The 115,343-nt window shown below is 72.4% G+C and carries 92 protein-coding genes and 7 pseudogenes (2 of these 99 cut by a window edge); 46 read left to right on the top strand and 53 right to left on the bottom strand.

Translation table 11 applies throughout. From position 1 onward, the window contains the following. A pseudogene (locus tag QA634_RS17090) lies at positions 1–19 on the top strand (IS6 family transposase) (it extends 733 nt beyond the left edge of the window). A gap of 1,016 nt (positions 20–1,035) precedes the next feature. Here QA634_RS17090 and QA634_RS17100 read toward each other — a convergent pair. Both QA634_RS17100 and QA634_RS17105 read right to left on the bottom strand, forming a co-directional pair. After that, a complete protein-coding gene (locus QA634_RS17100) occupies positions 1,036–1,332 on the bottom strand; it encodes a hypothetical protein (protein WP_012333169.1) in 297 nt (98 codons plus the stop codon). A 174-nt stretch (positions 1,333–1,506) separates the two neighbouring features. Beyond that, a pseudogene (locus QA634_RS17105) lies at positions 1,507–1,742 on the bottom strand (hypothetical protein); the annotation flags it as partial. A 152-nt stretch (positions 1,743–1,894) separates the two neighbouring features. Here QA634_RS17105 and QA634_RS17110 point away from each other — a divergent pair. Beyond that, complete coding sequence (locus QA634_RS17110) at positions 1,895–2,476, top strand: helix-turn-helix transcriptional regulator (RefSeq protein ID WP_043701307.1); 582 nt, start codon at positions 1,895–1,897, stop codon at positions 2,474–2,476. Here the strand turns inward: QA634_RS17110 and QA634_RS17115 are convergent. Beyond that, positions 2,463–2,690, bottom strand: coding sequence for a hypothetical protein (locus QA634_RS17115; RefSeq protein ID WP_012333170.1), 228 nt, complete (start codon positions 2,688–2,690; stop codon positions 2,463–2,465). The genes QA634_RS17110 and QA634_RS17115 overlap by 14 nt on opposite strands. Before the next feature lie 481 nt (positions 2,691–3,171). Here QA634_RS17115 and QA634_RS17120 point away from each other — a divergent pair, with 481 nt between their 5' ends. From QA634_RS17120 to QA634_RS17135, 4 genes are all read left to right on the top strand, one after another. Further along, a complete protein-coding gene (locus tag QA634_RS17120; RefSeq protein ID WP_012333171.1) occupies positions 3,172–4,911 on the top strand; it encodes a type I secretion system permease/ATPase in 1,740 nt (579 codons plus the stop codon). Continuing rightward, a complete protein-coding gene (locus tag QA634_RS17125; protein ID WP_012333172.1) occupies positions 4,911–6,218 on the top strand; it encodes an HlyD family type I secretion periplasmic adaptor subunit in 1,308 nt (435 codons plus the stop codon). Before QA634_RS17120 ends, QA634_RS17125 begins: the two co-directional genes overlap by 1 nt. Positions 6,219–6,225: 7 nt before the next feature. Continuing rightward, the gene (locus tag QA634_RS17130) at positions 6,226–6,777 is read left to right on the top strand and encodes a GNAT family N-acetyltransferase (protein WP_012333173.1); all 552 of its coding nucleotides are present in this window, start codon (positions 6,226–6,228) and stop codon (positions 6,775–6,777) included. Between the two features lie 867 nt (positions 6,778–7,644). Then, positions 7,645–12,204, top strand: coding sequence for a beta strand repeat-containing protein (locus QA634_RS17135; protein ID WP_043701310.1), 4,560 nt, complete (start codon positions 7,645–7,647; stop codon positions 12,202–12,204). A gap of 192 nt (positions 12,205–12,396) precedes the next feature. On the opposite strand, the gene QA634_RS17140 is transcribed toward QA634_RS17135, so the two are convergent. The 11 genes from QA634_RS17140 to QA634_RS17190 all read right to left on the bottom strand — a co-directional run bounded on the left by QA634_RS17140 (position 12,397) and on the right by QA634_RS17190 (position 22,144). After that, positions 12,397–13,344 (bottom strand): hypothetical protein, encoded by a 948-nt coding sequence (locus QA634_RS17140; RefSeq protein ID WP_012333175.1) that lies wholly within the window; start codon positions 13,342–13,344, stop codon positions 12,397–12,399. Positions 13,345–13,461: 117 nt separating this feature from the next. Further along, entirely contained in the window at positions 13,462–13,704 is a 243-nt protein-coding gene (locus tag QA634_RS35880; protein ID WP_150108679.1) for a hypothetical protein, read from the bottom strand. A 496-nt stretch (positions 13,705–14,200) separates the two neighbouring features. Further along, entirely contained in the window at positions 14,201–15,529 is a 1,329-nt protein-coding gene (gene tolB / locus QA634_RS17150; RefSeq protein WP_012333176.1) for a Tol-Pal system beta propeller repeat protein TolB, read from the bottom strand. Positions 15,530–15,654: 125 nt separating this feature from the next. Next, a complete protein-coding gene (gene tolA, locus QA634_RS17155) occupies positions 15,655–17,049 on the bottom strand; it encodes a cell envelope integrity protein TolA (protein WP_012333177.1) in 1,395 nt (464 codons plus the stop codon). Positions 17,050–17,056: 7 nt separating this feature from the next. Then, a complete protein-coding gene (locus tag QA634_RS17160; RefSeq protein ID WP_026190562.1) occupies positions 17,057–17,500 on the bottom strand; it encodes an ExbD/TolR family protein in 444 nt (147 codons plus the stop codon). Positions 17,501–17,531: 31 nt separating this feature from the next. Then, positions 17,532–18,248, bottom strand: coding sequence for a protein TolQ (tolQ, locus tag QA634_RS17165; protein WP_012333179.1), 717 nt, complete (start codon positions 18,246–18,248; stop codon positions 17,532–17,534). A 177-nt stretch (positions 18,249–18,425) separates the two neighbouring features. After that, positions 18,426–19,322 (bottom strand): lysophospholipid acyltransferase family protein, encoded by an 897-nt coding sequence (locus QA634_RS17170; RefSeq protein ID WP_012333180.1) that lies wholly within the window; start codon positions 19,320–19,322, stop codon positions 18,426–18,428. Further along, complete coding sequence (gene rimI / locus QA634_RS17175; protein WP_012333181.1) at positions 19,319–19,801, bottom strand: ribosomal protein S18-alanine N-acetyltransferase; 483 nt, start codon at positions 19,799–19,801, stop codon at positions 19,319–19,321. Before rimI ends, QA634_RS17170 begins: the two co-directional genes overlap by 4 nt. Positions 19,802–20,159: 358 nt before the next feature. Then, positions 20,160–20,855 carry a tRNA (adenosine(37)-N6)-threonylcarbamoyltransferase complex dimerization subunit type 1 TsaB gene (tsaB, locus tag QA634_RS17180; protein WP_012333182.1) on the bottom strand — a complete coding sequence of 232 codons (696 nt, stop codon included), beginning with the start codon at positions 20,853–20,855 and terminating at the stop codon, positions 20,160–20,162. 114 nt (positions 20,856–20,969) lie between these two features. Then, the gene (locus tag QA634_RS17185; protein ID WP_012333183.1) at positions 20,970–21,533 is read right to left on the bottom strand and encodes a NifU family protein; all 564 of its coding nucleotides are present in this window, start codon (positions 21,531–21,533) and stop codon (positions 20,970–20,972) included. 107 nt (positions 21,534–21,640) lie between these two features. Then, complete coding sequence (locus QA634_RS17190; protein WP_012333184.1) at positions 21,641–22,144, bottom strand: universal stress protein; 504 nt, start codon at positions 22,142–22,144, stop codon at positions 21,641–21,643. A gap of 177 nt (positions 22,145–22,321) precedes the next feature. Between QA634_RS17190 and rplS the strand changes: the two genes are divergently transcribed. Continuing rightward, on the top strand, positions 22,322–22,717 hold the full coding sequence (gene rplS, locus QA634_RS17195) for a 50S ribosomal protein L19 (RefSeq protein WP_012333185.1): 396 nt from the start codon (positions 22,322–22,324) through the stop codon (positions 22,715–22,717). Positions 22,718–22,897: 180 nt separating this feature from the next. Here rplS and QA634_RS17200 read toward each other — a convergent pair whose 3' ends face one another. Both QA634_RS17200 and QA634_RS17205 read right to left on the bottom strand, forming a co-directional pair. Then, positions 22,898–23,362: a GtrA family protein gene (locus QA634_RS17200; protein ID WP_210161182.1), complete on the bottom strand. Its 465-nt coding sequence runs from the start codon at positions 23,360–23,362 to the stop codon at positions 22,898–22,900. Between the two features lie 42 nt (positions 23,363–23,404). Then, positions 23,405–24,202, bottom strand: coding sequence for an SDR family NAD(P)-dependent oxidoreductase (locus QA634_RS17205; RefSeq protein ID WP_012333187.1), 798 nt, complete (start codon positions 24,200–24,202; stop codon positions 23,405–23,407). A 165-nt stretch (positions 24,203–24,367) separates the two neighbouring features. Between QA634_RS17205 and carB the strand changes: the two genes are divergently transcribed. The 3 genes from carB (at position 24,368) to QA634_RS17220 (ending at position 28,986) form a co-directional block, all read left to right on the top strand. After that, on the top strand, positions 24,368–27,841 hold the full coding sequence (carB, locus tag QA634_RS17210) for a carbamoyl-phosphate synthase large subunit (protein WP_012333188.1): 3,474 nt from the start codon (positions 24,368–24,370) through the stop codon (positions 27,839–27,841). A 125-nt stretch (positions 27,842–27,966) separates the two neighbouring features. After that, positions 27,967–28,443: a transcription elongation factor GreA gene (greA, locus tag QA634_RS17215; RefSeq protein WP_012333189.1), complete on the top strand. Its 477-nt coding sequence runs from the start codon at positions 27,967–27,969 to the stop codon at positions 28,441–28,443. A 60-nt stretch (positions 28,444–28,503) separates the two neighbouring features. Continuing rightward, positions 28,504–28,986, top strand: a complete 483-nt coding sequence (locus tag QA634_RS17220; RefSeq protein ID WP_012333190.1) for a hypothetical protein — start codon at positions 28,504–28,506, stop codon at positions 28,984–28,986. Between the two features lie 40 nt (positions 28,987–29,026). Here the strand turns inward: QA634_RS17220 and QA634_RS17225 are convergent, their stop codons facing one another. Together QA634_RS17225 and QA634_RS17230 are read right to left on the bottom strand one after the other, a co-directional pair. Beyond that, positions 29,027–29,953 carry an amino acid--[acyl-carrier-protein] ligase gene (locus tag QA634_RS17225; protein WP_012333191.1) on the bottom strand — a complete coding sequence of 309 codons (927 nt, stop codon included), beginning with the start codon at positions 29,951–29,953 and terminating at the stop codon, positions 29,027–29,029. Positions 29,954–29,993: 40 nt separating this feature from the next. Continuing rightward, positions 29,994–31,223 carry an acyl-CoA dehydrogenase family protein gene (locus tag QA634_RS17230; protein WP_012333192.1) on the bottom strand — a complete coding sequence of 410 codons (1,230 nt, stop codon included), beginning with the start codon at positions 31,221–31,223 and terminating at the stop codon, positions 29,994–29,996. A gap of 287 nt (positions 31,224–31,510) precedes the next feature. Here QA634_RS17230 and QA634_RS17235 point away from each other — a divergent pair, with 287 nt between their 5' ends. From QA634_RS17235 to QA634_RS17255, 5 genes are all read left to right on the top strand, one after another. Then, positions 31,511–31,786: a phosphopantetheine-binding protein gene (locus tag QA634_RS17235; protein ID WP_012333193.1), complete on the top strand. Its 276-nt coding sequence runs from the start codon at positions 31,511–31,513 to the stop codon at positions 31,784–31,786. Between the two features lie 561 nt (positions 31,787–32,347). Continuing rightward, positions 32,348–33,124, top strand: a complete 777-nt coding sequence (locus QA634_RS17240; RefSeq protein ID WP_012333194.1) for a WecB/TagA/CpsF family glycosyltransferase — start codon at positions 32,348–32,350, stop codon at positions 33,122–33,124. Positions 33,125–33,169: 45 nt separating this feature from the next. Next, complete coding sequence (locus QA634_RS17245; RefSeq protein ID WP_012333195.1) at positions 33,170–34,606, top strand: coenzyme F390 synthetase; 1,437 nt, start codon at positions 33,170–33,172, stop codon at positions 34,604–34,606. A gap of 53 nt (positions 34,607–34,659) precedes the next feature. Beyond that, positions 34,660–35,913, top strand: coding sequence for a TetR/AcrR family transcriptional regulator (locus QA634_RS17250; RefSeq protein ID WP_050777571.1), 1,254 nt, complete (start codon positions 34,660–34,662; stop codon positions 35,911–35,913). Positions 35,914–36,070: 157 nt separating this feature from the next. Further along, positions 36,071–37,321 carry an acyl-CoA dehydrogenase family protein gene (locus QA634_RS17255; protein WP_012333197.1) on the top strand — a complete coding sequence of 417 codons (1,251 nt, stop codon included), beginning with the start codon at positions 36,071–36,073 and terminating at the stop codon, positions 37,319–37,321. Positions 37,322–37,334: 13 nt separating this feature from the next. Here QA634_RS17255 and QA634_RS17260 read toward each other — a convergent pair whose 3' ends face one another. Further along, positions 37,335–38,021: an RluA family pseudouridine synthase gene (locus QA634_RS17260; protein WP_012333198.1), complete on the bottom strand. Its 687-nt coding sequence runs from the start codon at positions 38,019–38,021 to the stop codon at positions 37,335–37,337. A gap of 72 nt (positions 38,022–38,093) precedes the next feature. Between QA634_RS17260 and ftsY the strand changes: the two genes are divergently transcribed. From ftsY to QA634_RS17285, 5 genes are all read left to right on the top strand, one after another. Then, positions 38,094–39,515 carry a signal recognition particle-docking protein FtsY gene (gene ftsY / locus QA634_RS17265; RefSeq protein ID WP_012333199.1) on the top strand — a complete coding sequence of 474 codons (1,422 nt, stop codon included), beginning with the start codon at positions 38,094–38,096 and terminating at the stop codon, positions 39,513–39,515. Positions 39,516–39,651: 136 nt separating this feature from the next. Then, positions 39,652–40,263 carry a septation protein A gene (locus tag QA634_RS17270; RefSeq protein WP_012333200.1) on the top strand — a complete coding sequence of 204 codons (612 nt, stop codon included), beginning with the start codon at positions 39,652–39,654 and terminating at the stop codon, positions 40,261–40,263. 41 nt (positions 40,264–40,304) lie between these two features. Next, positions 40,305–41,024, top strand: a complete 720-nt coding sequence (locus QA634_RS17275; protein WP_012333201.1) for an endonuclease III domain-containing protein — start codon at positions 40,305–40,307, stop codon at positions 41,022–41,024. Between the two features lie 121 nt (positions 41,025–41,145). Further along, on the top strand, positions 41,146–42,189 hold the full coding sequence (gene trpS / locus QA634_RS17280; protein WP_012333202.1) for a tryptophan--tRNA ligase: 1,044 nt from the start codon (positions 41,146–41,148) through the stop codon (positions 42,187–42,189). A 31-nt stretch (positions 42,190–42,220) separates the two neighbouring features. Next, a complete protein-coding gene (locus QA634_RS17285; RefSeq protein WP_012333203.1) occupies positions 42,221–42,922 on the top strand; it encodes a haloacid dehalogenase type II in 702 nt (233 codons plus the stop codon). Positions 42,923–42,943: 21 nt separating this feature from the next. On the opposite strand, the gene QA634_RS17290 is transcribed toward QA634_RS17285, so the two are convergent. The 3 genes from QA634_RS17290 to ilvC all read right to left on the bottom strand — a co-directional run bounded on the left by QA634_RS17290 (position 42,944) and on the right by ilvC (position 44,623). Beyond that, a complete protein-coding gene (locus QA634_RS17290) occupies positions 42,944–43,177 on the bottom strand; it encodes a hypothetical protein (RefSeq protein WP_050777491.1) in 234 nt (77 codons plus the stop codon). 45 nt (positions 43,178–43,222) lie between these two features. Next, positions 43,223–43,351: a pyridoxamine 5'-phosphate oxidase family protein gene (locus QA634_RS17295; RefSeq protein ID WP_265576630.1), complete on the bottom strand. Its 129-nt coding sequence runs from the start codon at positions 43,349–43,351 to the stop codon at positions 43,223–43,225. A 252-nt stretch (positions 43,352–43,603) separates the two neighbouring features. Continuing rightward, positions 43,604–44,623, bottom strand: a complete 1,020-nt coding sequence (gene ilvC, locus QA634_RS17300; protein ID WP_012333204.1) for a ketol-acid reductoisomerase — start codon at positions 44,621–44,623, stop codon at positions 43,604–43,606. Positions 44,624–44,789: 166 nt separating this feature from the next. Between ilvC and QA634_RS17305 the strand changes: the two genes are divergently transcribed. Together QA634_RS17305 and QA634_RS17310 are read left to right on the top strand one after the other, a co-directional pair. Beyond that, the gene (locus QA634_RS17305; protein WP_012333205.1) at positions 44,790–45,341 is read left to right on the top strand and encodes a DUF924 family protein; all 552 of its coding nucleotides are present in this window, start codon (positions 44,790–44,792) and stop codon (positions 45,339–45,341) included. Between the two features lie 112 nt (positions 45,342–45,453). Next, entirely contained in the window at positions 45,454–47,106 is a 1,653-nt protein-coding gene (locus tag QA634_RS17310) for a DEAD/DEAH box helicase (RefSeq protein WP_012333206.1), read from the top strand. A 33-nt stretch (positions 47,107–47,139) separates the two neighbouring features. On the opposite strand, the gene QA634_RS17315 is transcribed toward QA634_RS17310, so the two are convergent. The 6 genes from QA634_RS17315 to QA634_RS17340 all read right to left on the bottom strand — a co-directional run bounded on the left by QA634_RS17315 (position 47,140) and on the right by QA634_RS17340 (position 52,787). Next, complete coding sequence (locus QA634_RS17315) at positions 47,140–47,538, bottom strand: group III truncated hemoglobin (protein ID WP_012333207.1); 399 nt, start codon at positions 47,536–47,538, stop codon at positions 47,140–47,142. Between the two features lie 64 nt (positions 47,539–47,602). Beyond that, entirely contained in the window at positions 47,603–49,510 is a 1,908-nt protein-coding gene (locus QA634_RS17320; protein ID WP_012333208.1) for a cellulase family glycosylhydrolase, read from the bottom strand. Between the two features lie 542 nt (positions 49,511–50,052). Then, entirely contained in the window at positions 50,053–50,751 is a 699-nt protein-coding gene (locus QA634_RS17325) for a class I SAM-dependent methyltransferase (RefSeq protein ID WP_322597462.1), read from the bottom strand. Between the two features lie 56 nt (positions 50,752–50,807). Continuing rightward, on the bottom strand, positions 50,808–51,731 hold the full coding sequence (locus tag QA634_RS17330; RefSeq protein WP_012333209.1) for a DMT family transporter: 924 nt from the start codon (positions 51,729–51,731) through the stop codon (positions 50,808–50,810). Positions 51,732–51,744: 13 nt separating this feature from the next. Next, the gene (locus QA634_RS17335; RefSeq protein ID WP_012333210.1) at positions 51,745–52,386 is read right to left on the bottom strand and encodes a cation transporter; all 642 of its coding nucleotides are present in this window, start codon (positions 52,384–52,386) and stop codon (positions 51,745–51,747) included. Positions 52,387–52,616: 230 nt separating this feature from the next. Then, positions 52,617–52,787 carry a hypothetical protein gene (locus tag QA634_RS17340; protein ID WP_012333211.1) on the bottom strand — a complete coding sequence of 57 codons (171 nt, stop codon included), beginning with the start codon at positions 52,785–52,787 and terminating at the stop codon, positions 52,617–52,619. Between the two features lie 569 nt (positions 52,788–53,356). Between QA634_RS17340 and QA634_RS17345 the strand changes: the two genes are divergently transcribed. The 4 genes from QA634_RS17345 to QA634_RS17360 all read left to right on the top strand — a co-directional run bounded on the left by QA634_RS17345 (position 53,357) and on the right by QA634_RS17360 (position 59,084). Then, positions 53,357–54,646: an MFS transporter gene (locus QA634_RS17345; RefSeq protein ID WP_012333212.1), complete on the top strand. Its 1,290-nt coding sequence runs from the start codon at positions 53,357–53,359 to the stop codon at positions 54,644–54,646. 7 nt (positions 54,647–54,653) lie between these two features. Further along, positions 54,654–55,865, top strand: coding sequence for a CaiB/BaiF CoA transferase family protein (locus QA634_RS17350; protein ID WP_012333213.1), 1,212 nt, complete (start codon positions 54,654–54,656; stop codon positions 55,863–55,865). 176 nt (positions 55,866–56,041) lie between these two features. Next, on the top strand, positions 56,042–57,748 hold the full coding sequence (locus tag QA634_RS17355; RefSeq protein ID WP_012333214.1) for a methyl-accepting chemotaxis protein: 1,707 nt from the start codon (positions 56,042–56,044) through the stop codon (positions 57,746–57,748). A 58-nt stretch (positions 57,749–57,806) separates the two neighbouring features. Continuing rightward, entirely contained in the window at positions 57,807–59,084 is a 1,278-nt protein-coding gene (locus tag QA634_RS17360; RefSeq protein WP_012333215.1) for an extracellular solute-binding protein, read from the top strand. Positions 59,085–59,455: 371 nt separating this feature from the next. On the opposite strand, the gene QA634_RS17365 is transcribed toward QA634_RS17360, so the two are convergent. From QA634_RS17365 to QA634_RS17390, 6 genes are all read right to left on the bottom strand, one after another. Further along, the gene (locus QA634_RS17365) at positions 59,456–60,394 is read right to left on the bottom strand and encodes a carbohydrate kinase family protein (protein WP_012333216.1); all 939 of its coding nucleotides are present in this window, start codon (positions 60,392–60,394) and stop codon (positions 59,456–59,458) included. A gap of 217 nt (positions 60,395–60,611) precedes the next feature. Continuing rightward, a complete protein-coding gene (ptsP, locus tag QA634_RS17370) occupies positions 60,612–62,612 on the bottom strand; it encodes a phosphoenolpyruvate--protein phosphotransferase (protein WP_265576652.1) in 2,001 nt (666 codons plus the stop codon). After that, complete coding sequence (locus QA634_RS17375) at positions 62,576–63,220, bottom strand: PTS sugar transporter subunit IIA (RefSeq protein ID WP_050777492.1); 645 nt, start codon at positions 63,218–63,220, stop codon at positions 62,576–62,578. Before QA634_RS17375 ends, ptsP begins: the two co-directional genes overlap by 37 nt. A gap of 85 nt (positions 63,221–63,305) precedes the next feature. Then, positions 63,306–64,670: a glycoside hydrolase family 32 protein gene (locus QA634_RS17380; protein ID WP_012333219.1), complete on the bottom strand. Its 1,365-nt coding sequence runs from the start codon at positions 64,668–64,670 to the stop codon at positions 63,306–63,308. Between the two features lie 49 nt (positions 64,671–64,719). After that, entirely contained in the window at positions 64,720–66,108 is a 1,389-nt protein-coding gene (locus QA634_RS17385) for a sucrose-specific PTS transporter subunit IIBC (RefSeq protein WP_012333220.1), read from the bottom strand. A 123-nt stretch (positions 66,109–66,231) separates the two neighbouring features. Beyond that, on the bottom strand, positions 66,232–67,302 hold the full coding sequence (locus QA634_RS17390; RefSeq protein WP_012333221.1) for a LacI family DNA-binding transcriptional regulator: 1,071 nt from the start codon (positions 67,300–67,302) through the stop codon (positions 66,232–66,234). Between the two features lie 465 nt (positions 67,303–67,767). Between QA634_RS17390 and QA634_RS17395 the strand changes: the two genes are divergently transcribed. The 3 genes from QA634_RS17395 to QA634_RS17405 all read left to right on the top strand — a co-directional run bounded on the left by QA634_RS17395 (position 67,768) and on the right by QA634_RS17405 (position 71,750). Beyond that, on the top strand, positions 67,768–69,420 hold the full coding sequence (locus QA634_RS17395; RefSeq protein ID WP_012333222.1) for a carbohydrate porin: 1,653 nt from the start codon (positions 67,768–67,770) through the stop codon (positions 69,418–69,420). A gap of 855 nt (positions 69,421–70,275) precedes the next feature. Then, positions 70,276–70,749, top strand: a complete 474-nt coding sequence (locus QA634_RS17400; RefSeq protein ID WP_018260271.1) for a sigma-70 family RNA polymerase sigma factor — start codon at positions 70,276–70,278, stop codon at positions 70,747–70,749. Between the two features lie 17 nt (positions 70,750–70,766). Further along, positions 70,767–71,750: a DUF4880 domain-containing protein gene (locus QA634_RS17405; protein WP_012333224.1), complete on the top strand. Its 984-nt coding sequence runs from the start codon at positions 70,767–70,769 to the stop codon at positions 71,748–71,750. Positions 71,751–72,020: 270 nt separating this feature from the next. Here the strand turns inward: QA634_RS17405 and QA634_RS17410 are convergent, their stop codons facing one another. The 4 genes from QA634_RS17410 to QA634_RS17425 all read right to left on the bottom strand — a co-directional run bounded on the left by QA634_RS17410 (position 72,021) and on the right by QA634_RS17425 (position 79,078). Then, positions 72,021–73,787 (bottom strand): ABC transporter ATP-binding protein/permease, encoded by a 1,767-nt coding sequence (locus QA634_RS17410; protein WP_012333225.1) that lies wholly within the window; start codon positions 73,785–73,787, stop codon positions 72,021–72,023. A 477-nt stretch (positions 73,788–74,264) separates the two neighbouring features. Further along, positions 74,265–76,748, bottom strand: a complete 2,484-nt coding sequence (locus QA634_RS17415; protein WP_012333226.1) for a TonB-dependent siderophore receptor — start codon at positions 76,746–76,748, stop codon at positions 74,265–74,267. 249 nt (positions 76,749–76,997) lie between these two features. Next, positions 76,998–77,819: a proprotein convertase P-domain-containing protein gene (locus tag QA634_RS17420; protein WP_050777493.1), complete on the bottom strand. Its 822-nt coding sequence runs from the start codon at positions 77,817–77,819 to the stop codon at positions 76,998–77,000. Between the two features lie 20 nt (positions 77,820–77,839). After that, the gene (locus QA634_RS17425; protein WP_043701318.1) at positions 77,840–79,078 is read right to left on the bottom strand and encodes a S8 family serine peptidase; all 1,239 of its coding nucleotides are present in this window, start codon (positions 79,076–79,078) and stop codon (positions 77,840–77,842) included. Between the two features lie 349 nt (positions 79,079–79,427). Here QA634_RS17425 and hemA point away from each other — a divergent pair, with 349 nt between their 5' ends. The 3 genes from hemA to QA634_RS17440 all read left to right on the top strand — a co-directional run bounded on the left by hemA (position 79,428) and on the right by QA634_RS17440 (position 82,941). After that, on the top strand, positions 79,428–80,729 hold the full coding sequence (hemA, locus tag QA634_RS17430) for a 5-aminolevulinate synthase (protein WP_012333227.1): 1,302 nt from the start codon (positions 79,428–79,430) through the stop codon (positions 80,727–80,729). A gap of 67 nt (positions 80,730–80,796) precedes the next feature. Beyond that, positions 80,797–81,486 (top strand): NnrU family protein, encoded by a 690-nt coding sequence (locus tag QA634_RS17435; protein WP_012333228.1) that lies wholly within the window; start codon positions 80,797–80,799, stop codon positions 81,484–81,486. A gap of 81 nt (positions 81,487–81,567) precedes the next feature. Further along, positions 81,568–82,941, top strand: a complete 1,374-nt coding sequence (locus QA634_RS17440; RefSeq protein WP_012333229.1) for a molybdopterin molybdotransferase MoeA — start codon at positions 81,568–81,570, stop codon at positions 82,939–82,941. 117 nt (positions 82,942–83,058) lie between these two features. Here QA634_RS17440 and QA634_RS17445 read toward each other — a convergent pair whose 3' ends face one another. After that, positions 83,059–83,385, bottom strand: a complete 327-nt coding sequence (locus QA634_RS17445) for an antibiotic biosynthesis monooxygenase family protein (protein ID WP_012333230.1) — start codon at positions 83,383–83,385, stop codon at positions 83,059–83,061. Between the two features lie 490 nt (positions 83,386–83,875). On the opposite strand from QA634_RS17445, the gene QA634_RS17450 reads away from it, so the two are divergent. Both QA634_RS17450 and QA634_RS17455 read left to right on the top strand, forming a co-directional pair. Next, a complete protein-coding gene (locus tag QA634_RS17450) occupies positions 83,876–86,029 on the top strand; it encodes a TonB-dependent hemoglobin/transferrin/lactoferrin family receptor (protein WP_012333231.1) in 2,154 nt (717 codons plus the stop codon). Positions 86,030–86,662: 633 nt separating this feature from the next. Further along, positions 86,663–86,938 carry a hypothetical protein gene (locus tag QA634_RS17455; RefSeq protein WP_012333232.1) on the top strand — a complete coding sequence of 92 codons (276 nt, stop codon included), beginning with the start codon at positions 86,663–86,665 and terminating at the stop codon, positions 86,936–86,938. A 31-nt stretch (positions 86,939–86,969) separates the two neighbouring features. Here QA634_RS17455 and QA634_RS17460 read toward each other — a convergent pair whose 3' ends face one another. Then, positions 86,970–87,824 carry an alpha/beta hydrolase gene (locus QA634_RS17460; RefSeq protein WP_012333233.1) on the bottom strand — a complete coding sequence of 285 codons (855 nt, stop codon included), beginning with the start codon at positions 87,822–87,824 and terminating at the stop codon, positions 86,970–86,972. Between the two features lie 103 nt (positions 87,825–87,927). Continuing rightward, positions 87,928–88,233, bottom strand: a pseudogene (locus QA634_RS17465) (LLM class flavin-dependent oxidoreductase); the annotation flags it as partial. Positions 88,234–88,486: 253 nt separating this feature from the next. Here QA634_RS17465 and QA634_RS17470 point away from each other — a divergent pair. From QA634_RS17470 to QA634_RS17495, 6 genes and pseudogenes are all read left to right on the top strand, one after another. After that, positions 88,487–89,518 (top strand): ABC transporter substrate-binding protein, encoded by a 1,032-nt coding sequence (locus tag QA634_RS17470; RefSeq protein WP_012333234.1) that lies wholly within the window; start codon positions 88,487–88,489, stop codon positions 89,516–89,518. Between the two features lie 13 nt (positions 89,519–89,531). Continuing rightward, positions 89,532–90,384, top strand: a pseudogene (locus QA634_RS17475) (ABC transporter ATP-binding protein); the annotation flags it as partial. Between the two features lie 33 nt (positions 90,385–90,417). Further along, on the top strand, positions 90,418–91,266 hold the full coding sequence (locus tag QA634_RS17480) for an ABC transporter permease (RefSeq protein WP_445928390.1): 849 nt from the start codon (positions 90,418–90,420) through the stop codon (positions 91,264–91,266). Between the two features lie 40 nt (positions 91,267–91,306). Then, on the top strand, positions 91,307–92,650 hold the full coding sequence (locus QA634_RS17485) for an LLM class flavin-dependent oxidoreductase (protein ID WP_012333236.1): 1,344 nt from the start codon (positions 91,307–91,309) through the stop codon (positions 92,648–92,650). An 83-nt stretch (positions 92,651–92,733) separates the two neighbouring features. Beyond that, the gene (gene metB / locus QA634_RS17490; protein WP_012333237.1) at positions 92,734–93,900 is read left to right on the top strand and encodes a cystathionine gamma-synthase; all 1,167 of its coding nucleotides are present in this window, start codon (positions 92,734–92,736) and stop codon (positions 93,898–93,900) included. A 49-nt stretch (positions 93,901–93,949) separates the two neighbouring features. Then, positions 93,950–94,183, top strand: a complete 234-nt coding sequence (locus tag QA634_RS17495; protein WP_018260259.1) for a hypothetical protein — start codon at positions 93,950–93,952, stop codon at positions 94,181–94,183. A 96-nt stretch (positions 94,184–94,279) separates the two neighbouring features. Here the strand turns inward: QA634_RS17495 and QA634_RS17500 are convergent, their stop codons facing one another. From QA634_RS17500 to QA634_RS17530, 7 genes are all read right to left on the bottom strand, one after another. Beyond that, positions 94,280–94,582, bottom strand: a complete 303-nt coding sequence (locus QA634_RS17500; RefSeq protein WP_012333239.1) for a hypothetical protein — start codon at positions 94,580–94,582, stop codon at positions 94,280–94,282. Between the two features lie 119 nt (positions 94,583–94,701). Beyond that, positions 94,702–95,460, bottom strand: coding sequence for an ABC transporter ATP-binding protein (locus tag QA634_RS17505; protein ID WP_012333240.1), 759 nt, complete (start codon positions 95,458–95,460; stop codon positions 94,702–94,704). After that, on the bottom strand, positions 95,448–96,203 hold the full coding sequence (locus tag QA634_RS17510; protein ID WP_012333241.1) for an ABC transporter permease: 756 nt from the start codon (positions 96,201–96,203) through the stop codon (positions 95,448–95,450). The genes QA634_RS17505 and QA634_RS17510 overlap by 13 nt, the downstream gene beginning before the upstream one ends. Next, on the bottom strand, positions 96,200–97,237 hold the full coding sequence (locus QA634_RS17515) for an ABC transporter substrate-binding protein (RefSeq protein WP_012333242.1): 1,038 nt from the start codon (positions 97,235–97,237) through the stop codon (positions 96,200–96,202). The genes QA634_RS17510 and QA634_RS17515 overlap by 4 nt, the downstream gene beginning before the upstream one ends. A gap of 213 nt (positions 97,238–97,450) precedes the next feature. Then, positions 97,451–97,861 carry a carboxymuconolactone decarboxylase family protein gene (locus tag QA634_RS17520; RefSeq protein WP_012333243.1) on the bottom strand — a complete coding sequence of 137 codons (411 nt, stop codon included), beginning with the start codon at positions 97,859–97,861 and terminating at the stop codon, positions 97,451–97,453. 80 nt (positions 97,862–97,941) lie between these two features. Then, positions 97,942–98,913: a D-2-hydroxyacid dehydrogenase gene (locus tag QA634_RS17525; RefSeq protein ID WP_012333244.1), complete on the bottom strand. Its 972-nt coding sequence runs from the start codon at positions 98,911–98,913 to the stop codon at positions 97,942–97,944. Positions 98,914–98,935: 22 nt separating this feature from the next. Continuing rightward, positions 98,936–99,514, bottom strand: a complete 579-nt coding sequence (locus QA634_RS17530; protein WP_012333245.1) for an LOG family protein — start codon at positions 99,512–99,514, stop codon at positions 98,936–98,938. A gap of 180 nt (positions 99,515–99,694) precedes the next feature. Here QA634_RS17530 and QA634_RS17535 point away from each other — a divergent pair, with 180 nt between their 5' ends. Beyond that, the gene (locus QA634_RS17535; protein ID WP_012333246.1) at positions 99,695–100,174 is read left to right on the top strand and encodes a RidA family protein; all 480 of its coding nucleotides are present in this window, start codon (positions 99,695–99,697) and stop codon (positions 100,172–100,174) included. Positions 100,175–100,284: 110 nt separating this feature from the next. Here the strand turns inward: QA634_RS17535 and QA634_RS17540 are convergent. Both QA634_RS17540 and QA634_RS17545 read right to left on the bottom strand, forming a co-directional pair. Then, positions 100,285–101,286 (bottom strand): annotated as a pseudogene (locus QA634_RS17540) (4-hydroxyproline epimerase). 25 nt (positions 101,287–101,311) lie between these two features. Next, positions 101,312–102,553 (bottom strand): NAD(P)/FAD-dependent oxidoreductase, encoded by a 1,242-nt coding sequence (locus QA634_RS17545; RefSeq protein WP_265576368.1) that lies wholly within the window; start codon positions 102,551–102,553, stop codon positions 101,312–101,314. A gap of 359 nt (positions 102,554–102,912) precedes the next feature. Here QA634_RS17545 and QA634_RS17550 point away from each other — a divergent pair, with 359 nt between their 5' ends. Continuing rightward, positions 102,913–104,046 carry an iron-containing alcohol dehydrogenase gene (locus QA634_RS17550; RefSeq protein ID WP_012333249.1) on the top strand — a complete coding sequence of 378 codons (1,134 nt, stop codon included), beginning with the start codon at positions 102,913–102,915 and terminating at the stop codon, positions 104,044–104,046. Between the two features lie 63 nt (positions 104,047–104,109). On the opposite strand, the gene QA634_RS17555 is transcribed toward QA634_RS17550, so the two are convergent. From QA634_RS17555 to QA634_RS17565, 3 genes and pseudogenes are all read right to left on the bottom strand, one after another. Further along, on the bottom strand, positions 104,110–104,439 hold the full coding sequence (locus QA634_RS17555) for an Hpt domain-containing protein (RefSeq protein WP_283027517.1): 330 nt from the start codon (positions 104,437–104,439) through the stop codon (positions 104,110–104,112). A gap of 65 nt (positions 104,440–104,504) precedes the next feature. Continuing rightward, positions 104,505–108,299: pseudogene (locus tag QA634_RS17560) on the bottom strand (PAS-domain containing protein); the annotation flags it as partial. Between the two features lie 211 nt (positions 108,300–108,510). Next, entirely contained in the window at positions 108,511–109,032 is a 522-nt protein-coding gene (locus tag QA634_RS17565; protein ID WP_012333251.1) for a hypothetical protein, read from the bottom strand. A 160-nt stretch (positions 109,033–109,192) separates the two neighbouring features. On the opposite strand from QA634_RS17565, the gene QA634_RS17570 reads away from it, so the two are divergent. From QA634_RS17570 to QA634_RS17585, 4 genes and pseudogenes are all read left to right on the top strand, one after another. Next, complete coding sequence (locus tag QA634_RS17570; protein ID WP_012333252.1) at positions 109,193–109,984, top strand: aldolase; 792 nt, start codon at positions 109,193–109,195, stop codon at positions 109,982–109,984. A gap of 490 nt (positions 109,985–110,474) precedes the next feature. Then, positions 110,475–111,134, top strand: a pseudogene (locus QA634_RS35885) (replication initiator protein A); the annotation flags it as partial. Between the two features lie 782 nt (positions 111,135–111,916). Continuing rightward, positions 111,917–113,611, top strand: a complete 1,695-nt coding sequence (locus QA634_RS17580; RefSeq protein WP_012333254.1) for an efflux RND transporter periplasmic adaptor subunit — start codon at positions 111,917–111,919, stop codon at positions 113,609–113,611. A 13-nt stretch (positions 113,612–113,624) separates the two neighbouring features. Then, on the top strand, positions 113,625–115,343 hold the 5' portion of the coding sequence (locus QA634_RS17585) for an efflux RND transporter permease subunit (protein WP_012333255.1). The gene runs 1,413 nt beyond the window's last position; only the first 1,719 of its 3,132 coding nucleotides appear in the window; the start codon lies at positions 113,625–113,627; its stop codon lies off the right edge, out of view.

The following is a 115,343-nucleotide window of genomic DNA, read 5'->3' on the forward strand; positions in this document are numbered from 1 at the left end:
CGTCACGAACAAAGCGTGAAAGCGGGTACGGAGAGCCCGCTCTGCGGCCTGCTCCCGAGTTTGCGACACGCCCTCGCGGCTTGGTTCACCCTCGGCGAGATCGCGGTCCTGGCCGTGGTGGCGGCCGAGGCCCGCCGTCGCGGGGATGCCGCCTGGCCGTGGGCCACATCGCGGCCCTCGCGGGCGTGTGCGAGACCCTGGTGAGGAACGCCCTGCTGCGCGAGGCCGCCCATCTCGGCCTGGTGACGGTCGAGGAGCGGGCGATCACCGGCTGGCGGAATGACACGAACGTGGTGCGCCTCGTCTCGGAGGAGTGGCGCTCCTGGCTGCGCCTCGCGAGGGGCCGGCAGGCGCCCGCCCCAACGCTCCGGTGGCCCCTCAACCAGGAAGCCCGTAGGCCTGCCACCTCATCCGCACGGAGAGGGTACAGATCTGTGCAGGGCACGCCTACTGATCGGGATAGATCTGTGAATCCAGAGCAACGGAACCCGGGTCGGGCTGCCGGAAGGCAGGGTCGCAGGGCCACCGTCGCCACCTAGAGCATTTTCCGACGAAGTGGATGCCGGTTCGTCGCAGAAAATCCGGCAAGATCAAAGATCGAGAGCGGCACCCGGTTGCAACGTGATCGGGTGCTGCTCTAGAGGTGCGGCAGCGCCACCGCGGAAGCGGGGCGCGGCAAGGCCGAAAGCTCATGCGTGGGCGTCGTGTGACGTGCTGCCCGTGTTCGCTCAGCCGAACGATGAACAGAACGGTCGAACCATAGGACCAGGAAGGCGGTCCCCGCGGGTACTTCGGCACCCGCGACGGGTTTCGGCGTCCGCGGGCGGGCTCCGCGAGCGGCGGAATCAATTTCGCCAGGGGCTCCGCCTAACCGCCTTGAACCGCTCCCGGTCCTCAAGACGTTCCACTCCTCCGTGAGCGCCTGGTCGCAGGAGGAGTCGAAGGGTAGCCCGCCACGGCGGAGCCGTGGCGGACTGAGAGTTTGCACCGAACCGGGATCGGCAGCCTGCAACGAAATCGGCTGCAAACACGGGCTCAGAAGTGGAAGCCGAACAAGTCAGTATTCACCGTGAAAGATGGAATGTCGACCGACTGGTGGTGAAACGTAGCATCTGTGAAATCGACAGAAAGATCACCCGTGATGGCGTTGTAGGTGTAGCTGCCATCCGCATGTGCGGGTCCGAGCTTTGCGTCAAAGCTGCCCGCGTATCCGGTAGCCGTGTCGTTGAAATCTCCGGTCGCGTGCAAGGGACCAGCCTTGAACACGAATGTGTCGCCTGAGCCGTATGACAGCTTGACTGGGCCATCCTTGAAGACGACGTCCTTGGCCATAGTGTCCTCCCAGTATGGATTCCTGGCTTCTGGTTTGCCAGAGTTGTGAGCTAATCACCGCCACTGCGGGATTACATCATGCATTTGACGTATGAGGTGTTTGGCAGGTGATTACTGAGACTGCTTGCAGACCAGGTAATCACCGAGCAGGTACGGCGCTGCGCATGGGCCGGTTCACCTTGTCTGTGATGAGGGAGAGCGGCGCGGGAAGCGATCGGGCGCCGATGGTCTTGATGAGGCTGGCGAAGGTGTCGGCCCCGTGAGCCGGGAGTGCCGACGACCGTGCGCACGTCCGCCTCGCCCGCGGCCGCCCACATCGCCTGGTAGCCGTTCGTCACCGTCCGCCGCACCATCGTCGGGCGCAGGGCTCGCTCGCAGCCGTTGTTGGCGACCTCCACGCGGCCGCGATGTTCAGCATCGCCAGCTGTGAAGCTAATTGTCAAGCATAAGAGGAGTCTGACATCAACGGAGATCCAAATCCGCATACCCTGTTTGAGGTATGAGGGAGGATCGCGCGCCTGTTACCAGTGAAGTTTTACTCAAACACTGAAAGGCGTTCACCGTGCCACTCGGCCAACCTTTGCTGGAGGCGCTGGACTGCATGGGATATGGCGGTCTCCTTCTGGGCAAGACTGGGCAGGTATTGCGGATCAACCGGACGGCCGAGCACCTGCTCGCGGGACAAGCCGACCCCGAGCAGGGCGAGGATCGGTTGGCTCTGTGTCGCGCTGCCCTCGACAAAGTTCTGCGCGCCCAGACCGAGGCGGCTCTGAACTCGCGCCAGGCGGACTGGATCGCCGTCCCGCAGGACGGGAGCGATGCTGGCCGTCCCTTGATCGTGCGCACCGTCTTCATCAACCAGCCCGCCCCGGGCGGGCCGCACAAGGTCGTCATTCTCGTCAACCTGGATGCGAACCCCCATCCCTCGCCCGAGGTGCTGAAGAGGATCTTCAGCCTGACCTCCTCCGAGGCTCGCTTGGCCATCGAGATCGCGGCCGGCAGGAGCCCGGAGGAGATCGCGGACGCCGCCCACGTGGCGGTCGGGACGGTCCGCAAGCAACTCGCGACCGTGTTCGCGAAGACGAACACGCATCGGCAGGCGGAACTCGTGGCCCTGCTGACCCGCCTGGCTATTCTGCCGTGAGGCCGTCCGAGCCGGGGGGCCGCAGAGGAGGACGGGGCAGCGCCATCCAGTACATGGGGGTCTGGAGCAGATCGCCGCTGGGCTGCTGCCACGGCTGCGTCTCGCCGTAGCAGACCCCGACCTGCATCAGATCCCAGGCCGTGTGGAACACCAGCAAGGGCCGGCCATCCCGCGGGGCCGTGCTGATGGGCTGCCACTCGCAGCAAGACGACATCGCTTGCTCCAGTTCGAGTGCGCGGTCCTCACCCTGAGGACTTCGACGGAGTTTCCAGCCTCCGCTGCGCTTGGCAACCCCCAAATGATATACGCGCCGCATTTCGTCGGAGCTTGAGGGCCACGGTGAGATGACAGCGTCCAGAGAGCAGCCTGGGCCGCAAAGCGGGACCGGTCCGTCCGGAGGCTGGCTTAGGCAAGATCACCTAAGTCGCGCGAATTCTCGGCCGCATACATCATATGGGGAATGAATCGGCTTTCGCCTGTGTGCTACGCCCGATCTGCTGATTATTCCTGCTCCACAACCTGGAGCAGGCGGACAGCAGCAAGAAGTGGCCAGTCACCAGCTCGGTGACGGAGAATGCCGCTCGGGGCATCAACGCGACCGCTTGAGCGGAAATACACAGGGAACGACATCCTCTCGAGGCTCTGCTTTGAGAGCACGGATCCCTGCGGCCTGAAGAAGTCGAGGGAGGACCAGCGTGCGTTCGCCAGCTCCTCAACCCAAGTCGGACACCAGCCTCATCGCGGCCGTCGGTTCCGGACGCGCGGCGCTGATCGCCCTGGCCCTGTTCAGTGCCCTGGTGAACATCCTCTACCTGACCGGCTCCTTCTACATGCTGCAGGTCTACGACCGGGTCATCCCGAGCCGCAGCGTCCCCACCCTGATCGCCCTCTCGGTGCTCGCGGCCAGCCTCTACGCCGGGCAGGCCGCCCTCGACTTCTTCCGCAGCCGCGTCCTCTCCCGCCTCGCCCGCTCCCTCGACGAGCGCCTCGGCCCGCGCGTCTTCGCTCTGGTCGCGCGCCTGCCGCTCTCGCCCGGAGGCGGCAGCCTCGGCCTGCAGCCCGTGCGCGACCTCGACCAGGTCCGCGGCTTCCTAGCCGGAGGCGGGCCGATCGGCTTCTTCGATCTGCCCTGGACGCCGTTCTACCTCGCCATCTGCTTCCTGTTCCACCCGCTGATCGGCGTGGCGGCGACGATTGGCGCCCTCGTCCTGGTGCTGTTCACCGCCTGCACCGAGGCCCTCACGCGCAGGCCCGTCAAGGAGGCCGCCCAGCACGGCTCCGCCCGCATCAGCCTCGCGGAGACCTGCCGCCGCAACGCCGAGGTCATCGCCGCCATGGGCATGAGCCCGCGCCTGGGCGCGCGCTGGGACGAGGTCAACGGAAAGCACCTCGACAGCCACGAGCGCGCCGGCGACGTGGCGGGCGGGCTCGGAGGCGTGTCCAAGGTCGCCCGCATGATGCTGCAGTCCGGCGTGCTCGGGCTGGGCGCCTACCTGGTCATCCACGGCGAGGCGAGTTCGGGCATCATCATCGCCGGCTCGATCCTCTCGGCCCGGGCGCTCGCGCCGCTGGAGCAGGTGATCGCGCACTGGAAGAGCTTCGCGGGTGCCCGCCAGAGCTGGGGACGGTTGCGCGCGCTGCTGGCCGCCCATCCCGAGCCGACCGCCCGGCTCGCCCTGCGGCGGCCAGCGGCCAGCCTCTCGGTCGAGGGCGTCGGGCTGGTCCCGCCCGGGGCTCAGGCGCTCGTCGTCGCCGGTGTCTCGTTCGAGCTCAAGGCCGGCAGCGGGCTCGGCATCATCGGCCCGAGCGCGTCGGGCAAGTCGTCGCTGGCCCGCGGCTTGGTCGGCGTCTGGCCGCCGGTGCGCGGCAGCGTGCGGCTGGACGGGGCCACCCTCGACCAGTGGGCGCCCGAGGTGCTGGGCCGCCACATCGGCTACCTGCCGCAGGATGTCGAGCTGTTCGACGGCAGCATCGGCCAGAACATCGCCCGTTACGAGCCCGATCCCGATCCGGAGGCGATCATCCGGGCGGCCGAGCAGGCCGGGGTGCACGAGCTGATCGTGCGGTTGCCGCAGGGCTACGAGACCCGCATCGGCGAGGGCGGCATGGCGCTCTCGGGCGGGCAGCGCCAGCGCCTCGGCCTGGCCCGCGCGCTCTACGGCGAGCCGTTCCTGGTGGTGCTCGACGAGCCGAACTCCAACCTCGACGGCGAGGGCGAGCAGGCGCTCACCCGGGCGATCGCCGGGGTGCGCGAGCGCGGCGGCATCGTGGTCGTCATCGCGCACCGGCCCAGCGCCCTCGCGGCGGTGGACCAGGTGCTGGTCATGGCCCAGGGCCAGGCCCAGGCCTTCGGGCCCAAGGAGCAGATCATGCGCCCCGCCAAGCCCGCCGGCGCACCGGTGTTCATCCCAGCCGCCGCAGCAGGAGCCGTCTGATGCTGCCCGCCCATCCCCGCACCCGCCGCTCCCTTCGCCGGGCTATGGTCGGCGGCAGCGCGGTCACCGCCCTGCTCGCCCTCGGCCTCGGTGGCTGGGCGACCACTACCGAGCTCGCCGGCGCGGTGATCGCGCCCGGGGCGCTGGTGGTCGAGACCAACGTCAAGAAGGTGCAGCACCCGACCGGCGGCGTGGTCGGCGAGCTGCGGGTGCGCGATGGCGCCGAGGTGCGCGCGGGCGAGGTGCTGGTGCGCCTGGACGAGACGGTCACGCGCGCCAACCTGGCCGTGGTCACCAAGAGCCAGGACGAGCTCACGGCGCGGCAGGCCCGGCTCAAGGCCGAGCAGGACGGCCGCGATCAGGTCCACTTTTCGGCCGAGCTGCTCCAGCGCGGGGCCGAACCGGCGATCGCCGACCTCCTGGGCGAGGAGGAGCGCCTGTTCGCGATCCGGCGCACGGCGCGCGAGGGCCAGAAGGCGCAGCTGCGGGAGCGCATCGGCCAGCTCCGGGAGCAGATCCAGGGCATGACCGACCAGGTCACGGCCAAGCAGCGCGAGATCAGCCTGATCGGCGAGGAGCTGAGGGGCGTGCGCGAGCTCTTCGCCAAGAACCTGATCCAGATTACCCGGGTGACGGCGCTGGAGCGGGACGCGGCGCGGCTGGAGGGCGAGCGCGGGGCGCTGGTGTCCTCGATCGCGCAGACCAAGGGCAAGGTCACTGAGACCGAGCTGCAGGTCCTGCAGGTGGACCAGGACCTGCGCACGGAGGTGGGCAAGGAGCTGGCCGAGATTCGCGGCAAGCTGGCCGAGCTGGTCGAGAAGCGGGTCGCGGCCGAGGACCAGTTGAGACGGGTGGAGATCCGGGCCCCGCAGGACGGGGTGGTGCACCAGCTCGCGGTGCACACGGTGGGCGGGGTGGTCAGCCCGAGCGAGCCGCTGATGCTGATCGTGCCACGCTCCGACGCGCTGACGGTCGAGGCGAAGATCCAGCCGCAGGACATCGACCAAGTCCGGCTTGGTCACCGGGCGGTGCTGCGCTTCTCGGCCTTCAACCAGCGCACCACCCCGGAGCTGTCGGGTGAGGTGAGCGTGGTCTCGGCGGATATCAGCCAGGACCAGAAGACGGGAGCGAGCTTCTACACGGTGCGGATCCGGCCGGCCGCCGGCGAGCTGGATCGGCTGCAGGGTCTGAAGCTGGTGGCTGGCATGCCGGTGGAGAGCTTCATCCAAACCGGTGAGAGGGCGGTCATGTCCTACCTCACCAAACCGCTTCAGGATCACCTCGCGAGGGCGTGGCGGGAAAAGTGAAGCAGAAATGCTGGACCTGACACATGCTTCAGAGCCCGGTAGGGAGTTGAAAGTGCATAGACCTAAGCACAAGCTTCCGAAGACAAACCAATCTGCAGACTCGAACGTCCGACCGGCGTGTTCCGCCGACCTTGACGTCATTATACAACTAATGATGCAGTTTCACGAGGAAAGTGTATACAAGCGTCTGCACTTAGATGTTGATCGATTAGCAGGTTTCCTGAAAATGGCGATAACTCGTCCTGATCATTGTGTTAACGTATACGGACAGAATGCAATAAACGGGGTTTTTGCGGGGGCATTGACTACCCCATTTTTTTCAAAAGATCTTGTGGCGAAAGATATATTTTTCTTTGTTAATAGAGAGCACCGTGGTTCTCGCGCTGCTTACTCGCTCTGGAAGGCGTTTGAATTATGGTCAGCGCAACGAGGCGCTACTGCAATCTGGTGTGGTGTTGCCACCGGCATCTCGCTTGAGCGTACTGACAAGTTTTTCACCTCGTTGGGCTGCGAGAATATTGGAAAAAACTACTGGTTGAAAGTACCGCCGCCCGGGTAGGAGGACTGCGGTCTCTGCGCAAGAAACTGGAAACGAGGGAGATGCGAAATGTGTGGCGGTTACTACGGTCCGAGTAATGAGATTGATTACACACTCAGCGGTGGTAACAACAACGCATACGCGTATTACAACAGCACGTACAATCTTATGGGCGGATTGAACTACCAATGGTGGAGTCCATCACCAACGGCCTCGTCGCTTACCGTTCATCTCAGCTCAGGGAATAGCTCTGACCACCTGTTGCTTGGAAGCAGCTACTACTCATCCTGGAGTAGTGGAAATAGCTTTACCCTATCCGTCTCAGGAGGGCAGATCTTATACAATGGTACTAGTGTTGTAGGAACCTTTGTAACTCCAGCAGCTGGACAAGATCTGTCAATCAACATCAACTCTGCTTATAACTCAAATTACGAGGTTATGGCAGCGTTGATGCAGGATGTGCAGTATTACAATTCATCAACCAACCGATCTGCGTATGACGAGACTGTCAGTTTTCAGTTTTCTGGATCTGGGTTCTGGTCAACTCCGACTATTAATCTGCATGTTCAAGGGTACGTAACTGCTCCATCCGTATCTCTTGCTAACGATACAGGCTCTAGTCACAGCGACAGAGTTACCTCTGACCCCACGCTAGTCACTAGCGGGCTGTTTAGTGGGAACGCGCTTGAGTTTTGGAATGGAAATAGCTGGAGTAGCACCTCATTTGTCGCCCAGGAAGGCGCGAACACGGTAAGCGTGCGTCAAGTTCGGCCCGACGGAACGGCTAGCTCTTCCTCCTCGCTCAGCTTTACATTGGATCGCAGCGCTCCGAGCCTGTCGGGGGCTGCGACAACCCAGCCGAACCCCAATGGCTGGTACAAGGGTAATGTGACGGTCCACTGGACTGCCAGCGATGCTCTGTCCGGACTTGCTGGCGCTGCCCCCGCGGACAAGACCATCACCACGGAAGGGGCGAACCTCTCGGCCACGGCCAGCGTATCGGACAAGGCGGGCAACAGCGCCTCGGCGACGGTCAGCGGCATCAACATCGACAAGACGGCGCCGACGCTGTCGGGGGCGGCGACGACGCAGGCCAACGCCAACGGCTGGTACAACCACGACGTCGCGGTCGCTTGGACGGCCGCGGATGCTCTGTCCGGACTTGCTGGCGCTGCTCCCGCGGACAAGACCATCACCACGGAAGGGGCGAACCAGTCGGTCTCGGCCAGCGTGCAGGACAAGGCGGGCAACAGCACCTCGGCGTCGGTCAGCGGCATCAACATCGACAAGACCGGCCCGACGCTGTCGGGGGCGGCGACGACGCAAGCCAACGCCAACGGCTGGTACAACCACGACGTCGCGGTTGGCTTCACGGCCGCGGATGCCCTGTCGGGTGTTGACACGGTCAGTGGTCCCACCACGCTCTCAACCGAAGGGACGAACCAGTCGGTTCAGGGATCGGCGACCGACAAGGCGGGCAACAGCGCCTCGGTGACGGTCAGCGGCATCAACATCGACAAGACCGGCCCGACGCTGTCGGGAGCGGCGACGACGCAGGCCAACGCCAACGGCTGGTACAACCACGACGTCGCGGTCCACTGGACAGCCGCGGATGCCCTGTCGGGCATCGATGGCACGGCTCCGGCCGACGCGAGCCTGACCACGGAGGGCGCGAACCAGTCGGTCTCGGCCAGCGTGCTGGACAAGGCGGGCAACAGCACCTCGGCGTCGGTCAGCGGCATCAACATCGACAAGACCGGCCCGACGCTGTCGGGAGCGGCGACGACGCAGGCCAATGCCAACGGCTGGTACAACCACGATGTCGCAGTCGGCTTCACGGCCGCGGATGCCCTGTCGGGTGTTGACACGGTCAGTGGTCCCACCACGCTCTCAACCGAAGGGACGAACCAGTCGGTTCAGGGATCGGCGACCGACAAGGCGGGCAACAGCGCCTCGGTGACGGTCAGCGGCATCAACATCGACAAGACCGGCCCGACGCTGTCGGGAGCGGCGACGACGCAGGCCAACGCCAACGGCTGGTACAACCACGACGTCGCGGTCCACTGGACAGCCGCGGATGCCCTGTCGGGCATCGATGGCACGGCTCCGGCCGACGCGAGCCTGACCACGGAGGGCGCGAACCAGTCGGTCTCGGCCAGCGTGCTGGACAAGGCGGGCAACAGCACCTCGGCGTCGGTCAGCGGCATCAACATCGACAAGACCGGCCCGACGCTGTCGGGAGCGGCGACGACGCAGGCCAACGCCAACGGCTGGTACAACCACGACGTCGCGGTTGGCTTCACGGCCGCGGATGCCCTGTCGGGTGTTGACACGGTCAGTGGTGTCACCACGCTCTCGACCGAAGGGACGAACCAGTCGGTTCAGGGTTCGGCGACCGACAAGGCGGGCAACAGCGCCTCGGTGACGGTCAGTGGCATCAACATCGACAAGACCGGCCCGACGCTGTCGGGAGCGGCGACGACGCAGGCCAATGCCAACGGCTGGTACAACCACGATGTCGCAGTCGGCTTCACGGCCGCGGATGCCCTGTCGGGTGTTGACACGGTCAGTGGTGTCACCACGCTCTCGACCGAAGGGACGAACCAGTCGGTTCAGGGTTCGGCGACCGACAAGGCGGGCAACAGCGCCTCGGTGACGGTCAGTGGCATCAACATCGACAAGACCGGCCCGACGCTGTCGGGGGCGGCGACGACGCAGGCCAATGCCAACGGCTGGTACAACCACGACGTCGCGGTCGCTTGGACGGCCGCGGATGCTCTGTCCGGACTTGCTGGCGCTGCTCCCGCGGACAAGACCATCACCACGGAAGGGGCGAACCAGTCGGTCTCGGCCAGCGTGCAGGACAAGGCGGGCAACAGCACCTCGGCGTCGGTCAGTGGCATCAACATCGACAAGACCGGCCCGACGCTGTCGGGGGCGGCGACGACGCAAGCCAACGCCAACGGCTGGTACAACCACGACGTCGCGGTTGGCTTCACGGCCGCGGACAGCCTGTCGGGTGTTGACACGGTCAGTGGTCCCACCACGCTCTCAACCGAAGGGACGAACCAGTCGGTTCAGGGATCGGCGACCGACAAGGCGGGCAACAGCGCCTCGGTGACGGTCAGCGGCATCAACATCGACAAGACCGGCCCGACGCTGTCGGGAGCGGCGACGACGCAGGCCAACGCCAACGGCTGGTACAACCACGACGTCGCGGTCCACTGGACAGCCGCGGATGCCCTGTCGGGCATCGATGGCACGGCTCCGGCCGACGCGAGCCTGACCACGGAGGGCGCGAACCAGTCGGTCTCGGCCAGCGTGCTGGACAAGGCGGGCAACAGCACCTCGGCGTCGGTCAGCGGCATCAACATCGACAAGACCGGCCCGACCTTGTCGGGAGCGGCGACGACGCAGGCCAACGCCAACGGCTGGTACAAGGGGGACGTCGCGGTCCACTGGACGGCCGCGGATGCTCTGTCGGGGCTCGATGGCGCGGCTCCGGCCGACGCGAGCCTGACCACGGAAGGGGCGAACCAGTCGGTCTCGGCGAGCACGTCGGACAAGGCGGGCAACAGCACCTCGACGACGGTCAGCGGCATCAACATCGACAAGACCGGACCGACGCTGTCGGGAGCGGCGACGACGCAGGCCAATGCCAACGGCTGGTACAACCACGACGTCGCGGTCCACTGGACGGCCGCGGATGCTCTGTCAGGGCTCGATGGCGCGGCTCCGGCCGATGCGAGCCTGACCACGGAGGGCGCGAACCAGTCGGTCTCGGCCAGCGTGCTGGACAAGGCGGGCAACAGCACCTCGGCGTCGGTCAGTGGCATCAACATCGACAAGACCGGCCCGACGCTGTCGGGGGCGGCGACGACGCAAGCCAACGCCAACGGCTGGTACAACCACGACGTCGCGGTTGGCTTCACGGCCGCGGACAGCCTGTCGGGTGTTGACACGGTCAGTGGTGTCACCACGCTCTCGACCGAAGGGACGAACCAGTCGGTTCAGGGATCGGCGACCGACAAGGCGGGCAACAGCGCCTCGGTGACGGTCAGCGGCATCAACATCGACAAGACCGGCCCGACGCTGTCGGGAGCGGCGACGACGCAGGCCAATGCCAACGGCTGGTACAAGGGGGACGTCGCGGTCCACTGGACGGCCGCGGATGCTCTGTCGGGGCTCGATGGCGCGGCTCCGGCCGACGCGAGCCTGACCACGGAGGGCGCGAACCAGTCGGCCTCGGCCAGCGTGCAGGACAAGGCGGGCAACAGCACCTCGGCGTCGGTCAGCGGCATCAACATCGACAAGACCGGCCCGACGCTGTCGGGAGCGGCGACGACGCAGGCCAATGCCAACGGCTGGTACAACCACGACGTCGCGGTCCACTGGACGGCCGCGGATGCCCTGTCGGGGCTCGATGGCGCGGCTCCGGCCGATGCGAGCCTGACCACGGAGGGCGCGAACCGGTCGGTCTCGGCCAGCGTGCAGGACAAGGCTGGCAACAGCGCCTCGGTGACGGTCAGTGGCATCAACATCGACAAGACCGCGCCGACGGGCACGGGTTCCCATTCGGACGGAACCTACACCACCGTGGCCAGCGACACCCTCCTGGTCTCGGCCGCCGATGCCCTTTCAGGTGTGGCATCGGTTCAGTTCTACGACAACGACGTGGCGCTCCGCACACCAGTGACGGCGGTGGATCAGACCACAGGCAAGTATACGCTGGCGGCCACCAACCTGACGGAGGGCAAGCACGTCTTCACGGCGGTGGCGACGGACAAAGCGGGTAATCAGAGCGGGTCCATGAGCGTGGGCACGACGCTAGTGGACACGACGGCTCCCGTGACATCGATCACGGATATTACCCAGAGTGTGACCAAGACCGGATCAACCACCCTGGTCAGCGGCTCCTCAGAAGCCAACAGCACCGTCACGTTGCTCGATACAAATGGGACGACAGTGCTGGGCACCGCGAATGCCGACAGTGCGGGTCATTGGAACACCACGCTGACGAACCTGTCCAATGTCGTGCACAACTTCACTGCCAAAGCGACCGACTTGGCAGGCAATGTGGGCTCCTCCAGTCAGGTGGCGATTTTCGGGACCACTGGCAATGACGTCATCAAAGCAGTACCCGGTGGGGGCCTCATCGTCGGTTCGACCGGCAATGACAATATGACAGCTGGCGTCGGGATCGATAACTTCGTGTTCCATGCCAATCTTGGAAAGAACGTCATCTCGGGGTTCGATGTATTCCAAGATATTCTGAGTTTCGATCACAACCTGTTTGCAGGAATTACGGACGCATCGAAGATCATAAACTACACGGCTGACGTGAATGGGAACGCAACGGTCATCGTCGACCCGAACGACACGGTGACCCTGCTCGGTGTGACCAAGGCGCAGCTACAAGCTCACCTGAGTGACTTCCACCTCCTGTGAAGCCGTGACTTCGGAGACCAGGACAGGAAAGGCTGCCCGGAAGCTTTCGGGCAGCGGTGTCGAGGCCAATCTTGGTCAAACCAAGACTGCGTTCATCAAGCTTGCTCCTGAGCAGGCGGCGCGGTTCTCCGGGCCGACCTGCGGGTCGGCTTCTCCTGGCAGGTCCGGCCGTTCGGGATCATTGGATGGCCGTCACTCGGCTGTTCCGAAGAGGGCGGCGGCGTGGGCGTGGACGAGGTCCTCGGCGCGCTGGTGGCGAGCGATCTTCCGCTGGAAGGTGGCGGCGTGCATGCTCTTGGGCTTGTCGAGACCATCGCCGATGGCACCGTCCGAGTCACCGAGTTGGTGGCGGAGCTTGAAGGCGCGGCTGATGGCGCGGTTGCGGGGGCTCTCGCGCTGGGAGCGGTAGGCGAGGCGGTAGGCCTGCCGGGCGGCGAAGCCGGTGGCGCCGAGGGGCAGGTCGAGCCTGGAAGTGCGGCGCCCGGTGAGGGGGCAGAGGAACCACCAGCGCTGGCCCCCGAGGGGCTGGGGCGTAGCAAGGACGGCGACGGTCTCGTCGTGCTCGGAGAGCGTGCGGCGGCGGGTGGTGCGGTAGAGCAGGCGGACGTGCCCGCGATCCTGGCCGAGAGTGGCGGAAGAAGTGACGGAGGCCCTGGGCTGCCCGGGGTAGCGGGAAGTCCAGGTCAGGGTGCCGACGCGGGTGTGGCCGGGCTGGATGATGCGGTCGCGCAGGGGTTTGGGGAGATCGAGGGCGAGGCAGCTCTCGACGGTGGGCCTGCCGCCCCAGTTGCCGCTGGTGACGCCGCCCATGTCCCGTCCCGTCTCGTCTCCCGCGGATTGTCCGAAATTCCGTGGCAAGTTTTGCACCTGGGTGACCCTCCAGGTCGTCGCGCCGCGGGCGGTCGGGATGCCACGCTCGGTCAGGGCGCGGGCCAGGCCGGCCGCGGAGGTGACGCCCGCCGCGCGCAACTCGGCGAGGGCCGGGGCGAGGCGCTGCGCATTGCGCTCGCCCCGCGCCCTCCGGCCGGCGGCGGCGGCCGCGTGGTCGGCCGGCGTGAACCTCTTCCCCCGGAAGCCACCCAGGACTTGGCCGCGGGCCTTGGCGGCGGCCAGCGCGGCCCTGCTTGGCGGTGCTGACACGGGCGTAGGTGACGAAGGCGCGGGGCGGCGTGGGGTCTGGGGGCGGGGGGCACGGAATGCTCAACGAACAATGAGCTTGATGGTGTGGATGGCTCCTGATGACGAGAACTGACGGTGTCATCCTGGGCGGGCCCATGGTCTTGCCGAACCGCTCCTCGCTAAAGCGGCAGAGGTCCGGCAACGTCCAGTTCGACGGCTCCCCGCGCTCCGAGTCCGGCCCGACCAGGATCCGGTGCACCAGCACTGCCTGCTCGCCCTCGCTGAGAATCTCCCGCTGCGGCCGTGCGGACGGTCCACCAGCCCGGCCAGTCCCTCGGCATGGAACCGGATCACCGCGTCGCGCAGCGCTTGACGCTCCATCCCAGCCGCCCGGGCCGCCTGGCGCGGTCATGCCGTCCAGCGCGTTAGCGACGGCCAGGAGGCGCTGCATCGTGCATCGGCGGGGCTCGCGCGCCGGGCCAGGCGACGCAACTCGGCGGTGCTTGCGCGGTCGGTGCGGATCGTCAGGCCCGGTCGTGCCATGGCGGCTTCCTGCTGCACAGGCCGCAGGCCAGCACAGACGCGCCTCACAACCAGCTCACGTCCGAGTCAACGCCAAAGCGCCGCGGTATTAGCTCGACGTTGGCCCATGCGATGGGCGCTCGGCACCGGTGAGGTGACGAAGCGGGCGAGACGTCGGACGAGAAGCTTGACGGCGACCGCCTGCAGGAAGGCAGAAGCCAAGGTGAGGTGCATCAAGAGCTTTCCAATACGGCGGTGTTACCTGATCTAGACGAAGAAATGTTAAACGGCCCAACTGCTTGGATGCACAGCGCAGTATTCTGCGCCCGCCGCCCGGGTCAGCGTCGGCGCCCTCTCACCTCTGCGCGTCGAGCAGCGGCGACCAGGTCGGGTCCGAGGCGTAGGACGGGGTCGGCACCGGCTGCTCCACCCGGCCGGTGACGTCGACCATGTAGAGCTTGCCGCCCGCCTGCCCGCCCGGATCGCGGAAGAACATCACGTATTGGCCGTTCGGCGCCCAGGTCGGCCCCTCGTTGTGGAAGCCCTCCGTCAGCACCCGCTCGCCGGAGCCGTCCGGCTTCATGATGCAGATCGCGAAGGAGCCTCGCCGCTGGCGCGTGAAGGCGATGTAGTCGCCCCGCGGCGACCAGGCCGGCTGCGAGGCCGAGCCGTCGCCGAAGGAGATCCGGCGCGGATTCGAGCCGTCCGCCCCCATCACGTAGATCTGCTGCTGGCCGCCGCGGTCGGATTCGAACACGATCTCGCGCCCGTCCGGCGAGAAGGACGGCGAGGTGTCGATGGCGTTGGCGTTGGTGATCCGGGTCTGCGCCTTGCTGGCGAGGTCCATCACGTAGATGCTGGCGTTGCCGCCGTCCTGGTCGCTCATCACGATCCGCCGGCCGTCCGGCGAGAACCGGGGGCTCGTGCTCATCTCGGCGTGGGTCGGGATCACCTGGCGGGCGCCGGTCTCCAGGTTGATGACCTGGACCCGCGGCTGCTGGCCGGTGGTCTGCGACATGTAGGTGATGTCCTGCGTCGCCGGCGAGTAGCGCGGCGCCACCACGGCGGCCTCGCCGCTCGTCAGGTAGCGCACGTTCGCGCCGTCCTGGTCCATGATCGCGAGCCGCTTGCGGCGGCGCTCCTTGGAGCCGGACTCGTCCACGAAGGCCACCCGCGTGTCGAAGAAGCCGCCGATCCCGGTGATCTTCGTGTAGACGGCGTCCGAGATCAGGTGGCCCATGCGGCGGGAATTGCCGGAGCCGCCCGCATATTGCTGGCCGATCATCTGCTGGCCCGAGAGCACGTCCCAGAGCCGGAACTCGGCCTTGACGCCGCCCGAGGCGTCGCGCGTGACCCGGCCCGTGACCAGGCCCTGCGCCCCCGCCTCCTTCCAGGCGGCGAAGTTCGGCGCCGCGTCGAAATTCGGCGTCTCGGGGAAGCGCGCCCTGTCGATCGGCACGAAGTAGCCGGAGCGCTTCAGGTTGTTGGCGACGATGCCGGAGACGAGCGGCGCCAGCGACGGGTCGCCGGCGAAATCCGCCACCGCGATCGGCATCGGCTGGAAGGCGCCGCCCGACCCGACGCGCAGGTTGAGCTGCGCCGCGGCCGGACCGGTCAGCACGAGGAACAGCCACAGCACGGGAGCCAGCGCGTGCGGCCATCGCGAGAGGAGGCGAGGAAGCATGGGGCGTGTGTCCGTCAGGATGTCGAAGGATGCAGGATGGCGGTGGGGGCGGAGCGGCGAGGTCCCCCTCCCGCGCGGGAGAGGAGCCCGGCGCGCGATCCTGCCGGGGTCATCGCGTCGTCGGCTCAGGCCCGCGGCAGCTCGAACTCCGCGTTGATCACGCGCCAATCACTGTAGAAGGGCGCGAACTGGGAGGGGATGCGGTAGGGGGCGCAGCGGCGCACCGCGCGCACGGCCGCCTCAGCGATCGAGCGGTCGACCGCGCTGCCCCCGGCCCGCAGGATGCGCGGCTCGGCCCCGAGCGACCCGTCCGGATTGAGCCGGATGTCGAGCTGCGGCAGCACCACGCCCTGGGCGGCGCCGGGCGGGGCCGAGTAGCAGCGCTCGATCTGCTGCTGCAGCAGGCCGACCAGGGCGTCGCGCTGGCTCGGGCTGAGCCGGGCCGCGCTCCCCGAGGCGGTGCCGAGGGCCGCCGTGCGCTGGACCTCGCGGCCGGTGGCGCCGCTCGCCTGGGCGGGGGCGCGGGTGGCCAGCATGTCGCGGATCGAGCCGGCATTGAACTGGTTGGCGAGTTCGGCCTGCCGGCGCGCCTTCGCCTCGGCCGCCGCCTTGGCTTTCGCCTCCGCGACCGCCTTGGCGCGGGCCGCGTCGGCCTTGGCCTTGGCCTCCGCGGCCGCCTTGGCCTCCGCGGCCGCCTTGGCCTCAGCCGCCGCCTTGGCCTCCGCGGCGGCCTTCGCCTTCGCTTCCGCCCGGGCTTCCGCCTCCGCCTCGGCCTTGGCCTCCGCCTCGGCCTTGGCCCGGGCCTCGGCCTGCGCCTTGGCCTCGGCGCGGGCCTTCTCCGCCCGCGCCTTCTCGGCCCGGGCCTTCTCCTGCGCGGCCTTCTCCTTCGCCTCGGCCTCCTCGCGGGCGATCAGCTCCGCCAGTTCCTCGCGGCGGGCCGCTTCGGCCTTCGCCTTCGCCTCGGCCTGCGCCTTCTCGGCGGCCCTCGCGGCGGCGGCTTTCGCGGCCTCGGCGGCGGCCTTGGCGGCCTCGGCGCGGGCCGCCCGGGCGGCTTCGGCCTTGGCCGCTTCCGCTCTGGCGGCCTCCGCCTTCGCGGCCTCGGCCCGCGCCTGCTCGCGCGCCTCGCTGTCGTCGGGGCGCGTCGGCGGCAGGGGCGCGGGCGGCTCCAGGGCCGGCCGCAGCGGCGGCAGGACCGGCTCCTCGGCATTCGCCACCCTCATCTCGGGCGGGCGGGTCGGCGGGGTCGGCACGTCGGTCTTGGCCTCGCCGGGATCCTTCTCGATCGCCTTGTCGGCGACGCGGTCGGCGCGCGGGGCCTTCGCGGGCGCGTCGCCCTCCGGCCGGCCGCGCGTGAGTTCCGAGAACTCGTTCTCGGTGATGACCTCGACGGGCACGCCCTCCTCGGCCCGCGGCAGCTCGTGGGCCGCCGCGGCGTAGAGCGCGGCGCCGAGCAGGGCCACGTGAATCAGCCCCGAGATCCAGATTCCGGGCTCGGACCGCTTGAGGGAGGGCAGGCCCATGCGGCGCCTATCGCTGGTCGGGCTCGGTGACGAGGGCGACCTTCTTGAAGCCGCCGCCCGTCACGATCGCCATCACCTGCGCGACCCGGCCGTAATCGACCCGCTTGTCGCCGCGCACGAAGACGCGCTCCTCGAACCCCTCCCGCGCCGTGGCGCTGAGGCGGGGCACGATGGCGTCGTCGGCGAGTTCCTCCTCGCCGAGGAAGACCTGGCCGGTCTGCCGGATCGAGAGGGTGACCGGCTTGGCGTCCGAGTTGAGCGGCGCGGCCTTGGTCTGCGGCAGATCGAGGGGCACGCCCACCGTCATCATCGGCGCTGCCACCATGAAGATGATGAGCAGCACCAGCACGACGTCGATGAACGGCGTCATGTTGATCTCGTTGATGGCGCCGCCCCGCCGCCCGCGCCGGCGGCGCTTGCCGCCCTGTGCGGCTCCGGTGGCCATGCCCATGATCGTCGTCCCGGCTCGCGTGGGGAGGGGGTCAGGCGACGAGCGCGAGGCGCTCGTCGATCTGGCGCGACAGGATGGCGGAGAATTCGTCGGCGAAGCCTTCGAGGCGTCCCTGCAGCTTGCCCACCGAGGCCTGGAGCTTGTTGTAGGCGAGCACGGCCGGGATCGCCGCGAAGAGGCCGATCGCGGTGGCGAAGAGCGCCTCCGCGATGCCAGGCGCCACCACCGCCAGGCTGGTGTTCTTGGAGGCGGCGATCGACGTGAAGGCGGTCATGATGCCCCAGACGGTGCCGAACAGGCCGATATAGGGGCCGGCCGAGCCGATCGAGGCCAGGAAGAGCAGGCGCGATTCGAAGCGCTCGACCTCCCGCTGGATGGTCACGTCGAGCACCTTGTCGATGCGCTGGCTCAGGCTCTGGATCGAGCGGCCCGAGCCCTCGAAGGAGCGCTTCCACTCGCGCATCGCCGCGACGAAGACCGCCGCGAGCCCGGTCGGCGCCTTGTCGTGGAAGGAGCGGTAGAGCTCCTCCAGCGAGCGGCCCGACCAGAAGGATTCCTCGAAGGCGTCCATCTCGGCCTTGGCACGGCGGAACAGCAGCGTCTTGTCGACGATGATGGCCCAGCACCAGACGGAGGCGCCGAGCAGCCCGAGCATCACCACCTTGACCACGACGTGCGCCTGCCAGAACAGGCCGAACAGGGTGATCTCGTGGACCGGAAGGGCCTGGACGGCATCGGCGGGGTTCATGCAATCGTCCTCACGTCCCGGGCGGCGGATCCAGCCCCTGGTGCGTCCTCGGATTGAGCGGTTTGACGTTCGATCGCGCTCGAATCTGTCGAAAGTAAGGGAAGCGGGCCGGCTCCGGCCGCTGCCGGGGCCAGTTAAGGGGCGGTCAGGGTTAAGGTTTGGTTGAGGCCGCCGGCCTCAGCCGGCCGCCCGGAGGGCCGCGGGCGCCGCTTCGGGCGCCGGCGAGGCCCCGGCGGAGCGCGCCGGCGGCGCGGCGGGGAACGGCGCGCGGCCCGTCACGGACTCCTGCAGCGACCGGCGCACGGCGTCCTGCGCGAGCGCGGTGGCGGCCTTGCGGTCGCTGCCGGTGGCGAAGGCGACCGGCTCGGCCCAGACCACCTCGACGTCGATCGGCCCGCGTTCCAGGAACAGCGCGAGGTGCGGCGCGAGGTCCATGTCGCCGTACCACGCGATCTCCGGCCGCTCCCGCCGGGTGAGCGGCAGGCCGTGGCGCGCCGTGTAGGCGATGCAGAGGGGCTGCAGCCGCACTTGGTCGAGGCCGCCCTCGGTCAGGGCCGCCCGCGCCGCCCCGACCAGCGAGGTGCGGAAGGGCAGGAGGCGGTTGCCGTCGCCGGTCGTGCCCTCGGCGAACAGCACCACCGTCTCCCCGGCCGAGAGCCGGCGGCTGAGCTCGGTGTTGACCACCGCCGTGTGGCGCTTGCGGGCGCGGTCGATGAAGACCGTGCGCTGCATCCGCGCCATGAAGCCGATCACCGGCCAGCCGGCGATCTCGGACTTGGCCACGAAGGAGAGCGGCCGCAGGGCGCCGAGGACCAGGATGTCGAGCCAGGAGATGTGGTTGGCGAGCACCAGGGTCGCCTCGCCCGGGGCGGGCGGCGTGCCGGAGACCCGCACCCGCACCTGGAACAGGGCGAGGAACAGGCGGTGCAGGAGGAGGGGCGCGAGCCCCGCCGCCCGCCCGCCCCGCCGCAGGGCGAGGAGGTGCGGGCCGATCAGCAGCAGGAAGGCGCCCGCGTAGACGACGAGGCGCAGCCCCGTCTTCGCGTGGCGGGCGACGCGGGCCGGGGCGATCACGCGAGGCTCGCCCGCATGGTCACGGCCGCGGCCCGGCTTCCGTCCGGGCGGGTGTAGTAGGCGGCGCGGCGGCCGGTCTCGACGAAGCCGAGGCGGCGATACAGGGCGAGCGCCGCCGCGTTGCCGTCGTCGACCTCCAGGTGGACGACGCGCACCCCCGCATCGGCGAGGGCCCGCAGGTGCGCGGCGAGCAGGGTGCGGCCGAGCCCCGCGCCCCGGGAGGCGGGGCCGATCACGACCGTGAGGATCTCGGCCTCGTCGAGGACGATCCGCGACAGCGCGAAGCCCGAGAGCCGCCCGCCCTGCATGAGCCCGTGGGCGACGTGCCCGCGCTCGCAGAGCATCTGCTCGAATTCGTGGACCTCCCAGGGCCGCGCGAAGCCGGTGGCGTGAAGGGCGGCGAGGTCGGGGGCGTGCTCGGCGGAGACGAGCGGCGCCACGTGGGGCGGAGGCGGCGGGGAGAGGAAGGGGATCCGCATCGGCCTAGAGGCTGTGATGGAGCTCGGACGGGCGTGACGTCGCGTCGGCGACGTCCGGCCCGCCGGGAGGCCCGCTTCCGGCTGCTCTCGGCCCCTGCCCGGCGCTCAACCCGGGCCCGCACAACACCTGTCTGCGCTCCATCACAGCCTCTCAGCATCATTCCGCCGGCCGGGACCGGCCGGTGCCGAAGCGGTCACCGCTTCGGCGGCGAAAATCGATGCGAAACCAAGAGACCAAGCGGAAGTGCCCCTTGCAAGTCTGCCTAGAGCATTTTCCGACGAAGTGGATGCCGGTTCGTCGCGGAAAATGCGGCAAGATCTAGAGCGGCACCCGGTTGCAACGTGATCGGGTGCCGCTCTAGCGCCGAGGCAGGCGGGCGTGGTCCTGGGGCTGCGCGTCCGGCCCGCGGAGATAGAGGGGGCGCGGCAGCGCGTGCTCCGGATCGGCGACGAGGCCGAGCGAGGCGACCCAGGCGATCTCCGGGGCGATGTGCCCCTCCGGCACGACCGCCCGGCCGCCCGCCGCGTTGGCGGCCGCCGCGAGGGCGGGCGCCGCCGAGCCGGCGAGCGCCGCCGGGCCGACCAGGTGCTGCGCCGCCTCGGCGGCCGGGATCAGGGCCGGCGGCACCACGATGCCGCCGTCCGGGCTCAGGGCCTGGAAGTAGACCTGGCCGTGGCGGGCGTCGATCGCGGCGGCGAGGAGGTAGCCCTGGCCGAGGAAATCCTCGGGCGAGGCGAGGAGCGGCGCCAGCAGGGCCGAGAGCGTGGTGACGCCGACCACCGGCACCCCGCAGGCGAGGCCCACCGCCCGCGCCGCCGCGAGCCCGACGCGCAGGCCCGTATAGCTGCCCGGGCCGACCGTGACGGCGACCCGGTCGAGGCTCGCGAAGCCGCCCTCGACCCGGGCCACCACCCGCTCGACCAGGGGCAGCAGCGCCTCGGCATGGCCGCGCAGCAGCGCGAGGCTCTCCTGCGCCAGGGGCTCGGCCTCCTCGTCCGAGGAGATGCAGGCCGCGCAGGTTTCGAGCGCCGTGTCGATGGCCAGGATACGCAAGGATCGCCGACTCCGCTGCCGGGCGCGGCCCTTCCGCCGCCCGACGTTGCGCGCACACTCTACCTCATGCGCCCGGCCCCGTCAGCGCGAAGCGTGGCCGCTGTGGACAGGGCCTCAGACGGCCTGGACCTCCCGCACCTCGGGCAGGAAGTGCCGGAACAGGTTCTGCACGCCCTGGCGCAGGGTGGCGGTGGAGGACGGGCAGCCCGAGCAGGCGCCCTTCATCTCCAGGTAGACGACGCCCTCCCGGTAGCCCCGGAAGGTGATGTCGCCGCCGTCGCCCGCCACCGCCGGGCGCACCCGGGTCTCGAGCAGGTCCTTGATGGTCGCGACCGTGTCGGCATCCGCCTCGGCGAAGAACTCCTCGGCGGGGGCCGCGGGCGCGGCGCCGGCGTCGAGCACGGGCGCTCCCGACAGGAAATGCTCCATGATGGCGCCGAGCACGGCCGGCTTCACCTGCGGCCATTCCGAACCGTCCTCGGCCTTGGTGACCGAGATGAAGTCGTGGCCGAAATAGACGCCGGCCACGCCCGGCACCGCGAAGAGGGCGCGGGCGAGGGGCGAGGGCGCCGCCTGGTCGGGGGAACGCGCCTCGAAGGTGCCGTCCGTGAGCACGACCTTCCCGGGCAGGAACTTCAGGGTGGCGGGGTTCGGCGTCGCTTCGGTCTGGATGAACATGCGGGTTCCTCGGGTTCTCAGCGCCGGTTCAAGGCCGGCCGGGAACGGCGCGTGGCGCCACGGCTGATGTGGACCCGGGCGGCGAAAACCGCAACGCCGAAGGGGCCTCAGCCGGCGAGCGCGGTGATCTCGGCCTCGGTCAGCGCCCCCGGCACGATCACCACGGGCACCGGGAAGGATCCGGCGGCCCGGCCGGCGATGCTCGCCACGAGCGGCCCCGGCCCGTCCGTGCCGGTCGCCGCGGCGAGGACCAGGAAACCGATATCCTCGTCCTCGCGGATCAGGCGCAGGATCTCGTCGGCGCGCTCGCCCGTGCGCACGAGGCATTCCGGATCGACCCCGGCGGCGTGGCGCGCGCCGGCCGCGAGGGCGTCGAGGCGCTCCCGGATCTCGGCCTCGGCCTCTTCCCGCATCGCGTCCCCGACGCCGAGCCACTCGAAACTCTCGGGCGGCTCGGCCACCGCCAGCATCACCACCCGGGCATTGAGCCGCGCGGCCCGCCGCACGGCGAAGTGCAGCGCGCGGTCGCATTCGGGCGTCCCGTCGACGAGGACCAGGAACTTGAGCCGGTGACCCGGCTCGAAGGACCGGCGCCGCTTGATCTCGGCCATGATAGGACGCGCTCCGCCGCCCGGATGCTGCCGTCCCGCGGCCCGGGCCGCAAGGCCGCCTCACCCATCGACAAGGCCCGTGCCATCCTGTAGAGAGCCGGCCAACTCACAACAGGACGCCGAAATCCTGCGTCGGACCGCATCCCGCGGCGAGGCGTGACGGCAGGAGCTTGACCCATGAACATCATCCAGCAGCTTGAGCAGGAAGAGATCGCCAAGCTCAACAAGACCATTCCGGACTTCGAGCCGGGCGACACGGTCATCGTCAACGTCAAGGTGAAGGAAGGCGAGCGCACCCGCGTGCAGGCCTACGAGGGCGTCTGCATCGGCCGGTCCGGCTCGGGCCTCAACGAGAACTTCACCGTCCGCAAGATCTCGTACGGCGAGGGCGTCGAGCGCGTCTTCCCGATCTACTCGCCGATGATCGACTCGATCAAGGTGACCCGCCGCGGCAAGGTGCGTCGCGCCAAGCTCTACTACCTGCGCGACCGGCGCGGGAAGTCCGCCCGCATCGCCGAGCGGGCCGAGCGCGGCAGCGACAAGGGCAAGGCCGCGCCGGCCGCCGCCGAGTGAGCGCCCCGCGCCGCTGACGACCAGGACCCCTCCCCTCCCGGGCGAGGGGTTTTTCGTGTCGGGAGCGCGCCCGAGACCCGCCTCATGCCAGATCCGCTTGATCCCTTCGGCATGGCGGATGGGGGCTTCGCTCAAGCGCCGCGCGGGCTCCTGATCCGCTTGGATCGACCGGATCCCGGATCAGGCCCGCACCAGCCCCTCGCGCGCCGCGAAGGTCCAGAGCTTGTTGCCGGAGAAGTTCCAGAACACCACCAGCCCCGTGGTGACGACCTGCGCGGGCAGGTAGGTCAGGCCGGCCCAGCGGATGAGCAGCGCCATCAGGACCCAGGTCAGGACGAGGCCGCACCCCGCCACGACCACGAAGCGCCACAGCGCCTCCCCGTGCGGCCGGTCGCTCGCGTAAGTGTGGCGACGGTTGAGCGTGTAGGACACGAACCCGCCCGCCACGTAGCCGAGGATCGCCGCCGGCACCGGGTCGACCCGGCCGAGTTCGACCAGCAGCACCAGAAGGCCGTAATGCACCGCGAGGGCGCCGAAGCCGATCGTCACGTAGGTGGTGAATTGCCGCGCCAGCGCCACGAGCGGGTGCTGGCGCAGGCGCGCCAGCGCCGTGCGAAGATCCTGATCCGTGCCCACGCAGTCCATCCGTCGCGACGCCCGTCGCCCTGCCCTCCTATCTAGCGCGGATCACTGAACCGAAGATGACCCGGGCACGCGCTGCATGCGGCCCGCGAGCTTGCGGGCGAGCCGGCGCGGCAGCAGGCGCAGGAGCGCCACCGTCGCGCGGTTGCCGGCCCCCGGCACCACCACGGCATCCCCGCGCAGGTAGGCCTCCACCGCGAGGCGGGCGACCGCCTCGGCCGCCATGCCGGGCCCGTTGAAGCGCTTCGTGCCCTCGACATCGGCCCGGGCCGGGAACTCGGTGTCGGTCACGCCCGGGCAGACGGCCGTGACGGTGACGCCGAAGGGCCGCGCCTCCTCGTGGAGCGCCTCCGACAGGGAGAGCAGGTAGGCCTTGCTGGCGTAGTAGGCGGCCATCTTCGGCCCCGCCACGTAGGCCCCCACCGAGGCGACGTTGAGGATGCCGCCCCGGCGGCGCGCGATCAGCCCGGGCAGCACGCCGCGCGCCAGCGCGGTCGGCGCCGCCACGTTGACGGCCAGCATCGCCGAGAGATCCTCGGCCGGCAGGGTGGCGAAGCGCCCGCGCAGGCCGAACCCCGCATTGTTGACGAGGCCGTGCAGGACGATGCCGCGCGCCTCGACGGCCGCGAGCAGCTGCGCGGGCGCCTCCGGCCGGGCGAGGTCGGCCGGGATCACCGCGACGGGCACGCGTCCGGCGAGGTCCGCGGCGAGGGCCCGCAGCCGCTCCTCCCGGCGGGCCGTGAGGACGAGGGCGTGGCCCCGGCCCGCGAAGGCGCGCGCCAGGGCGGCGCCGATGCCGCTCGACGCCCCCGTGACCAGGGTCCAGTCGCGCGCCCCGCTCAAGCCTAATGCGCGCGGACCCGCCGCGGCCTTTCATTCTTCCGCCAGCGCGTGTTACACGCGCCCGAGATCCATCCCCCCGCGCCCGGCCTGCCCAGCCCGCCTCCGCGCCCGAGCGGTGCGACGCGGACGAGGCCGGACGCGCGCTGCGAGAGTCCGACGCGTCCGATGCCCAAGCGCACCGATATCTCCTCCATCCTCATCATCGGCGCGGGTCCGATCGTCATCGGGCAGGCTTGCGAGTTCGATTATTCGGGCACGCAGGCCTGCAAGGCGCTGCGTCAGGAAGGCTACCGGATCATCCTGGTCAATTCCAACCCGGCCACGATCATGACCGATCCGGAGCTGGCGGACGCGACCTACGTCGAGCCGATCACGCCCGAGATCGTCGCCAAGATCATCGCCAAGGAGCGCCCCGACGCGCTGCTGCCGACCATGGGCGGGCAGACCGCGTTGAACTGCGCCCTCTCGCTCAAGCGCATGGGCGTGCTCGACGAGTTCGGCGTGCAGATGATCGGCGCCACCGCGGAGGCGATCGACAAGGCCGAGGACCGGCACCTCTTCCGCGACGCGATGACGAAGATCGGCCTGGAGACGCCGCGCTCGGCGCTGGCCAACGCCTCGGCGGCCAAGAAGGCCGACCGCGAGAAGTACCTCGCCGAGGTCGCCCGGATCGAGGAGGCGACTCCCGATCCGGAGGCGCGCAGGGCCGCCCTCGCGGCCTTCGAGAAGAAGTGGGCCGCCGGCGAGGCGGACCGGCGCAAGCGCTACGGCGAGCACGCCCTCGGCCAGGCGCTGATCGCGCTCGCCGAGATCGGCCTGCCGGCGATCATCCGCCCCTCCTTCACCCTCGGCGGCACGGGCGGCGGCATCGCCTACAACCGCGAGGAATTTCTCGACATCGTCGAGCGCGGCATCGACGCCTCGCCGACCAACGAGGTGCTGATCGAGGAATCGGTGCTCGGCTGGAAGGAGTACGAGATGGAGGTGGTCCGCGACAGGGCGGACAACTGCATCATCGTCTGCTCGATCGAGAACATCGACCCGATGGGCGTGCACACGGGCGATTCGATCACCGTCGCCCCGGCGCTGACGCTCACCGACAAGGAATACCAGGTGATGCGCGACGCCTCGCTGGCGGTCCTGCGCGAGATCGGCGTCGAGACCGGCGGCTCGAACGTGCAATTCGCCATCGACCCGGAGACGGGCCGCATGGTGGTGATCGAGATGAACCCGCGCGTCTCGCGCTCCTCGGCCCTGGCCTCGAAGGCGACCGGCTTCCCGATCGCCAAGGTCGCGGCGAAGCTCGCGGTCGGCTACACGCTCGACGAGATCGCCAACGACATCACGGGCGGGGCGACGCCGGCCTCCTTCGAGCCGACGATCGACTACGTCGTCACCAAGATCCCCCGCTTCGCCTTCGAGAAGTTCCCGGGCGCCGAGCCGACCCTGACGACCTCGATGAAGTCGGTGGGCGAGGCGATGGCGATCGGGCGCTGCTTCGCCGAGTCGCTGCAGAAGGCCCTGCGCTCCCTCGAGACCGGGCTCACCGGCCTCGACGACGTCGAGATCGAGGGGCTCGGCAAGGGCGACGACCGCAACGCCATCAAGGCGGCCCTCGGCACGCCGACCCCTGACCGGCTGCTCAAGGTGGCCCAGGCCCTGCGGCTCGGCGTCAGCCACGCCGACGTGCACGCCTCCTGCCGGATCGACCCCTGGTTCCTGGAGCAGCTCCAGGCGATCATCGACCTTGAGACCAAGGTGAAGCGGTTCGGCCTGCCGCGCAGCCCGGGCGCCTTCCGGCAGCTCAAGGCGGCGGGCTTCTCGGACGCGCGGCTCGCGGTGCTGGCCGGCACCGACGAGGCGAGCGTGCGCGCCGCCCGCCGGGCCCTGGCGGTGCGCCCGGTCTTCAAGCGCATCGACACCTGCGCGGCCGAGTTCGCCTCGCCCACCGCCTACATGTACTCGACCTACGTGGCGCCCTTCGCCGGCACCGTCGCGGACGAGGCCCAGCCCTCCGGCGCCCGCAAGGTGATCATCCTGGGCGGCGGCCCCAACCGCATCGGCCAGGGCATCGAGTTCGACTATTGCTGCTGCCACGCCTGCTTCGCGCTGAGCGAGGCCGGCTTCGAGACGATCATGGTCAACTGCAACCCGGAGACGGTGTCGACCGACTACGACACGTCGGACCGGCTCTACTTCGAGCCGCTGACCGCCGAGGACGTGCTGGAGATCGTCGAGACCGAGCGGCAGGCCGGCACCCTGCACGGGGTCATCGTGCAGTTCGGCGGCCAGACGCCGCTCAAGCTCGCCCGCGCCCTGGAGGAGGCGGGGGTGCCGATCCTCGGCACCTCGCCCGACGCGATCGACCTCGCGGAGGACCGCGACCAGTTCAAGCGGCTCCTCGACAAGCTCCACCTCAAGCAGCCGAAGAACGGCATCGCCTTCTCGGTCGAGCAGAGCCGGCTCGTCGCGGCCGATCTCGGCCTGCCCTTCGTGGTGCGGCCCTCCTACGTGCTCGGCGGGCGGGCCATGGCGATCATCCGGGACGAGACGCAGTTCGCCGACTACCTCCTCGACACGCTGCCGAGCCTGATCCCCTCGGACGTCAAGGCCCGCTACCCGAACGACAAGACCGGGCAGATCAACACGGTGCTGGGCAAGAACCCGCTCCTGTTCGACCGCTACCTGACCGACGCGACCGAGGTCGACGTCGACGCGGTGGCGGACGGCGCGGACGTCTTCATCGCCGGCATCATGGAGCACATCGAGGAGGCGGGCATCCACTCGGGCGATTCCGCCTGCACGCTGCCGCCGCGCTCGCTCTCGCCGGAGACGATCGCGGAACTGGAGCGCCAGACCCGCGACCTCGCGCTCGCCCTCAAGGTCGGCGGGCTGATGAACGTGCAGTACGCGATCAAGGACGGCACGATCTACGTGCTGGAGGTGAACCCCCGCGCCTCGCGCACGGTGCCCTTCGTCGCCAAGGTGATCGGCGAGCCGATCGCCAAGATCGCCGCCCGCGTGATGGCCGGCGAGCCCCTGGCGCAGTTCGGGCTCGAGCCCAAGACCCTGCCGCATATCGGCGTGAAGGAGGCGGTCTTCCCCTTCGCGCGCTTCCCCGGGGTCGACGTGCTGCTCGGCCCGGAGATGCGCTCGACCGGCGAGGTGATCGGCCTCGACCGCAGCTTCGGCGTCGCCTTCGCCAAGAGCCAGCTCGGCTCCGGCACCCAGGTGCCGCGGGCCGGCACGGTCTTCGTCTCGGTGCGGGACGCCGACAAGGCCCGCATCCTGCCGGCGGTGCGCATGCTGGCCGAGATCGGCTTCGCGATCCTGGCCACCGGGGGCACGCAGCGCTTCCTGGCCGAGAACGGGGTCGCGGCCACCCGCATCAACAAGGTGCTGGAGGGACGCCCCCACGTCGTCGACGCGATCAAGAACGGCGAGATCCACCTCGTCTTCAACACGACCGAGGGGGCGGGCGCCCTCTCCGACTCGCGCTCGCTGCGCCGGGCGGCCCTCTTGCATAAAGTGCCGTACTACACCACTCTCGCGGGCGCGATGGCGGCCGCGGAAGGGATCAGGGCCTATCTCGGCGATGACCTCGAAGTGCGCGCCCTGCAGGAATACTTCGCGGCCTGACGCGCGGCCGTTGCGGCGCGGTCCGCGCGCCTAATCCTCGCCTTGCGCGAGACGGTGAGACCAGGCCCGGTGGAGCGTGTGATCACGTTTTGCCGGGCCGATTGCTATGGTGTGAGACGAGCACGATGGACAAGGTTCCGATCACGATCCGGGGGTACGCGGCGCTGGAGGAGGAGCTCAAGCACCGCCAGCAGGTGGAGCGCCCGCGGATCATCCAGGCGATCGCCGAGGCCCGGGCGCTCGGCGATCTCTCGGAGAATGCCGAGTATCACGCCGCCAAGGAGGCGCAGTCCCTCAACGAGGGCCGCGTGCTCGAACTGGAGAGCCTGATCTCCCGGGCGGAGATCATCGACGTCTCGAAGCTCTCGGGCACGAAGGTGAAGTTCGGCGCCACGGTCCAGCTCATCGACGAGGACACCGAGGAGGAGAAGACCTACCAGATCGTCGGCGAGCCGGAGGCGGACGTGCGCTCGGGCCGCGTCTCGATCACCTCGCCGGTGGCGCGCGCGCTGATCGGCAAGGGCGTCGGCGACACGGTCGAGGTGACGACCCCCGGCGGCGGCAAGTCCTACGAGATCGTCGGCATCCGGTACGTCGGCTGAGCGCGCCGCGCCCCGCCCGCGTCGGGCCGAGGGGTGCTGCGCGTCGGCGGGAGGCGGGGCATGCGTCCATGGATCACGGCCCTGGCGGTCGCGCTCGCCGCCCCGGCGGCGGCGGCGCCCCTCGACGGGGGGACCCGGTTCTCGGCGGTGCGGGTCGATGTCGAGACGTTGCGGGCGCGCGGGCTCGGCGGCTTCGCCGACGCGGTGGCGCGCGACCTGCAGGGCGCGCTCGCCCGCAGCCTCGCGGACCGGCTCGGCGGTCCGGGGCCGGTCCTGGTCGTGCGGGTCTCGGGCGTGTCCCTGACCGCCTTCGCGGGCGGCGGCGGGCGCCGCGCCGGGCGCGCCACCGACACCGACTACCTCGACGGCGAGGCCCTGGTGGTGGGGCGCGGCGGCGAGGTGCTGGCGCGCCATCCCCAGCTCTCGGCGGTGCCGGCGAGTTCGGGCGGCGCGTGGTACGACCCGGATTCCGAGCGGCGCCGGGTCACGGCGCTCGCCGAGCACTACGCGTGGTGGCTCAGGCGGGGGCTCGGGCTGGAGTGAGGGCTGGGCCGGCCGGGAGGCGCCGCCCCGCCCGGGTCGCTCAGAGCGCGAGCAGCTCCCGCACCTCGGCCGGCCAGCCCGCGAGGTCGAGCCCGTGCGTGGCGAACAGGGCCACCGCGAGCCGGTCGATGCCGAAGGCGACGCAGCCCGTGTGGGCCGGCTCGCCGGACGCGTCGCGCAGGTTCCAGGTCGTCCCGAAATGCTCGCGGTGGTAGTTGAAGCTCATGCAGGCCGTCGCCGGCCCGTCGCCGCGCAGCGGCACCAGCAGCTCGAATTTCAGCGCCTGTTCCAGCTGGTTGAGGGCCATCAGCTGGCCGACGCGGCCGAAGAACGGGTCGCTCGCCTGCGCCACCTCGTAGGTCAGGCCGAGCCGGTCGGCCAGGGCCGTCGCCTTGTCGAGCCAGCGCTGGCGGAAGGCCTGGATCTGCTCCGGCGTGCCCACGCAGACGTATTCCCGCATCCGGAAGGATTGCAGCCGGTCGAGGTCCTTGGACGGCTCGCGGCGGAAGCAGTCGCAGGCGACGTCGAAGCGGTAGCCCTCCGCCGGCACCGCCCCGCGGGCCGCCGCGATCGGGTAGACCGGGTAGCAGGCCGCCGGCGTCAGCACGAGGTCGGCGGAGTCGAGCGCCTCGGTCCAGTCGCCGCCGGCGTAGTGCCGGTCGACGGCGCCGCGGATCTCCGCCTCGCTGCCTTCCAGGCAGGAGACGCAGCCGAGCAGGTTCGGGAAGCTCTTGAGGTAGCCGTGGGTCTCGATCTGGCGCCGGCTCATCACCGGCGGGAAGCGGAAGACCTCCGTCCCCTCCTCCCGCTGGCGCGAGACCAGGGCCTGCAGGGCCTCCGCCACCGCCTCGTAGCGGCCGGTGCGGGCATAGACCCCGTCCGCGCCCATCGGGCGGAACAGCCCGTCGAACAGCCGGTCGAGGGCATCCACCGCCGGCGGGGCCGGCTTCTTCCAACGCATGTTCATGGCGTCACCGCGCGTGTCGAATCGGGTCGGGGGGCGGGGGTCAGTCCCGGAGCGAGGCCGGAACCGTCGAGAGCAGGGCCGTCGCCGCGAGATTCGCGGTGATGCGGTCGTTGTGGATCATGATCGGCGCCGACAGGATGTCGCGCAGCGCCCGGCCGATGCTGAACGGCCCGTCCTGGCGGTAGCCCGCGAGGCCGCAGGCCCGCATGGCGCTCGACACCGCCGCGAGCGCGAGTTCCGAGGTGTCGACCTTCAGCATCGTGATGGCGGTCTGGAAATCGAGGCTGCCGAGGCTGCCGGCCTCGCCGGCGGCCGCGTAGCGGGCGATGCCCTCGGTGATCAGGGCGCGCAGGCTGCGCAGCGAGGCCGCCGCCCGGCCGTAATGCGCCGCCCCCGGCGGCATCTGCCCGCCGGCCCCGCGGGCCGCCTGGCGCGTGAAGGCCTGCGCCCGCTCCACCGCCCCGGCGGCGATGCCGGCCCAGGCGCTCGACCACAGGATGTGCGAGACCGGCGTCATCGACTCGGCGTGGATGCGCGCGTAGGGCACCGCCAGGATCTGGTCCGCCCCCCCGCGCGCCCGCAGCCGGAAGCCGATGCTGCTGGTGCCGCGCATGCCGAGCGTCTCCCAGCCGCTCAGGCGCTCCAGGGTGTAATCCTCCTTCAGGAAGACCGCGAGCACCTGGTCGGAGGCGGCCGCGTCCGGGGCGCGCCGGGCCGTGGTCACGATCCCGTCCGCCTCGGCCCCGTAGGAGATCACGGTCGCGGCCCGGTCGAGGGTGACCGCGTCCCCGTCCCGCTCGATGGCGGCGGCGCTGGAGCGGACGTTGCCGCCGCCCTGCCCCTCGGTGGTCGAGGAGGCGAGGAGCAGCTGCTCGGCGCAGAGGCGGCGCAGCAGCCCCTCCTGCCAGGGCTGGCCGCGCCCGTGATCGACGATGCAGGCGACCTTGGTCAGGTGCATCGCGTAGATCATCGCCGTCGAGGCGCAGGCGCGGCCGAGCGCGTAGCAGACATCCGCGGCCGCCGCGAGGCTCGCGCCCTCGCCGCCCAGCTCCCGCGGCACGGTCAGGCCCAGCAGCCGCTGCTGCTTGGCCGCCGCCATCGCCTCGGCCGGGTAGCGGGCGTCGCGGTCCACCGCCTCCGCGTGGGCGGCGGCGATGCCCGCCACCACGAGGGCGCGCAGGCCCGGCTCGACCGAGGCGGCCGCCTCCGCGGCGGAGGCGGCCGCCTCCGCGGCGAGCGCGCCGCCGGCCGGGATGCTCTGGATGGTCATGCACAACCCCTCTGGTTCGATGCTGCGGGCGCCGCGTCCGCTCTCCCGGCGGATCGCCGCGCCTCTCCTCTGCGGCAGGACAAGTACCGACGAAAACCTAAGACATCCTGAGCGCCGAGCACGAGATCACGCCGCCCACTTGGCTTGCGAACGGAAACGCAAGGATCATTAAGTCTAATTTTGCGGAAATCCTTGGGCCGCCATCCGACGGGAATGCGTGCACCAAGTCGTAAGGCGGGTGCCGCATCCTGGCGCCCGATACCGCTCAGCGCACCGGAGGATCGTCGATGACCGCATTCCCGCCGACCGACATCGCGGCCCGCACGGCCGGCCTCGTCCAGGGCATCCTGGCCCAGAAGGGGATCGAGAGCCGGCCCGCGCCCGACACCTTCCTGACCGAGGCGGGTCTCACCTCCCTCGACCTCGTCAACCTGATGCTGGCGATCGAGGCCGAATTCGACATCACGATCCCGGCGAGCCATCTCAACCCGGCGAGCTTCCGCACCCTCGCCTCGATCAGCGAGATGGTGCGCGCCGTCGGGGCCGGGTCGGTGGCGGCCTGAGGCGAAGCGGGTCGGCGCGCCGCTCGGGCCGGCCTCCGGGACCCGCCCCCACCCGCCCACTCGCCGCACCTGGCTCATTCCGACCCCTCCGCGCAGGGTGCCCCGGGAACCCGTCCCGCTCCGGTCCGGCCGGCCGCGCCGGCTGTCCCGCGATGGCGCGAAACGGCTGCCGCGGCAGCGCCTGTCGCCGCTACCCTGCAAGTGTGGGCCCACCCGCAAGGGCGGGCCCCCCGGACCGGCCCGTTGCGCCGCGGCGGCGCCCGCGGCGCCGCGCGGCCGGACCCGGAGCGTGGGCGGTCCCGAAATGGACCAGTTTCCTTTCCGGCGGGACGGCCGGCGACCGGTTTTCGTTCCTAACCCTACGGAATGAGTGCCGGAACACGACATTTTCCGGCATCCCGACTTGGTTTCCAATTTGCTGCGATCGGGGCACGGGGAGCCGGCGAGGCTCCCGGAAGGGTCGCCCCGATGCCCGCTTCCTCGATGCCCAGTCCGTTTTCCGCGCCGCTCGGAGCCGCTCCGCGGCGGCCCGGCGGCGGTCGCCGAGCGCGGGGAACCGGGATGCGCGTCGACCTCCTCGGCCTCCCCGTGGACCTCCTCGGGCGCGACGAGACCCTGGCGCGGGCCCTCGCCGCCATGGCGGGCGAGGCGCCGCCGCTGCGCCACGCGGCCCTCGACGTCGCGACCCTGGTGGCGGCGCGCCGCGACGCGGCGCTCGCCCGCGACCTGCGGGAGAGCGACCTCGTGAGCGTGGCCGGGAGCGGGATCGCCCTCGCGCTCTGGCTCGCCGGCCGCGGCGCGCGCCCGCGCGTGGCGGGGATCGACCTGTTCGACGGGGTCCTGGAGGGCTGCGAGCGGCGCGGCCTGCGGCCCTTCCTGCTGGGGGAGGCGCCGGACGTCGTCGCGGACGCGGCCCGCGCCCTGCGGCGGCGCCACCCGCGCCTGCGCCTCGCGGGCCGCCACCACGGCCATTTCCGCCCCGACCAGGAACCGGAGATCTGCCGCCGGATCGCGGCGAGCGGCGCGGACGGACTCGTCCTGTCGCTGCCCGCCGGCCTGCGCCACGGCTTCCTGCGCCGCAACCGGGAGCGCCTCGCCGTGCCGCTCGTGCTGAGCGCGGAGGGGGCCTTCGCGCTCACCGCCGGGCGGATGCACCGGGCGCCCCCCCTCGTCCGGCGCGTCGGGGCCGAATGGGCCTACCGGGCGGCCCAGGATCCGCGCCGGCTCGCCGGGCGGGCGCTGCGCAGCAACGCCGCCTTCGCCGGGCTCCTGCTCGCGGCGCTCCTGCGCCGCCTCGCCGATCCCCGCCTCCCGGCGGGATCGGGCCTGCGGGCCTGAGGCCCGCCCCCGCCCCTTCCCGTGACCCGCCGACAGGAGACCACCGTGATCGCCCTCGACGTCGCCACCGGCGCCCTCGAACGCCTGCCCCACGGCGCCCGGGACCGGTTCGCCCGCGCGTGGCGCAGCCTGCCGGCCGGCCTGCGCTACGGGCGGGCCTACGGGCGCTGGCGCGCCCGCATCCGGCGCGCCGCGGCGGATCCGGCCTTCGCGTGCGCGGCGCAGGACGAAGCCCTCGCGGCCCTGGTCGCGCGGGCGCGCGCCGACAGCCCGGCCCATCGCGAGCGCCTCGACCCCGTCCTGGGCGCCGGCGCCCTCGACGGCGCGGCGCTGCGCGCCGTCTGGCCGCGGATCCCGATCCTCACCCGCGAGGAACTCGCTCGGGACGCGACCCGCTTCTGCACCACGGATCCCGGGCGGCTGCGCGACTGCATCCTGGTCGACCGCAGCGGGCAGAGCGCGCGGATCTTCCTCGATCGCGGCCTCGACCCGGTGGCGCTGGCCTTCCGGCACGAGGCATGGGCGCGGGCCGGCTTCACGCCGCAGGCGATGCGGGCGGTGTTCCGGGGGCTCGATCTCGGCGCGCCGAGCTACATGCAGGAGGCGCCCGGCGAGGGCGAGCTGCGCTGCTCGGTCCTGCATCTCTCGGACGCGGTCATGGCGGGCTACCTGGAGGCGATCCGGCGCTGGGGCATCGCCTTCCTGCAGGGGCTGCCCTCGGCGCTCTGCGTCTTCGCCGCCCACGTGCTGCGCGAGGAGGGGCCGCTCCCGCAGGTCACCGGGGTGCTGCCGACCTCCGAACCGCTCTCGGGCCCGGCGCGGGCGACCCTGGAACGGGCCTTTCCCCGGGCCCGCCTCGTCCCGGTCTACGGGCTGCGCGAGCAGGTCGCCTTCGCGGCCGAACGGCCCGGGGCGCCGGATTGCTACGTCTTCGACCCGCTCCACGGCCTCGCCGAGATCGTCGACGGCTCCGGTCGGCCCCTGACCCGGCCCGGCGCGCGCGGGCGGCTGGTCGCGACGGGGCTCCTCGGCGCGGGGATGCCGCTGATCCGCTACGAGACCGGGGACGAGGCCGAACTCGTCGAGGCGCCGGACGACCGCAACGGGCGGCGCCTCACCGTCCGGCGGATCCGCCCCCGCAGCGCGCCCGAGACGCTGCTCGGCCGCTCCGGGCTCAAGGTGCCGCTCGCGGACATGATCCAGCTCGATCCGGCGCTCCTCGGCGTCGGGGCCTTCCAGTTCGTGCAGGAGGAGCCCGGCCAAGTGACCCTGCGCGTCGTCCCGAGCACCGGGCCGCTGCCCGACTTCACCGGCTTCCTGCTGCGGATGGGGCGCCGGCTCGCGGGGGAGCTCGACCTCACCCTGGAGATCGTCGACCGGCTCCCCACCTCCCTGGCCGGCAAGCGCCCGATCGTCGCGCGATGCCTGCGGGCCGGTCCCGCCGGGCCGCGCGCCGCGGCGCAGGCGCGGCTCCCGGCCTGAGGCGCGCCCGGGCGCGGCTTGTCACCCGCGCGTCGCGCGTGCTCAATCTCCCGATGTCCCCGCCCCTCGACATGGTCGACCCGCCCGCCGCGCCGGAGGCGCCCCCGCGCCAGACCAGGCGCTACGCCCAGAAGCGGGACGCGATCCTGCAGGCCGCCGTCGCGCTCTTCAACGAGGCGGGGGTCAAGGGCGCGACCCTCTCGGAGGTCGCCCGGCGGGTCGGCCTGATGACGAACAGCGTCACCTACTATTTCCGCCGCAAGGAGGATCTGGCGGCCGCCTGCTTCCTGCACACGATCGCGGTCCTCGACGCGCTGGTGGCCGAGGCCGAGGCGGCGCCCGACCCGGCGGCGCGGCTGCGCCGCCTCCTCGACCTCACCCTCGCCAAGCGCGCCGCGGTCGCCACCGGCGCCGAGCCGGACACCGCGGTCCTCAACGACGTGCGCGCCCTGCCCGAGCCGCAGGCCGAGGCGGTGTTCTCGGCCTACGCCGACCTGTTCCGGCGCCTGCGCGGGCTGTTCGACGAGGCCGGGCTCGACCGCGCCGAGCGCAACGCGCGCACCCACCTGCTCCTCTGCGTGATCCACTCGACCCGCCTGTGGATCGACCGCTACGAGCCGCGCGACTACGGCCGGGTCGCCGCCCTGGTGAGCGACCTGCTGCTGGGCGGCCTCGCCGGCCCGGCCGCCGCCTGGTCCCCGGCGATCCTGCCCGAGCCGGCGCGCCCGCCCGAGAGCGAGGTCTCCCCCGAGGCGTTCCTGCGCGCCGCCACCATCCTGATCAACCAGCAGGGCTACCGGGGCGCCTCGGTGGAGAAGATCTCGGGGCTGCTCAAGGTCACCAAGGGCTCGTTCTACCACCACAACGACAACAAGGACGACCTCGTCGCCCATTGCTTCTCGCGCAGCTTCGCGCAGATCCGCGCCGTGCAGGACGCCGCCGACGCGGCGGGCGGCAGCGGCTGGGCGCGGCTCTGCACCGTCTCGGCGACGCTGGTGCGGCGCCAGCTCGGCCCGGCCGGGCCGCTCCTGCGCGTCACCGCCTTCAGCGCCCTGCCGGAGGCCCTGCGCACGCAGACCCGCCTGACCATGAACCGCCTCGCCGAGCGCTTCACCTTCTGCCTCGTCGAGGGCATGGCGGACGGGTCGGTGCGGGCCCACGACCCCGGCATCGCCGCGCAGCTCGTCAGCAGCATGATCAACGGGGCCGCCGAACTGCCCGCCTGGGTGCCCGGCGTGACGCCCGAGACCGCCGCCGACCTCTACGCCAGGCCGCTCTTCCTCGGCCTCTTCGCGCCGCCCGCGTAGAAAGAGCGGTACGCCGCCCCCGCCCGGGGTCTGCCCCCGACGGGCCGCGCTTTCGAAAACCGGGTTCTGCGCGCAGGGTTTTCCCGCCGCGGGACTCGGCGCTAGGGTGTGGGACGATGCCGGGGCGCTCCGACCCCGGCCCGGGAGGAGCACGCCGATGGACTTCACCCTCTCCGAGCGGCAGCGGCACTGGCGCGACCGGGTCGTCGCCTTCATGGACGAGCACGTCCGGCCGAACGTCCCGACCTACAAGGCCGAGATGGAGGGGTTCGGCAGCGACCGCTGGCAGCCGGTGCCGGTGATCGAGCGCCTGAAGCCCCTCGCCCGCGCGGCCGGCCTCTGGAACCTGTTCCTGCCGCCCTCCCCGGCGCACGACACGCCCGAGTATCGCGGCGCGGGCCTCACCAACCTCGACTACGCGCTCTGCGCCGAGGAGATGGGCCGCGTGCCCTGGGCCTCCGAGGTGTTCAACTGCTCGGCGCCCGACACCGGCAACATGGAGGTGCTGCACCGCTACGGCTCCCCGGCCCAGAAGGCGCGCTGGCTCGCGCCCCTGATGGCGGGCGAGATCCGCTCGGCCTTCCTGATGACCGAGCCCGACGTCGCCTCCTCGGACGCCACCAACATCGAGACCCGGATCCGCCGCGACGGCGACCATTACGTGCTCAGCGGGCGCAAATGGTGGTCCTCGGGCGTGGGCGACCCGCGCTGCGCCGTCGCCATCGTGATGGGCAAGACCGACACCGACGCCCCCCTGCACCAGCAGCAATCGCAGATCCTCGTGCCCCTCGACGCGCCCGGAATCAGGGTGGTGCGGATGCTGCCGGTCTTCGGCTACGACGACGCGCCGCACGGCCACGCCGAGGTGATCCTCGAGGAGGTGCGGGTGCCGGCCGAGAACCTGATCCTCGGCGAGGGCCGCGGCTTCGAGATCGCGCAGGGCCGGCTCGGGCCGGGGCGGATCCACCATTGCATGCGCACGATCGGCGTCGCCGAGGAGGCGCTCGCGGCGATGTGCCGGCGGCTCCTCTCGCGCGTCGCCTTCGGCAAGCGCATCGCCGACCACTCGGTCTGGGAGCAGCGCATCGCCGAGGCCCGCATCGACATCGAGATGACGCGGCTGCTCTGCCTGAAGGCCGCCGACATGATGGACAAGGTCGGCAACAAGGGCGCCAAGCTCGAGATCGCCATGATCAAGGTCGCGGCGCCCCGCATCGCCCTCAAGGTCATCGACGACGCCATCCAGGCCTTCGGCGGCGCGGGCGTCAGCAGCGACGCGGGCCTCGCCTACGCCTACGCGCGGATCCGCACGCTGCGCCTCGCGGACGGGCCGGACGAGGTCCACAACCGCTCGATCGCCCGGCTGGAGCTGGCGCAGTACGGCAACCGCGAGCGGGCCAAGGCCTGAGAGAAGGGCCCGATCAGCCGGCGAAGCCGCAGGCGGCGAGGCCGGCCCGCATGTGCGGCGGGACCGGGGCCTCGGCGGTGACGGGCGGCTTCCTCGGGTAGAGCGGCAGGCTCAGGCTGCGGGCGTGCAGCTGCAGGCCGGGCCCGCCGCGGCGGGGCGCCGCCCCGTAGACGGCGTCGCCCCGGATCGGCCAGCCCATGGCGGCGCAGTGGACCCGCAGCTGGTGGGTGCGGCCCGTGACCGGCTCCAGTTCGAGCCACGCGCCGCCCTCCGGGGAGCGCCCGCGCAGGCGCCAGCGGGTCAGGGCCGGGTCGCCGGCCGGGTCCGCCCGCATCCACCAGCTGCGCGGATCCTCCGAGCGGCGCGCGAGGGCGAGGTCGATCTCCCCCTCCTCGGCGGCGGGCGCGCCGTCGACGAGCGCCCAGTAGGTCTTGCGGGCATGCCCCTGCGCGAAGAGCTGACCGAGCCGGGCCAGCGCCTTGGCGTGGCGGCCGAGGGCGAGGCAGCCCGAGGTGTCGCGGTCGAGGCGGTGGGCCGCCTCCGGCCGGCGCGGCAGGCCGAAGCGCAGCGCGTCGAGGTGCTGGACCAGGGTCTCGCCCCCCTTCGGCCCCGGATGCACCGGCAGACCCGCCGGCTTGTCGATGACGAGCACCAGGGCATCGCGGTAGAGCACCCGCGAGACTATGTCTTCGACGATCATGGCAGCGCGTTCGCCGTGGTTGGGGTTCAGGAGGTCCGGTCGCATCGTCCGGACGGTGTGGAGCAGGCGCGGATGAGCGACAACACCAAGCCGGGCTGGTTCGGGCGCCTGTTCGGACGCCGGGGCGAGGCCAGGGAGGCGCCGGAGGCGCCGCCGACCGTCACGCCGTCCGAGGGCGAACCCGATTATGCCGGGGCGGCGCAGAGCCCGCCCGCGGCCCCGCCGACCATCACCGAGGCCTCCCCCGACACGGAGCCGGAGCGCGACCTCGCGCCGGAGCTCGCGGGCGCCGACCTGCAGCCGATCGACGGCGCCCCCGAGGCGCCCCCGGCCGGCACCGCCGGGCAGGAGCCGGCGACGCCGGAGGAGCCCGACGGCGGCGTCGAGCCCGAGGCGTCCGGTCCGCGCGGCTGGGAGACGAGCGCCCTCGCCCATCCCGGGGCCGACCTCGCCGGGGCCGACCTCGCCGGGGCCGACCTCGCCGAGCCAGACCTCGCCGAGCCCGATCTCGCCGAGCCCGATCTCGCCGAGCCCGAGACCGCGCCGCCTCCGGAGGCGCCGGGCGAGAGGCGCGGCTGGTGGAGCCGGCTCACCGGCGGCCTGCGCCGCACCTCCTCGGCCCTGTCCGAGCGGGTCACCGGGCTCTTCACCAAGCGCAAGCTCGACGCGACGACCCTGGAGGAGCTGGAGGACGCGCTGATCCAGGCGGATTTCGGCGTCGAGACGGCGACGCGGATCGCCGAGGCGGTGGGCAAGGGCCGCTACGAGAAGGGGATCTCGCCCGACGAGGTGCGGGCGATCCTGGCCGCCGAGGTCGAGCGGGCGCTGGAGCCGGTGGCGCGGCCGCTCACGCTCGAGGGCGCTGCCAAGCCCTTCGTGCTGCTGATGGTGGGCGTGAACGGGGCCGGCAAGACGACGACGATCGGCAAGCTCGCCCAGAAGTTCCGGGCGCAGGGGCGCAGCGTGATGCTCGCCGCCGGCGACACGTTCCGGGCCGCGGCGATCGAGCAGCTCAAGGTCTGGGGCGAGCGCACCGGCGCGCCGGTCCTCAGCCGCCCGCAGGGGGCGGACGCGGCCGGCCTCGCCTTCGACGCCCTCCAGGCCGCCCGCGAGGCCGGCACCGACGTGCTGATGATCGACACGGCCGGCCGGCTCCAGAACAAGGCCGGGCTGATGGCCGAGCTGGAGAAGATCGTCCGGGTGATCCGCAAGCTCGACGAGACGGCGCCGCACGCGGTGCTGCTCGTCCTCGACGCCACGGTCGGCCAGAACGCGATCAGCCAGGTCGAGCTGTTCCAGAAGACCGCGGGCGTGAGCGGGCTGGTGATGACGAAACTCGACGGCACCGCCCGCGGTGGTATCCTGGTGGCGCTCGCGGCGAAGTTCGGCCTGCCGGTCCACTTCATCGGCGTCGGCGAGGGGGTGGACGACCTCGAACCCTTCACGGCCCGGGACTTCGCCCGCGCCATCGCCGGCCTGGACAAGGACGGCTGAGCCCCGGGGGAGCGCGGGGGCCTCGGCCCCTCGCGGCAGGGATGCGGCGGCGGCGCGGACGGTCTAATGCTCGGGCGGCGCGAGCGCGACGTTCCGCGCGCTCCGCGGCCGCAAGGCTCTGGACTAGACCCCGCCCATGATCACCGAACCCGTCCCGCCCAAGGCCCACCTGCCGCCGCTCGTCAAGCTCGCCCTGGAACTCGGCCCGCTCGGCCTGTTCTTCCTCGGCAACGCCTACGCGGATCGCTTCGGCGTCGCCGCCGACAAGAAGCTCTTCGCGGCGACCGGCCTGTTCATCGCCGCGACCCTGGTGGCGCTCGCCGTGCACTACCTGCTGGTGCGGCGCCTGCCGATCATGCCGCTCGTCTCCGGCGTCGTGGTGGTGGTGTTCGGCGGGCTGACCCTGGTGCTCCAGGACGAACTCTTCATCAAGCTGAAGCCCACCATCGTGAACAGCCTGTTCGGGGCCGTCCTGCTCGGCGGGCTCGCCGTCGGCAAGCCGCTGCTCTCCCTCGTCCTCGACAGCGTCTTCGACCTCGACGACGAGGGCTGGCGCAAGCTGACCTTCCGGTGGGGCCTGTTCTTCTTCGTGCTGGCGGCGCTGAACGAGGTGGTCTGGCGCACCCAGAGCACCGATTTCTGGGTGAGCTTCAAGGTCTTCGGGATCATGCCGCTCACCATCGCCTTCGCGCTGGCCCAGACCCCGCTCCTCCTGCGCCACGAGCGCAAGACCGCCGACGAGACCTGACCGGCGGGAACCGGCGGGCGGGACAGCGGATTCCCGCCCTCATGAGCCAGACCCTGCCCGAGACAGCGCTCGTCATCCATCGCCGGCTCTGCGCGGCCTATGGCTGCCCGATCGCGTATTTCCACGACCTCGACCCCTTGAGCGAACTCGTCTCCTCGCTCCTCTCCCACCGCACCCGCAACGCGGAATCCGGCCGCGCCTTCAAGGCGCTGCGCGCCCGCTACCCGGATTGGGCGGAGCTGATCGCGGCGCCGGTCGCGGAGGTCGAGGCGGTGATCACGGGCGTGACCTGGCCCGAGCAGAAGGCGCCCCGCCTGCAGGCGGTGCTGCGGGCGGTGCGCGAGCGGCACGGGAGCCTGAGCCTCGACTTCCTGCGCGACCTCGACGTCGCTTCCGCCCGCGCCTGGCTTGAGGCCATCCCGGGGATCGGGCCGAAGACGAGCGCGGCGGTGCTCAGCTTCTCGACCCTGCGCAGGCCGGCCCTGCCGGTCGACAGCCACCACCACCGGGTCGCGCAGCGCCTGGGGCTGATCGGGCCGAAGGTCGATGTCGGACCCGCCCACGCCATCCTGCGCGCCCAGCTGCCGGAAGCGTGGAGCGCGCAGGACCTCTACGACAATCACGAGGTCATGATGCTGCACGGGCAGCGCTGCTGCTTCCACCGCGCCCCGGCCTGCGGGACCTGCGTGCTCCTCGACCTCTGCCCGACCGGCCAGGGCCGGCGGGCCGCGTCCCCCGCCCGCGCGACCGAGCCGGCCTGACCGCCGCCGCGATGCCGCGGCCCCGACGCCTTGACCCGCCCGAAGCCTTGGGTCAGAACGCCGCGCCCGTCGGGCCGCCCGCCCTTCCGGATTCCGTCCCCCGGCCCGCCACGAGACGCTGATGCCCGCGTTCCAGGAACTCGTCTTCTCCGGCGTCCAGCCGACCGGAAACCTGCACCTCGGCAATTACCTCGGCGCGATCAAGCGCTTCGTCGCCCTGCAGCCGACCTACGCGACCTGCCTCTACTGCGTGGTCGACCTCCACGCGATCACCGTGTGGCAGAACCCGACCGAGCTGACGAACCAGATCCGCGAGGTCACGGCGGCCTTCCTGGCCGCCGGCATCGACCCGGCGCGCTCCGTCGTCTTCAACCAGAGCCAAGTGCCCCAGCACGCGGAGCTGGCCTGGATCTTCAACTGCGTGGCCCGGCTCGGCTGGCTCAACCGGATGACGCAGTTCAAGGAGAAGGCCGGCAAGGACCGCGAGAACGCGAGCATCGGCCTCTACGATTACCCGGTCCTGATGGCGGCCGACATCCTGGCCTACCGGGCGACCCACGTCCCGGTCGGCGAGGACCAGAAGCAGCACCTCGAACTCACCCGCGACATCGCCCAGAAGTTCAACACCGACTTCGCGGCCTCGATCGCGGCGCGGGGGCACGGCGAGGCCTTCTTCCCGCTCACCGAGCCGCTGATCGGCGGGCCGGCGGCCCGGGTCATGTCGCTGCGCGACGGCACCAAGAAGATGTCGAAGTCGGACCCCTCCGACTATTCGCGCATCAACCTCACGGACGATGCCGACGCCATCGCCCAGAAGGTGCGCAAGGCCAAGACCGACGCCGAGCCCCTCCCCTCCGAGGTCGCGGGCCTGGCCGGCCGGCCCGAGGCGGACAACCTCGTGGGCATTTTCGCGGCCCTGCGCGACGTCAGCCGCGAGGACGTGCTGCGCGATTTCGGCGGCGCCCAGTTCTCGGCCTTCAAGGGCGCGCTGGTCGACCTCGCGGTCGAGACGCTCGGGCCGATCGGCGGCGAGATGAAGCGCCTCGTCGCCGACCCGGCCCATATCGACCGCGTGCTCGCGGAGGGCGCCGCCCGGGCCGAGGCCATCGCCGCGCCGAACCTCGCGGCCGTCAAGGACATCGTGGGCTTCGTGCGGACGCGGTGAGGCCCCGGAGAGGCCGGCGGGAGGGAGCGGGATGGCCGTCCAGGCGCTGATCTTCGACGTGTTCGGCACCCTGCTCGACTGGCACGGCGGGGTCGCCCGCGAGGCCGAGCGCCTGCTGAGGCCGCTCCGCCCGGACCTCGACGGGAGTGCCTTCGCGCGGGCGTGGCGGGCGCGCTACCAGCCCGGCATGGAGCCGATCCGGCAGGGAACGCGCCCCTTCGCGGATCTCGACGCGCTCCACGCCGAGAGCCTGGAGGATCTGCTCGCCGCCGAGGGCCTCGCCGGCATCCCGTCCGAGACCAAGCGCGACCTCGTCCTCGCCTGGCACCGCCTCGACGCCTGGCCCGACGTGGCCGAGGGGCTCGCCCGCCTGCGGCCGCACTTCCTGCTCGCTCCCTGCTCGAACGCCCATATCCGGCTCGCCATCGCGCATGCGCGCCGCAACCGCCTGCCCTGGGACGCCGTGCTCGGGGCCGAACTCGCGCGCGACTACAAGCCGAAGCCGGCCGTGTACCTCGCCGCCGCGCAGGCGCTGCGCCTCGCGCCGGAGGAGGTCGTGATGGTGGCGGCCCATTCCTCGGACCTCGCCGCCGCGGCCGCCTGCGGGCTCGGGACCGCGCACATCGCCCGTCCCGACGAGACGGGACCGGGCGGCGGCGAGGCCGGGCCGAGCGTGCCGGTGGACGTCTCCGCGGCGGATCTCGGCGACCTCGCCCGGCAGCTCGGCTGCTGAGGCGGGGGCACCGGCCAGCCCTCAGCCCTCGCCGCGCAGGACCCGGGCGGTGTAATCGGCCACGTCGATCGCGCCCTCGGCCCTGGCCCGGGCGGCGTCCTCCGGCAGCACGTCCTGCACCATGTCGCGGCGCTTCCACGGCGCGAGCGGCGTCTCGCGGCCCGCCTCCGGCACGGAGCGGGAATCCCGGACCTCGCGGCAGGCGTGGACGTAGCGCGGGCAATTCACCCGGACCTTCGCCACCTCGACGCGCACGAGGGCCTTGGCCTCCGGGTACGCGGCCGGCAGCGGACCCTCCCGCTAAAGCCGCGCGAGGCCCTGGAGGCGCAGGCGATGCGGCGTCTCGAAGGCGATGAACAGCAGGCCCACCCGGCCCTGCGCGGCGATGTTGCCCAGCGAGTAGAACATCCCGTTCCCGTCATACGCCATCCGGTTGATGGCTTCGCCATCTCCCGTTTCGGCAATGCGGATGTCGGCGTCGCTCAGGCGCCGCGCGGGCTCGTGATCCGGGACCCGCTTCGATCAAGGGGAGCCCGGATCAGCAGGGCGCGGTGCGCCTGCGCGGAGAGCGAGCCCATGGGATCCTCCGTGTTCCGATCGGGCCGCGTCGCGGCGGGCCTGCGGGCATGAAAAAGGCCGGCCCCGCGGGGGCCGGCCGGTGCGAGGCGCGCGGGGCGCGGCTCAGTTCTTGGTCTTGTCGACCAGCGCCTTCTCCTTGATCCACGGCATCATGCCGCGCAGCCGCTCGCCGACCTCCTCGATCGGGTGGGCGGCGTTGCGGGCGCGCGTCGCCTTGAACGAGGTCTGGTTGACCTTGTTCTCTAGCATCCAGTTGCGCGTGAAGGTGCCCGACTGGATGTCGGTCAAAACCCGCTTCATCTCGGCCTTGGTCTCGGGCGTGATGATGCGCGGGCCGGTGACGTACTCGCCGTACTCGGCGGTGTTCGAGATCGAGTAGTTCATGTTGGCGATGCCGCCCTCGTAGATGAGGTCGACGATCAGCTTCACCTCGTGGAGGCACTCGAAATAGGCCATCTCGGGGGCGTAGCCCGCCTCGACCAGGGTCTCGAAGCCGGCCTTGATCAGCTCGACGAGGCCGCCGCAGAGCACGACCTGCTCGCCGAAGAGGTCGGTCTCGCACTCCTCCTTGAAGGTGGTCTCGATGATGCCGGCGCGGCCGCCGCCATTCGCCGAGGCGTAGGACAGGCCGAGGTCGTGCGCGTTGCCGGACGCGTCCTGCGCGATGGCGATCAGGGTCGGCACGCCGCCGCCGCGCAGGTACTCCGAGCGCACGGTGTGGCCGGGCCCCTTCGGGGCGACCATCAGCACGTCGAGATCCTTGCGCGGCTCGATCAGGTTGAAGTGCACGTTCAGGCCGTGCGCGAAGAGCAGGGCCGCGCCCTGCTTCATCTGGCCGTGCAGGGACTCGCGGTAGATGTCGCCCTGCAGCTCGTCCGGCGTCAGCATCATGACGACGTCGGCCTGCGCGGCCGCCTCGGCGACCTCCATGACCTTGAAGCCCTCGGCCTCGGCCTTCTTGGCGCTGGCCGAGCCCTTGCGCAGCGCGATGACGATGTCCTTGACGCCGGAATCGCGCAGGTTGAGGGCGTGGGCGTGCCCCTGGCTCCCGTAGCCGACGATGACGACCTTCTTGCCCTTGATCAGATTGATGTCAGCGTCGCGATCGTAATAGACCCGCATGGCGGCTCCCCCTGTGCGAGTTGGTGGAGGTGATGGGACGCTCCGGGCGCTGGAGCGGCCGTGCGATGCGGCGGCTTTTAGCCGGGCGGTCCGCGACAGGGAATAGGCATTGCGGCGGGGCCGGCGCGCAGCGGATGCGCGCGCGGCGAAGACCGGAGGGGACGCGGTGCGCGCAGGGCCGGTGGATCCGGGCGACGTGGTGGCGTTCTGGCGCGAGGCCGGCGAGGCGCGCTGGTTCACGGCGGAGCCGCGCTTCGACGCCGCCTGCACCCGCTTTCGCGCCGCGCACGAGGCCGCCGCCCGGGGCGAATGCGCGGCCTGGGAGGCGGATGCGGAGGGCGCCCTCGCCCTCGTCCTGCTCCTCGACCAGTTCCCGCGCAACCTGTTCCGGGGGACGCCGCGCGCCTACGCCACCGACGCGGCGGCGCTCGCCGCGGCCGAGCGGGCGCTCGCCCGCGGCCACGACCGGGCGATCGCGCCGGAGCTGCGCGCCTTCCTGTACATGCCCTTCATGCATGCCGAGGACGCGGCCCTGCAGGATCGCAGCCTCGCGCTCTTCGCGGCGCTCGGCCTGCCCCGCCACCTCGCCGCGGCGCGGGAGCACCGCGACCTCATCCGCCGCTTCGGCCGCTTCCCGCACCGCAACCCGATCCTCGGCCGGGCCGAGACGCCGCAGGAGCGGGCCTACCTCGCGGGCGAGGACGCGTTCCGGGGCTGAGGCCGGCGGCCCGGGATGCCGAGGCGCCGCGCCGATCCCGGGCAGGCCCGCGCCCCGGCCCTGAGGCGTGGCCGCCACGGACGCGCGCATCCGAAGGCCTTACACGGCCCCCATGCTGCAACTGCGCGACTATCAGCGGGCGAGCCTCGACGCGCTCCGGGCCGCCTGGGAGGGGGCGAGGGGGCCGGCCCTGCGCGACGGCCTGATCGTGCTGCCGACCGGGTCCGGCAAGGCCCTGGTGATCGCGGCCCTCGCCCGGGAGAGTCTGGGCCGCGACCCCGCCGCCCGCATCGCCATCGTCACCCACAGCCGCGAACTGATCGCCCAGAACCACCGCGAACTCACCGGATACTGGCCCGAGGCCCCGGCCGGGATCTTCTCCGCCGGGCTCGCGCGCCGCGAGGCCGCGGCGCCGGTGCTGGTCTGCGGGATCCAGTCGGTCTGGGACAAGCTCGACCTGATCGGCCCCCGCGACCTCGTGATCGTCGACGAGGCGCACCTGATCCCCCGCGCCGCCGAGACGCGCTACGGCCGCTTCCTCGCGGGCTTGCGCGCGGTGCGGCCGGGGATGCGCGTCGTCGGCTTCACGGCGACGCCCTACCGGCTCGACAGCGGGCGCCTCGACGAGGGCGAGGGCCGCCTGTTCGAGCGCATCGTGCACGAGGTCACGGTCGGCGACCTGATCCAGCGCGGCACCCTGGCGCCCCTGGTGTCCAAGGCGACGCTCACCGCCCTCGACGTGAGCGGCGTCGGCCGGCGCGGCGGCGACTACATCCCGAGCCAGCTCGAGGCGGCGGTCAACCAGGACTGGATCACCCGCGCGGCCGTGGAGGAGATGGTGGAGTACGGCCGCGCCCGCCGGGCCTGGCTCGCCTTCTGCGCCGGGATCGCGCATGCGCGGGCGGTGCGCGACGCGGTGCGGGCGGCCGGCTTCTCCTGCGAGGCGGTCTCCGGCGACACGCCGCGGCGCGAGCGCGAGCGCATCGTGCGGGATTTCCGGGAGGGGCGCGTCCGCTGCCTGACCTCGGTCGGGGTGCTGACGACGGGCTTCAACGTGCCCGAGGTCGACCTCGTCGCGCTGCTGCGCCCGACCCAGAGCACCGGGCTCTACGTGCAGCAGGTCGGGCGGGCCCTGCGCCGCGCGCCGGGCAAGGAGGACGCGCTGATCCTCGATTACGCGGGGCTCGTGCGCCTGCACGGGCCGGTCGACAGCGTCACCTCCCGCACCGCCGCCGTGCGCGGCCGGGAGACGGAGGTGCGGGCGAAGGCCTGCCCGGGCTGCGGGGCGCTGATCGCGCTCAACGCCTCGACTTGCGAGGCCTGCTGGGTCGAGCCCGCGGCGGAGCCGGGCGAGGAGGCGAGGCACGAGGCGCGCGCCGAGGACACCCTGCCGATCCTGTCCGAGCGGGTGATGGCGGCCCTGCGGGCCGAGGGGGCGTGGCGGGAGGTGCGGGGCTGGCAGGTCGCGCCGGCCCCGGGCGGCCTCGACGTGGTGCTGGACGCCGCGGACGGCCCCCACCGGATCCGGCTCGCGCTCGAAGGGCGCGGCTACGCGCGGGAGAAGGCGGTGGCGTGGTGGCGCGGGCTCGGCGGCGGGCGCGAGGCCCCGCTCTGCGCCGAGGAGGCGCTCGCGCGCCGGGACGAGCTCGCCCGGCCGGCGATGCTGCGGGTGCGCGCGAGCGGCCGCCTCAGCGCGGAGGTCAGCCTGCGCTTCCCCGACGGGCGCCTGTTCACCGACAGGCGCCGCGAGGACGGGGCCGGCTGAGCCCGGGCCCGGACGGGGCCGCCCCGCCGGCTCTCAGGCGCCGCCTCGCCCCGCCGCCTCGCCGGGGCGGAAGAACAGGCCGGCCTTCAGGCTGTCGCCGATCCGGTGCGCCCGCTCGACCAGGACGGAGGCGATCTCGGGCGCGAAATGCGCCGCCGCACTCTCCTCGAACAGGGCGAGCCAGCGGGCGAAGTGGTCCGGGCCGAGCCCGGCGAGCGCGAGGTGCTTGCCGAAGGGATTGCCCTTGTAGCGCCCCGTCCGGAACAGCACCGAGGACCAGAAGGCCCGGATCGTCTCCATGTGGCGGGGCCAGCCGGGATCGGGAATCGCCGCCGCGAAGACCGGGCCGACGAGCGGGTCCGCGCGCAGGCGGGCGTAGAAGGCGTCGAGGAAGCGGCCGAGGCTGACCTCGTCGAGGATCTGCGCGGGCATCGCCCCTCAGATGACGACGACCGGCCGCCGCATCAAGGGGCGCCGCCCCGCGCCCGGGCCGCGCTCAGATGTACTTGTCGAGCACCGTCATCTGGGGCTTGTCGGTGACGCTGGAGGTCCCGAGCCCGGTCGGCTCGGCCGAGAACATGTAGTCGCCCCACCACGGGCCGCCCGCCCAGTAGGTGGCGCCCTGCCAGGCGCCGGTGTGCTGGCTCATGTAGCCCAGCATGGCGTCCATCGCCGCCAGGCTCGTCTGATCCTGGGCCACCCCGAACTCGCCGAGGAACAGCCGGTTGTGGGTGCTCTCGGCCCATTGCGTGGCCGCCTGGAGGCGCTCGACGCCGATGCTCGTCGAGGCGACGCCCGCGTGCGTGCCGGACCCGTCGCCGTCGAGGTACTGATGCACCTCGAAGGCGTAGTTGTTCGACGGGTCGACCACGCCGCCGCCCAGCACGGCCGCGTTGTCCGAGGTCGTCCAGGTCCAGGCCCCGTCCCAGTAGGTCCCCGGGACCAGGATCTCCTGCGCGGTGGCGCCGGCCCCGCGGATGGCCTGGATCGCCGCGTTGACGTCGCCGAGCCACTCGGTGGCGGTGGATTGCTGCGGCTCGTTCATCAGGCCGAACAGCACGTTCGGGTTGGACGCGAAGTGCCCCGCCATCCTGCCCCAGAAATCCGCGAAGGCGCCGACCGGGGTGGCCGCGCTGCCGACGGGGGAGCCGTAACCGGAGCCGTAATTGTGCATGTCGAGAACGACCTTCATGCCCTTGGCGTTCGCGTAGCTCACGACGTCGTCGATGTAGGCGAGATCGCTGCTGCTCAGGGCGCCGCCCTGGACGGGCTGCAGGCGCTCCCACAGGAAGGGCAGGCGGATGACGTTCAGGCCCTTGCCGGCGTAGTAGTCGATCTCCGCGTGGTTGGGGTAGATGTAGTCGGTCCCGTACCGGCCGGGCACCGCGCTGCCGAACTCGCCGCCCGCGAGGTTGATGCCGAGCAGGGAGAGCTGGCCCGCCGGGGGAACCGGCGCGCCGCCGAGGGTGAAGCTCTGCGTGGTGGTCTGGCCCGCATTGCCGGCGGCGTCCTGCACCCGCGCCGAGGCGGATCCGCTCGCCCAGCCGGCGGCCGGCTTGGCCACCTGCAGCGAGAAGCTGGTGCCCGAGAGGCTGGCCTGCGGCACCGTGTAGGTCGCCCCGGCCACGGTCAGCAGCAGGCTCTCCGCCGGGGCGAGCGCGGCCGAGAGCGTGCCCGAGACCGTGACGGTGCCGGCCGCCTGCTCGCCGGCGTCGATCACGTTGTCGCCCGCGACGAGCAGCTGGGTGATGGTCTCGGTGGGCGCGACGGTGTCGATGATGACGGACTTCGCGGAGGAGCGCACCGAGGTGTTCCCGGCCGCGTCCGTGGCCGTGGCCACGAAGCTGTGGGTGCCGTCGATCAGCCTGCTCGCCTCCGTGTAGGACCACGCACCCGTCGCGTCGGCCGTCACGATGGCCTGGGCGGTCGCGGCACCATCCATGTAGATGGCGACCTTGGCGCCCTTCTCGGCCGTCCCGGCCAGGGTCGGCGTCGCGTTGTTCGTGGAGGCGGCCGGGAAATCCCTGAGGATCGGCGCCGGCGGGGGCGTCGTGTCGATGGTGACGGTGAGGGCGGGCGAGGGCGCGCTCGTGCTCCTGGGCCCGCTCTGCGCGACGGCCGTGAAGGCGTACACGCCGTCGGACAGGCTGGTCGTGGCGACGCTCCAGGCCCCCGAGGCGTCCACGGTCACGGCCGGCATGGTGCCGGAGACGCGCTTACCGGCCGCCGTCGTTCCGGTGTAGCTCACCAGGATCGCCGTACCGGGCGCGCCCGTTCCGTCCAGCTTCAGGCTCCGGAAGCTGGTCAGGTTGTCGCCGAGCGCACCGCTGTCCGTCGATGCGTCCAGCCATGGCGCCGGGGGGGCCGCGATCTGCGTGGCTGGGTTGCTGCTCTTGAGGGCCATCGGACACCCGGAAACAATTGAATCAAGGCTGCCGCAGGAATAGCTCGCCTGCCTTGTGCGAAGCTGGACTCGTGCGATGGTGTCGTTGCAGCGCGTTTCGATTGGTCAAACGCGAATTGTGGTCAGCCGATCTGCTTCCGGTCCGTCATTCACGCGGCGTGAGCGGCCGGTTCAGGGAAGCTCCCGCGCCCGGGATGCCGGCATCGGCCGGCCCGCCTCCTGGCCCCCTCAGGAGACCGCCCCATGACCACGCGCATCGCGTCCCTCGCCCGCCTCGCGCTCGCCGCCGTCGCGGCGCCGGGGCACGCGCAGCAGGAGGGCGCCCAGCGAAGCGTCCAGGCCCTGGGGCCACGCGTTCCAGGCGCCGGGCGGGGCCGTCCCGGCGGTCGCCCCGCGCCGCCCCGCCCCCTCGCGGCGGCCGCCCCCGCGACCCCGTCAGCGGAGGGCGGACACCACGTGCGCCCGCATCCGCGCGCCGCAGACCGGATCGCCGAACCGGGAAGTGATCGCCGCGGCGGCGGCCCGGGTCGCCTCGTCGAGGCTCACGCGCCGCGCGCCTCGATCTCGCCGCGCAGCGGCGTGCCCTGGCACATTCCTGCCGCCGCCCGCGCCGGGACGCCGTCGCTGACCTGCGGCACGGTCTCGACCGTGACCGAGGAAAAGCCGGCAGCGAGCAGGTCCCCCCGCACCGCCTCCGGATCGTGCAACCCGTAGGGGGTGCGGGCCAGGAAGGCCGGCGGGTCGGCCGGGAACAGGGCGGCGAGGGCCTGCGTGACCGTGGCGGCGAGGTCGTTCTCGGCGAGGCGGTCCCAGACGGTCAGGACGAAGCGTCCCCCCGGCCGCAGCACGCGGCGGGCCTGCGCGAAGGCGGCCCGCCGATCGGGGAAGAACATCGCGCCGAACTGGCAGACCACCGCGTCGAAAGCCGCGTCCGGCACGGGCAGGGCCTGCGCGTCGGCCTGGCGCCAGGTCACGCCGGCCGCGCCGGGCTGCGCCGCCGCGTGGTCCAGCATGGCTTGGTTGAGGTCGGTGGCCAGGACCGGCGTGCCGGGGGGCAGGGCCGCCACGAGGGCGCGGGTGACGATGCCGGTGCCGGCCGCGGTCTCCAGCACCGACGCGGGCGCGAAGGCGGCGACCCGGGCCGCGACGTCGCGCGCGTAGGGGGCGAACAGCACCGGGCCGAGACCGCCGTCGTAGAGGGCCGGGATCGACCCGGTGAAGACGGCGTCCGCGTCCCGCATGATCGCCCTCCCGCGCTCGCGGCCGGGGCGGAAGCTTACGGGGACGCGCGCGAGGTTCAATCCGCCGGCGAGGCGGCGGGCGCGGGGGCCGGGCGGCGCTCCGCGAGGGCGAGGGCCGTGGCGGCGAGCAGGACCGCCATGCCGAGGGCCTCGGGCCGGCCGATCACCTCGCCCCCCGCCGCCACGCCGACCGCCACCGCCACCGCCGGGCTCACGAAGGCGTAGAGCCCGGCCCGGAAGGCGCCCCAGGCCCGCACCAGCCAGAGATAGATCGTGAAGGCGGCGAGCGACCCGCCCAGGACCATGAGGCCGAGCCCGAAGGCGACGCGCGGGTCGGCGAGGCCCGCGAGCCGGCCCGGATCGTAGCCCTCGGCCAGGAGCGCCACCGGCACGAGGCCGAGGGCCCCGAGGCTCGTCTCCCAGAAGGCGAGCGCGACCGGATGCATGCGCCGCATCAGCGGGCGGCTCGCCACCGCGCCCCAGGCGTAGCTGAGCGTGCCGGCCGCGACCGCCGCGAGGCCGAGCCCCGCCTCGTCGGACCCGCCGCCGCGCCGCCCCTGATAGAGGAGGAGGAGGCCCGCGAGGCCGAGCCCGATCGCCCCGAGCCGCCGCCCGGTGATCCGCTCCTCCCCGTAGAGCGCCCCGACGAGCACGATGAAGATCGGCATCAGCCCGAGATTCACCACCGCCGAGAGCCCGGTCGGTGCCCGGGCGACGCCCCAGAACAGGAGGCCGTAGGAGCCGGTGGTGATGAGGAGCGAGGCGAGCAGGATCCGGCCCGGCTGCTCCATCCGCAGCGGCAGGCGCAGGGCGAGGACGAGGGCGAGGTAGCCGAGCCCCGCGAGGGTGAAGCGGAAGAGCGCCAGGGTGACGGGCGGCACCACCTCCGCGGCGAGCTTCGTCGGCAGCCACGTGAGGCCCCAGATCAGCGCCATCAGCAGGAAGGCCGCGACGCGGCCCCCCTCCCCGCCCGTCCTCACCGCGCCGCCCGGGTCACGGCAGGGTCGGGGCGCAGGCCGGCCCCGCCGGCGCGTGCCGGCGCAGGCTCGCCAGCAGGATGGCGCCCGCCGCCTGGAAGGACAGGAACGCCGCCATCAGGTCGAGGCCGCAATCGACCCAGCTCGCCGAGGCCAGGAACGAGCCGAAGCTCACCGCGCCGATCAGGGCGTTCGAGACGGCGTCGTTGCGGGCGTTGAGCCAGGTCGCCTCGATCAGCGGGTTCGGGTCGTCGCGGAACCGCGACAGGGCGGCCGCCGCGAGGGCGGAGACCGACAGGCTGCTGGCGAGCGAGAGGGCGACGAGCCCGGTGCTGGTCTTGTCGGGCGAGGTCAGGTCCCGCCAGCCGTCGAGCAGGGATTGCGCCCCCGACGCGGCCATGATCGCCGCGACGAGGAGGGCCGAGAGCCGCTCCACCCGCTCGCCCCGGCCGAAGACCAGGGCGGCGACCGCGTTGAGCACGATGTCGAAGCCGAAGCCGCGGGACTCGTCCAGCAGGCTGTCCGAGCCGATCGCCAGCGCGTAGGCGCCCTGCGCGACCGCGACCGCGAGGGTGCCGATCACGATGACCCACACCGTGCGCGTGTAGGCGCGGCGCGAGCCGGGCCGGTGACTCTCGACGGGGCCGGATCTCACCATGGACGATGCTCCGCGCGGGGCCGGAAGGCCCCTGGTTTCTCCACTGCTTCCGAATCTGGACTGTAAAGACCGATCTTGACCTGAGTAAGGCTCGCCTGAGCTTCACCGAACCGCAGATCTCTCCAACAAACCCCGCGGGCGGGGCCGACGGGCTACTCCTCGTAGGCGGTCTCGGGCCGCTCGTCCCCGCTCTCCGGGGCGGGTCCCGGCTTGGCACGGTGGCGCCCGCGCTAGAGCGGCGCGGCGGGATCGGCCCGCGCGACGGCCTGGAGCCGGCTCATCTCGTAATGGTCGTGGTAGCTCGCGTTCAGGTAGTACATCCCTCCCGCGACGATCGACAGGACCGCCGCGAGGCATGCGAGGGAGCCGAGGACCGGGTTGCCTTGGGGGAGCGTCGTCATACGGGACCTGGGAGCGGCGGAGGGCCGGGCGGGGGCGGAGGGACCGGCGCGAAACAACTCCGAAACGTAGCGCGCGAGGCGGACAACCGCCTATGCCCGCCGCGCCACAGGCCGGAACTTCCGGCCTGCCCGGGGCCGGGCGGCGCGCGGCGCAGCGGGGGGCGGCCCGGCCCCGGGCAAGATCGGGGGCAAGATCGGGTGCAAGATCAGGGACAGGTCGTCCGGCCCGCCCGGACTCGGATCGACTTTCCGCCCTCTCGGGAAAGTCTTCGCCGGCAGAGACCGCCGTCTTGGCGGCCGACGCAGCGTTCGCCGCACCATGATCGCCGGTTCCGCGCGGGCCGAAGACTATCCTCCGGCCCCGCTCGTCCGATGCGGGATCGGTGGACCGGGCCGGAATCGGTCTCGGGACCGGATTGCCAGCGGCGGCGGATCAGATAATGTATTCAAAATTCGTAATGCCGTTCGGCCCAGCCCGGACGGCGGAGCCCGCCGCACCAAGACGGCGGCCCGAAACCTGGACGCGCCGGGTCTCCCGCCCGCCGCCTCCATCGCGGAGTGAGACGCCCATGCCGGCAAGGGTCAAGGCGACGACCAGTGTCCTCCTGATGCTGTGCCTGATGTACTTCATCACCTACATCGACCGGGTGAACATCGGCACGGCGGCGAGCCACATCAAACAGGATCTCGGGCTGACGAACACGCAGCTCGGGCTGATTTTCTCGGCCTTCGCGTATCCCTACGCGGTGTTCCAGGTGATCGGCGGCTCGGTCGGCGACCGGTTCGGGGCGCGGCGCACGCTGCTGATCTGCGGCGTGATCTGGGCCGCCGCGACCGTGCTGACGGGCTTCGCCGGGAGCATGGCGTCGCTCTTCCTGGCCCGCGTGATGCTGGGCTTCGGGGAGGGCGCCACCTTCCCGACCGCGACGCGCGCCATGCAGAACTGGACGGTGCCCGGCCGGCGCGGCTTCGCGCAAGGCATCACCCACGCCTTCGCGCGGCTCGGCAACGCGGTCGCCCCGCCGATCGTCGCCCTGCTGATCGCGCTGGTCGGCTGGCGCTACGGCTTCGTGGTGCTGGGAGTGGCGAGCTTCGTCTGGGTGGTGGCGTGGTACGTCACGTTCCGCGACGATCCCCGCGACCACGCCCGCATCACGCCCGAGGAACTCGCCGCCCTGCCGCCCGCCCGGGTCCCGGGCCAGCGCAGCGCGGTGCCGTGGGGCCGCCTCACCCGCCGGATGCTGCCGGTGACGCTGACCTATTTCTGCTACGGCTGGACGCTGTGGCTCTTCCTCAACTGGCTGCCGTCCTTCTTCAAGGAGGGGTACGGGCTCGACCTCAAGAACTCGGCCCTGTTCGCGTCCGGCGTGTTCTTCGCGGGCGTGGTCGGCGACACGCTCGGCGGCGTCCTGTCGGACCACATCCTGCAGCGGACCGGCAACCTCAAGCTCGCGCGGCTCAGCATCATCCTGCTCGGGATGCTGGGGGCGGCCGCCAGCCTGGTCGGGGTGTTCTTCACCCGCGACCTCACGGCGATCGCGGTGCTGCTCTCGGCCGGCTTCTTCTTCCTCGAACTCGTCATCGGGCCGATCTGGTCGGTGCCGATGGACATCGCCCCGCAATATTCCGGCACCGCGAGCGGGCTGATGAATACCGGGTCGGCGGTGGCCGCGATCGTCTCGCCGCTCGCCTTCGGCTGGATCGTCGACCTGACCGGCAACTGGATCCTGCCCTTCGCGGGCTCGATCGGCCTGCTGCTCGCCGGGGCGGCGCTCGCCTTCACGATGCATCCCGAGCGGCGCTTCGCGGAGGCGCCGGGGGCGGAGGGCGCCGCGCTCGCTCCGGCCGCGGCGGAGTAAGGGCGCCATGACCCGGCAGGGCCCGCTCACGGGCGTGAAGGTGGTCGAGCTCGCCCACATCATGGCGGGCCCGGTCTGCGGCCTGATGCTCGCCGACATGGGGGCGGAGGTCATCAAGGTCGAGAAGAGCGAGGGCGGGGACGACACGCGGCGCATGGTGCCCCCGACCGTGGCGGGCGAGAGCGCCGCCTACATGATGATGAACCGCGGCAAGCGCGGCCTCGCCCTCGACCTGAAGCACCCGGACGGGAAGGCGGTGCTGCGCCGCCTGCTGCGGGACGCCGACGTGCTGATCGAGAACTACCGGGCAGGGACGATGGAGCGGCTCGGCTTCGGCTACGCCGCCCTGCGCCGGGACAATCCGGGGCTGATCTACTGCTCGCTCTCCGGCTTCGGCCGCACCGGGCCCTACGCGGACCGGGCGGGGTTCGACCTCGTGGCCCAGGGCATGAGCGGCCTGATGAGCATCACCGGCGAGGGGCCGGGCCGGCCGCCGGTGAAGAGCGGGGCGCCGGTCACCGACATCACGGCGGGGATCGTGGCGGCGATGGGCGTGCTCGCGGCCTACGTGCACCGGCTGAAGACCGGCGAGGGTCAGGAGGTCGACACCTCCCTGTTCGAGGCGGGCATCGTCCAGACCTACTGGCAATCGGCGATCGCGCTCGCGACCGGGATCGCGCCGGGCCCAATGGGCTCGGCCCACCCGCTCAACGCGCCCTACGAGGCCTTCCCGACCGCCGACGGCTGGATCACCGTCGGGGCCGCCAACCAGACGAACTGGCTGCGGCTCCTCGCGGTGCTGGGGGCCGAAGCCCTGGCGGAGGATCCGCGCTTCCGCGAGAATCGCGGCCGGATGGAGCACCGCGCCGCCCTCGCGGCCGCGCTCTCGGCCTATTTCCGCGAGGCGAGTTCCGCCGAGTGGCTGGATCGGCTGGAAGCCGGGGGCGTGCCGGCGGGCCCGGTCCTCGACGTAGCGGCGATGCACCGCGACCCGCAGACGCTGGCGCGCGAGATGGTCGTGGAGGTGGCGCATCCCCGCGCCGGGCCGATGCGCACGCTCGGCCTGCCGGTGAAGTTCTCGGCGACGCCCGGACGCGTGCACGGCCCGGCCCCGCTGCTGGGCGAGCACAGCCGCGCGATCCTGGCGGCCCACGGCTACGATGCGGCGGCGATCGACGACCTGATCCGGCGCGGCGTGGTGCGCGAGAGCGCGGCCTGAGCGCCGCCCTGCCGCGCCGCGCCCGCACCCGGCCTAGTCTGGACGACCGGGCCTAGGCGAGATGACCGGGCCCAGTCGCTTCGTCGCGGGGCGGCTCCTGCTTCACCTTCCGCTAAGGAATGGAGAATAGATTGCGCTGAAACTATGCCCCGCTTGAACATTGGGATGATGCGGAAATGGGCCGTTCCTCTGAAGCATCCGGTCTGCTCGACCGTGTCCCGATCCGGCTGCAACTCGCCTTCGGCTTTGCGCCGATCCTGATCCTGATGCTGCTGGTCGCGGTGAGCGGCCTGTGGGGGGTCAACCGGGTGGCACAAGCCGTAGGCCAGCAGGAGGCCATGGTCCGGGAGCGCGACACCGCGCTCGCGGTCTCGAACGCGATCGGCGCGCTCGGCATCGCCGTGACCAGCTTCGCTCAGACGAACGACTTCGAGCATGTCCGGCGCGGCATGAACCTGGTCGTGGTCATCCGGAAGGAGGCCGAGCGCATCAAGGATGAGGGCAAGAAGCAAGCCATCCTCGACCTCACCGCGAGCTACTCGAAGAATTTCGGCCGGATGGCGGATCTGAGCATCGCCCGGCAGACGGCGACGGCCGAGGCGACGCGGCAGGGCCTCCAGCGCGAGATCGACGCGATCCTGAACAACGAACTCTCCATCGGCTCGCGCCAGATCGCGACGGCCACCAAGCAGATCCAGGCCGACGCGCAGGTCCAGCTCGCCGGCAGCATCGATACGACGCGGCGCACCCTGACGTCCTCGACCTGGCTCGCCGGCGGGCTGTCCCTCGCCGCGCTGCTGCTCGGCGCGGGGCTGGCGCTCGTCATCGGCCAGGGCATCGCGACGCCGATCCGCGGGCTGACGCAGGTGGTCGGGAGCCTCGCGGAGCGCCGCTGGGAGGTCCAGATCCCGTTCTCGCAGCGGGGCGACGAGATCGGGGCGATGTCGCGCGCCGTGGCGGTGCTGCGCGATGCGGGGCGGGAGAACGAGCGGCTCCAGGCCGAGGCGCTCGATGCGAGCCGGGCCCGCGACGCGCGCAACCGCCTGATCGAGCACCTGATCGCCGAGTTCGAGGCCGGTGCGGGCGGGCTCCTCGAAGCCGTGGGCCGCGCGGGCGCCACCCTGAAGGCGACGGCCGGGGAACTCCGGACGGTGGCGGAGCATACGCGCGGCCGGGCGGCCTCGGTGTCGCAGGCCACCGCCCGCTCGACCGAGAACGCCCAGACCGTGGCCTCCGCCTCCGAGGAGCTGACCGCCTCGATCGGCGAGATCGGCAGCCAGGTCGTCCGCGCCGACGCCTTCGTCACCTCGACCGTCGCGCAGGCCACCTCCGCCGATCGCTGCATCCGCGACCTGACCGACATGACCCGGCAGATCGGCGAGATCGTCGGCATCATCAAGGCCATCGCCGACCAGACCAACCTGCTCGCCCTCAACGCCACGATCGAGGCGGCCCGGGCCGGGCCCGCCGGCAAGGGTTTCGCCGTCGTCGCGGCCGAGGTGAAGCAGCTCGCCGAGCAGACCTCGAAGGCGACCGATTCGATCACCGCCCAGATCAACTCCATCCAGCAGGCGACCGACCGCAGCGCCAGCGCGATCGGGGACGTCGCCACCGCGATCCGCAGCATGGGCGAACTCACGGCCAACATCGCCGCCGCGGTCGAGGAGCAGGGCGCCGCGACGGCCGAGATCACCTCCAACATCCAGCGGATCGCCGACAGTTCCTTCACGATCACGGCCGACGTCGACGGGCTGAACCAGGCCGTGGCGCGGACCGGATCGGTGTCCGAGGAGGTCCACGGCGCCTCGCTGTCGATGAACGAGACGGCGAACCAGCTGCGGTCCACGATCTCGGATTTCCTGCACAAGGTGGCGCGCGCCTGACCCGGCGCGCCCGCCCCCTCCCCCACCACCCGGACATCATCCGAGGAGCGCCTTGGCGATGAAGCGGACCCTTTCCCTGGCCGCGATGGCGGCGGCGGCGATGCTCGCCGCCAGCGCCGCGTCGGCGGCATCGTTGAAGATCCTGGACCACGGCAGCCGCGGCGCCGCCGAACTCGACGCCATCGCGGCCCAGGTCGCGGCCTGGAACCGATCGCACCCGGACATCCCGGCCGAACTCGTGACCCTGCCCAAGCCGATCGAGAACCAGACGGTTCAGGCGAAGGCCCTGGCCGGCACCTGGCCGGACATCCTCGACTTCGACGGGCCGAGCTTCGCGAACGCGGCCTGGGCCGGCCTGCTGGCGCCCCTCGACGACCTGCTCCCGCCCGACCTGATGCGCGCCCTGCTGCCGTCGATCCGCGCACAGGGCCTCTACGCCCCGGACGGCAAGATCTACGCCCTCGGCCAGTTCGATTCCGGGCTCGGACTCTGGGCCTCCCGCTCGGCCCTGCGCCAGGCCGGGATCCGGATCCCCAGCGGCCTCGACGATGCCTGGACCGGCGAGGAGTTCGAGGCCGCGCTCGCCGCCCTCAAGCGCGCCGGCTACCCGACGCCCCTCGACATGAAGCTGAATTACGGCGTCGGCGAGTGGTACACCTACGGCTTCGCGCCGATCCTGCAATCGTACGGCGGGGATCTGATCAACCGCACGACCTGGCAGGCCGAAGGGACGATCAATTCCGAGGCGTCGATCGCGGCGTTGGGCCGGATCCAGTCCTGGATGAAGGCCGGGTACATCGTGCCCGCCTCGGAAGGCGACGACGCCTTCTACGGCAAGCGGAGCGCGGCCCTGGCTTTGGTCGGGCACTGGATGTGGCCGACCCACAGCGCCGCCCTCGGCTCCGACCTGGTGCTGCTGCCGATGCCGCGCTTCGGCGCGCGCCACGTCACCGGGATGGGGAGCTGGAACTGGGGGATCTGGTCGGGCTCCCCGAACAAGGAGGCGGCCGCCAAGTTCCTGGAATTCCTGATGTCCGAGCCGGCGATGGAGGCGGTGGCCGGGGCGGCGGGCGCGATCCCGTCGCGCCAGGCGGCGGCGGAGCGCAACCCGCTCTTCCGCCAGGGCGGGCCGATGGCGCTCTACCGCGAGCAGCTGACCCGCATCGCGGTGCCCCGCCCGCCGCATCCGGCCTACCCGGTGATCTCGCGGGCCTTCGCCGCCGCGGTCAATTCGGTCATGAAGGGCGAGGATCCGAAGCGGGCGCTCGACCGGGCGGCGGCGGCGATCGACCAGGAGATCGAGCAGACCAACGGCTACAAGCCCTTCGGCGGCTGAGCGGCAGCGGGTGCCGACGAGCCGGGAGCGGAGGGGCGGCCTCCTCCGATCGGGGCGGCCGGATGCGGACGCATCCCGGGCCGTCGGGACCGGAGGCTGAGCCGGACTCGTTCGTTCCCGTCGTGCAGGACGTGCGATCCTGTTGTCTGGCCGTTCATTCCGCGCAGAAGCGGCAATCGATCGATTTCTCATGCGCGTTCCGGACGGTCACTTCCGGAACGCGCATGACCAGCCCGCGCGGCGCTTGAGCGAAGCCGATGTGCCAAGCCCGCGCGGCGCCTGAGCGAAGCCGACATGCCAAGCCCGCGCGGCGCCTGAGCGAAGCCGCCATCCGCATGGCGACGCAATCCGTCGGATGTCGGATCAGCCTGTCAGGCGAGCAGCGCCTCGACCTCGTCCGCCCGCGGCAGGTCGGCGCCGGCGCGGGAGCAGGTCAGGGCCGCCGCGGCCGCCCCATAGGCGAGGAGGTCGGCCAGGGCCTCCTGCGTCAGGGCGCCCAGGGCCTGCCGCGTCAGCAGCCCGCCGCGGGACAGCCGGGCGAGGAGCGCGGCGTGGAACGTGTCGCCGGCCCCGACCGTGTCGCGGACCGCGACCGCGCGCCCGGGCACGCTCGCCGAGACGCGCTCCGAATAGGCGACGGCGCCGTCCTTGCCCCGGGTGATCACCACCAGGGCCGCGCCCAGAGCCAGGAACATCCGCGCGGCCGCCTCGGGCGAGAGCCCGAAGGCCAGGGCGACGTCCTCGTCGCTCGCCTTCACGATGTCGGCGACCCGGAAGAAGCGCTCGGCGGCGGCCCGCCAGCCGGCGAGATCGCCCACCACGGCGGGGCGCAGGTTGGGATCGACGCTGATCAGCCGCCGGCCCGCCTCCCGCGCGGCGAGCGCCGCGTAGGTCGAGGCGACCGGCTCGACCGCCAGCGTGTAGGAGCCGAAGGCGAGGGCGCGCACGGCATCCGGCAGGGCGGGCGGCAGGGAGGCGGGCGCGACCATGCGGTCGGCGGCCTCGGCACCGTGGAACGTGTAGGCCGGCTGGCCGTCCGGCCCCCGCGCCACCACCGCCAGGGGCGTCGGGTGGTCGGAGCGCGGCGCGAAGCGCGCCTCCACCCCCTCGCGCGCCAGAACCCCGGCGAGGTGCTCGCCGAAGCGGTCCCGCGACAGGCCGCCGAAGAAGGCCACCGCCTCGCCGAGCCGGGCGAGGCCGACGGCGACGTTGAAGGGCGACCCGCCGGGAAGGGCCCGCGCCGGGATCGCGGCGCCGTCGGTCGGATCGAGCAGGAGGTCGATGAGGGCTTCGCCGCAGACGAGGATCATGGGAATCGGTCCGGACCGCGCGCCGGGGGCCGGCACGCCGGGAGGGGGCGCCCCGGGGCCGGGGCGCGACGGGGCGGCGCGAGCGGCGCCGGGGGCCTCATCCGCCATCCGGTTGATGGCGTCGCCATCTCCGATTTCGGCCATGCGGATGTCGGCGTCGCTCAGGCGCCGCGCGGGCTCGCGATCCGGGATCCGCTGCGATCACGCGGATCCCGGATCAGGCGGCGCCGAGATCGGGGAAGCAGGAGGCGAGCATCTGGCGCACCGCCTCCGCCGAGTCGAGGTTCAGCGCCGCCTCGGCCACCGCGCGGCACTGGTCGGCGTCGAGGTTGCGCACCACGGCCTTGATATCGGCGATCGCGCCCGCCGAGGCCGAGAGTTCGGTCACGCCGAGGCCGATCAGGAGCGGCGCCGCGAGGGGCGAGGAGGCGAGGTTGCCGCACACGCCCACCCAGCGGCCATGCGCCCGCGCGCCCTCCGCGGCGAGCCCGACGAGGCGCAGCACCGCGGGATGGAACGGGTCGAGCTGCTGGGCGAGGCGCGCGTTGCAGCGGTCCATGGCCAGCGTGTACTGGGTGAGGTCGTTGGTCCCGACCGAGAAGAAATCCGCCTCCCGGGCGAATTGCCGGGCGATCAGGGCCACCGAGGGCACCTCCACCATGATGCCGACCTCGATCGGGGCGTCGCGGCCGAGGGCCTGCGCCTCCGCGTCGATCACCGCCCGCACGGTGCGCAGATCCGCCACGGTGGCGATCATCGGCAGCAGGATCCTGCACTGGCCGTAGGGCCTCACCCGCAGGATCGCCCGCACCTGCGTGCGCAGCAGGTCCGGCTTCCACAGGCCGAGCCGCACGCCGCGCAGGCCCAGGGCGGGGTTCTCCTCCTGCGGCAGCTGGGCGTAGGGCACGTCCTTGTCGGCGCCGGCATCGAGGGTGCGGATGATCAGCGGCCGCCCGTCGAGGGCGTCGGCGATCGCCTGGTACTCGGCGTGCTGCTCGTCCTCCCCGGGCGCGGTCTCGCGGTGGAGGAACAGGAACTCGCTGCGCAGCAGGCCGCATCCCTCGGCCCCGGCCACCAGGGCCGGCGCGACCTCCGCGAGGGCGCCGAGATTGGCGACCACCTCGATCCGCGTCCCGTCCGCCATCCGGCAGGTCTCGGCGGCCGCGCGCCGCCGCGTCTCCTGGCGGGCGCCGCGCTCGGCGAGGCGCGCGCGCGTCTCGCTCACCTGCTCCTGCGGCGGATTGACGGAGACCTCGCCCCGGTCCGCGTCGAGAACGACCACCTGCCCGTCCGGCACGCGCAGGATGTCCGGCCCCGCCGCCACCACGGCCGCGATCCCGTGCGAGGCGGACAGGATGGCGACGTGGGAGGTCGGGCCGCTCGCCGCGAGGCAGATCCCGGCGACCCGGTCGAGGTCGAGTTCGGCGAATTGCGAGGGCAGCAGGTCGTCGGCGAACAGGATGGCGCGCTCGGGCAGGGCGACCGGGGCCTCGCTGCGGCCGCACAGGACGAGGAGCACCCGCCGCTGAATGTCGACGAGATCGGCCGCGCGCTCGGCCAGGACCTCGTTGCCGAGCTGGCGCAGGGCCGCGACCTGCGCGTCCACCGCCGATCTCCACGCGAAGGCGGCGCTCCTGCCCTCCGCGATCAGCGCGTCGGCGGCGGCCTGCAGCTGCGGGTCCTCCAGGAAGGACAGGTGCGCGCCCAGGATCTCGGCCTGCTGCGGCCCATGGCTGCCGTGCTCCGCCCCGGCGCCGAGGCCGTGGATCGCCCGCTCGAGGGCCGCGCGGGTGCGCGCCAGCGCGTCGGCCAGGGCGGCGCGCTGGCGCTCGGCGCCTTCCCCCTCCTCGCGGATGTCGAGATCCTCGCGCAGCAGCCGGTGCGAGCGGCCGAGGGCGAGGCCGGGCGCCGCCGGGACGCCCGCGAGGAGGCGGCGGACGTCCGGGCCGTCGAGGGGGACGGACGCCGCGGCGGTGGGGAGGCGCGGCGCCCCGCCCTCGGGCCGCGCCGCCCGGGGGGCGCCGGTGCCGGCCGCACCGACGAGGGCGGCGACGGCGCGCGCATCCTCCTCCGCGCCGGGCCCGACCGCCTCGACCGTCAGCACGGCGCCGGCCTGGGCGCCGAGGAGCATGATGGCGACGGAGCTGCGCGCGTCGGCGCGGCGCCCGCCGTGGAAGAGGGTCACCTGCGAGCGGGCCGTCTTGGCACGCGCCGCGATGGTGCCGGCCGGCCGGGCGTGGAGGCCGAAGGGGTCGCGGACCTCGGCGGTGCAGCGGAACTCGGTCCGGTCGGCGGGCGCCTCGGGCGCGACGGAGGCGGGCGCGGAGGCCGAGGCGATCTCGCAGCAGGGGGCGCCGCGCGGGCGCGCAGCCCGAAGGCGTCGCCGTTCGTGAGCACGACCGGGATCATCAGCGAGGGCACGGCGGGGCCGATGCGGGCGGCGTCGAAGGAGATCAAGCGGTCGCCCGCCGCGACCTCCTGGCCCTCGCGCACGTGCGCAACGAAGCCGTTCCCGGCGAGCCCCACCGTCTCGATGCCGATATGCATCAGCACTTCGGCCCCGTTGCGGGCCCGCAGCGTCACCGCGTGGCGCGTCGGCGGCAGGCTCACGACCTCGCCCGCGAAGGGCGCGCGCAGCACCTCGCCGTCGGGGTCGATGGCGAAGCCGTCGCCGAGCACGCGCCCCGAGAAGACCGGGTCGGGCACGGCGTCGAGGGGCACGAGCAGCCCGTCGACCGGCGCGAGCACCGCCACGGCCGCGTCGGCCGGCGGGACCTCCACCCGCGCGCTCGCCCCGGCCCGGTACAGACGGCTGAGAAAACCCATGGTCACCTCCCCTCGCGGCGCTCCCCGGCCGCGGCCCGTGTCCACACCCGGGCGGGCCGCCAGGGGCCCGTCCCCGAGAAGCCCGTCACAGCGTCCAGCGATCCAGCCGGTCGAGGGTGAAGGCCCCCTCCGCCCGCACCCCGATCCCGTCCGCGCCGGGGCTCGGGAAGATGCGCGCGCTCAGCACCACGGCGCCGCCGCCGGCGAAGACCTCGACGGAGCTGCGATCGACGAAGATGCGCAGGTCCTCGATCGTCCCGCCCTCCGGGAAGGGCGCGGCGCCGAGCGGCACCGCCACCCCGTCCGCCCGGACCGTGTCCAGGCGCAGGCGGCGTCCGGAGCAATCCACCGTGAGGGTGGTGCGCTCGACGCCCCGCACGCGCATGTCCACGGCGAAGCTCCCGCCGTCCCGCGCGCGCCACGCCAGGGCGAGCTCGAACGCGTCCGACCGGGCGGCGGTGAGGTCCTGCGCGGCCGAGAGGTCGAGGTCGAAGATGGCGAGGTGCGCCTTGCGCAGGGCCGCGAGCTCGCGGGCGGGCACCTGGCACAGGCGCCCGTCCCGGACGTGCAGCTCCCGCGGCAGGGTGAGGCAGTGCATCCAGCCGAAGGCGGTCGAGGGCGCGTCGCCCTGCTCGGGCAGGCCCATCCAGGCGAACATCAGCCGGCGCCCGTCGGGCGCCTCGAAGGTCTGCGGCGCGTAGAAGTCGCGCCCGTGGTCGAGGCGGCGGAAGGCCGCCGCGTCGGCGGTTCCCGAGAGGTCGCCCGGCACGTAGCCGGCGACGTCGCCCCCCTGCTCCGGGCCGTGCTGCGCGCACAGGATCAGGAACGCCTCCCCGCCGATGCGGAAGAAGTCCGGGCACTCGCACATGTGGCCGAAGGCGCTGGGGCGCAGCAATTCGCGCACCGGCGACCAGCAGCGCAGGTCCGGCGAGCGCAGGAGCAGCACCGTCCCCTCCCCGGCAGCGGTCTGGGCACCGAGCACCATCAGCCAGGCATCGCCCTCCCGCCACACCTTGGGATCGCGGAAATGCGCCGTGTAGCCCGGCAGCGGCCCCGACAGGACGGGGCCAAGCTTCTCGAAGCGGATCCCGTCCGTGGAGCGGGCGAGGCACTGGTAGGTCTGCCGCTCGCCCCCGGCGCTGCGGACGTTGCCGTTGTAGATGAGGAGGAGTTCCTCGCCGTTCGCGACCGCGGACCCGGAATAGCAGCCGTGGCTGTCGAAGACGTCGACGGGTGCCAGGGCCACCGGCAGCTCCTCCCAGCGGACGAGATCGGGGCTGACGAGGTGGGCCCAGTTCTTGTTCGCATGGGAGCAGCCATGCGGGTTCCACTGGTAGAACAGGTGGTACGCCCCGTCCCAGTAGACGAGGCCGTTCGGGTCGTTGAGGAGACCCGTCCGGGGCGCGATGTGGAAGGTCGGGCGCCAGGGATCGACGGCGTGCTTGGTCATGGGAGGATCCGGTCCGCGCTCGGGAGGGCGGCCGCAGGCCGCGAGGTCGTCAGGCCCGCTCCGCCCGGAGGCCCGCGGCGAAGGCCGCCGCGAACGCCACTCCGAAGGCGAGGGCGAGCCCGATCAGGTAGTCGAGGATGCTGCCCGGCGCCGTGATGGCGATGCCGGGCAGGCCGGTGACGCCCACCGCGGTCATGCTCACCTTCGCGGCCGCCACGTAGGCCCCGCCCACCGCGCCGCCGAGCGCGGCGGCCAGCAAGGGCCGCACGAAGCGCAGGTTGACGCCGAAGATGGCGGCCTCCGTGATGCCGAGCAGGCAGGACAGGGCCGCCGGCACGGCGACCTGCTTCACCTTGGCGTCGTCGCTGCGCAGGGCCACGGCGAGCGCCGCGCCGCCCTGGGCCACGTTGGCGGCCGCCCAGATCGGCAGCAGGAAATTCGCGGCGATCGCCGGGTTGGCGAGGAGCCCGGCCTCGATGGCGTGGAAGCTGTGGTGCACGCCGGTGATGACGATCGCCGAGTAGAGCCCGCCGAAGGCGAAGCCGGCGAGCGGACCGCCCTGCGCGTAGAGCTGCTGCAGGCCCATCGAGATGCCGTCGCCCAGGAGGCGGCCGGCCGGCCCGAGCACCGTGAGGGCGAAGAACGCCGAGACGAGGAGCGTGAGGAAGGGCGTCAGGACGATGTCGAGCATGTCGGGCACGACCCGGCGCAGGCCGCGCTCCACGAGGGCCATCACCCAGACGGCGACGAGGACCGGCAGCACCGTGCCCTGGTAGCCGAGCTGCGCCACCGGCAGGCCGAACAGGTCCCAGTAGGCCTTGATGCCGGTTCCGGCCGTCCAGGCGTTCTGGAGGACCGGGTGGATCATGACGCCGCCCAGCGCCGCGCCCATGAACGGGCTCGATCCGAATTCCCGCGCGGCCGAGAACCCGACCAGGATCGGCAGGAAGATGAAGGCGGTGCTGGAGACGAGGTCGAGCAGCTGGATCGGCGCCGAGGTCGCGGGGAGCCAGCCCATCGTCCTGATCGTGCCGAGCGTGCCCATCAGCAGGCCGCAGGCGACGATGACCGGGATGATCGGCACGAAGATGTTGGAGAGGAGCCGGGCGAAGCGCTGGGGCGCCGAGAGCCGGACCGAGGCATCCTCCTTCGCCTGCGCGGCGGACACCGCCGTGAGGCCGCCCGCCCGCACCAGGGCCTCGTGGAGCCGCGCGACGCGCCCCTGCCCGATGATAATCTGGAACTGGCCGCCGTTGAGGAAGGTGCCCTTGATCGCCTCGACCGCTTCCAGGCCGGCCTTGTCGACCTTCGCCACATCCGCCAGGACGAGGCGCAGGCGCGTGGCGCAGTGTGCGGCGCTGACGACGTTGCCCGCCCCGCCCACAAGGGCGAGGATCCGCTCGGCGGCGAGCTGGTCGGCATTCGGCGTGTAGGTCATGTCTCCTCCCGGACGACCACGACATCGATTGTGGTATCGATTTCACACACGAATAGCGCAGGAGTCCGGCTGACGCAACGGAAATGTGACGCGGCGCGGGGCGCCGGCCGGCGCGGCGACCGCTCAGGCGCGCGCCTTGCGGTCCGCCACGCTGTCCCGGACACGCAGTTCGAACGGCATGACCTGCGCGGCGGGCGCGATCCGCTCGCCGCGCAGCATCGCCACCAGGGTCCGCGCCGCGACCGTCCCGGTGCCGAAATAGTCGAACCGCACGGTGGTGAGCTTGGGATTGTAGACGGCGGCGACGTCGATGTCGCCGATCCCGGCCACCGACACCTCACGCGGCACGTCGATGCGCAGATCGACGAGGCGGCTCACCGCGCCGATCGCCAGCCGGTCCGTGACCGCCAGGATCGCCGTCGGGCGCTCGGGCTCGGGAGCGGCGACGAGCCGGTCGGCTCCCGCGGCGCCGTCCCGCAGGTCGAAGCCGCCGAGGGCGATCCAGGAGGGCGGCGGCGCGATCCCGGCGGCGGCGAGCGCCTCGACGTAGCCGCCCTTGCGCTCGCACCCGACCTGGATGTCCCATTCCGCGACGCCGATCAGGCCGATGCGCCGGTGGCCGCTGCGGATCAGCAGGTCGGTGATCTGGCGGGTGGCGCGGCGCTCGTCCTGAATCACCGACGCGAAGCCGGAGGCGCTCGCGTCCTGCCCGATCACCACCACGGGCACGCCGATCTCGGTCAGGCTGGCCAGCAGCGGCCCGGTCAGCTGCGTCGCCAGGATGAGGACCCCGTCCACGCGCTGACGCCGGAACGTCTCGACATAGGCGAGCTCGTTCTCCGGGCGGTTGGCCGAACTCCCGAGGATCGGGATGTAGCCCGCCTCGGCCAGGGTCGCCGAGATCCCGGCGGTGATCTCGCTCGACGCGAAGGAGTTGATCCGCGGGATGACGACGCCGACCATGGTCGACGTGCTCCGCTTCAGGTTAGTCGCGATCCCGCTCGGAACGTAGCCGGTCTCGGCGATGACCCGCTCGATGCGGGCCCGCACCTCGGCCCTGACGTAACCGGAATCGTTCAGCACCCGCGACACGGTGGAGGCGGAGACGCCGGCGCGCGCCGCGACCTCCCGGATGGTGAGCGTGGCCCGCCGCGCCGCCCGCTCGGTGGCTGTCGTGCTCTCGTCCCGCGCCATGAGTCTCCCGTTCCGAGATCGGCGTCCGGGGGGCCCCGGATGCTGTCTACGACCTTGGGCTTAGGCCAAAACAATCCCTGACGTAGGGTCATTCGCGCCTTGCCCGCGCCGCTCGTCCCCGTCTACCATGTGGTATCGGTACCATAATAAATGTCGAGGGAGATGCGGGTGAGCGCGACGCCGCCCCTGACCGGACAACCGGTTCCGGCCTACGCCGTACGGTAAGCCAAGCTCCACCCAGGCAACATGCGATCGCGCAAGTCGCAACTTGCGGTGAAACGCCTGCACCTTAGCCTGCGACGCAAGGTCAGCTACGCACAAGGCAACGCAAGCAGGGTCATGATCCGTTCTGGCGCGGATCGAGGATGAGCTCTGCGCATATAACATTACGTCAGACGGGAGAAACACGTGCCGAGGTCGACCACACCCGATCGCCCCGCCCGCCGCAGGGCCGCCGCAGCCGCCATGATTCTGCTGGCCTCCACCTCCGCCGCCCGGGCCGGGGACGCCTCCGGCACGCCGGAGGCGATCCTGAAGCGGCTCGAGGCCCTGGAGGCGCGGGTCGCCGACGCCGAGCGGCGCGCCCGGACCTCGGAGCAGCGCGCGGCGCGCGCCGAGAGCGAACTCAACGCCGTCCGGGCGAGCAGCGGCTCCCAGGAGGCGCGCCTCAAGAAGATCGAGACGACGACGGAGATCCAGAAGGCCGAGCTCTCGAAGACGCAGAGCGCCCTCGCCGGGCAGGGCCGGGTCGTCAAGGGGGACGCCGCGGCGCTGCTGGCGCAGGCCGCCGACCCCTCCGCCTTCGAGTTCAAGGGCTACGCGCGGTCCGGATTCCTGTCCCGCGGCAGCAAGGGCGTGTGGCACAACTATCCGGGCGCGTTCCTCACGCCGGCCGGCGCCGTCGACGGGGCGGTCGGGCGCCTGGGCATCGAGTCCAATCACTACCTCGAGCTGAACTTCGGCAAGAAGTGGACCTTCGAGGACGGCTCCTGGGCGCGCTTCCGGGCCATGCTGGCGGACGGCGTCGAGAGTCAGAACGACTGGACCGGCGGCAATAACGGGATCAACTTCCGCCAGGTCTACACTGAATTCGGCAATCTGAAAGATATGCCGTCCTGGTTGTCCGGCGCCACCTTCTGGGCCGGCAAGCGCTTCGACCGCGACAACTTCGATATCCACTTCTTCGATTCGGACATCGTCTTCCTGGCCGGCACCGGCGTCGGCGTCTACGACGCGGCCATCGCCGACGGCTGGAAGAGCAATTTCTCGGTCTATTCCCGCAATTTCGGCAATGTCGGCGTCTACAACACGCCGATCGTCGACGACTACATCTTCACGTCGAACAACAAGTTCGGCAACTGGCAGTTGATGCTGAACGGGTTCGCGGCGGCGAAGAACGGCCAGTACGCCAACCTGCCGTGGTCGGCGGCGACGCTGGCCTCCTCGGCCGTGGCGGGCACGACGCAGCGCGCCGAGACCGGGATGCTGGCGATGCTCGCCTACGGGGACACGAGCTTCTACGGCATCGCCCCGGGCGTGTCGAAGACGGCGCTCCAGTTCGGCTGGGGTCTCGGCGCGGAGGCCCGCGTCCTCGGGGCGGACGGCAACCTCGCCCACGACGCCAAGACCGTGCGCCTGGCCACCTACGGCGTCACCGACCTCGCCCCCGACCTGCACTTCGCGCCGGCCGTGATGGCTCAGATCTCGCAGGACCGCTACGTCGACGGCGACAGCTACAAGTTCATCACGCTGAACGGCCGCCTGATGCAGGACATCACGCGCAGCTTCGCGATGCAGTACGAGCTGACCTACCAATACGCCGACCTCGCGCCGAATGGCTACACCGCCTACGGGCTCCGCACCGGCCAGCACGTCAACGGCAGCATCGGCAAGGTGACGATCGCGCCGACCTTCTACCTCGATCAGCTCGGCCTCGGGTTGATGACCCGACCGCAGCTGCGGGTGTTCGGCTCCTACATCATGTGGGACAAGAAGCTGCACAATTTCAGCCTGAGCGACGCGTTCGGGCCGCAATCCGGCTCCTACCTGACCAACGTGCGGCTGAGCGACAAGGCGGGCAGCTTCCTGTTCGGCGGCCAGATGGAGATCTGGTACTGAGGCGGGCGCCGCGCCGGATCCGCGCCCGAGGGGGCGCGAGAAGGAAGGGGGCCGCCCGGAGGGCGGCCCGAAGTCGAGGAGGAAACGCCCTTCGGGGCATGTCCGGCGGCGGCATCGCCGCGCCCGGCCCGGCAGGTCTCGCGCGTTGCGGCCGTGCTCGCGCTGATCTGAATCAACGCCCGCGCTCGTTCTCGGCGAAGGTCGGCGGTCGGCCCGCCCGCGAGGCGATCGGCCACCGCCGCCGGGTTCCTCGACCCCGAGCCGCTCGACGGCCTCTCGGGCGTGCTCGGTCCCGAACAGGGCGTCAGCATCATCCATCCCGGCCTCGTCCCCCGCGCCCTGCGCCCGCCCGGGCGGATCGAGGTCCACCTCGCGCGAACGACGCGCACCGGCGCCCTCGTGGACGCCGCCCGCGCGCATCTCCGGCGCCGCGTCGGCGAGGGTCCCGACCGCCTCGTCCGGCTGGTCCGGAGCCCGGCCCGGACGGCGGCGCCCCTGAACGGCTCCGGCAGAATCGGCCGACGGGACGTCCCGCACGAAACGCCATCGGCGCGCGGCGTCGGGGGACCTCGGTCCCCGGCCGCGGCCGCAGAGGAATGCCGTCCGCGGGGAACGAGGATCCCGCTTGGTTTCCACGTGGCACGGAACATGCTGGCACGGAACATGCTGGCTTGGCACGGAACATGCTGGATGACCCCAAGGATGGCGATTCCATGACGCTTCTACACTTGCGCTGGCGCAGGGATGTCGTTGTTGAATTGTGCGGCAACGCGTGCCGGAGAGCGTCGGCACCCAGGTGAGGGCTGCAGAATGGGAGCGTCACCGTCGCTTCGGAATGTCTCCGCGCTCGATGGGTTGTTCCGTGAGCACAGTCATTGGCTGCTGCGTTGGCTGAGCAAGCAGCGCTGGACCGTCACTTCGCCGGAGGATCTCACCTCCGACGTGTTCCTGGCGCTGCTGCAGATCCCCGATCTCGGCGCGGTCCGTCAGCCGCGCGCGATGATGACCACGATCGCTCGGCGGCTGATCTGCGACGCACGTCGGCGCGACGATCTCCGCCGCGCCTACGAGAACGAGCTGGCGGCCCTGCCCGAGGCGTTCGAGATTTCCGCAGAGGAACGCCTCATCCTTGTGCAGGCGCTCCAGGCCATCGACGCGATGCTCGCGGGCCTCTCGCGGAAGGCGCGCGCGGCCTTCCTGATGAGCCAGATCGACGGCATGCCCTACGCGGAGATCGCGGCCGAACTGAACGTCTCGGTCAGCATGGTGCGCAAATACGTTGCGCAGGGTCTGCGCGCGGCCGTAAAAGCGCGGAACGTCGCGGGCTGACGGGGCGGGGATCTGTCATGGCTGGGTCTGCCGAGCGCGACGAGCAGCCGGTCGAGGCCGCGATCGGCTGGATGGTCGAACTCAGTTCCGGCGCGGTCACCGAGCGCCAGAGGCGCGCCTTCGAGGCCTGGCTCGCCGCCGATCCGGGCCACGAAGCGGCGTGGCTCGGGTTGCAGGAGAGCCTGATGCCCTGCGGCGTCGCCGCCCGCCAGAGATTGCCGCCGGGCCGGCTGACGCAGCGGCTCCTCGCGCGCCAGCCCAACCGGCGCGCCGTGCTGACGGGCGTCGCGGCCGCGCTCGGCCTCGGAGCGGCCGGCAGCCTGGTGGCGGACCGGTTCGTGCCGCTCGACGGCCTGCTCGCCGACCACGTGACGCGGACCGCCGAGCAGAACCGCCTGCGCCTCGACGACGGCAGCGAGGTCGTGCTCGCGCCCCGCACGGCCATCGACGTGGATTACGCCCTCGGCCGGCGGGCCATCCGCCTGATCGAGGGCGAGGTTCTCGTGCGCGTCGCGGCGCGGTCCGCCCCGTTCCGGCTCGATGCCGGCGTCCTGAACCTCACGGCGGAATCCGGCAGCTTCCTGGTCGAGAAGCGCGCCGAGGTGCTGGCGGCGACCGGCCTCCAGGGAACGGGACGGCTCGTGGTCGGGGCCGCCGCCGCGGCGATCGGGCGCGGCGAGCGGCTCGGCCTGGAGGACGGCCGCCTGCGTCGGCAGGCGGTCGACGAGGTCGAGGATGTCACGGCCTGGCTCGACGGAGTTCTGGTGGCGAAGAACCGCTCGGTCGCCTCGATCGTCCGCGCCCTGCGCCCCTACTTCCCCGGCGTCATCCGCGTGGATCCGGCCGTGGCGGAGATCCGGGCCACCGGCGTGTTCCCGCTGCGGCACCCGGGCGAGGCCCTCGACATTCTGGGCGCGTCGCTCGGCCTATCGATCACCCGCGTGGCGCATTACTGGGTGGCTATCGGGCCGGATGCGGCTGCGGCGACCCGGTCCGGGTGATCGCCACGCGGGGCCGGGGCGCCCCCGTCCAAGACGGCGTGGGCCCGGGTCTTCGACGTCCGGCCATCTCCGGATACCGCCGGTCTCCGCCACCCGCACCGCGACCGGACCCGCGTCCTCGTCGAGGACCGGGTCCATCCCCCCGGGCGGGGTTCGCACCGGGGCGCCCGGAGCCTCGGCGGCGCCGGTCCGGCCGAGGATTTGGCCCGGCGAGGATTTGGCCCGGCGAGCACTCGGCCCCGAAGACGGCCTCGGTCGCGGAGGGGATCGTCACGGGGCCTGCTCCCGCGCGTCGTTCGGCCCGCCGAGGACGAGCCGGTGGGTGTGGAATGCGTCGAGCACGTCGGAATGCGCGATGCTGATCAGGGTGAGGTCCGGCAGGGATTCGAGGAGCAGCGCGTACATGGCACGCGCGTTCGGCGGATCGAGCGCGCTCGTCGCCTCGTCGAGCAGGATCAGCGCCGGGCGCAGCAGCAGGGGACGCAGAAAGGCGAGGCGCTGCTGCTCCCCGGGCGAGAGGTGCTGGTCCCACTCGGCGGCCCGGTCGAGATCCGCTGCCCGCTCCGCGAGGCCGACGCGCCCGAGAAGGTCGCGCAGCACCGCGTCCGGCACCGATTCCCGCGACGGGTAGGTGATGGCGTCCCGCAGCGGGCCGACCGGCAGGTAGGGCGTCTGCGGCATGAACAAGGTCGTCTCGCGGGCCGGCATCGTCAGCCGGCCAGCGACTTCCGGCCAGATCCCGGCCAGCGCGCGCAGCAGCGTGCTCTTGCCGATGCCCGAGGGGCCTCGGATGAGCCAGCGCTGCCCTCGCTCCACCCGCCAGGCCGGCAGGGTCAGGAGAGTCGCGCCGCCGGGACGGGCCACGGACAGGGTCTCGACCGCGACCATCGTCGCCGCGTCGCCGGGCTGCTCGGAAGCGGGCGGGACCGGGACGGCGTCGATCATCGCGTCGAAGGCGCGCAGGCGGCGGATCGTGCCGCGCAGGGTCTGGAGCGCGGTGGCGGATTGGGCAAAATACGCGATCGTGCCGTTGTACTGGCCCATCGATCGCTGCGCCTGAAACATCTCGCCGAGCGACGACCCACCCGCGAGGTAGCGCGGCATCACGAGCAGCAGCAGGAAGAGCTCCTCGACCGTCCCGACCGTGGCATTGGTGACGGCGATCCTCACCGCCTGGACGATCTGGGCGTAGACGTTGGTGCGGATGGCCGAGAAGCGATCGGTCAGGGCGGCAGCCTCGGCCGCCTCGCCGCGCAGGAGCGCGACCTGCTCGGCGGCGCGCCGGACCTGGATCAGCTTGAAGCGGAAATCCGCCCCGACCCGCTGCCCCGCCGCGACGAGGCGCGGCAGCTTGCGCCCGACCCAGATCACCAGGGCGGTGTGGAGGACCGCCCAGATCGTGGTGACCCAGAGCAGCAGGCCGGGAACCTGGAACGTCGCCGGGCCGATCGTGACCCTGCCGTCGCCGGAAGCGTCCCACAGGATGATCCCGAAGGTGATGCCCATCGACGCAACCTGGAACATCGCGAAGGCATTGGTCACGGCGGCGTGGGTGAACGCATCGACATCCTCGGCGATGCGCTGGTCGGGATTGTCGAGGAGATCGCGGCGCTGGCCCTCGTAATAGGCGCGGCCGTGCAGCCAGCGCGCGACGTATCGGCCGGTGAGCCACTGGCGCCACTCCAACGCGATAGCGGTGGGCACCGAGAACGCGACCGCCGCCTGCACGATGCTGGCGCCCAGCACGACGGCGAGCAGGGCCATGACCGCGGGCAGCCGGTCGAGCGCCCGCTCGGCCAGCATGTCGTAGAGCGCCTTGGTGTAGCGGGTGCTCAGGACGCTCGTGTGGACGGCCGCGCTCAGGGAGGCGAGGTTGAGGGCCACCAGCGCCCAGGCGCGGCCGGCACTCCGCGTGATCCAGAACCCGCCGGCCAGCCGGATGAAGTGCCTCAGCTTCGCGTCGGTCGGCGCCGCGCTCCCGTCCGCGTCGTCGCGTGCCGGCGCGGGGGCGCGAGCCCCGTGGTGGCTGGGCGCCATGGCAGCCTCGTCCCTCGTGATCACGCGTCAGGCCGGAGAGGAACCAGGCGGCGTCGCCGCCTCGATCGGGGCCGGGCAGATCCGCGCGGCCTCCGCGGCCGCGCCGGAATGGGCCTCGGCGAAGGCGGCACGGCCGGCGGGGGCTGCTGCGACCGGCCCCGCTCGCCCCGGCTTGGTCGATCGTGCCGGCGGCGCGCTGCGCCTTGAAGCCTGCGTGGCGGATGGCGCGGCGCCGCGGAGCGCCGCCGAAGGCGAGTCGCAGCGCCGGGTGGGGAACGGGCATGAGAGGCCTCGAATCTCTGGGCGGGCGCGGGACGGGACTTGCCGCGGTGACCCTCGCCGGGCGCACGGCGCGGAACCGCCCTGCCCGAATCATCCGAAATCCGTCGGATTGCGTCGCCATGCGAATGTCGGCTTCGCTCAAGCGCCGCGCGGGCTTGTCAGACGCTGTCCGGACGTGATCGTCCGGACAGCGTCTCAGAAGGTGACCCGGGCCTGCGCCAGGATCCGACGTCCTTCCCCGATCGGGACGAACATCGGAGTCTGGGTCGGTTGATAATAATACTGATTGAGCAGATTCTTCACGTTCAACGAAATCATCATGTTGTCTTTCGTATACGATAACATCGCGTCGAGAGTGACGTGGCCTGGAAGTTTGTAGTTGTCGTTCTTCGAGCCAAAGGACGTGTAGGTGCTCGGGATGCCCTCGGCGCCGCCGCCGATCTGCAGACCTTTCAGCGGGCCGTCGGTGAAGCTGTACACCGCGTAGAGCTTGCCGGTGTAGGATGGGATTCCGGGATAGACATCGCCCGGCTGACGGCGGGGGTACTGAATGATGGTCCGCCCGACGCTGCCGATCAGGCTCAGGTTCTCCGTCACCTGTCCCTGGAAGTCCAATTCGAAACCTTTGCTCGTAGTGCCCGGTCCAAGAACGCTTGCGCGCAAATCGGGTCGATATATAAGTGTATTACTGTAAGAAATTTCGAAATGCGAAGCCGTGATCATGAAGCTGTCATTGAGCAGATTAAACTTCAGACCATATTCGTTCGAGTCGTTATATTGAGGAGGAGAAGTTTTGCCATCGGCAAGAACGCCCCGGTTCGGAATAAATCCGGTGCCGATCGTGCCATAGATGCTCATCCATTTCGTAATATCATAGACCCCGCCGGCGCTATATGTCAGCGCGCCATAATCGGTCAGACTATGGCTGCTCTTGCCATTATCCTCGGAATTTCTGTCCGAGCTGTAAAAATCCTGCCTGACCGATCCCAGAATATGAAGACGATCAAATAGATCAATTTTGTCTTGAAATGCCAATCCGATGTCTTCCGATCCGAGATGAACTCGCGTCTTGAAATTCCGCCCAAGAGATCCCTGCCGATTCGGCAAAGGCAGCGTGAGCGGCGGATTTCTGGGATCGATCAAGCCGGCAGGATATCCCACGAGGTTATAATTGACAAGATAATCATTCGTGTAGTCAATTCCGAATCTGGCCGTCTGCTTGTAATCCTGGAACGTGTGAACTGCGATCAGGTCGGATTGCGTGACGAACTGCCGCTCGGTCGCCGAGGTGAAGCCTCCGCCGAGCGGGACGGCCGCCGCACTCCGACCGGGCACGAATATATAACCAGAGGACACGTAATTATTCGCGAAATATCCGGTCCTGTTCCGAAACGTGAAGTCGAACGAACCGAAATTTGCTGTATCGATGGCATCGAATCTGTGCTCGACGTCCACATAGAGGTTGAAGGCTCGGAACGACGCCCCGGCCTCGGGGGTGCCGATCGGCTTCTCGCGATCGACCCGGAGCGGGCGGAAGTGGAGGGAGGGAATCCCGATCGTCATCGGCGGCAGCCCGCTGAGCTGGTCGAAGTAACGAACCCCGGCGGTCACGATCGTGGCGCCGTCGTCCCAGCGGATCTTCGGGGAGATCAGCCCTTCGTGGGGAGATCTGTCGCCGCCGAACGACGTGTCGGCCGTATTGCCCGAGAGGTTCAGCCGGTAGGTGAGGCCCTCGGCCCCCTCCACCGGCCCGCCGAGGTCGAAGGCGAGCGTGCGGTAGAATCGGCTGCCGAGGGTGAACTGCGCCTCCCGGATCGGATCGGCACTCGGCGCCTTGGGGATGATGTTGATCCCGCCGCCTTCGAGGCTCACCCCGGTCAGGTCGGTGGTCGGGCCCTTGATCACGTCGACGCGCTCGACGTCCTGCACGGGCAGGTTCATGCCCCGCGGACCGACGCGCCCGCCCACCATCACGTTCTGCACGCTGAAGCCGCGGATGGTGTAGCTCGGGATGCCGCTGCCCTGGCCGGCGCCGTAATTGACGGTGACGTTGCTGGCGTTGGTGGCCGCTTCGAGGATCGAGGTGGAGGCCTGCGCCTTGATCACCTCGCGGGTCACGCCGACGACGGAACGCGGATTCTCCTTCTGTGGGAAATTGAGCCGGTCGGAGGTGACGGTGGAGCCGGAGAGGAAGCCGCGATCCCCGGTGCTCCCCGCGAGGTCGGCCACGTCGATGGCGGCGATCATCCCGTCGCGGCTCGGGACGACCGCGCTGCTGCCCTGGCCGCGGCGGATGGTCAGCGAGCCCTGCGCGCTCGGCGTGGCCACGAGGCCCGAGCCGGCGAGCGCGCGGTCGACCGCGTCGCGGACGGTCATGCGGCCGATGATCGGCCCAGCCGCGCGGCCCTGCGTCACGTCTGCCGGGAAGGCGATCGTGCGGCCGCCGGCGCGCCCGATCTGGGCCAGGACGCCGCCGAGATCGCCGGCCGGTATGGCGAAGTCGACGAGATCCTGAGCGGAGGCCGGCAAGACCAGCGGCGGCAGCACGCTCGCCGCCGAGGCCGTGGACAGAAGGAGGGCGACCAGCCTCCAGCGGCGGCTGCGACCGCCCCTGACCGGCCCTGGCCCGCGCGACCGGTCCGCCTCGGATCCGGCCGTCATCCTCTGCGCCATCGTCATCGCGACCCCCTGTGCGTCTGCGGTTCGGTCCGCTTTCACCTTCTGTGACGCTCGGGCCGCCGAAAGCGTCAGTCCGGGCGCGAGGTTTTTTGAAGAATTCGCGATCCCGGAGCATTCGCTGACTTGGAGTCGGATTCCGCGATCATGCCTCACTCTAGGTCAGGCGGACCGGCGACCGGAGCACGGCGCGTCGGCTCGGCGCGAGCGGGGCGGGCCGAGCCGCGGAACGACGGCCCGGCCGGCGCGCGTTCAGACCAGGAGCATGTCCGGCGTCAGCAGGAAGGCGGGCACGCCGACCAGTTGCACCTGGCCGCCCCCCGACAGCGTCAGCAGCCCATCCCCGTTCTCGGCCGCGCCGATGCTGAGGGACTGCCCGTCGAGGAGATGGATGCGGTCTCCGCTCGCGGCGGAGACGCCGAGGATCAGGTCCGACCCCGATCCGGCGCCGAACACGAAGGTGTCGGCCCCCTCGCCACCCTCGAGCATGTCGTCCCCCGCGCCCCCGTCGAGGGTGTCGCTCCCCTCGCCGCCGATCAGGAGGTCGTCGCCCCGATCTCCGTGCAGGACGTCGTTCCCGCCCGCCCCCGTCAGCGTGTCGGCCCCGCGTCCGCCGAACGCGATGTTGTCGCCCTCGTTTCCGATGATCAGGTCGTTGCCGTCGCCGGTGATCGCGTTCTCGATCCCGACCTGGCCGAGTCGGATGAGTTCGGTATTGCGGACACGCGAGATCGCCCCCGGATTGAGGTCGAGGACCACGTCGCCGGTCATGGAGGCGGCCTCGATCCAGTCGCTGCCGCCGTCGCGGTCGTCGAGGACCCGGCGCGACGGATCGAGGGCCGCCATGTCCAGGAACTCGTCGGTGTAGTGATAGACCTCGTCGGAAGAGGGCGCGGACCCGTAGGCCGTCAGGCTGATGCGGCCGAGGGTGCCGCGGTCCCAGGGCATCTCGTTCTTGATGCGAACCGTCCATGTGCCGGCGCTGCGCTCGCCGCGGAGCCCATCCACCCCGAACGTCCAGGTGAGCCCCGCAGCGGCGTCCGGAGGGTGCCCGCTGCCGTCGTAGAGCTGCACGGCCGTGCCGGCAGGCGAGATCAGCGTGATGCGCAGATCCCGATAATCGCCGACCGCGATGCCGCCTTCAGGTCGACATGGTCGAGCACGACATCGTCCGTGAGATCGAACGTGGAGGCGAGGGTTCCCGAGTCCGGGATCGCCTCGCCGACGAAGAGTTCGCCGGAGCGCACCGTGATCTCGTTCGCGGAGGTCTGCGCGGGGGCGCCGATGGCGTGCCACGCCTCCGCCATGCGGACCGCACCGAAGACGTTGACCTTCCCGTAGCCGAAATCCGTGTGGACGTGCATGCCGCCACCGTTCCAGGTCGTGGCGCGGTTGATCTGCCAGACCCCGTGCTCCCAGCCGTTCGGCCAGGCCTGTCCGATCGCGCTGCCCAGATGGGTCGCGGAGGCGGCCAGGATGGTCTGGACGTCGCGCCAGCCGAGCCCGGGATTGGCCTGGAGCATCAGGGCGACCACGCCGGAGACGACCGGCGCCGGTGCCGAGGTCCCGGTGAACGCCATGTAGGAGCCAGGAGAATCCCCCTTCGAGCCCGGCATGTCGGTCGTGATCAGGCCGGTGCCCGGGGCCGTGACGAGGACGGAGGACCCGTAGTTCGAGAACTCGGCCCGCCTGTTCGAGAAATCGGTCGCCGCGACCGTCACCGTGTAGCGGGAGGCGTTCCCCCCGCTGCCGTTCGCGTTGATGCCGTCGTCGTTGCCGGCGGATTGGATGATCGGGGTTCCGAGGCCGCCGCGGCCGGTGCGCGAGACGACGTCGAAGGCTTGATCGAACCGCGCCGTGTCGCTGGTCGGATCGTTGAGGTTCGCGTTCGGGTTCAGCCAGAGCGGCGAAGGCTGCCCGCTGAAATTGATCACGTCGTACTGGGCGCAGGCCCGCATCGCCGCGATGTCGCCGTCGACGTCGTGGGGCACGCCGATCGGCGGTCCCCACCGATTGAGGTCGATCTGCGTCAGGGCGGCGCCGTAGGCCACGCCGACGCCGCCCTCGCCGTTGTTGCCAGAGGCGGCGATCACGCCCGCGACTTCCGTGCCGTGCCATCCGGAATACGTGGTGACGCCGTCATACGGCCCGGGGACCAGGATCGGCCGGCTCCGGTCCTCGCGCTCCTTCAGGTCGGGATGCGTGAAGTCGATGCCGTCGTCGAACACGCCGACATGGATGTCGGTCCCGTCGTAATCGTCCCAGATCGCTTCGATGTTGCCGATCGCTCTCAGGTACCATTGCTGAGCGTAGTAGGGGTCGTTCGGGTGCATGACGTCGCCGATCCTTCGCGTGGGCAGGGCCGAGCGAACCTGTCCGGACGGTCGCGCGGCGTCCGTGCGGAGGGAATGCGGCAGCCCCCACCGGCCTTGTCGGACGGGCGGGCGCAAGCGACAGAGACCCGGCCGGGATTCGGCGCGGTCCGGCCCGGGCGGCCCCCGGCCCCGGGCCGGGGAGATTGACCGACACCGCAGCACCGATTGATCGACATCAACGCGGGCGCGGCGCGCGGCGGTCAGGATCCGCTCTCGGGGTCCCCGGCTCGGGCGAGGCCGTGGCGGCGCCCCCGCCCGGCCCGCCCCTCGGGCCGAGCGGCCCGGCCGCCCCATCGAGGAGAACGCAATGCCCTACGCGTCCGTGCACGCGACGAGTGCCCGCCCGGCAAGCCCGCCGCGTGCCGGGAGCGGCCCGGACTACCAGGCCATCTTCCGCTCCGCCGTGGACCGCCTGCACGACGAGCGCCGCTACCGCGTCTTCGCCGACATCGAGCGCGTCGCCGGCCGCTTCCCGGTCGCCCGCCGGCGCCTGCCCGACGGCAGCTGCCGCGACATCACCGTCTGGTGCTCCAACGACTACCTCGGCATGGGCCAGCACCCCGACGTCGTCCAGGCCCTCACCCGGACCGCCGCCCGCTGCGGCGTCGGCGCCGGCGGCACCCGCAACATCGCCGGCACCTCCTCCCCGCTGGTCGACCTCGAGCGCGAACTCGCCGACCTCCACGGCAAGGAGGCCGCCCTGGTCTTCACCTCCGGCTACGTCTCCAACCAGACCGGCATCGCCACCCTGGCCCGGCTGATCCCCGACTGCCTGATCCTGTCCGACGCCTACAACCACAATTCGATGATCGAGGGCGTGCGCCAGTCCGGCTGCGACAAGCGCGTGTTCCGCCACAACGACCTCGCCCATCTCGAGGCGCTGCTGGCCGAGGCCGGCGCCCGGCCCAAGCTGATCGCCTTCGAGAGCGTCTACTCCATGGACGGCGACGTCGCCCCGATCGCGGCGATCTGCGACCTCGCCGCGCGCTACGGGGCGATGACCTACATCGACGAGGTGCACGCGGTCGGGCTCTACGGGCCGCGCGGGGCGGGGATCGCCGAGCGCGACGGGGTGATGCACCGGCTCGACGTGATCGAGGGCACCCTGGCCAAGGGCTTCGGGGTGGTGGGCGGCTACATCGCCGGGAGCGCGGTGCTGTGCGACGCGGTGCGCAGCCACGCGCCGGGCTTCATCTTCACCACGGCGCTGCCGCCGGCGATCGCGGCGGCGGCGACGGCCTCGATCCGTCACCTGAAGCGCTCGGGGGCGGAGCGGGCGGCGCATCAGCGCCAGGCGGCGCGCACGAAGGCGGCGCTGGCGGGGGCGGGTCTTCCGGTTCTGGCGACGCCGACGCACATCGTGCCGGTGATGGTGGGGGATGCGGAGCGCTGCAGGGCGGCGGCGGACCGGCTGCTGGAGCGGCACGGGATCTACATCCAGCCGATCAACTACCCGACGGTGCCGCGGGGGACGGAGCGCCTGCGGATCACGCCGTCGCCGTTCCACGACGAGGCTGACATCGCGCGGCTGACGGCGGCGCTGGTGGAGGTCTGGGACGCGCTCGGCCTGCCCCGGGCCGGCACGGCCTTCGCCGAGGCGGCCGAGTAGCGGAGCCGCCGATGCGCGCCGCGCGACCGGAATCCGCCGCGGCCCCCGGCGGAGGAGCTGTGCCGTGATGGAATTCGCCGCCGCCCTCGCGACCTTCCTGGTGGCCCACTCGGTCCCGGCCGTCCCGCGCCTGCGCGGCCGGCTCGTGGCGCGCCTCGGCCGCCGCGCGTACCTCGTCGCCTATTCGGCGCTGTCGCTCGCCCTGCTCGCGTGGCTGATCGTCGCCGCGCGGCGCGCCGGGACGGTGGCGCTGTGGGAGCCGGCGCGCTGGCAATGGGCCGTGCCGCTCGCCCTGATGCCCGTCGCGCTCTTCCTCATCGCGGCCGGGCTCTTCGCCGCCAACCCGCTCTCCGTCTCCCTGCGCGCCGGGGCGGAGCCGGGCCCGGTGACGGCGGTGACCCGCCACCCGCTGATGTGGGGCTTCCTGATCTGGGCCCTGGCCCACATCCCGCCCAACGGCGACCTCGTCTCGGTGGTCCTGTTCGGCGGGATGGCGGCGTTCTCGCTCGCGGGCTTCGCCCTCCTCGACGCGAAGGCGCGGCGCCGGCTCGGGGCGGAGCGGTGGCGGGCGCTGAGCCGGGGCACCTCGGTCGTCCCCTTCGCGGCCATCCTGGCCGGCCGCGCGCGCCTCGGACCGGTCCGCCCGCTGCTGCCCGCGGCCGCCGCGGCCCTCGCGGCCTATGCGTGGTTCCTGGCGCAGGGGCACGCCCTGCTGATCGGGCCCGACCCGCTGGCCTCCTTCCGGGCCCTCGGCTGACCGGGCGCGACGCCCCCCGCGGACGCGGCGTCGAGCCCCCGCGTCCCGGCCATGGATCCTGCGCGACGAGGAGACCGCACGATGATCGAACCAGCCCGCGCCGAACCCGCCCCGTACCGGGGCCCCGCGGACGAGCGCGCCGGCCGCGTCGCGCCGGCGGGCGCCCGGCCCGCCCGCCCGGCGGCGCGCGCCGAGGCCGCGCGGCCCCGCGCGGGCGCGGACGGCGCAGCCGCGCCGGCGGCGCTGCTGCCGCTGGAGGAAGCCTGCGCGCGGGCCGCCGCCGCCTGCCGCCCGGTGACCGAGGCCGAGACCGTGGCGCTGGCGCTGGCCTCGGGCCGGGTCCTGGCCGAGCCCGTCCGGGCCGCCCGCGCCTGCCCGCCCTCCGACCGCTCGGCCATGGACGGCTACGCGGTGGCGGCCGGCCAGGGCCTCGCGGCCGGCACGGTCCTGCGGGTGCGCGGACGCATCGCCGCGGGCGAGGCCGGCGAGGCGCTCGCGCCCGGGATCGCCGCGCGCATCTTCACGGGCGCCCCCCTCCCGCCCGGAGCCGACGCCGTCGTGATGCAGGAGCATGCGACGGTCTCGGGGGACGCCCTCCGGCTCGGCGGGACCGTGGCGCCCGGCGATCACGTGCGCCGCCGGGGCGAGGACGTGATGCCCGGCGACGGGCTCGCGGCGGCGGGAACCCGGCTCGACCCGCGCCGCATCGCGCTCCTGGCGGCGCAGGGCATCGGGACGGTGCGCGTGCGGCGCCGGCTCCGCGTCGCGGTGCTCTCGACCGGCAACGAGCTGCGCGGGCCCGGCGAGGACGGGCGCGAGGACAGCGGCACCTTCGACACGAACCGGCCGATGCTGATCGCGCTCCTCGGCGGCATGGGCCTGGAGGTCGTGGACGGGGGCCGGGTGCGGGACGAGCCCGCCGCGCTGGCGCGGGCGCTGCGCGACCTGGCGGCGCGGGCCGACCTCGTCGTGACGACGGGCGGGGCCTCCGTCGGCGAGGAGGACCACGCGGCGGGGTCGCTCCGGCTGGCCGGCGGGACGGGGGAGACGCTGGCGCTCGACCTGAAACCGGGCAAGCCCGCCGTGGTCGGCCGGATCGGCGCGGCGGCCTGTCTCGGCCTGCCCGGCAACCCGGTCTCGGCCCTGGTGTCCTTCTCGCTCCTCGGACGCGCGATGCTGGCGCGGCTCGAGGGCCGCGACTTCGCGAGGCCGCAGGGCCTCCCGCTGCCGCTCGCGCACGCGTTCCGGCGCAAGCCGGGCCGCACCGAGTTCATGCCGGCGCGCCTCGTGCCCGGCCCGCAGGGTCCGGCGCTCGCCCTGCTCGGGAGTACCTCGGCCCGCCTCGCGCCGCTCGTGGAGGCCGACGGCTTCGTCGAGGTGCCGGCCAGCCTCGCTTCGGGCGCCCCGGGCGAGCCCGTCGCCTTCCACCCCTTCGGCGGCCTCCTCGGCGCCTGAGCGTCGGCCGCGGCGGGCCGGGCGGCGGCGCCCGGCTCCGGGCGGGCGCACTCCCCTCCCCCGCCGGCGGCGCGCCTGCGACCGCCCGGGCGCCGTCGTCCCCGCCGCGCCGGGCCGTCACGCGGCCGGGCCGCGGGCGGCCGGATCGGCGAGGGTCCGGACGACCTCGACGCCCTCGAATTCGGGATGGAAGAGGGTCAGCGGCTGCGCCCCGGCCTCCCGGGCATGGGCGAGGCGGAACGGCTCGGAGCGCGTCCAATCCTCGAACGCGGCGCGCGACGCCGAGGCGGTGTGGGACGCGGAGAGGATGTGGTCCTCGCGCACGGGGCCGCGCAGCATGTGGAGGGCGACGAAGCCCGGACGCTCGCGGAGCCTGCTCTCCCGCGTCGGCCACACCTGCTCGAAGGCCTCCGCCCGATCCTTCGGCACCTGGAACCGGTTCATGGCGATGATTGTCGAGGAGCTCCGTCCGATCCGCGGCGCCGCATCGGCCGCACGCGCGGCCTAGCTCAACTTGCCCGGCGAGGAAAGATCTCGCCGGAACAGGCAAGATCGCCATCCTATTTTTGAAGTAGATCCATTCTCAACTGCGAATCTTCTCGACGATGTCTCGCTGCCGGAACGCGGCAAGGGCCCGGCGGGACGAGGAGGACGGGTCGGGCACCGACGGCACCCCAGGGGATGAGCCGGCCACGCGGATGCGGACGCGGCGGCATCACGCCTTGCACTAGCGCAACGGCGCGACGATGCCGATTTTTATCCTGGAAAGATTCCAGTCTTGCTCAGAAGATGTTTCGAATTGCATCAAGTCGATGCACGCGGACACCGATTGACTTTAGGGCACAGGAGTCCGCATGTCGGCGCCGGCCTGCCGGCGCGCCTTCCCGCAGCGGGCCGGCCCCATGCCTCTGCGTCATGCTTCGCGGAACCCGAGATGATCGTCCGCTGCCTTCCGTCCCGCCGTTCCGGTCTCGCGGCCGGCCTCTCCCTCCTCGCCGTCGCGTCCGCTCAGGCGCGGGATGCGGCGGCGCCCGCCCCGGCGGCCCGGACCGATGCCCCGATCGCCCTCGACACGATCTCGGTGACCTCCACGAGGACCGAGGCGCCGGCCATCGCCGCCCTGTCGGGGACGAGCGTGGTCACCCGCGCGCAGATCGACCGGATCCAGCCGAGCCGCCTGTCCGACCTGCTGCGCGACGTGCCCGGCGTGACGACGCAGGAGAACCAGAACGATCCGGCCCAGGCGGTCAACATCCGCGGGCTGCAGGATTTCGGGCGGGTCAACGTGCTGGTGGACGGCGCCCGCCAGGATTTCCAGACCTCCGGGCACAGCGCCAACGGCGTGTTCTACCTCGATCCGGAACTCGTCGGCGGGGTCGACGTCACGCGCGGGCCCGCCTCCACCCTCTACGGCTCCGGCGCGATCGGCGGCGTGGTCGCGTTCCGCACGCGCGCGATCGACGACATCCTGACGCCTGACGAGACGATGGGCGCGGTGCAGAGATGGGGGTTCGGCGGCAACGGGCAGCGATTCGTGAGCACGACGGCGCTCGGCGCCCGCATCGGCCCGGCCGCGGACCTGTTCGGCCAGTTCGTCTCGCGCCACGCCGATCCCTACCGCGACGGTTCCGGCACCCTGGTGCGCGACACCGGCAGCGCGCTGACCGCGGGCCTCCTCAAGGCCAATCTGCGGCCCGCCGAGGGCCACGAGATCAGCGGCACCGCCCTGATCCAGGATTTCGACTTCGCCAATGCCGGCACCGGCCAGGCGGGGGCCCGCTTCGCCAACAGGGTGCAGGCCGACACCTACACCCTCGGCTACCGGTTCGCCCGACCTGACGTGCCGCTGATCGACCTCGACGCCAAGGTCTACCGGACCTCGACGCACGACCTCCTGACCTTCCTCTCCGACGCGCCGAGCGGCCTCTACGGCGGTCTCGGCGCGCGTCCGGGCAATCGCATCGACTACGACATCGCGACCTCGGGCCTCGACATCCACAACTCGGCCCGATTCGACACCTGGGCGCTGAGCCACCGGCTGACGCTCGGAGGGGATTCCGTGCTCGACCGCGTCGAGACGGACGACCGGGCGGGCAGCTTCGGGGCCGCCTTCACCCCGTCCGGCACCCGCAGGCTCGCGGGAGCGTTCGTCCAGGATGAGGTGGGCTATTCCTCGTGGCTGCGCGTGGTCGGGGCGCTCCGCTACGACCGCTACGCATTGTCCGGCGGCGCCGTGCACGCCCGCGGTGAGCGCCTCTCTCCGAGGATCACCGTCGGCGTCACGCCCCTCACCGGAATCACGGTCTTCGGGACCTACGCGGAGGGCTATCGCGCCCCCTCGATCACCGAGGCCCTGGTGCAGGGCATCCACCCCTTCCCGGCCTTCACCCTCCTGCCCAATCCGGCGCTCCGGCCGGAGGTGGCGCGCACCATCGAGGGCGGCGTCAACCTCGCCTCCGGCGATCTGCTTCGGCCCGGCGACACGTTCAGGGCCAAGCTCAGCGTGTTCTCGACCGGCATCGCCGATTTCATCGCCGTCGGGCCGGTTGGCCCGACCTATCTCGTGCCGGCGCTTCCCGGCCTGCCGGCCTCGGCCTGCGCGCGCGGCGCGGGGCGGTTTCCGTGCGTGATCCCGGTTCGGTCGCTGCAGTACCGCAACGTCGCCCGCGCGGACCTCTCCGGCGTCGAGCTGGAGGGCGCCTACGATTGGGGCGGGGGCTTCGTCTCGCTCGCGGCGACCCACACCGACGGGCGCGACGCGGCGACCCGCGAGACGCTCCTGACGGTGCCGCCGGACCGGATCAGCGCGACCCTGGGACTGCGCTTCCTCGGCGAGCGCCTCACGCTCGGGGGCCGCCTCACCGTCGTGGAGGCGCGCCGGGCCGTGCCGGCCGGCGCGACCATCCTGGCGACGAAGGGCTGCGGCGTCGTCGACCTCTTCGCCTGCTACCGCTTCGACGATCGCGTCCGGGCCGACGTCATCGTCCAGAACGCGCTCGACAGGCGCTACACGCAATACCTCAACCTGCTGCAGAGCCCGGGCCTGACCGCCAAAGCCGCGCTCACCATCGCGTTCGCCACGTGCTGATGCCGACGGTCACGTCTCATCCGCCATCCGGTTGATGGCTTCGCCATCTCCCATTTCGGCCATGCGGATGTCGGCGTCGCTCAGGCGCCGCGCAGGCGCGTGAGCCGGGATCCGCTGCGATCAAGCGGAGCCCGGACCATGCCCGTTCGCATCGATCGCGAATCTCATCAATCGGCAGTTGCAACACGGGCCGCGCCCGCCGGGCGCCCGGTCCCGCGCGGGCACGGCGCGCGGGAACAGCCACGCTGCCCATGCATGGCTGACCTACACCAACGTCTGATTGATTTTGTGCGCCGCAACGTGGCATACCAAGACTCGCACGGCCGCGATGGCGTCGCGGCCGTGCTGCCCTCCTTGGGCGTTTCCTCCCTAGACTTCGGGCCGCTCGCGAGGGCGGCCTTTCTTTTGTCCAGGTGAGCGGAGCCTAGCGGCCTTTCCCCCCGCCTCCAAGCCGGCTTGGTAGAAAATTGTGCAGGTAGCCTCGTTCGGGAGCATTTTGCCCCCGAGCTACCGCTTCGGCCGGTGCGATGGCCGGGTCCGGGCGTCCGGGAGATCCCGACCGCGCGCCCCTCCGGCGGGACGGCGAATCGCTATCATCGGCACGGCATCGCGCGCCACGGACCGGACCAGCTCATGATCGACCCTGTGATCGCCCTCGGCGTCGTCGCGGCGACCGCCGTCACGGACGCGGCCTACGTGTTCTTCAACGCGGCCGTGGTGGCGAGGCGGCGCGTCCAGGCGGCCAATTGGAGTGCGGCCTGGTACCTGCTCTCGGCCTTCGCGGTCATCAGCTACACGGAGAACCCGGTCTACGTGGCGTTCGCGGCCCTCGGCTCCTGGCTCGGGGCCTACGCCTCGGTCACCTGGCTGGTGCGGCCGGAGCGGCCGGAGCGGCACCCGCCCGCCTGAGCGGCGGGCCGGGCGCGCCGCGGCCCGCCGCTCAGAGCGCCTCCACGAAGGCCCGGACCAGGCTGCCGTCGGGCTCGCGCAGGCTGAGCGCGATGTCGAAATGGTGGTAGCCCGGCATCGCGACCTCGCGCAGGCGGTGGCCCGCCGCGCGCCACGCCCCGGCATAGGCGGCGGTCTGCTCCTTGAAGGCGTCGCTCTCCAGGCCGCCCACGGCGGGCAGGAGCAGCGCCCGGGTGCGGCGCGGGATCAGGTGCAGGGGGCTGTTGCGCCGGGCGGAGGCGGCGTCGAGCCCCATCCAGGCATTGATGTGGGTGTGGCGCAGCGGCTCCAGGTCCATCAGGCCGGAGAGCAGCAGGGCCGAGGCGACGACGTCCGGCGGCAGCCCGAACCGGTCCTGCCAGCCCTCCGCCAGCAGCATGCCGCCGAGATGCCCCCCGGCCGAGGAGCCCCCGACATGGATGCGCCGGCCGTCGAGGCCGAACCGGGCGGCCTGGCCGTGCAGCCACGCGACGGCGGCGCGGGTCTGGCGCACGATCTCGTCGAGGCTGACCGCGGGTGCCAGCGCGTAGTTCAGCACCGCCACCGAGACGCCGCGCGGGACGAGGCCCGAGGCCGCGAAGGCGTTGTCGTCCTTCGACAGGGCGCGCCAGTAGCCGCCGTGGATCCACAGGAAGACCGGCGTGCCGGGCCCGGCCGGGTAGAGGTCGAGCCGCTCCCCGGAGACCGGGTCGTAGGTCAGGTCGGGGATCCGCTCCAGGGTGGAGACCGCCTCCTCGCTGGCCGCGACGTAGCGGGCGTACTCGGCCTCGAAGCTCGGGACGCTGGCGCGGGCATTGTACTCCCGGTCGAGCCGCGCGCGCGTCGCCTCGGTGATCGCAAGGGTCATGTCCGGTCCTTCCCGCGGCCGCGCCGGCAGGTCCGGGCGCGTCGCCGACGCGGCCCCGACCTGAACCCGTTCGCCGCCCGGGACAAGCCCGCGGGGCCCGCCCTCAGGCGCTGCGGCGCCGGGCGAGGGCGTAGCCGCTCTCGGGCCGCGGCAGCCCGTAATGGTCGCGCAGGGTCGCCCCCGCGTACTCCTCGCGGAAGAGGCCGCGCCGGCGCAGGATCGGCACCACCTCGGCGGCGAAGACCTCGAAGCCGCCGGTGAGCCAGGGCGGCATGATGTTGAACCCGTCCGCCGCGCCGGATTCGGACCAGGTCTGGATCGCGTCCGCGACGCGCTCGGACGTGCCGGCGCGCACCCAGTGCCCGCGCGCCCCGGCGAGGCGCCGGATCAGCATGGCGGGGGCCTCGCGGCAGGGTCAAGGGAAGCGTTTTTTAAAACGCACGCGTGCCAGGAAGGAAAACCACCACGCATCGATCATCCGGGCGATGAGATGATGACGTCGTCGGCATGCGGCCGGAAAATTCTCTCCAAATTGCCGGAGAGAGAGCATTCATCTCACCGATCGTGTTCTTTAAAAAGAACGTTCTCGTTGACCTTGAGGGACCGGGGAGCCAGAGTCCGCGTCACCGAGCGGCCGCCGGGCGCTCTCCGGAGACGTGACGATGATCAGACGCACCCTGCTCTCGCGGCGGCGGGCGGCCGCCCTGCTCGGCGGCGCCCTCCTGGCCGGTGCGGCCGCGCCCGGCCCCGCCGCCGCGGCCGAGGGCCGGCTGCGCATCGCCAAGCAGTTCGGCGTCGTCTACCTGCTCCTCGACGTGGCCCTGGAGCAGCGGCTGATCGAGAAGCACGGCCGGGCCGCCGGGCTCGACATCGCGGTCGAGCCGGTGCAGCTCTCGGGCGGCGCGGCGGTCAACGACGCGCTGCTGTCCGGCAGCATCGACATCGCCGGGGCCGGGGTCGGCCCGCTCTTCACCCTGTGGGACCGCACCCGGGGCCGGCAGAACGTCAAGGGCGTCGCCTCGCTCGGCAACTTCCCCTACCTGCTCGTCAGCAACCGGCCGCAGGTGCGGTCGATCGCCGACCTGACCGAGGCGGACCGGATCGCGCTGCCCGCGGTCGGCGTGTCGGTGCAGGCGCGGATCCTGCAATGGGCCGCCGCCAAGCAATGGGGCGAGGCGGATTTCGCCCGGCTCGACCGGATCAGCGTCGCGGTCCCGCATCCCGAGGCGGCGGCGGCGATCATCAAGGGCGGCACCGAGATCAGCGCCCATTTCGGCAACCCGCCCTTCCAGGAGCAGGAACTGGCCGAGGCCCCGGACGCCCGGGTGATCCTCAATTCCTACGAGGTCCAGGGCGGCCCCGCCTCCTCGACGGTGCTGTACGCGACGGAGACGTTCTACCGCGACAGCCCCAGGACCTACCGGGCCTTCCTCGACGCCCTCGACGAGGCGGCGACCTTCGTGGCCGCCAACCCGGACCAGGCCGCCGAGATCTACCTGAAGGCCAACGGCAGCCGGATCAGCCGCGATCTCCTGCTCAAGGTGATCAGGAACCCGGACGTGACCTTCAAGATCGCGCCGCAGAACACGCTCGGCCTCGGCCGGTTCATGCACCGCGTGGGCGCGATCCGCAACGAGCCGAAGGCGCTCGCGGATTACTTCTTCGCCGATCCGCGCGTGGCCGCGGGCAGCTGAGCGGGGGACGCGCATGACGCTCGTGGCCGACCGCACCGCCCCGCCGGAAGCCGCGCTCCCGGAGCCCCAAAGCGGCGAGGCGCCCGCCGCCCTGCCGGCGCCGCTCCTGCGGATCGCGGGCGTCTCCCTGGAATACCGCACGCCCGAGCGGGTGGTCCGGGCGACGCACCGCATCGACCTCGACATCCACCGGGCCGACCGCTTCGTGCTCCTCGGCCCCTCGGGCTGCGGCAAGTCCACCCTGCTCAAGGCCGTGGCGGGCTTCCAGACGCCGGTCGAGGGCGAGATCGTCCTCGACGGGCGGCCGGTGCGCGGCCCGGGGCCGGACCGGATCGTGGTGTTCCAGGAGTTCGACCAGCTGCCGCCCTGGAAAACGGTGCTGCAGAACGTCGCCTTCCCGCTGCGGGCCTCCCGCACCCTCGGCCGGCGCGAGGCGGAGGCGCGGGCGCGCCACGTCATCGACAAGGTCGGCCTGTCGCGCTTCGCCGGCAGCTACCCCCACCAGCTCTCGGGCGGGATGAAGCAGCGCGTCGCCATCGCCCGGGCGCTCGCCATGGAGCCGAAGGTGCTGCTGATGGACGAGCCCTTCGCGGCCCTCGACGCGCTGACCCGCCGCCGCATGCAGGAGGAGCTGCTGGCGCTCTGGGACGAGGTCCGCTTCACCCTCCTGTTCGTCACCCACTCGATCGAGGAGGCGCTGGTGGTCGGCAACCGCGTGGCCGTGCTGTCGCCGCATCCGGGCCGGGTGCGGGGCGAGTTCAACAGCCACGCCTTCGACCTCGCGAGCGTCGGCAGCGCCGCCTTCCAGGCCCGCCGTGCAGCGCCTGCACCAGCGGCTGTTCGACTCATCGCCCGCCGCAGGAGCACCCGCCCCCGATGAACGCGCCGCTCCTCCCCCGATCCGCCCGGAATACGAGCGGGCGCTGCCGCCCTTCGTCGAGGCGCCGGTGTCGCGGGACCTGCCGCTCGCCGCCCGGATCGGGCAGACCGGCGCCCTGCGCCGGGGCCTGATCCTGCTCGCCCTCGCCCTCGCCTGGGAGGGCCTCGCCCGCTGGCAGGACAACGACCTGCTGCTGCCGGGCTGCCTCGCCACCCTCTCGGCCCTCGCCGAGGGGCTGGCGAGCGGCGAACTCGTCGCGCGCGCGCGGATCTCGCTCGGCGTGCTCGCCCAGGGCTACGCGGCGGGGGTCGGGCTCGCCTTCCTGCTGACGACGCTCGCGGTCTCGACGCGGGCGGGCCGCGACCTGCTCACGACGCTCACCGCGATGTTCAACCCGCTGCCTGCCATCGCGCTGCTGCCGCTGGCCCTGCTCTGGTTCGGCCTGGGCAACGGCAGCCTGATCTTCGTCCTGATCCACGCGGTGCTGTGGCCGCTCGCGCTCAACACCTTCGCGGGCTTCCAGGGCGTGCCCGAGACCCTGCGGCTCGCGGGCCGCAATTACGGGCTCACCGGCCTCGCCTACGTCTGGCAGATCCTGATCCCCGCCGCCCTGCCGGCGATCCTGTCCGGGTTGAAGATCGGCTGGGCCTTCGCGTGGCGCACCCTGATCGCGGCGGAACTCGTCTTCGGCGCGGCGTCCGGGCGGGGCGGCCTCGGCTGGTACATCTTCCAGAACCGCAACGAGCTGTATACGGATCGGGTCTTCGCGGGCCTGCTCCTGGTCATCGCGATCGGCCTCGCGGTCGAGACGATCGTGTTCGCGACGGTCGAGCGCGCGACCACGCGGCGCTGGGGTATGGTCCGGTAGGGACTGGGTGACCGGAGCACCGCACCGAAGGGAACGTCCGATGGGACAGGGCACGTTGCGCCTCGGCGCCTTCTTCTACGCCACCGGCCACCACGTGGCGGGCTGGCGCCACCCGTCGAGCGAGGCCGACGGAGGCCTCGTGCTCGAGCGCTACGTCGGCTGGGCGAAGGCCGCCGAGGCGGCCCTGTTCGACCTCCTCTTCTTGGAGGACGGGACCGGCATCCGGGACGCCAACCTGCGGTCGAGCGAGCGCACGGCGCGCTCGACGCATTTCGAGCCGCTGACCCTGCTCTCGGCGCTCGCCGCCGTCACCAGCCGGATCGGCCTCGTCGGCACGACCTCCACGACCTTCAACGAGCCCTACAACGTCGCCCGCCGCTTCGCCTCCCTCGACCACCTGAGCGGCGGGCGCGCCGGCTGGAACCTCGTCACCTCCGCCACCGACCTGGAGGCGGCCAATTTCGGCAACGACAAGATCGCCCGCCACGCGGACCGCTACGAGCGGGCGGAGGAATTCGTCGACGTCGTGCTCGGCCTGTGGAACACCTGGGACGACGACGCCGTCCTGATCGACCGGGCGAGCGGCCAGTTCTCGAAGCCGGACGGGTTCCGCCCCCTCAACCACAGGGGCAAGCACTTCGAGGTGCGCGGGCCCCTCAACATCTCGCGCACGCCCCAGGGGCAGCCGGTGATCGTGCAGGCCGGCTCGTCGGGACCGGGCAAGGACCTCGCGGCGCGCACCGCCGAGGTGGTCTTCACCGCCAACCAGACCCTCGCGGAGGCGGTCGCGTTCTACGGCGACCTCAAGGGGCGCATGGGCCGCTTCGGCCGGGCCCCGGACGACCTCAAGATCATGCCGGGCCTGTTCCCGGTGGTCGGGCGCAGCGAGGCCGAGGCGCGGGCGAAGTTCGAGGAGCTGCAGGCGCTGATCGACCCGGCGGTCGGCCTCGCGCTGCTGGAGCGGATGGTGGGCGGCTACGACCTGTCCGGCCACGATCCCGACGGGCCGGTGCCGGAACTGCCCGAGGCCAACGGCGGCAAGTCGCGCCAGCAGCTGATGTTCGATCTCGCCCGGCGCGAGGGGCTGACGCTGCGCCAGCTGTATCTGCGCATCGCGGGCGCGCGCGGCCACTCGCAGATCGTCGGGACCCCGGCCCAGATCGTCGACGAGATGGAGGAGCGGTTCCGGGCCGGCGGCGCGGACGGCTTCAACATCATGCCGGCGACCCTGCCGGGCGGGCTCACCGACTTCATCGACCTCGTCCTGCCGGAGCTGCGCCGGCGCGGGCTGGTCCGGGAGGCCTACGAGGGGCGGACGCTGCGCGCCCATCTCGGCTCGCGCCCGCCCTCCGGGTTCGGGCCGCGGGCCGCCCCCGGGGCGTGACCGCCCGGGACGTTCCATTGAAAGACCGGAACGTTCGGTATAGAGAACACGCCGGCAATGGGGCGCGCAGCAGGAGGATCGCGGTGGCGGCACAGCGCAGGGCGGCAGAGACGATCGCGGCGGCGAACGGGATCGGAGCCGACGCGGCTTTCGGCGCCGTCGCCCCGCCCCTCTACCTCTCGACCACCTACACCTTCGCGGAGTTCGAGACGCCGCGCGGCTACGATTACGCGCGCCTCGGCAATCCGACCCGCGACCAGCTCGCCGACACCATCGCCAAGCTCGAGGGCGGCGCCCGCGCCGTCGTGACGGCGAGCGGCATGGCGGCCCTCGACCTCGCGCTGTCGCCGCTGTCGCCCGGGGACCTCCTGGTCGCCCCGCACGATTGCTACGGCGGCACCCACCGGCTGCTCTCCCTGCGCGCCGCCAAGGGGCATTACCGCGTCGCCTTCGTGGACCAGACCGACGCGGCGGCCCTGTCCGCCGCCCTGGCGGAGCGGCCCCGCATCCTGCTCACCGAGACCCCCAGCAACCCGCTGATGCGGATCGTGGATCTCGGCCGCACGGCCGCCCTCGCGCGGGAGGCGGGCGCCCTCTTCGTGGTCGACAACACCTTCCTGTCCCCCGCCCTGCAGCAGCCGATCGCGCACGGGGCCGACCTCGTGGTCCATTCCACCACGAAGTTCATCAACGGCCACTCGGACGTGATCGGCGGCGCCGTCGTGGCGGCGCAGGCCGCCCTCGGCGAGGAGCTCGCCAACTGGGCCAACACGATCGGCGTGACCGGCTCGCCCTTCGACGCCTACCTGACCCTGCGCGGCCTGCGCACGCTGTTCGCGCGGCTGGAGCGCCAGCAGCAGAGCGCGGCCGTCGTCGCGTCCTTCCTGGCGGCGCATCCGGCGGTGGCCCGGGTCCATTATCCGGGCCTGCCCGACCACCCGGGCCACGCGGTCGCGCGCGCGCAGCAGCGCGGGTTCGGCGCCATGCTGAGCTTCGAGCTCGCCGGCGGGCGCGAGGCCGTCCGCACCCTCGTCGGGGCCCTGCGGGTGTTCACGCTGGCGGAATCGCTCGGCGGGATCGAGAGCCTGATCGCCCATCCGGTGAGCATGACGCACGCCGCCATGGCTCCCGAGGCGCGCCGGGCGGCGGGCGTCGGCGACGGGCTGCTGCGGCTCTCGGTCGGGCTCGAGGCCGAAAGCGACCTCCTCGCCGACCTCGCCGTGGCCCTCGATGCCGCCGCCCGCGGCTGACCGGGCGCCTCGCGCCCGGCTCGCCATCCCGCCCGAGGCGTGGCATACCATGCGCCAACTCGAGGTGGCGATGATCTACACCCTTCACTGGACCGCGCCGTCCGGCGCGACGACCGAACGGCACGACCTGGGCACCCGGGCGGCCGAGAGGGCCATGACGTTCGTGAGCATGGGGGCGTCGAACGTGCACGTGGTCACCGGGGACGGGCGCGTCTTCCGGGCGCCGTCCGAGATGTCCGACCTGGTGGAGTACGCGCGGGCGCACGATTCCGGGCGCGGCTGAGGGCCGGACGCGCGAACGCCCGGCCGGGCGCGTCGTCGCGGTCGGACCCGGGCGACCTGCCGCGCCCGGGCCGCCCGGGGCCTCCTTGATCGAGGCTTACTTGCCGCCGCCGCCCGCGCCACCGCCGCCGCCGCCGCTCCCCTGGGGGATCGGGCGCGACGGGTGACCCGCATTGCTGCCGGCCGCCGCGTCGGTGCTGATCTGCGAGGCTCCGGTCCCGCCCGGAGCGGCGAACACGTCGGGTTCGTTGCCGGTCGTCCCGGGGGCCCGGCCGACCGTTCCGGTGGTGGCCGGACCGGGCGCGGCCGGCGCGACGGTGGCGTTCGGGGCCTGGGCGGAGGCGCTGCCGGCCGCCGACAGGGCCAGCGCGGCGAGGAGAGCCGTGGAGAGCAAACGCATCGTTCGTCCTTCTTGGGTGTCCGATCGAGATTGCTCTCCCAACGCGGCAGGCCGCGGGCCGGTTCATCGCCGCGGGGCCCGGTGCGGCCGAGCTGGGCGGCCGGGGCCGGCGCCCGGCCTCAGGCCGGCGCCCGCTCCCGGCCGGCGAGGTCGCGGCGGATGCGCTGCGCCGTCTCCTGCAGGGCGCTCGCGGCGCGGTCGCGCGGACGCGGCGCCGCGACGACGTGGGTGGCCGCGATCCGTCCGGGCGCCCCGGCCAGGACCACGACCCGGTCGGCGAGGTAGACCGCCTCCTCGATGTCGTGGGTCACGAACAGCACGGTCTGGCCCGAGCCGCCGCAGAGCCGGGCGAGTTCGTCCTGCAGGGCCTCGCGGGTGAGCGCGTCGAGGGCCGAGAACGGCTCGTCCATCAAGAGCACGTGCGGCTCGACCGCCAGCGCCCGGGCGAGGGCCACCCGCTGGCGCTGCCCGCCGGAGAGTTGGAACGGCCAGCGCCGGGCGAGGTCGGACAGGCCGACCCGGGCGAGGGCCCGCGCCGCCCGCCGCCGCCGCTCGGCGCGGGGGATCCGCAGCTTCTCCAGCCCGAACCCGACATTGTCGAGGATCCGCCGCCAGGGCAGCAGGCGGGCATCCTGGAACACCAGGGCGACCGCCCGGCGGCCCGGGGCGGGCGGGCTCACCGTCACGATGCCGGCGCTCGGGCGCACGAGGTCGGCGACGACGCGCAGCAGCGTCGACTTGCCGACCCCGGAGGCCCCGACGATGGCCAGGAACTCGCCGGGCGCGACGTCGAGGTCGAGCCCGGCCAGCACCTCGGTGCGGCTCGCCTCGCGCACGAAGCTCAGGGCGATGCCCCGCAGGCTGATCAGGCCTGCCATCGCAGCACCCGGCGCTGGAGGGCCGTGAAGCCGGCGTCGAACACGCCGTAGAGGAGCGCCATGGTGAGCATGTAGACGACCACGATGTCGGTCGCGAGCAGCGTCGAGGCCTGCATCATGCGCTGGCCGAGCCCGGGCACGCCGAAGATCTCGGCCGCCACCACCGCCATCCAGGCCTGGCCGATCGCCGTGCGCACCCCGACGAGGACGCCCGGGGTCGCGGCCGGCCAGACCACCTTGAGGAGGCGCTCGGGGGCGGAGCGGAAGCCGAAGGCCTGCGCCACCTCCACGAGGTCGCGGTCGACGCCCCGGATCGCCCCGTGGCTCGCGAAGTAGACGATCCAGAACACCCCGACCGCGATGATGAACAGGGCGGCGGCCGGGCTGACCCAGAACCAGATGATCGCGAAGGGCACCCAGGCGAGGCCGGGCACCGGGCGCAGCACCCGCACCACCCAGGCGCTCAGCGCCTCCGCGGTCGGGAACAGCCCCGTCAGGGTGCCGGCCGCGATGCCGAGGCCGACCCCGATCGCGAGCCCGGCCACGTAGTGGCCGACGCTGTCGCCGATGGCCGCGAGCCAGAGGCCGGAGCGCCATTCGCGCAGGAAGGCTTCGGGGAGGGCCGAGGGCGGCGGCAGGAAGGCCGGGTTGACGAGGCCGGCCCGCGGCACCGCCTCCCAGAGGGCGAAGAAGGCGGCGAGGCCGGCGAGCGGCCGCAGCGCCGCGGCGCGGCGCGGCCTCACCGGGAGGCCGCGGCGCGCGCGTAGAGGCGCGGCTCGAACAGGCCGTTGAGGGGGACCTCGCGGTCGAGGGCGCCGAGCTTGACCTGGTAGCGCTGCATGGCGGCGGTGGCCTCCACGATCGCGCCCGGATCGGCGGTGAAGCGCGTCGCCGGCGAGGCGAGGGCCCGGCGGATCGTGGCGAGGTCGACGAGTCCCTTGCCGAGGGCGGCCTCGACCACCGGCGCGACGCGGCCGGGCTCGCGGCCGATCAGGTCGACGGCGCGGACGATCCCGGTCACCACCGCCTGCGCGGCCTCGGGCTCCCGGTCGAGGAGCGCCCGGGTCAGGGCCACCACGGTGCCGGGCTGGCCGGGGAACATCGCGCCGCCCAGGGCGACGAGGCGGATGCCCGAATCGCGGCCGGTGACGATCGACACGGCCGGCTCGCGCAGGGTCCCGCCCTCGACGGCGCCGACCAGGATGGCCTGCTGGGTGGCGTCGATGCCCATCGACACGAGGGTGACGTCCTTGGGATCGGCCTTGGCCACCTCCCACAGCCAGTGCTGCAGGGTGGTGTTGGGCACCGAGCCGAGCGGCTGGGTGGCGAGCCGGGCCGGCGCGCCGGCGGCGGCGCGGTAGCGCCGGAACGCCTCCGCGGGCGCGAGGCCGGGCTCGAAGTGGCGGGCGAGCCGCGATCCCGCGACGAAGACGTTCTCCTCGACCGCGGTCGCGGTCACGACCTTGACGTCGATGCCGCGCGCGCGGGCCACCCCGAGGGGCGCCACGCCGGCCACGTAGACGTCGAGCGTGCCCGAGGCCAGGGCCTGGATCATGTTCGGCCCGGATTCGAAGGTGGTGATCGCGAGCGTGAGACCGGCCTCCTTGAGCCAGCCCTCCTTCTCGGCGACGAAGATCGGCGCGGCGGCGAGGATCGGGATGATGCCGACCCGCAGGGGCGCCGCCCGGCCCTGCGCCCGCGCGCGCCCCGCCGCGGCGAGCGCCGCGCCGCCGACGAGCGGGGCGGCGCCGAGGAAGGTGCGTCGGGTGAAGGTCATGGCGGGCCCGGGACAGCAAAGGACGCCGCCGGCTTAGAACATCCTTGCGCCGCGGCGCAACAACGCGCCGGAAAGAGGATGATCTTTCTCCAGCCAGGGGAATATCGGAGTTTTATCTTCCCTTAGCAATGGATCCCGGGGAATGTTCTGCGGCACCGTCCCGGCGGCGCCGGATCCCGCGCCGGCGCCCGCCCGCGCGGGTCCGGCGCGATCTCACGCCGGCCCGGCGGCGTCCTCCTCCGGCAGGGCGCCCTCGGCCTTCAGGACCTCGTGGGCGGCCTTGAAGGCGTCGAGCCCGGCCGGGATGCCGCAATAGACGGTGGCGTGGAGCAGGATCTCGCGGATCTCCTCCGCGCTGACGCCGTTCGTCAGGGCGCCCTTCACGTGCAGCCGCAGCTCCGCGGGCCGGCCGAGGGCGGTCAGCATGGCGAGGTTGAGCATGCTGCGGGTGCGCCGGTCGAGCCCCTCGCGCGTCCAGGCATAGCCCCAGCACCACTCGGTGGTGATGCGCTGGAAGGCCATCATGAAGGCGTCGGCCCGGGCGAGGCTGCCGTCGACGTACTCCGCCCCGAGCACGGCGCGCCGCACCTCCAGGCCCTTCTCGAAAATCTCACTCTCCGCCATCTGCACCTCGCGCGGCCGGTGGGGCGCCAGCCTCGGGTGCGGCGCCCGCCCCTGTCAACCGGGCGGGACCGCGCCGCCCCTCAGACGACGCCGTTGCGCAGCGCGGTCTCCCCGCGCCCGAGGCGGGCGAGGTTGTCGAGGAGGAGGTCGACCACCCTCGTCTCGTGGTGGCGGGTCTCCCCGGCGCTGTGGGGCGTGACGATCACCTGCGGCAGCGCCCAGAACGGCGAGTCGGGCGGCAGGGGCTCGTCGTGGAAGCAGTCGAGGCCCGCCCCCGCGAGCCGCCCCTCCCGCAGCGCCCGCAGCAGGGCGGCCTCGTCCACCACCCGCCCGCGCGCCACGTTGACGAGGAGCGCGCCCGGCTTCAGGGCGGCGAGGGCCGCCTTCCCGATCAGGCCCTCGGTCTCGCGGGTCAGCGGGCAGGTCAGCGCGACGATGTCGGCCCGCGGCAGCACCGCGAGGAGGTCGCCGGGCGGCACCACCGCGTCGGCCTCCGGGCAGGGGACGGCCTGCCGCCGCACGCCGACCACCCGGAAGCCGAAGGCGCGGGCGAGCCCGGCGAGCCGCCGCCCGATCCCGCCGAGCCCCACGATCACCAGGGTCCTGCCGGCGGATTCCTCCTCGCGCGCCGCCCGGTCGGCGATCATCGGGCGCCAGTGCCGGGCCGCCTGGTGGTCGCGGGCGCGGTGGAGCTGGCGCTGCAGGCTCAGGATCAGCGCCATGGCGTGCTCGGCCACCGCGCCGGCATTCGCCCCCTGCGCGCTCGCGAGCCGGATCCCCGCCGCGGCGAGGCGGTCGCGGTCGAACTGGTCGGTGCCGGCGCTGACCGACTGGATCAGGCGGAGGCGCGGCGCGGCCGCGATCATGTCGTCGTGCCAGAGGCCGGACACGACCAGCACGTCCGCCTCAGCGAGGCGCGCCCGCAGGGCGGCGCGGCTCTCCACCGCGAAGGCGCGGGCCGGGTGGCCGCGCGCGGCGAATTCCTCGTGCAGGCGGTAGGCCGGATGCGCGAAGCCGATGGTGAGCGCCTCGGGGGGCGGCAGCGGGGCCATGGGATTCCGGCTCCGGGGTCGATCAGCGCTCGGACCCCGAGACCCACTTGATCACGCGCGGGGGCTCGTAGGCGCGGATGCGGGCGAGCAGGTCCTCCGGGGCGTCGCCCGCGAGCAGCATCGCCCGGTGCGGCGCCCGCACGAAGCCCTGCCCGGTGACGTGGTCGAGGAAGGCGAGCAGCCCGTCGTAGAAGCCGCCGACATTGAGGAGCGCGACGGGCTTGGGATGGTAGCCGAGCTGCGCCCAGGTCCAGATCTCGAACAATTCCTCGAAGGTGCCGAGGCCGCCGGGCAGGGCCACGAACCCGTCCGCCAGATCGGCCATCATGGCCTTGCGCTCGTGCATCGAGCCGACGACGTGCAGGGTGGTGAGGCCCGGATGCCCGATCTCCTTCTCGACGAGGGCGCGCGGCATCACGCCGATCGCCTCGCCGCCCTCCTCCAGGATCGCGTCCGCCACCGCCCCCATCAGCCCGACCTTGCCGCCGCCGTAGACGAGGCCGACGCCGCTGCGGGCGAGGTGCCGCCCGAGCGCCGCGGCGCCCTCGCGATAGAGGGGGAGCGCGCCGTCGCTCGAACCGCAGAACACGCAGAGCCGCATGGGAATCCCTCGCCGAGGCCGCGAACGGCGCCGCGCGATGCCTGCCCAAGCCCGGCGCCGCCGTCAATCGGCGCGACGGAATGGTCTGCGGCGAGGTCCTTGCCATCCCGGTCCGGCTCGCCTTCTCTGGCGGCGGCGCCCGACGGCGCCGCCTCCCGTGACCCGCCAGCGGACGCCGCCATGCCGACCCAAGAAGAGCCGACCCCCGAAGACGCGCTCGCCGCCCTCGGCCTCTCCCTGCCGGAGGTGCCGGTGCCGGTGGCGAACTACGTGCCCTACCGCCTCGTCGGCGAGTGTCTGTACCTGTCCGGCCAGGGGCCGAAGCGGCCCGACGGCACCTACCGCACGGGCCGGCTCGGCCGCGACACCACCATCGAGGAGGGCTACGCCGATGCCCGCCTGGCCGGGCTGCAGCTGCTCGCCGTCGCCAAGGCGGCCCTCGGGGACCTGTCGCGGGTCACGGCCGTGGTGAAGCTCCTCGGCATGGTCAATGCCGAGCCCGACTTCGCCGACCACCCGAAGGTGATCAACGGCTGCTCGGACCTGTTCGTCGCGGTGCTCGGCGAGGCCGGCCGCCACGCCCGCTCGGCCGTGGGCATGGGCTCGCTGCCGAACGGCATGACGGTCGAGGTCGAGGCGATCCTGCAGGTCTCCCGCTGAGCCGGGCGGGCGCCGCGCAGCCTCCCTCATCCGACATGCGGATGTCGGCTTCGCTCAGGCGCCGCGCAGGCTCGTGACACGGGATCCGCTTCGATCAGGCGGATCCCGGATCAGGCGAGCTGGAAGCCGTGGGCCAGGGGATCGCGGTCGTCGACGAAGATCGTGTTGTGGCCGATGATGCGCGCCTAGCCGGCGACGCTCGGCAGGATGGCCGGGCGGCCGCCGACCTCCGCCGCCGCCTCGACGCGGCAGTCGAACATCGTGCCGATGATGCTCTCGTGCACGAAACTCTGGCCGACCGACAGGCGCCCCTTGGCGGCGAGTTGCGCCATGCGCGCCGAGGAGCCGGTGCCGCAGGGGGAGCGGTCGAGGGCCTTGTCGCCGTAGAACACGGCGTTGCGCGCGTCGGCGCGCGGGTTCCGGGGCGCGTCGCACCACATCACGTGGCTGGCGCCCCGGATGCGGCCGTCCTCGGGATGGACCGGAGCGAGCGCCGCCTGGGCGGCCTGCCGCACCAGCGGACTCAGCCGCACGAGGTCGCTCGGCGTCACCGCGTCGAGGCCCGGCCAGGTCGCCTGCGGCTCGACGATGACGTAGTAATTGCCGCCATACGCGAGATCGACCCGCAGGGGGCCGAGCCCCGGCACCGCGATCTCGGCATCGGCGGCGTGCAGGTAGCTCGCGACGTTGAACAGGCGCACCTCCTCCACGAAGGCGCCCTCCCGCCGGTACGTGATGGCGACGCGCCCGGCCGGGGCCTCGATGGCGAGGCGGCCCTCCTCCCGCGGCACCACCAGCCCCTCCTCCAGCGCCACCGTCACGGTGCCGATGGTGCCGTGGCCGCACATCGGCAGGCAGCCGCTCACCTCGATGAACAGCACGCCGAGGTCGCAATCCGGCCGGGTCGGCGGATACAGGATCGCGCCCGACATCACGTCGTGGCCGCGCGGCTCGAACATCAGGGCGCGGCGGACCCAATCGTGCTCGGCGAGGAAGATCTGGCGCTTCTCGGCCATCGGCACGTGCGGGAGGAGCGGTCCTCCCCCGGTGACGACCCGGACCGGGTTGCCGCAGGTATGGGCATCGACGCAGAAGAAGGTGTGGCGCGCCATCGGGGCCGTCCTCGTCCGGCTCAGGTCATCGGAAGCGCTCGACCGCGTAGGGCCGCAGATCGATCGGTGCCGGCCGCTCGCAGAGCAGGTCGGCGACGAGGCGCCCGGTGGTGGCCGCCTGCGTCAGGCCGAGATGGCCGTGCCCGAACGCGTACACGATTCGCCGGTCCCGCGCCGAGGGGCCGATCACCGGCAGCGAATCCGGGGTGGCCGGGCGGTGACCCGCCCACGCGGTACCGCCCCCCTCGGGCAGTCCCGGCAGGTAGAGGCGGGCGAGCGTCGCCAGCGCCCGCGCGCGCCGGAAATCGGGCGGGGCGCCGAGGCCGCCGAACTCGGCCGCGCCGCCGACGCGCAGGCCGCAGGCGAGCGGGGTCGCCACGAACTTGCGCTCGGCGAAGACGATCTCGCGGCCGAGCGCGAGGCCGGGATCCGGGAAGGTGGTGTTGTAGCCCCGCTCGCTCTCGAGGAGCACCGGGTCGCCCAGGCGGCGCGCCAGCAGCCCGGACCACGCGCCCGCCGCCACCACCACCCGGTCGGGCACGATGCGCCGCCCGTCCGTCAGGCCGACCCGGAGCGCCCGCGCGTCCTGCACGCCGAGTTCGGCCACCTCGCCGGCGATCATCGCCGCGCCCTCGCGCAGCAGGGCGGCGCGCAGGCCCTCGACGATCCCCCTCGGGTCGCCGACATGGGCGGATTGGGGCGCGAACACCGCCCGCACCACGCGCGGGCCGAGGGCGGGCTCCAGCGCCCGGGCCTCGTCGCCGCCCATCGCCTCGAAGGCGATGCCGTGGTGGCGGCGCAGGTCCCATTCGGGCCGGTCGCGCGCGAAGCCGGCCTCGCTCTCGTAGACCGTGAGGGAGCCGGTGCGGCGCAATTCGCCCGCGAGGCCGGACGCGGCGAGCATGGGCAGCAGGTCGTCGTAGGTGCGCGCGTTCAGGGCCGCGAGGGCCGCGGCGATCCGCGCGACCTCCCGCGGGCGCCCGGCCCGGACGAAGCGGATCAGCCAGGGGATCAGGCGCGGGGCGTGGGCGGGGCGCAGGGCCAGGGGGCCGAGCGGGTCGAGGAGCCAGCCGGGGACCCGCCAGGCGACGCCGGGCCCCGAGGCCGGGACGATCTCGGTCACCGCGATCACGCCCGCATTCCCGTGCGAGGCCCGGTCCCCCTCGGGGTCGCGGTCGATCAGCGTCACGGCGAACCCCTCCCGGCGGAGGTGGTGGGCCGCCGCGAGGCCGATGATCCCGGCCCCGATCACAACCACGTGCGTCACGTCCCGCACACCTTCCTGCCGGCGGCTCGGGCCGGGCCGGTCCTCCGGCGGGCCCTCGCCCGGCGGGCCGCCGGGAGACCGGCCCGCTCACGGCATCGTCGCCTCGCGGCCGGGCAACCTTGCACGGGCACGCGGGAGCGACAAGGCGCCCGGGGAGCCCGGCGCCGCGGGCCGGAGCGCCGCCCGCGCGGGGCCGATCCCGCCAACGGCGGCCAAGGGCCGCGCCGCCGTCGGTCCCGGCCCGGCCCGCACGGGCCGCGCAAGCCGACGCTCGCGCCCGGGCCGGCGACGGCGCCGCCGCGGGATGCTAACCCGGTCGGGAGCCGGCGCCGGACGCCGGCCGGGAGGAGCATCGCCGCATGGGCCTGATCACCTATCTCACCCGCATCCAGTTCGAGCGCGGCGCGATCCGCCTGATCGACGAGGAGCTGGCGCTCCTCGGGGCGAGGCGGCCGCTCGTGGTGACCGATCGCGGGCTCGTCGCGACGGGGCTGATCGAGCGCCTCGCCGCGGCGAGCAGGGCGCTCGCCGACGCGCCGGTCTTCGACGGCACGCCCGAGAACCCGACCGAGGCGGCGGTGCTGGCCGCCCGCGACCTGCTGCGCGCCCGCGATTGCGACAGCGTCGTGGCGGTGGGCGGCGGCTCGCCCCTCGACCTCGCCAAGGGCGTCGCGCTCCTCGCCACCCACGCGGAGCCGCTCGGCCAGTACGCGGCGGTGCTCGGCGGCATCCCCCGGATCCGGGCCGACCAGCCCCCGGTCGTGGCGGTGCCGACGACGGCCGGGACCGGCAGCGAGGTCGGCCGCGCCGCCCTCCTCACCCTGGCGGACGGCCGCAAGCTCGGCTTCATCTCCCCCTTCCTGATCCCGAACCTCGCGATCTGCGACCCCGACCTCACCCTCGGCCTGCCCCCGCGCCTCACCGCGGCGACCGGCATGGACGCGCTGACGCACTGCATCGAGACCTTCCTGAGCCCGCGCCACAACCCGCCCGCCGAGGCGATCGCCCTCGACGGGCTGCGGCGGGCGATGCGCGCCCTGCCCCGGGCCGTGCGGGACGGCAGCGACGTCGAGGCCCGCGAGGACATGATGATGGCCGCCCTCGAGGGCGGCATGACCTTCCAGAAGGGGCTCGGCGCGGTCCATTCCATGTCGCACGCCCTCGGCGGCCGGCAGGCCCGGCCCCTCCACCACGGCACCCTGAACGCCGTGCTCCTGCCGCACGTCCTGCGCTTCAACGCCCCCGCCTGCGGCGAGAAATTCGCGGCCCTGCGGGAGGCCATGGGTCTCCCGCCGCAGGCCGACCTCGCCGCCGCGATCGCGGCGCTCAACGCCGAACTCGGCCTGCCCGCCAGCCTCGCGGCGATGGGCGTGACCGCGCAGGAATGCGAGGCGGTGCTGCCCTGGGCGGTGGCGGACCACTCGACGGCGACGAACGGCCGCCCGCTCGGCGCGGAGGAGTTCCGGCGCCTGTTCGCGGAGGCCCTCGGCTGAGGCCCGGCCGAGGCGGGCTCAGGCGGCCTAGGCTCAGGCGACCTAAGCTCAGGCGACTTAAGCTCAGGCGACCTGGGCCCGCTCGATCTCCGCCAGGGTGGCGTCGCGCGCCTGCATCAGCCGCGCCAGGACGTCGTCGAGGTCCCGGCGCGCGTCGCAGGCGCGCTCGACCTCGCGGCAGACCTCGGCGAGCGCCGGGAAGCCGAGCAGGCCCGCGAGCGAGACGATCTCGTGCGCCTCCCGGGCCAGCCGGTCATGGGCGAGGTCCGGCGAGAACCGCGAGCGCAGGTCCGCCGCCAGCCGCGCCCGCAGGGCCCGCAGCGCGTCGGGACCGAGCCGCCCGGCCTCGCCGGCGGAGACCGGCTCCGGGAGGCGCCCCCCGCCCCGGTCCAGCGCTGCACCACGGCGAGAAGGTCCTTCTGCCGGAACGGCTTGCCGATGTGATCGTCCATCCCGGCGGCCCGGAACTCCGCGATCTGCGAGGGCAGCACGTTCGCCGTCATGGCGATGATCGGCAGCCGGCCCGCCGCCCCGCTCAGCGTGCGGATCCGCCGCGTCGCGGTCAGGCCGTCGACCACCGGCATCTGCACGTCCATCAGCACGATGTCGAAGCCGCCGGCCGCCGTGGCCTCGACCGCGGCCTCGCCGTGGGGCACCGCCACCACCGCGTGCCCGGCCGCCTCCAGCACGCGGCTGGCGATGTCGCGGTTGATGTCGCTGTCGTCCGCCAGGAGGATGCGGGCGGGCCGGGCCAGCTTCGGGTCGCGCTCCGGGGCGAGCGGCAGGGGCGGCGCGGCGCGCAGGAGCCGCAGCGTGAACCAGAAGGTCGACCCGCGGCCCGGCACGCTCTCGACGCCGATCCGCCCGCCCATCGCCTCGACGAGCGCCTTCGAGATCGCGAGGCCGAGGCCCGTCCCCCCAAATTCGCGCCGGATCGAGCCGTCCGCCTGGCTGAAGCGCTGGAAGAGGCGCCCGAGCTTGTCCTCCTCGATCCCGACCCCGGTGTCGCGCACCGCGAAGCGCACCGTCAGCGCCTCCGCGGCGATCCGGTCCGGCGCGACCGAGAGCGTCACCGAGCCGGCGTGGCAGAATTTCTGGGCATTGGCCGCGAGGTTGAGGAGCACCTGGCGGACGCGGCCCTGGTCCCCGACCAGCCAGTCCGGCACGGCCGGGTCGATCTCGGCGGCGAGCGTCAGGCCCTTGCGCTCGGCCGGCTCGCGCACGATCGCCACCACCTCGCCGATCAGGGCGCGCAGCGCGAAGGGCCGCGGATCGAGGGCGACCCGGCCCGCCTCGATGGCCGAGAAGTCGAGGACGTCGTTCACCACCGCGAGCAGCGCCCGCCCGGCCGTGCGGATGTGCTCGACCTGCCGCTGCTGCTCGGCCGCGAGGAGCCCGCACTCGGTGAGCAGGTCCGCGTAGCCCAGGATGCCGTGCAGGGGCGTGCGGATCTCGTGGCTCATCATGGCGAGGAACTCGGACTTGGCGGTGCTGGCCGCCTCCGCCTCCTCGCGCGCCTGCTCGGCGAGCCGCGTCGCCTGTTTCAGGGCCCGCTCGGCCCGCATGCGCGGGGTGACGTCGAAGTCGAGGCCGACGATCCGGACCGGGGCGCCGCTGCCGTTGCGCATGATCCGCCCGTGGCCCTCGATCCAGCACTCGACCGCGCCGCCGCCGCCGCGCGCGGCGGGCCGGAAGGTCACCGCGTAGTTCTGCCGGGTCGCGACCGCCTCGTGCACGGCCTCCCAGACCCTCCCGGCATCCTCGGGATGGAGGAGCCGGGTCCATTCCTGCGAGGTGAGCGTGACGACCGCGTCGGCCGCGTCCACCTCCAGCCCGTAGCGGCGGGCGCTGACGCGCGACAGCAGCACGAGGCCCGCCTGCATGTCCCATTCCCAGACGCCGGCGCCGGCCGCCGTCTGGGCGAGCTGCAGCAGGTCCTTGGACTGGCGGACCTGCTCCTGGGCCGTGATGATGTCGTCGATGTCGAGGGCGGTGCCGAGCCACTCGGTGATGACGCCCTGGGTCAGGAGCGGCACCATCACCAGCCGGTGCCAGCGGTAGACGCCGTCGTGGCGGCGCAGGCGGCCCTCGACCGTGAGGGGCTCGCTCGCCCGCTCGGCCCGCGCCCAGGCCTCGGCCATGCGGGCGCTGTCGGCCGGGTGGTTGTGGGCGAGCCGGTCGGCGACGGCGTTCGAGATCGGTCCGTAATAGCGGTCGAACTGGGCGTTGCGGTAGAGGGCCTCGCGGGTGTCGGGCCGCACCGTCCAGACGAGCTGCGGCAGGGCCTCGGCGAGGGCGCGGTAGCGCGCCTCGCTGAGGCCGATGGCGCGCTCGCGCTGCCGGTGGGCGGTGACGTCCGAGAAGGTGCGGATGGCGCCGCCCGAGGCGAGGCGCACGGTGCGCACCTCGATCACCGTCCCGTTCGGGCGGGAGCGCTCGTAGACCTTCGGGGCGCCGAGCAGGTCCCCCTTGAGCTTGAGCCAGGGGTCGTGATCCTCGGTGGCCCCGCTGAACTCGCCGGTGCGCTGCTGGTAGGCGACCAGGGCCGCGAAGCTCGGCTTCTCGGTGGCGAAGGCCGCCGGGAGGTCGAGGAGCGCCAGGGCGCGCTCGTTGCACAGCTGGACGATGCCGTCCTGGTCGATCACCAGCACGCCCTGGTCCATATGCGCCAGGGTGGCGTCGAGGAGGGCGGTCTTCTCGTGCAGGGCGGCCTCGGCGCTGCGCCGGGCGGTCACGTCCGTGCAGGTGCAGACCACGCCGCCCTCGGGGAGCCAGGTGCTGCGGATCTCCAGCACCCTGCCGTCCGGGAGGGTGCGCTCCGCGAGGGGCGCCGGGCCGGCATGCGCCCCGCCCGGCTCCGCCTCGCTCCAGGCGGCCCGCAGGAGGTCCGGCACGCGGGCGTGCGGCGCGCCCACCAGCGCGTCGGAGGCGAGGCCGAGGAGTTCCGCCGCGCGCCGGTTGGCCACCGCGACGGTGCCGCGGCCGTCGATCATGACGAGGCCCTGGTCCATGGCGTCGAGGGTGGTGCTGAGCAGAACCTGCTGGGCGGCCACCTCCCGGGTGCGGCGCTCCACCATCTGTTCGAGGTCGCGGTTGATGGCGCGCAGGGCATCCGCCTGGTCGCGCAGGCGCGCGGAGGCGACGGCGAGGGCCGCGCCGACCTCGTCGACCTCGCTGAAGGAGGAGCGCGGGACGGGGATCGCCTCCCCGGACCCGAGGGCCCGCGCCGCCTCCGCCAAGCGATGCTGGGCCGCCACGATGCGCCGGCCCACCATGGCCGAGGCGACGAGGGCGACGAACATCAGCGCCGCGATGATCGGGACCAGCACGGAGAGCGAATCGGTGAGCGGCTCCTGGAGGGCCGAGCGCTCGATGCCGATGCTGACGAGCCAGCCCGCCACGCCGGAGCGCTGGTAGGTGGCGAAGACCGGAACCCCGAGCAGGTTGCGCCCCGACCACGTGCCCCGCTGGCCCTTCACGGCGGCGAAGCCCGGGAGCGGCCTGCCGGTGGCGTTGGCGCTGTCGACCGACCGCCCGATGATGGTGCCGGTGCGGTCCGTGATCGAGCCGGAATACGGGGCGGCGACGCCCGCATCGGCGAGGAGCTGGCCGAACAGCGCGGCGCTGTAGCTCGCGCTCAGCAGGTAGGCGATCCGCCCGCCGCGGGTCACCGGGACGCCGACGCGGATCATGGGCTCGCCGGAGACCGCCCCGACGAACAGGTCCGAGACGGTGGGCTTGCCCGATTCGAGCACGTTCCGGTCGATGTCGCGCAGCAGGTTCGGCAGCGCCGTGCCGTAGGGCAGGCGCGTGTTGATCAGCTGCTGGCCGTCGCGGCCGCGCAGGATGATGTTGACGCCCTGCAGGGTCACGAGTTCGCGCGCCTGCGCATCGAAGCGCGCGAGGTCGCCGGTGTCGAGGGCGGGCGAGGTCGCCAGCGCCTGCAGCATCGCGATCTGCCCGGACAGGAAGCGGTCGACCTGCGCGACCGCGTAGGCGTTGATCGCGACCGTGGCGCTCTCCAGGCGCTGCTGCTCGGCCGCGACCCAGCGCCATGCCAGCAGGCCCGAGATCGCGACGCTCGGGATCAGCAGCACGAGCGTCAGGGCCACGATGGAGTAAGACAAGGGCCGTGGCCGCCGCCCCGCCACGCGGTCTCCGGACAATGACGCGACTGTCGTGCTCACCCTCTCGGCCCCCGTCTGATCTTGGTTAGCACAGGGACGAGCCGATCCGGCAGCCGGAGGCGGCATAGGTCTTTCGGCGTAAGAGTGGGGGACGGGGCGGCCGAGCTGGAGGATCGCGCCGCAACCGGTGCGCCGGGCGGCGCGTCATCCGACATCCGGTTGATGGCTTCGCCATCTCCGATTTCGGCCATGCGGATGTCGGCTTCGCTCAGGCGCCGCGCTCAGGCGCCGCGCGGGCTCGTGATCCGGGATCCGCGTCGATCAAGCGGATCCCGGATCAGTCGCGGCGCAGGATGTCCTCGGCGCGCTTGAGCTGGACGAAGCGCGATTGCGGCGCCTCGACCCTGTAGCCGAGGGATTGCGCCGTGCCGCGCAGGTCCCGCACCGCCGCCTTGCCGGCCTCGGTCCCGTGGCAGATCGAGAAGTAGAGGGCGACGAAATTCGCGTTCCGCCGCACCGTCTCGCGGGAATCCGCGCCCGCGAAGGGCGCGATCATCAGCGCGACGGTGCGGCCGTCCTGCTCGGAGAGGATGGCGGGCCGGGTCGGCGAGCAGAAGACGTAGCCGTTCTCCTCCGGCCCCTCGCTGCGGCCCTGGGCGCTCGCGTGGAAGGTCTTGACCCGCGTCCGGTTGAGCACGCCCTCGGCGCTGCGCGTCACCGGCTCGGCCTTGACGACGCTGAATTCGTCGCAGCCATCCTTCTGGCACAGGCCTCGGACCAGGTCGGGGCGGGCGTAATCCTGCTGCGCGAGGGCGGGGACGGCGAGGAAGGCGAGGAGCGCGACGGTGCGGATCAGCATCTGACCTCTCGGATCATGACCGGAACCGCGCCGATAGCGCCCGAACCGCGGCCGGATGATGACGCCCCGGCGCCTGTACGCGGTGCCCCCGATCGGCCATGACGGCGGGGCCGCGCGGCGCACCAGCAGCGCGCGGCGCGCGCCAGCAGGGGAGGACGCCATGGCCCACGCCTTCACGCATTCCGGAACGGCCCGCGGCGGGACGAACGGGCCGGATCTCGACGCCGAAGCGGTGCGGGAGGCGCGCCGGGACCTCGCCGCCTGCTTCCGGATGGCGGCCCGCTACGGCTTCGAGGAGGGGATCTGCAACCATTTCTCGGCGCTGGTGCCCGGCCACGACGACCTCTTCCTGGTCAATCCCTACGGCTACGCCTTCCGCGAGCTGACGGCCTCGCACCTCCTCGTCTGCGACTTCGACGGGAACGTGATCGCCGGGGACGGCCGGCCGGAAGCCACCGCCTTCTACATCCACGCCCGCCTGCACCGGGCGCTGCCGCGGGCGCGGGCCGCCTTCCACACCCACATGCCCTACGCGACGGCGCTCAGCATGACGGAGGGCGAGCCGCTCCTCTTCGCCGGCCAGACCGCCCTCAAGTTCTACGGCCGCGTCGCGGTCGACCGGGACTATAACGGGCTCGCCCTCGACGCCCGCGAGGGCGACCGCATCGCCGCCTCGGTGGGCGGCGCCGACATCCTGTTCATGAGGCATCACGGCGTCATGGTGCTCGGGCCCAGCATCGCGGAGGCCTTCGACGACCTCTATTACCTGGAGCGCGCCTGCGAGGTGCAGTGCCTCGCCCTCGCCACCGGGCGGCCCGTGCGCCCGGTCGATCCGGCGGTCGCCGCGGCGGCGGCGCGCCAGATGCGCGAGGGCGACCCGGAATCGGCGCGCCTGCACCTCGCGAGCCTGCGCCGCCAGCTCGACGCGGAGGAGCCGTCCTACCGCGCCTGACCCCGAAGGCGCAGTTTTCTGTGGATCGTGCAGTGCCTGGTAAGGCCGGGCGGAGTAGGCTCCCGGCATGGCCAGGGTCCGCCTTCACCTGAAGAGCCGCGAGGATTTCGCGGCGCTCTCGCTCCACGAGAAGAACGCCTACCTGCAGGACGTGGCCGAGCGCGTCATGAAGGTGCGCGGCGAGGAGCACGTGCCGCTGTCCAAGGACGCGCTGTCGCGCCTGCGGCGCTTCTACATGCGCCGCTCCTTCGCGGACCTGAAGCGGGAGGAGATCGAGGACGAGGGCATGCGCCACGCCCTCGACCGGATGGCCGAGGCGATCCGCGCCGACGAGGTGCAGAAGGTCATCGAGCACGAGCTGCCGAGCCCCCGCAAGACCGCCGGCCCGGAGGCGCGGCGGATCACCCGGCCGCCCCCCGACACCGACGCCCAGCTGATGTTCTGGGTGCCGGCGGTGTTCGACGCCCCCATCAAGGACGACATGAACCTGATGGACGTCGCGCCCTTCGCCCTGTCGAAGACCGCGGGCGAGGGCATCATCCGCTACGAGCTCAAGGACGCCATCATCACGATCGAGGGCGGCGCCGAGGTCGGGCTCGCCACCGCCTACGATTACGACATCGTCATCAACATGATCTCGCACCTCGCCGAGGCGGTGCGGGTCTACCGGATCGAGGAGGCGAAGGGCCGCCGCCCGAGCCTGCCGGGCCGGGTCTACCGCCCGGCCGCCGCCGAGATCCTGAAATTCTGCCGCCGCGACCTCGGCGGCAAGCAGTACATCGACCTCGAACGCGCGCTCGACCGGCTTCAGGCCACCCGCGTCAAGATCACCAACCTGCATGGCGGCAAGCGCCGCGAGACCCAGTCCTTCCCGCTCATCGGCCGCTACAAGGTGGTGAGCCGCACCGTCCAGGACCGGATCGACCAGATCGAGATCGAGATCCCGAACTGGGTCTACGAGGGCATCGTCAAGCCGGACGGCAAGCCGACGATCCTCACCCTCAACGCCGACTACTTCCTGATCAACCGGCCGATCGCGAAGTTCATCTACCGGCTGGCGCGCAAGGCGGCGGGCGAGACCGAGGCCCGCTACTCCCTGCCCGAGCTGCACAAGCGCTCCGGCTCGAAGCTGCCGCCGCACAAGTTCCGCCAAGCCGTCGAGGACATCGTCCAGGACGCGCAGCTGAGCCCGCTGCCCGATTACGACCTGATCCTGGAGAAGAGCGAGCGCTCGACGGTGCTGCGGATGCGCCGCCGCGCCGCCCGCCGCGAGGGCGCCGAGTCCTCCGGCCGCGAGTCCCCCGCCCGCGAGTCCCCGCCCGCGAGGCCGCCCCCGCCCGCGACTGATCCCGCGGCCCTGCCGGATGCGCCCGGGCGGGCATCCCCGGGCGGGGAGCGCGGAGGAGCCGCGGGCGCCGCGTCGCGCCGGGCCGTCTTGTCCCAGCGTCATCCGGCGTGCTACGATTTCGGCATGCTCCGGGTGCGGTCCTTCCTGCAGGTCTTGGTGGCGATCGCGCTGATCGCGGCCGGCCTCGCGTCGTCGGCCGCCCATGCCCGGTCCGCGCATGGCCACGAGGGCGCGCGCATGGCCGCGTCCGCCGCGCCGGCGGCGATCCGGGATGCCGCGATCCGCCTCGGCGGCGACCATCACGGCGAGACCGGCAGCACCGATGCCGGCACGGCCCACCCGGTCTGCTGCTGCGGCAGCACCTGCTGCGCCGCCCTGGCCAGCCCGGCCGGGGTTCCGGTCCGGGCCGCCCGCGCGGCCCGCCCGCTGAGGCCGCCTGGCGAGCGGCCCCGTCCCGACGCCCTGTCGGAAGCCCTGCCCCGTCCCCCCGATCCCTCGCGTGACCGGCGCGCCCGCGGGCGCGTGACGCCACGCCGTCGTGCCGGCGGCTGGCCCGAGTTCCACGACGAAGGACCGATCCTCCCATGCGTACCCTGTTTGCCGCGGCCCTCGGCCTCGCGGCCCTCGCCCTGTGCGCCGGCGGCGCCCCGGCCCACGAGGGCCACGATCACGGCAGCGAGCCCCCGGCGGCGGCCACCCAGGCGCCGCGCGGCCATTCCAGCTCCGAGCGGTTCGAGCTCGTCGCGGTCGCCCGGCAGGGCGTCCTCGCGGTCTATCTCGACCGCGCGGCCACGAACGAGCCGGTGACGAACGCCGTCATCCAGGCCGAGACCCCGGCCGGACCGGCCACCGCCGCCCCGCAGCCGGACGGCAGTTTCCGGCTCGACGCCGCCTGGAGCGAGGCGCCGGGCGAGTACGAGGTCGTGTTCACCGTCGAGGCCGACGGGGCCTCCGAGGTGTTCCCGGTGGCGCTGGACGTTCACCCGCCGGCCGCCCCCGAGCCGGGCAAGGCGGCGAGCCGGGCGGCCGCCTGGGCCGCGGCCCTCGACGTGGCGCACGACCTGCGCCAGCACCTCGTCCAGCGCGACCCGGTCGCGCTGCTCATCGGCGGCGGGGGCTTCGTGCTCGGCGGCCTCACCGTCCTGCTGATCCGCGGGCGCCGGCCGGCGATCCCGGCCATCCTGGTGCTGGCGGGCGCCGCCGCCCTGCTCTCCCCCGGCGCCGCGCGCGCGCACGAGGGCCACGGCGACGAGAGCGCCGCCCTCGCGGCGCCGGGCGGGCGCGACCTCGCCCGGCGCCAGGCGGATGGCAGCGTGTTCGTGCCCAAGCCGACCCAGCGGATCCTGTCGATCCGCACCGCGATCACCGCCACGGCGCGCCTGCCGCGCACCGTCGAACTGCCCGGCCGGGTCATCCCGGACCCGAATGCCAGCGGGGTGGTCCAGTCGGCGGTCGGCGGGCGCCTCGCGCCGCCCCCCGGCGGCTTCCCGCGGCTGGGCACGCCGGTGCGCAAGGACGACGTCCTCGCCACCGTGACGCCGCCGCTGCAGCAGATCGACGTCTCCGACATGCGCCAGCGCCAGGGCGAACTCGACCAGCAGATCGCGATCGTCCAGCGCCGCGTCGAGCGCTACCAGCGGCTCACCGTCAGCGGCGCCGTCGCCCAGGTGCAGCTGGAGGAAGCCCTGGACGAGCTGCGCGGCCTGAAGGACCGCCGGGCGGCGCTCGACCGGGTGCGCCAGCAGCCCGAGGCGCTGGTCGCGCCGGTCGACGGCGTGGTCGCGGAGGCGAATGCCGTGGCCGGCCAGATGGCGAGCCCGGGCGCCCAGGTCTTCCTGATCGTCGATCCGCTGCGCCTGTGGGTCGAGGCGCTGAGCTTCGACGCGCTCTCCCCGGCCCAGACCGCCTCCGCGCGCCTCGCCGACGGCCGCACCCTGGCCCTCGCCTATCGGGGCGCGGGCCTCGCGGATCGCAACCAGGCCGTGCCCGTCCAGTTCGCCGTGGCGGAGGGCAACGGCGACCTGCGCACCGGGCAGTTCGTGACCGTGCTCGCCAGCATCTCGACCCCGCAGGAGGGCTTGGCCCTGCCGCGGGCCAGCGTGGTGCGCGGCGCCAACGGCCAGAGCCTCGTCTACGAGCACACCAAGCCCGAACTCTTCGAGCCGCGCGAGGTGCGCGTCGAGCCCCTGGACGCCGAGCGCGTGCTGGTTCTCTCGGGCCTCGCGGCCGGACGGCGGGTGGTGACGCAGGGCGCCGAACTGCTCAACCAGGTTCGCTGAGGGCAGGCCCGCGATGTTCACCTTCCTCGTCTCCGCCTCGCTGCAGAACCGCCTGCTCGTCCTCGCGCTCGCCGTCGTGCTGGTGATCTACGGCGGCCTCACCGTCACCAAGCTGCCGGTCGACGTGTTTCCGGACCTCAACCGGCCGACCGTCACGATCATGACCGAGGCCGAGGGCTTGGCGCCCCAGGAGGTCGAGCAACTCGTCACCTTCCCGATCGAGACGCAGATGAACGGCCTGCCGGGCGTGAGCCGGGTGCGCTCGGTCTCCGGCGTCGGCCTGTCGGTGACCTACGTCGAGTTCGACTGGGGCACCGACATCTACCGCAACCGCCAGCAGGTCGCCGAGCGGCTGGCGATGGTCCGGCCCCAGCTGCCCGACACCGTCGCGCCCTCGATCGGCCCGATCTCCTCGATCATGGGCCAGATCCTGATGGTCGCGGTGACCGGCGACGCGGTCGCGCCGATGCAGCTGCGCGAGGTCGCCGACTTCACGATCCGGCCGCGGCTGCTGACCGTCCCGGGCGTCGCCCAGGTGATCCCGATGGGCGGCGAGGTGCGCCAGTTCCGGGTGGCACCGAACCCGGCCGCCCTGCGGGCGCTCGGCGTCACCTACGAGCAGGTCGAGCGGGCGCTCGCCCAGTTCGGCAGCAATGCCGGCGGCGGCTTCACCGACCAGAACGCCCGCGAGTACCTGATCCGCAACATCGGGCGGACCACCAGCCTGGACGACCTGCGCAGCCTCGTGGTGGCGACGAACGGCACCCGCCCGGTCTTCCTGCGCCAGGTCGCCGAAGTGTCCTTCGCCGCGCGGACCAAGCGCGGCGACGCGGGCTTCATGGGCCGGCCGGCGGTGATCGTCTCGGTCGAGAAGCAGCCCGGCGTCGACACCGTGCGCCTCACCGAGACCGTCCAGGCGGCCCTCGCCGAACTCGCCCCCGGCCTGCCGAAGGGCGTGCGGGCCGAGCAGCTGATCTTCCGCCAGGCCGACTTCATCGAGACCTCGATCGGCAACGTCGAGAAGGTGCTGCTGGAGGCGATCGCGGTGGTGGCCGTGGTGCTGTTCGCGTTCCTGCTCAACCTGCGCACCACGCTGATCTCGCTCACCGCCATCCCGGTCTCGATCCTGGTGACGGCGATCGTCTTCCACCAGCTCGGCCTGTCGATCAACACGATGACGCTGGGCGGCCTCGCCATCGCGATCGGCGAACTCGTGGACGACGCGGTGGTGGACGTCGAGAACATCTTCCGACGCCTGCGCGAGAACCGCGAGCAGGGCAATCCGCGCTCGGTGTTCGACGTGGTGGTCTCGGCCTCGCAGGAGGTCCGCTCGGGCATCGTCTACGCCACCATGGTCATCGTGCTGGTCTTCGTGCCGCTCTTCGCCCTGTCGGGCATCGAGGGCCGGCTCTTCGCCCCGCTCGGGCAGGCCTACATCGTCTCGATCCTCGCCAGCCTGGCGGTGTCGATCACCCTGACCCCGGTGATGGCCTACTACCTGCTGCCCGGCCTCAAGCGGCTCGACGAGCACGAGAGCGGCCTCGTGCGCCTGCTCAAGCGCGGCAACCGGGCGCTGCTGCGCGGCGCCTTCGGCCGTCAACGGCTGGTGATGGGCCTCGCCGCGACCGGGGTGCTCGCCGCGGCCGTTGCCGCCTCGTTCCTGCCCCGGGCCTTCCTGCCGCCCTTCAACGAGGGGTCGTTCACCGTCAACATGACCTTCAACCCGGGCATC

The organism is Methylobacterium sp. CB376, assembly GCF_029714205.1.
In the GTDB taxonomy this organism is placed as follows: domain Bacteria; phylum Pseudomonadota; class Alphaproteobacteria; order Rhizobiales; family Beijerinckiaceae; genus Methylobacterium.

Coding starts and splice junctions, on each gene's coding strand:
- QA634_RS17100 (WP_012333169.1), bottom strand. CDS start 1,332: ATGGCCAAGGACGTCGTCTTCAAGGATGGCCCAGTCAAGCTGTCATAC.
- QA634_RS17115 (WP_012333170.1), bottom strand. CDS start 2,690: ATGTCGTCTTGCTGCGAGTGGCAGCCCATCAGCACGGCCCCGCGGGAT.
- QA634_RS17125 (WP_012333172.1), top strand. CDS start 4,911: ATGCTGCCCGCCCATCCCCGCACCCGCCGCTCCCTTCGCCGGGCTATG.
- QA634_RS17130 (WP_012333173.1), top strand. CDS start 6,226: ATGCTGGACCTGACACATGCTTCAGAGCCCGGTAGGGAGTTGAAAGTG.
- QA634_RS35880 (WP_150108679.1), bottom strand. CDS start 13,704: ATGGAGCGTCAAGCGCTGCGCGACGCGGTGATCCGGTTCCATGCCGAG.
- tolB (WP_012333176.1), bottom strand. CDS start 15,529: ATGCTTCCTCGCCTCCTCTCGCGATGGCCGCACGCGCTGGCTCCCGTG.
- tolA (WP_012333177.1), bottom strand. CDS start 17,049: ATGGGCCTGCCCTCCCTCAAGCGGTCCGAGCCCGGAATCTGGATCTCG.
- QA634_RS17160 (WP_026190562.1), bottom strand. CDS start 17,500: ATGGGCATGGCCACCGGAGCCGCACAGGGCGGCAAGCGCCGCCGGCGC.
- tolQ (WP_012333179.1), bottom strand. CDS start 18,248: ATGAACCCCGCCGATGCCGTCCAGGCCCTTCCGGTCCACGAGATCACC.
- rimI (WP_012333181.1), bottom strand. CDS start 19,801: ATGCGGATCCCCTTCCTCTCCCCGCCGCCTCCGCCCCACGTGGCGCCG.
- QA634_RS17185 (WP_012333183.1), bottom strand. CDS start 21,533: ATGTTCATCCAGACCGAAGCGACGCCGAACCCCGCCACCCTGAAGTTC.
- QA634_RS17190 (WP_012333184.1), bottom strand. CDS start 22,144: ATGGCCGAGATCAAGCGGCGCCGGTCCTTCGAGCCGGGTCACCGGCTC.
- rplS (WP_012333185.1), top strand. CDS start 22,322: ATGAACATCATCCAGCAGCTTGAGCAGGAAGAGATCGCCAAGCTCAAC.
- QA634_RS17200 (WP_210161182.1), bottom strand. CDS start 23,362: ATGGACTGCGTGGGCACGGATCAGGATCTTCGCACGGCGCTGGCGCGC.
- carB (WP_012333188.1), top strand. CDS start 24,368: ATGCCCAAGCGCACCGATATCTCCTCCATCCTCATCATCGGCGCGGGT.
- greA (WP_012333189.1), top strand. CDS start 27,967: ATGGACAAGGTTCCGATCACGATCCGGGGGTACGCGGCGCTGGAGGAG.
- QA634_RS17220 (WP_012333190.1), top strand. CDS start 28,504: ATGCGTCCATGGATCACGGCCCTGGCGGTCGCGCTCGCCGCCCCGGCG.
- QA634_RS17225 (WP_012333191.1), bottom strand. CDS start 29,953: ATGAACATGCGTTGGAAGAAGCCGGCCCCGCCGGCGGTGGATGCCCTC.
- QA634_RS17230 (WP_012333192.1), bottom strand. CDS start 31,223: ATGACCATCCAGAGCATCCCGGCCGGCGGCGCGCTCGCCGCGGAGGCG.
- QA634_RS17235 (WP_012333193.1), top strand. CDS start 31,511: ATGACCGCATTCCCGCCGACCGACATCGCGGCCCGCACGGCCGGCCTC.
- QA634_RS17240 (WP_012333194.1), top strand. CDS start 32,348: ATGCGCGTCGACCTCCTCGGCCTCCCCGTGGACCTCCTCGGGCGCGAC.
- QA634_RS17250 (WP_050777571.1), top strand. CDS start 34,660: ATGTCCCCGCCCCTCGACATGGTCGACCCGCCCGCCGCGCCGGAGGCG.
- QA634_RS17255 (WP_012333197.1), top strand. CDS start 36,071: ATGGACTTCACCCTCTCCGAGCGGCAGCGGCACTGGCGCGACCGGGTC.
- QA634_RS17260 (WP_012333198.1), bottom strand. CDS start 38,021: ATGATCGTCGAAGACATAGTCTCGCGGGTGCTCTACCGCGATGCCCTG.
- ftsY (WP_012333199.1), top strand. CDS start 38,094: ATGAGCGACAACACCAAGCCGGGCTGGTTCGGGCGCCTGTTCGGACGC.
- QA634_RS17270 (WP_012333200.1), top strand. CDS start 39,652: ATGATCACCGAACCCGTCCCGCCCAAGGCCCACCTGCCGCCGCTCGTC.
- QA634_RS17275 (WP_012333201.1), top strand. CDS start 40,305: ATGAGCCAGACCCTGCCCGAGACAGCGCTCGTCATCCATCGCCGGCTC.
- trpS (WP_012333202.1), top strand. CDS start 41,146: ATGCCCGCGTTCCAGGAACTCGTCTTCTCCGGCGTCCAGCCGACCGGA.
- QA634_RS17285 (WP_012333203.1), top strand. CDS start 42,221: ATGGCCGTCCAGGCGCTGATCTTCGACGTGTTCGGCACCCTGCTCGAC.
- QA634_RS17295 (WP_265576630.1), bottom strand. CDS start 43,351: ATGGCGTATGACGGGAACGGGATGTTCTACTCGCTGGGCAACATCGCC.
- ilvC (WP_012333204.1), bottom strand. CDS start 44,623: ATGCGGGTCTATTACGATCGCGACGCTGACATCAATCTGATCAAGGGC.
- QA634_RS17310 (WP_012333206.1), top strand. CDS start 45,454: ATGCTGCAACTGCGCGACTATCAGCGGGCGAGCCTCGACGCGCTCCGG.
- QA634_RS17315 (WP_012333207.1), bottom strand. CDS start 47,538: ATGCCCGCGCAGATCCTCGACGAGGTCAGCCTCGGCCGCTTCCTCGAC.
- QA634_RS17320 (WP_012333208.1), bottom strand. CDS start 49,510: ATGGCCCTCAAGAGCAGCAACCCAGCCACGCAGATCGCGGCCCCCCCG.
- QA634_RS17325 (WP_322597462.1), bottom strand. CDS start 50,751: ATGCGGGACGCGGACGCCGTCTTCACCGGGTCGATCCCGGCCCTCTAC.
- QA634_RS17335 (WP_012333210.1), bottom strand. CDS start 52,386: ATGGTGAGATCCGGCCCCGTCGAGAGTCACCGGCCCGGCTCGCGCCGC.
- QA634_RS17340 (WP_012333211.1), bottom strand. CDS start 52,787: ATGACGACGCTCCCCCAAGGCAACCCGGTCCTCGGCTCCCTCGCATGC.
- QA634_RS17345 (WP_012333212.1), top strand. CDS start 53,357: ATGCCGGCAAGGGTCAAGGCGACGACCAGTGTCCTCCTGATGCTGTGC.
- QA634_RS17350 (WP_012333213.1), top strand. CDS start 54,654: ATGACCCGGCAGGGCCCGCTCACGGGCGTGAAGGTGGTCGAGCTCGCC.
- QA634_RS17355 (WP_012333214.1), top strand. CDS start 56,042: ATGGGCCGTTCCTCTGAAGCATCCGGTCTGCTCGACCGTGTCCCGATC.
- QA634_RS17360 (WP_012333215.1), top strand. CDS start 57,807: ATGAAGCGGACCCTTTCCCTGGCCGCGATGGCGGCGGCGGCGATGCTC.
- QA634_RS17365 (WP_012333216.1), bottom strand. CDS start 60,394: ATGATCCTCGTCTGCGGCGAAGCCCTCATCGACCTCCTGCTCGATCCG.
- QA634_RS17375 (WP_050777492.1), bottom strand. CDS start 63,220: ATGGGTTTTCTCAGCCGTCTGTACCGGGCCGGGGCGAGCGCGCGGGTG.
- QA634_RS17380 (WP_012333219.1), bottom strand. CDS start 64,670: ATGACCAAGCACGCCGTCGATCCCTGGCGCCCGACCTTCCACATCGCG.
- QA634_RS17385 (WP_012333220.1), bottom strand. CDS start 66,108: ATGACCTACACGCCGAATGCCGACCAGCTCGCCGCCGAGCGGATCCTC.
- QA634_RS17390 (WP_012333221.1), bottom strand. CDS start 67,302: ATGGCGCGGGACGAGAGCACGACAGCCACCGAGCGGGCGGCGCGGCGG.
- QA634_RS17395 (WP_012333222.1), top strand. CDS start 67,768: ATGATTCTGCTGGCCTCCACCTCCGCCGCCCGGGCCGGGGACGCCTCC.
- QA634_RS17405 (WP_012333224.1), top strand. CDS start 70,767: ATGGCTGGGTCTGCCGAGCGCGACGAGCAGCCGGTCGAGGCCGCGATC.
- QA634_RS17410 (WP_012333225.1), bottom strand. CDS start 73,787: ATGGCGCCCAGCCACCACGGGGCTCGCGCCCCCGCGCCGGCACGCGAC.
- QA634_RS17415 (WP_012333226.1), bottom strand. CDS start 76,748: ATGACGATGGCGCAGAGGATGACGGCCGGATCCGAGGCGGACCGGTCG.
- QA634_RS17425 (WP_043701318.1), bottom strand. CDS start 79,078: ATGCACCCGAACGACCCCTACTACGCTCAGCAATGGTACCTGAGAGCG.
- hemA (WP_012333227.1), top strand. CDS start 79,428: ATGCCCTACGCGTCCGTGCACGCGACGAGTGCCCGCCCGGCAAGCCCG.
- QA634_RS17435 (WP_012333228.1), top strand. CDS start 80,797: ATGGAATTCGCCGCCGCCCTCGCGACCTTCCTGGTGGCCCACTCGGTC.
- QA634_RS17440 (WP_012333229.1), top strand. CDS start 81,568: ATGATCGAACCAGCCCGCGCCGAACCCGCCCCGTACCGGGGCCCCGCG.
- QA634_RS17445 (WP_012333230.1), bottom strand. CDS start 83,385: ATGAACCGGTTCCAGGTGCCGAAGGATCGGGCGGAGGCCTTCGAGCAG.
- QA634_RS17450 (WP_012333231.1), top strand. CDS start 83,876: ATGATCGTCCGCTGCCTTCCGTCCCGCCGTTCCGGTCTCGCGGCCGGC.
- QA634_RS17455 (WP_012333232.1), top strand. CDS start 86,663: ATGATCGACCCTGTGATCGCCCTCGGCGTCGTCGCGGCGACCGCCGTC.
- QA634_RS17460 (WP_012333233.1), bottom strand. CDS start 87,824: ATGACCCTTGCGATCACCGAGGCGACGCGCGCGCGGCTCGACCGGGAG.
- QA634_RS17470 (WP_012333234.1), top strand. CDS start 88,487: ATGATCAGACGCACCCTGCTCTCGCGGCGGCGGGCGGCCGCCCTGCTC.
- QA634_RS17485 (WP_012333236.1), top strand. CDS start 91,307: ATGGGACAGGGCACGTTGCGCCTCGGCGCCTTCTTCTACGCCACCGGC.
- QA634_RS17495 (WP_018260259.1), top strand. CDS start 93,950: ATGCGCCAACTCGAGGTGGCGATGATCTACACCCTTCACTGGACCGCG.
- QA634_RS17500 (WP_012333239.1), bottom strand. CDS start 94,582: ATGCGTTTGCTCTCCACGGCTCTCCTCGCCGCGCTGGCCCTGTCGGCG.
- QA634_RS17505 (WP_012333240.1), bottom strand. CDS start 95,460: ATGGCAGGCCTGATCAGCCTGCGGGGCATCGCCCTGAGCTTCGTGCGC.
- QA634_RS17515 (WP_012333242.1), bottom strand. CDS start 97,237: ATGACCTTCACCCGACGCACCTTCCTCGGCGCCGCCCCGCTCGTCGGC.
- QA634_RS17520 (WP_012333243.1), bottom strand. CDS start 97,861: ATGGCGGAGAGTGAGATTTTCGAGAAGGGCCTGGAGGTGCGGCGCGCC.
- QA634_RS17525 (WP_012333244.1), bottom strand. CDS start 98,913: ATGGCCCCGCTGCCGCCCCCCGAGGCGCTCACCATCGGCTTCGCGCAT.
- QA634_RS17530 (WP_012333245.1), bottom strand. CDS start 99,514: ATGCGGCTCTGCGTGTTCTGCGGTTCGAGCGACGGCGCGCTCCCCCTC.
- QA634_RS17535 (WP_012333246.1), top strand. CDS start 99,695: ATGCCGACCCAAGAAGAGCCGACCCCCGAAGACGCGCTCGCCGCCCTC.
- QA634_RS17550 (WP_012333249.1), top strand. CDS start 102,913: ATGGGCCTGATCACCTATCTCACCCGCATCCAGTTCGAGCGCGGCGCG.
- QA634_RS17565 (WP_012333251.1), bottom strand. CDS start 109,032: ATGCTGATCCGCACCGTCGCGCTCCTCGCCTTCCTCGCCGTCCCCGCC.
- QA634_RS17570 (WP_012333252.1), top strand. CDS start 109,193: ATGGCCCACGCCTTCACGCATTCCGGAACGGCCCGCGGCGGGACGAAC.
- QA634_RS17580 (WP_012333254.1), top strand. CDS start 111,917: ATGCGTACCCTGTTTGCCGCGGCCCTCGGCCTCGCGGCCCTCGCCCTG.